This window comes from Pseudomonas sp. B8(2017) (assembly GCF_002113575.1).
GTDB classification, from domain to species: domain Bacteria; phylum Pseudomonadota; class Gammaproteobacteria; order Pseudomonadales; family Pseudomonadaceae; genus Aquipseudomonas; species Aquipseudomonas putida_Z.
This window is the reverse complement of sequence record NZ_NEIO01000001.1, coordinates 112,638-226,065: the sequence shown is the minus strand read 5'-3', so window position 1 is coordinate 226,065 and position 113,428 is coordinate 112,638. Positions and strand designations below refer to the sequence as shown.

98 protein-coding genes, 1 other RNA gene and 2 pseudogenes (1 of these 101 running past the window's edge) are annotated in these 113,428 nt (G+C 64.5%); 49 read left to right on the top strand and 52 right to left on the bottom strand.

Annotation, left to right across the window (positions count from 1 at the left end; genetic code table 11):
• Positions 1–97 precede the first annotated feature (97 nt).
• Both CAG22_RS01070 and CAG22_RS01065 read left to right on the top strand, forming a co-directional pair.
• Positions 98–1,783, top strand: coding sequence for a GspE/PulE family protein (locus CAG22_RS01070; RefSeq protein ID WP_085704058.1), 1,686 nt, complete (start codon positions 98–100; stop codon positions 1,781–1,783).
• 89 nt (positions 1,784–1,872) lie between these two features.
• The gene (locus CAG22_RS01065) at positions 1,873–2,187 is read left to right on the top strand and encodes a DUF2388 domain-containing protein (protein ID WP_003259356.1); all 315 of its coding nucleotides are present in this window, start codon (positions 1,873–1,875) and stop codon (positions 2,185–2,187) included.
• 128 nt (positions 2,188–2,315) lie between these two features.
• Here CAG22_RS01065 and gcvP read toward each other — a convergent pair whose 3' ends face one another.
• The 10 genes from gcvP to CAG22_RS01015 all read right to left on the bottom strand — a co-directional run bounded on the left by gcvP (position 2,316) and on the right by CAG22_RS01015 (position 14,819).
• Entirely contained in the window at positions 2,316–5,189 is a 2,874-nt protein-coding gene (gcvP, locus tag CAG22_RS01060) for an aminomethyl-transferring glycine dehydrogenase (protein WP_085704055.1), read from the bottom strand.
• 191 nt (positions 5,190–5,380) lie between these two features.
• The gene (gcvH, locus tag CAG22_RS01055; protein WP_046613622.1) at positions 5,381–5,764 is read right to left on the bottom strand and encodes a glycine cleavage system protein GcvH; all 384 of its coding nucleotides are present in this window, start codon (positions 5,762–5,764) and stop codon (positions 5,381–5,383) included.
• Between the two features lie 51 nt (positions 5,765–5,815).
• Complete coding sequence (gene gcvT, locus CAG22_RS01050; protein WP_085592394.1) at positions 5,816–6,898, bottom strand: glycine cleavage system aminomethyltransferase GcvT; 1,083 nt, start codon at positions 6,896–6,898, stop codon at positions 5,816–5,818.
• A 125-nt stretch (positions 6,899–7,023) separates the two neighbouring features.
• On the bottom strand, positions 7,024–8,646 hold the full coding sequence (locus CAG22_RS01045; protein WP_085704052.1) for an iron ABC transporter permease: 1,623 nt from the start codon (positions 8,644–8,646) through the stop codon (positions 7,024–7,026).
• Positions 8,647–8,789: 143 nt separating this feature from the next.
• Positions 8,790–9,791, bottom strand: coding sequence for an extracellular solute-binding protein (locus CAG22_RS01040; RefSeq protein ID WP_085615884.1), 1,002 nt, complete (start codon positions 9,789–9,791; stop codon positions 8,790–8,792).
• A 212-nt stretch (positions 9,792–10,003) separates the two neighbouring features.
• The gene (locus tag CAG22_RS01035; protein ID WP_170929252.1) at positions 10,004–11,221 is read right to left on the bottom strand and encodes a 2-octaprenyl-3-methyl-6-methoxy-1,4-benzoquinol hydroxylase; all 1,218 of its coding nucleotides are present in this window, start codon (positions 11,219–11,221) and stop codon (positions 10,004–10,006) included.
• 9 nt (positions 11,222–11,230) lie between these two features.
• A complete protein-coding gene (locus CAG22_RS01030) occupies positions 11,231–11,716 on the bottom strand; it encodes a DUF4442 domain-containing protein (protein WP_085615886.1) in 486 nt (161 codons plus the stop codon).
• Positions 11,713–12,912 carry a 2-octaprenyl-6-methoxyphenyl hydroxylase gene (ubiH, locus tag CAG22_RS01025; RefSeq protein WP_085704047.1) on the bottom strand — a complete coding sequence of 400 codons (1,200 nt, stop codon included), beginning with the start codon at positions 12,910–12,912 and terminating at the stop codon, positions 11,713–11,715. The genes CAG22_RS01030 and ubiH overlap by 4 nt, the downstream gene beginning before the upstream one ends.
• Positions 12,909–14,243 carry a Xaa-Pro aminopeptidase gene (pepP, locus tag CAG22_RS01020; RefSeq protein ID WP_085704043.1) on the bottom strand — a complete coding sequence of 445 codons (1,335 nt, stop codon included), beginning with the start codon at positions 14,241–14,243 and terminating at the stop codon, positions 12,909–12,911. The genes ubiH and pepP overlap by 4 nt, the downstream gene beginning before the upstream one ends.
• 21 nt (positions 14,244–14,264) lie before the next feature.
• Entirely contained in the window at positions 14,265–14,819 is a 555-nt protein-coding gene (locus CAG22_RS01015) for a YecA family protein (RefSeq protein ID WP_003259367.1), read from the bottom strand.
• A 181-nt stretch (positions 14,820–15,000) separates the two neighbouring features.
• Between CAG22_RS01015 and CAG22_RS01010 the strand changes: the two genes are divergently transcribed.
• The 4 genes from CAG22_RS01010 to CAG22_RS00995 all read left to right on the top strand — a co-directional run bounded on the left by CAG22_RS01010 (position 15,001) and on the right by CAG22_RS00995 (position 16,385).
• Positions 15,001–15,183, top strand: coding sequence for a TIGR02449 family protein (locus CAG22_RS01010; protein WP_029886233.1), 183 nt, complete (start codon positions 15,001–15,003; stop codon positions 15,181–15,183).
• Positions 15,180–15,500, top strand: a complete 321-nt coding sequence (locus tag CAG22_RS01005; RefSeq protein WP_003259368.1) for a cell division protein ZapA — start codon at positions 15,180–15,182, stop codon at positions 15,498–15,500. The genes CAG22_RS01010 and CAG22_RS01005 overlap by 4 nt, the downstream gene beginning before the upstream one ends.
• A gap of 17 nt (positions 15,501–15,517) precedes the next feature.
• Positions 15,518–15,697: non-coding RNA, 6S RNA (ssrS, locus tag CAG22_RS01000), on the top strand.
• 79 nt (positions 15,698–15,776) lie between these two features.
• Positions 15,777–16,385: a 5-formyltetrahydrofolate cyclo-ligase gene (locus CAG22_RS00995; RefSeq protein ID WP_003259369.1), complete on the top strand. Its 609-nt coding sequence runs from the start codon at positions 15,777–15,779 to the stop codon at positions 16,383–16,385.
• An 18-nt stretch (positions 16,386–16,403) separates the two neighbouring features.
• Here CAG22_RS00995 and CAG22_RS28435 read toward each other — a convergent pair whose 3' ends face one another.
• Positions 16,404–16,556: a hypothetical protein gene (locus tag CAG22_RS28435; RefSeq protein ID WP_013974724.1), complete on the bottom strand. Its 153-nt coding sequence runs from the start codon at positions 16,554–16,556 to the stop codon at positions 16,404–16,406.
• Positions 16,557–16,734: 178 nt separating this feature from the next.
• Here CAG22_RS28435 and CAG22_RS00990 point away from each other — a divergent pair, with 178 nt between their 5' ends.
• From CAG22_RS00990 to CAG22_RS00975, 4 genes are all read left to right on the top strand, one after another.
• A complete protein-coding gene (locus CAG22_RS00990) occupies positions 16,735–17,184 on the top strand; it encodes an EVE domain-containing protein (protein WP_025341054.1) in 450 nt (149 codons plus the stop codon).
• A 247-nt stretch (positions 17,185–17,431) separates the two neighbouring features.
• The gene (locus CAG22_RS00985; RefSeq protein ID WP_085704041.1) at positions 17,432–18,391 is read left to right on the top strand and encodes an HlyD family secretion protein; all 960 of its coding nucleotides are present in this window, start codon (positions 17,432–17,434) and stop codon (positions 18,389–18,391) included.
• Positions 18,388–21,108: a ribosome-associated ATPase/putative transporter RbbA gene (rbbA, locus tag CAG22_RS00980; RefSeq protein WP_085704038.1), complete on the top strand. Its 2,721-nt coding sequence runs from the start codon at positions 18,388–18,390 to the stop codon at positions 21,106–21,108. Before CAG22_RS00985 ends, rbbA begins: the two co-directional genes overlap by 4 nt.
• Before the next feature lies 1 nt (position 21,109).
• Complete coding sequence (locus tag CAG22_RS00975; protein ID WP_075046716.1) at positions 21,110–22,222, top strand: ABC transporter permease; 1,113 nt, start codon at positions 21,110–21,112, stop codon at positions 22,220–22,222.
• 284 nt (positions 22,223–22,506) lie between these two features.
• Here the strand turns inward: CAG22_RS00975 and CAG22_RS00970 are convergent, their stop codons facing one another.
• Complete coding sequence (locus tag CAG22_RS00970) at positions 22,507–22,911, bottom strand: flagellar basal body-associated protein FliL (protein WP_025341058.1); 405 nt, start codon at positions 22,909–22,911, stop codon at positions 22,507–22,509.
• Between the two features lie 169 nt (positions 22,912–23,080).
• Here CAG22_RS00970 and CAG22_RS00965 point away from each other — a divergent pair, with 169 nt between their 5' ends.
• The gene (locus CAG22_RS00965) at positions 23,081–24,058 is read left to right on the top strand and encodes an NADPH:quinone oxidoreductase family protein (RefSeq protein ID WP_085704035.1); all 978 of its coding nucleotides are present in this window, start codon (positions 23,081–23,083) and stop codon (positions 24,056–24,058) included.
• A 114-nt stretch (positions 24,059–24,172) separates the two neighbouring features.
• On the opposite strand, the gene CAG22_RS00955 is transcribed toward CAG22_RS00965, so the two are convergent.
• The 5 genes from CAG22_RS00955 to trxA all read right to left on the bottom strand — a co-directional run bounded on the left by CAG22_RS00955 (position 24,173) and on the right by trxA (position 29,668).
• Positions 24,173–24,823 (bottom strand): gamma-glutamylcyclotransferase, encoded by a 651-nt coding sequence (locus tag CAG22_RS00955; protein ID WP_025341060.1) that lies wholly within the window; start codon positions 24,821–24,823, stop codon positions 24,173–24,175.
• Between the two features lie 245 nt (positions 24,824–25,068).
• Positions 25,069–26,037: a CDP-6-deoxy-delta-3,4-glucoseen reductase gene (locus CAG22_RS00950; protein WP_025341061.1), complete on the bottom strand. Its 969-nt coding sequence runs from the start codon at positions 26,035–26,037 to the stop codon at positions 25,069–25,071.
• Complete coding sequence (gene ubiD, locus CAG22_RS00945) at positions 26,037–27,503, bottom strand: 4-hydroxy-3-polyprenylbenzoate decarboxylase (protein ID WP_025341062.1); 1,467 nt, start codon at positions 27,501–27,503, stop codon at positions 26,037–26,039. The genes CAG22_RS00950 and ubiD overlap by 1 nt, the downstream gene beginning before the upstream one ends.
• Positions 27,504–27,708: 205 nt before the next feature.
• Positions 27,709–28,968, bottom strand: a complete 1,260-nt coding sequence (gene rho / locus CAG22_RS00940) for a transcription termination factor Rho (protein WP_003253661.1) — start codon at positions 28,966–28,968, stop codon at positions 27,709–27,711.
• Between the two features lie 373 nt (positions 28,969–29,341).
• Positions 29,342–29,668, bottom strand: coding sequence for a thioredoxin TrxA (gene trxA / locus CAG22_RS00935; protein WP_012274768.1), 327 nt, complete (start codon positions 29,666–29,668; stop codon positions 29,342–29,344).
• Between the two features lie 256 nt (positions 29,669–29,924).
• Between trxA and ppx the strand changes: the two genes are divergently transcribed.
• Positions 29,925–31,427 carry an exopolyphosphatase gene (ppx, locus tag CAG22_RS00930; protein WP_085704399.1) on the top strand — a complete coding sequence of 501 codons (1,503 nt, stop codon included), beginning with the start codon at positions 29,925–29,927 and terminating at the stop codon, positions 31,425–31,427.
• Here ppx and ppk1 read toward each other — a convergent pair.
• Entirely contained in the window at positions 31,414–33,657 is a 2,244-nt protein-coding gene (ppk1, locus tag CAG22_RS00925) for a polyphosphate kinase 1 (protein ID WP_084785300.1), read from the bottom strand. The two genes, ppx and ppk1, sit on opposite strands and share 14 nt — an antisense overlap.
• Positions 33,658–33,870: 213 nt before the next feature.
• Here ppk1 and CAG22_RS00920 point away from each other — a divergent pair, with 213 nt between their 5' ends.
• Positions 33,871–34,515: a DedA family protein gene (locus CAG22_RS00920; RefSeq protein ID WP_085704029.1), complete on the top strand. Its 645-nt coding sequence runs from the start codon at positions 33,871–33,873 to the stop codon at positions 34,513–34,515.
• A 501-nt stretch (positions 34,516–35,016) separates the two neighbouring features.
• On the opposite strand, the pseudogene CAG22_RS28670 reads toward CAG22_RS00920, so the two are convergent.
• Positions 35,017–35,445, bottom strand: a pseudogene (locus CAG22_RS28670) (sterol desaturase family protein); the annotation flags it as partial.
• Between the two features lie 310 nt (positions 35,446–35,755).
• Between CAG22_RS28670 and elbB the strand changes: the two are divergent.
• Positions 35,756–36,415 carry an isoprenoid biosynthesis glyoxalase ElbB gene (gene elbB, locus CAG22_RS00910; RefSeq protein ID WP_025341066.1) on the top strand — a complete coding sequence of 220 codons (660 nt, stop codon included), beginning with the start codon at positions 35,756–35,758 and terminating at the stop codon, positions 36,413–36,415.
• Between the two features lie 179 nt (positions 36,416–36,594).
• On the opposite strand, the gene CAG22_RS00905 is transcribed toward elbB, so the two are convergent.
• Entirely contained in the window at positions 36,595–37,047 is a 453-nt protein-coding gene (locus tag CAG22_RS00905) for a YaiI/YqxD family protein (RefSeq protein ID WP_025341067.1), read from the bottom strand.
• Between the two features lie 172 nt (positions 37,048–37,219).
• Between CAG22_RS00905 and CAG22_RS00900 the strand changes: the two genes are divergently transcribed.
• Positions 37,220–40,075, top strand: coding sequence for a class I adenylate cyclase (locus tag CAG22_RS00900; protein ID WP_085704024.1), 2,856 nt, complete (start codon positions 37,220–37,222; stop codon positions 40,073–40,075).
• A gap of 140 nt (positions 40,076–40,215) precedes the next feature.
• On the opposite strand, the gene rnk is transcribed toward CAG22_RS00900, so the two are convergent.
• From rnk to cyaY, 3 genes are all read right to left on the bottom strand, one after another.
• Entirely contained in the window at positions 40,216–40,626 is a 411-nt protein-coding gene (gene rnk / locus CAG22_RS00895) for a nucleoside diphosphate kinase regulator (RefSeq protein ID WP_025341069.1), read from the bottom strand.
• A 146-nt stretch (positions 40,627–40,772) separates the two neighbouring features.
• Entirely contained in the window at positions 40,773–40,997 is a 225-nt protein-coding gene (locus CAG22_RS00890) for a DUF1289 domain-containing protein (RefSeq protein ID WP_013974742.1), read from the bottom strand.
• A gap of 1 nt (position 40,998) precedes the next feature.
• Positions 40,999–41,331: an iron donor protein CyaY gene (gene cyaY, locus CAG22_RS00885; RefSeq protein ID WP_004575827.1), complete on the bottom strand. Its 333-nt coding sequence runs from the start codon at positions 41,329–41,331 to the stop codon at positions 40,999–41,001.
• Between the two features lie 311 nt (positions 41,332–41,642).
• On the opposite strand from cyaY, the gene CAG22_RS00875 reads away from it, so the two are divergent.
• From CAG22_RS00875 to CAG22_RS00850, 6 genes are read left to right on the top strand one after another with little or no spacing between them, the layout of a single operon-like run.
• Positions 41,643–41,855 (top strand): lipoprotein, encoded by a 213-nt coding sequence (locus tag CAG22_RS00875; RefSeq protein WP_052970498.1) that lies wholly within the window; start codon positions 41,643–41,645, stop codon positions 41,853–41,855.
• A gap of 9 nt (positions 41,856–41,864) precedes the next feature.
• Positions 41,865–43,112: a diaminopimelate decarboxylase gene (gene lysA, locus CAG22_RS00870; RefSeq protein ID WP_013974743.1), complete on the top strand. Its 1,248-nt coding sequence runs from the start codon at positions 41,865–41,867 to the stop codon at positions 43,110–43,112.
• A gap of 4 nt (positions 43,113–43,116) precedes the next feature.
• Positions 43,117–43,947 (top strand): diaminopimelate epimerase, encoded by an 831-nt coding sequence (dapF, locus tag CAG22_RS00865; protein ID WP_075046727.1) that lies wholly within the window; start codon positions 43,117–43,119, stop codon positions 43,945–43,947.
• Between the two features lie 13 nt (positions 43,948–43,960).
• Entirely contained in the window at positions 43,961–44,671 is a 711-nt protein-coding gene (locus CAG22_RS00860; RefSeq protein ID WP_015272252.1) for a DUF484 family protein, read from the top strand.
• Positions 44,671–45,570, top strand: a complete 900-nt coding sequence (xerC, locus tag CAG22_RS00855; protein WP_013974746.1) for a tyrosine recombinase XerC — start codon at positions 44,671–44,673, stop codon at positions 45,568–45,570. Before CAG22_RS00860 ends, xerC begins: the two co-directional genes overlap by 1 nt.
• Complete coding sequence (locus CAG22_RS00850; RefSeq protein WP_013974747.1) at positions 45,567–46,262, top strand: HAD family hydrolase; 696 nt, start codon at positions 45,567–45,569, stop codon at positions 46,260–46,262. The genes xerC and CAG22_RS00850 overlap by 4 nt, the downstream gene beginning before the upstream one ends.
• A 180-nt stretch (positions 46,263–46,442) precedes the next feature.
• Here the strand turns inward: CAG22_RS00850 and sutA are convergent, their stop codons facing one another.
• The 3 genes from sutA to glnK form a co-directional block, all read right to left on the bottom strand.
• Positions 46,443–46,772 carry a transcriptional regulator SutA gene (sutA, locus tag CAG22_RS00845; RefSeq protein WP_013974748.1) on the bottom strand — a complete coding sequence of 110 codons (330 nt, stop codon included), beginning with the start codon at positions 46,770–46,772 and terminating at the stop codon, positions 46,443–46,445.
• Positions 46,773–47,201: 429 nt separating this feature from the next.
• Positions 47,202–48,533 (bottom strand): ammonium transporter, encoded by a 1,332-nt coding sequence (locus tag CAG22_RS00840; protein WP_025341075.1) that lies wholly within the window; start codon positions 48,531–48,533, stop codon positions 47,202–47,204.
• Between the two features lie 46 nt (positions 48,534–48,579).
• Positions 48,580–48,918: a P-II family nitrogen regulator gene (gene glnK / locus CAG22_RS00835; protein ID WP_002555808.1), complete on the bottom strand. Its 339-nt coding sequence runs from the start codon at positions 48,916–48,918 to the stop codon at positions 48,580–48,582.
• 519 nt (positions 48,919–49,437) lie between these two features.
• Here glnK and CAG22_RS00825 point away from each other — a divergent pair.
• The 3 genes from CAG22_RS00825 (at position 49,438) to CAG22_RS00815 (ending at position 51,712) form a co-directional block, all read left to right on the top strand.
• A complete protein-coding gene (locus tag CAG22_RS00825; RefSeq protein ID WP_015272255.1) occupies positions 49,438–49,704 on the top strand; it encodes an accessory factor UbiK family protein in 267 nt (88 codons plus the stop codon).
• A complete protein-coding gene (locus CAG22_RS00820; protein WP_085592360.1) occupies positions 49,705–50,058 on the top strand; it encodes a gamma-glutamylcyclotransferase family protein in 354 nt (117 codons plus the stop codon).
• Positions 50,059–50,221: 163 nt separating this feature from the next.
• Complete coding sequence (locus tag CAG22_RS00815) at positions 50,222–51,712, top strand: YifB family Mg chelatase-like AAA ATPase (protein WP_085592358.1); 1,491 nt, start codon at positions 50,222–50,224, stop codon at positions 51,710–51,712.
• 605 nt (positions 51,713–52,317) lie between these two features.
• Here CAG22_RS00815 and CAG22_RS00810 read toward each other — a convergent pair.
• Together CAG22_RS00810 and CAG22_RS00805 are read right to left on the bottom strand one after the other, a co-directional pair.
• Positions 52,318–52,686 (bottom strand): response regulator transcription factor, encoded by a 369-nt coding sequence (locus CAG22_RS00810; RefSeq protein ID WP_075046733.1) that lies wholly within the window; start codon positions 52,684–52,686, stop codon positions 52,318–52,320.
• On the bottom strand, positions 52,683–53,675 hold the full coding sequence (locus tag CAG22_RS00805; protein WP_085588758.1) for a response regulator: 993 nt from the start codon (positions 53,673–53,675) through the stop codon (positions 52,683–52,685). The genes CAG22_RS00810 and CAG22_RS00805 overlap by 4 nt, the downstream gene beginning before the upstream one ends.
• Positions 53,676–53,913: 238 nt before the next feature.
• Here CAG22_RS00805 and CAG22_RS00800 point away from each other — a divergent pair, with 238 nt between their 5' ends.
• A complete protein-coding gene (locus tag CAG22_RS00800) occupies positions 53,914–58,962 on the top strand; it encodes an ATP-binding sensor histidine kinase (protein WP_085704018.1) in 5,049 nt (1,682 codons plus the stop codon).
• 116 nt (positions 58,963–59,078) lie between these two features.
• Here the strand turns inward: CAG22_RS00800 and ycaC (CAG22_RS00795) are convergent, their stop codons facing one another.
• On the bottom strand, positions 59,079–59,705 hold the full coding sequence (ycaC, locus tag CAG22_RS00795; RefSeq protein WP_004375560.1) for an isochorismate family cysteine hydrolase YcaC: 627 nt from the start codon (positions 59,703–59,705) through the stop codon (positions 59,079–59,081).
• A 73-nt stretch (positions 59,706–59,778) separates the two neighbouring features.
• Positions 59,779–60,141: a helix-turn-helix domain-containing protein gene (locus tag CAG22_RS00790; RefSeq protein WP_084785302.1), complete on the bottom strand. Its 363-nt coding sequence runs from the start codon at positions 60,139–60,141 to the stop codon at positions 59,779–59,781.
• 180 nt (positions 60,142–60,321) lie between these two features.
• Between CAG22_RS00790 and CAG22_RS00785 the strand changes: the two genes are divergently transcribed.
• From CAG22_RS00785 to CAG22_RS28430, 4 genes are all read left to right on the top strand, one after another.
• A complete protein-coding gene (locus CAG22_RS00785; RefSeq protein ID WP_085588763.1) occupies positions 60,322–61,296 on the top strand; it encodes a GlxA family transcriptional regulator in 975 nt (324 codons plus the stop codon).
• 242 nt (positions 61,297–61,538) lie between these two features.
• On the top strand, positions 61,539–63,326 hold the full coding sequence (locus CAG22_RS00780; protein ID WP_025341083.1) for a monovalent cation:proton antiporter-2 (CPA2) family protein: 1,788 nt from the start codon (positions 61,539–61,541) through the stop codon (positions 63,324–63,326).
• A gap of 510 nt (positions 63,327–63,836) precedes the next feature.
• Positions 63,837–64,130: a hypothetical protein gene (locus CAG22_RS00770; RefSeq protein WP_085601142.1), complete on the top strand. Its 294-nt coding sequence runs from the start codon at positions 63,837–63,839 to the stop codon at positions 64,128–64,130.
• Between the two features lie 157 nt (positions 64,131–64,287).
• A complete protein-coding gene (locus tag CAG22_RS28430; protein WP_170929251.1) occupies positions 64,288–64,866 on the top strand; it encodes a PBECR2 nuclease fold domain-containing protein in 579 nt (192 codons plus the stop codon).
• Between the two features lie 196 nt (positions 64,867–65,062).
• On the opposite strand, the gene ycaC (CAG22_RS00760) is transcribed toward CAG22_RS28430, so the two are convergent.
• A complete protein-coding gene (gene ycaC / locus CAG22_RS00760; RefSeq protein ID WP_013974760.1) occupies positions 65,063–65,692 on the bottom strand; it encodes an isochorismate family cysteine hydrolase YcaC in 630 nt (209 codons plus the stop codon).
• A gap of 280 nt (positions 65,693–65,972) precedes the next feature.
• Between ycaC (CAG22_RS00760) and CAG22_RS00755 the strand changes: the two genes are divergently transcribed.
• From CAG22_RS00755 to CAG22_RS00740, 3 genes are all read left to right on the top strand, one after another.
• Positions 65,973–66,884, top strand: a complete 912-nt coding sequence (locus tag CAG22_RS00755; protein ID WP_075046740.1) for a LysR substrate-binding domain-containing protein — start codon at positions 65,973–65,975, stop codon at positions 66,882–66,884.
• A gap of 203 nt (positions 66,885–67,087) precedes the next feature.
• Positions 67,088–68,350 carry an OprD family porin gene (locus tag CAG22_RS00745; RefSeq protein WP_085704013.1) on the top strand — a complete coding sequence of 421 codons (1,263 nt, stop codon included), beginning with the start codon at positions 67,088–67,090 and terminating at the stop codon, positions 68,348–68,350.
• Between the two features lies 1 nt (position 68,351).
• The gene (locus CAG22_RS00740; RefSeq protein WP_085704010.1) at positions 68,352–69,950 is read left to right on the top strand and encodes an MFS transporter; all 1,599 of its coding nucleotides are present in this window, start codon (positions 68,352–68,354) and stop codon (positions 69,948–69,950) included.
• Between the two features lie 168 nt (positions 69,951–70,118).
• Here the strand turns inward: CAG22_RS00740 and CAG22_RS00735 are convergent, their stop codons facing one another.
• The 4 genes from CAG22_RS00735 to ycaC (CAG22_RS00715) form a co-directional block, all read right to left on the bottom strand.
• A complete protein-coding gene (locus tag CAG22_RS00735; RefSeq protein WP_038410295.1) occupies positions 70,119–71,960 on the bottom strand; it encodes an amidohydrolase in 1,842 nt (613 codons plus the stop codon).
• Positions 71,961–72,335: 375 nt separating this feature from the next.
• Positions 72,336–73,154, bottom strand: coding sequence for an alpha/beta fold hydrolase (locus CAG22_RS00725; protein WP_025341089.1), 819 nt, complete (start codon positions 73,152–73,154; stop codon positions 72,336–72,338).
• Between the two features lie 39 nt (positions 73,155–73,193).
• Entirely contained in the window at positions 73,194–73,760 is a 567-nt protein-coding gene (locus tag CAG22_RS00720; RefSeq protein WP_085704008.1) for an antibiotic biosynthesis monooxygenase, read from the bottom strand.
• 114 nt (positions 73,761–73,874) lie between these two features.
• Entirely contained in the window at positions 73,875–74,504 is a 630-nt protein-coding gene (gene ycaC / locus CAG22_RS00715) for an isochorismate family cysteine hydrolase YcaC (protein WP_085691498.1), read from the bottom strand.
• Positions 74,505–74,825: 321 nt separating this feature from the next.
• On the opposite strand from ycaC (CAG22_RS00715), the gene CAG22_RS00710 reads away from it, so the two are divergent.
• The gene (locus CAG22_RS00710; protein ID WP_085704005.1) at positions 74,826–76,253 is read left to right on the top strand and encodes a mechanosensitive ion channel family protein; all 1,428 of its coding nucleotides are present in this window, start codon (positions 74,826–74,828) and stop codon (positions 76,251–76,253) included.
• A gap of 93 nt (positions 76,254–76,346) precedes the next feature.
• Here CAG22_RS00710 and CAG22_RS00705 read toward each other — a convergent pair whose 3' ends face one another.
• Entirely contained in the window at positions 76,347–77,633 is a 1,287-nt protein-coding gene (locus tag CAG22_RS00705) for an FAD-binding oxidoreductase (protein WP_013974769.1), read from the bottom strand.
• 134 nt (positions 77,634–77,767) lie between these two features.
• Entirely contained in the window at positions 77,768–79,258 is a 1,491-nt protein-coding gene (locus tag CAG22_RS00700) for an aldehyde dehydrogenase family protein (protein ID WP_003253547.1), read from the bottom strand.
• 136 nt (positions 79,259–79,394) lie between these two features.
• Between CAG22_RS00700 and CAG22_RS00695 the strand changes: the two genes are divergently transcribed.
• On the top strand, positions 79,395–80,285 hold the full coding sequence (locus CAG22_RS00695; protein ID WP_085704002.1) for a LysR family transcriptional regulator: 891 nt from the start codon (positions 79,395–79,397) through the stop codon (positions 80,283–80,285).
• 221 nt (positions 80,286–80,506) lie between these two features.
• Positions 80,507–81,901 (top strand): VOC family protein, encoded by a 1,395-nt coding sequence (locus CAG22_RS00690; protein ID WP_085704000.1) that lies wholly within the window; start codon positions 80,507–80,509, stop codon positions 81,899–81,901.
• 113 nt (positions 81,902–82,014) lie between these two features.
• Here the strand turns inward: CAG22_RS00690 and CAG22_RS00685 are convergent, their stop codons facing one another.
• Positions 82,015–82,941: a LysR substrate-binding domain-containing protein gene (locus CAG22_RS00685; RefSeq protein WP_013974772.1), complete on the bottom strand. Its 927-nt coding sequence runs from the start codon at positions 82,939–82,941 to the stop codon at positions 82,015–82,017.
• 155 nt (positions 82,942–83,096) lie between these two features.
• On the opposite strand from CAG22_RS00685, the gene CAG22_RS00680 reads away from it, so the two are divergent.
• Positions 83,097–84,485, top strand: coding sequence for a NorM family multidrug efflux MATE transporter (locus tag CAG22_RS00680; protein ID WP_085691502.1), 1,389 nt, complete (start codon positions 83,097–83,099; stop codon positions 84,483–84,485).
• An 83-nt stretch (positions 84,486–84,568) separates the two neighbouring features.
• Here the strand turns inward: CAG22_RS00680 and CAG22_RS00675 are convergent, their stop codons facing one another.
• A complete protein-coding gene (locus CAG22_RS00675) occupies positions 84,569–86,236 on the bottom strand; it encodes a bifunctional diguanylate cyclase/phosphodiesterase (RefSeq protein ID WP_085691503.1) in 1,668 nt (555 codons plus the stop codon).
• Between the two features lie 254 nt (positions 86,237–86,490).
• Here CAG22_RS00675 and rep point away from each other — a divergent pair, with 254 nt between their 5' ends.
• On the top strand, positions 86,491–88,500 hold the full coding sequence (rep, locus tag CAG22_RS00670) for a DNA helicase Rep (RefSeq protein ID WP_025341098.1): 2,010 nt from the start codon (positions 86,491–86,493) through the stop codon (positions 88,498–88,500).
• A gap of 64 nt (positions 88,501–88,564) precedes the next feature.
• Positions 88,565–89,137 (top strand): xanthine phosphoribosyltransferase, encoded by a 573-nt coding sequence (locus tag CAG22_RS00665; RefSeq protein ID WP_003253535.1) that lies wholly within the window; start codon positions 88,565–88,567, stop codon positions 89,135–89,137.
• A gap of 123 nt (positions 89,138–89,260) precedes the next feature.
• Here the strand turns inward: CAG22_RS00665 and CAG22_RS00660 are convergent, their stop codons facing one another.
• The 5 genes from CAG22_RS00660 to dadA all read right to left on the bottom strand — a co-directional run bounded on the left by CAG22_RS00660 (position 89,261) and on the right by dadA (position 95,142).
• On the bottom strand, positions 89,261–91,123 hold the full coding sequence (locus CAG22_RS00660; RefSeq protein ID WP_085703997.1) for an acetyl-CoA hydrolase/transferase C-terminal domain-containing protein: 1,863 nt from the start codon (positions 91,121–91,123) through the stop codon (positions 89,261–89,263).
• Between the two features lie 275 nt (positions 91,124–91,398).
• Complete coding sequence (locus tag CAG22_RS00655) at positions 91,399–91,803, bottom strand: cytochrome c5 family protein (protein WP_038408395.1); 405 nt, start codon at positions 91,801–91,803, stop codon at positions 91,399–91,401.
• A gap of 154 nt (positions 91,804–91,957) precedes the next feature.
• The gene (locus tag CAG22_RS00650; protein ID WP_013974777.1) at positions 91,958–92,506 is read right to left on the bottom strand and encodes a cupin domain-containing protein; all 549 of its coding nucleotides are present in this window, start codon (positions 92,504–92,506) and stop codon (positions 91,958–91,960) included.
• 109 nt (positions 92,507–92,615) lie between these two features.
• Complete coding sequence (gene alr / locus CAG22_RS00645) at positions 92,616–93,689, bottom strand: alanine racemase (protein WP_085703994.1); 1,074 nt, start codon at positions 93,687–93,689, stop codon at positions 92,616–92,618.
• Between the two features lie 148 nt (positions 93,690–93,837).
• Entirely contained in the window at positions 93,838–95,142 is a 1,305-nt protein-coding gene (gene dadA, locus CAG22_RS00640; protein WP_013974779.1) for a D-amino acid dehydrogenase, read from the bottom strand.
• 156 nt (positions 95,143–95,298) lie between these two features.
• Here dadA and dadR point away from each other — a divergent pair, with 156 nt between their 5' ends.
• Complete coding sequence (gene dadR / locus CAG22_RS00635; RefSeq protein ID WP_003258963.1) at positions 95,299–95,787, top strand: transcriptional regulator DadR; 489 nt, start codon at positions 95,299–95,301, stop codon at positions 95,785–95,787.
• 2 nt (positions 95,788–95,789) lie between these two features.
• Here the strand turns inward: dadR and CAG22_RS00630 are convergent, their stop codons facing one another.
• On the bottom strand, positions 95,790–96,143 hold the full coding sequence (locus tag CAG22_RS00630; protein WP_013974780.1) for a YkgJ family cysteine cluster protein: 354 nt from the start codon (positions 96,141–96,143) through the stop codon (positions 95,790–95,792).
• A gap of 198 nt (positions 96,144–96,341) precedes the next feature.
• On the opposite strand from CAG22_RS00630, the gene CAG22_RS00625 reads away from it, so the two are divergent.
• Positions 96,342–97,634, top strand: coding sequence for an FAD-binding oxidoreductase (locus CAG22_RS00625; protein ID WP_085588791.1), 1,293 nt, complete (start codon positions 96,342–96,344; stop codon positions 97,632–97,634).
• Between the two features lie 144 nt (positions 97,635–97,778).
• On the opposite strand, the gene CAG22_RS00620 is transcribed toward CAG22_RS00625, so the two are convergent.
• Complete coding sequence (locus CAG22_RS00620; protein WP_085615949.1) at positions 97,779–98,009, bottom strand: DUF1127 domain-containing protein; 231 nt, start codon at positions 98,007–98,009, stop codon at positions 97,779–97,781.
• Positions 98,010–98,187: 178 nt separating this feature from the next.
• Between CAG22_RS00620 and CAG22_RS00615 the strand changes: the two genes are divergently transcribed.
• A complete protein-coding gene (locus CAG22_RS00615) occupies positions 98,188–99,618 on the top strand; it encodes a PLP-dependent aminotransferase family protein (protein ID WP_170929250.1) in 1,431 nt (476 codons plus the stop codon).
• Positions 99,619–99,678: 60 nt separating this feature from the next.
• On the top strand, positions 99,679–101,235 hold the full coding sequence (locus tag CAG22_RS00610; RefSeq protein WP_085703992.1) for a phospholipase D family protein: 1,557 nt from the start codon (positions 99,679–99,681) through the stop codon (positions 101,233–101,235).
• A gap of 119 nt (positions 101,236–101,354) precedes the next feature.
• Here CAG22_RS00610 and CAG22_RS00605 read toward each other — a convergent pair whose 3' ends face one another.
• Together CAG22_RS00605 and CAG22_RS00600 are read right to left on the bottom strand one after the other, a co-directional pair.
• Positions 101,355–102,494, bottom strand: a complete 1,140-nt coding sequence (locus CAG22_RS00605; protein ID WP_085588798.1) for an MFS transporter — start codon at positions 102,492–102,494, stop codon at positions 101,355–101,357.
• A 202-nt stretch (positions 102,495–102,696) separates the two neighbouring features.
• Positions 102,697–104,190 (bottom strand): aldehyde dehydrogenase, encoded by a 1,494-nt coding sequence (locus CAG22_RS00600; RefSeq protein ID WP_013974786.1) that lies wholly within the window; start codon positions 104,188–104,190, stop codon positions 102,697–102,699.
• 196 nt (positions 104,191–104,386) lie between these two features.
• On the opposite strand from CAG22_RS00600, the gene CAG22_RS00595 reads away from it, so the two are divergent.
• Entirely contained in the window at positions 104,387–104,746 is a 360-nt protein-coding gene (locus CAG22_RS00595) for a cupin domain-containing protein (RefSeq protein WP_003258971.1), read from the top strand.
• 169 nt (positions 104,747–104,915) lie between these two features.
• On the opposite strand, the gene rpmG is transcribed toward CAG22_RS00595, so the two are convergent.
• Both rpmG and rpmB read right to left on the bottom strand, forming a co-directional pair.
• Complete coding sequence (rpmG, locus tag CAG22_RS00590; protein ID WP_003253507.1) at positions 104,916–105,071, bottom strand: 50S ribosomal protein L33; 156 nt, start codon at positions 105,069–105,071, stop codon at positions 104,916–104,918.
• Positions 105,072–105,081: 10 nt separating this feature from the next.
• The gene (rpmB, locus tag CAG22_RS00585) at positions 105,082–105,318 is read right to left on the bottom strand and encodes a 50S ribosomal protein L28 (protein WP_003258972.1); all 237 of its coding nucleotides are present in this window, start codon (positions 105,316–105,318) and stop codon (positions 105,082–105,084) included.
• Between the two features lie 361 nt (positions 105,319–105,679).
• On the opposite strand from rpmB, the gene CAG22_RS00580 reads away from it, so the two are divergent.
• Entirely contained in the window at positions 105,680–107,287 is a 1,608-nt protein-coding gene (locus CAG22_RS00580) for an ABC transporter substrate-binding protein (RefSeq protein ID WP_085703989.1), read from the top strand.
• Between the two features lie 123 nt (positions 107,288–107,410).
• Here CAG22_RS00580 and radC read toward each other — a convergent pair whose 3' ends face one another.
• Positions 107,411–108,091 carry a DNA repair protein RadC gene (radC, locus tag CAG22_RS00570; RefSeq protein WP_025341108.1) on the bottom strand — a complete coding sequence of 227 codons (681 nt, stop codon included), beginning with the start codon at positions 108,089–108,091 and terminating at the stop codon, positions 107,411–107,413.
• A gap of 128 nt (positions 108,092–108,219) precedes the next feature.
• On the opposite strand from radC, the gene coaBC reads away from it, so the two are divergent.
• The 4 genes and pseudogenes from coaBC (at position 108,220) to argB (ending at position 112,340) form a co-directional block, all read left to right on the top strand.
• Positions 108,220–109,431, top strand: a complete 1,212-nt coding sequence (coaBC, locus tag CAG22_RS00565; RefSeq protein WP_003253409.1) for a bifunctional phosphopantothenoylcysteine decarboxylase/phosphopantothenate--cysteine ligase CoaBC — start codon at positions 108,220–108,222, stop codon at positions 109,429–109,431.
• A 5-nt stretch (positions 109,432–109,436) separates the two neighbouring features.
• On the top strand, positions 109,437–109,892 hold the full coding sequence (gene dut / locus CAG22_RS00560) for a dUTP diphosphatase (RefSeq protein ID WP_015272329.1): 456 nt from the start codon (positions 109,437–109,439) through the stop codon (positions 109,890–109,892).
• 144 nt (positions 109,893–110,036) lie between these two features.
• Positions 110,037–111,404 (top strand): annotated as a pseudogene (locus CAG22_RS00555) (phosphomannomutase/phosphoglucomutase); the annotation flags it as partial.
• Positions 111,405–111,434: 30 nt separating this feature from the next.
• Complete coding sequence (gene argB, locus CAG22_RS00550) at positions 111,435–112,340, top strand: acetylglutamate kinase (RefSeq protein WP_003258198.1); 906 nt, start codon at positions 111,435–111,437, stop codon at positions 112,338–112,340.
• Between the two features lie 180 nt (positions 112,341–112,520).
• On the opposite strand, the gene pyrE is transcribed toward argB, so the two are convergent.
• Positions 112,521–113,162, bottom strand: coding sequence for an orotate phosphoribosyltransferase (gene pyrE, locus CAG22_RS00545; RefSeq protein ID WP_003253405.1), 642 nt, complete (start codon positions 113,160–113,162; stop codon positions 112,521–112,523).
• Positions 113,163–113,242: 80 nt separating this feature from the next.
• Here pyrE and CAG22_RS00540 point away from each other — a divergent pair, with 80 nt between their 5' ends.
• Positions 113,243–113,428, top strand: partial view of an exodeoxyribonuclease III gene (locus tag CAG22_RS00540; RefSeq protein WP_003253401.1) — the 5' portion only. Its footprint extends 594 nt past the window's final position; 186 of the gene's 780 nt are visible here — the first part of the coding sequence; the start codon lies at positions 113,243–113,245; its stop codon lies beyond the right edge, outside the window.

The following is a 113,428-nucleotide window of genomic DNA, read 5'->3' as shown; positions in this document are numbered from 1 at the left end:
CAGGCACAGTAAATTCCCGAAACTTTTCACTTCCGTTAACCTTCCGCCGTCCGGCTAGCCTTGATCAGCACTCCCCTATCAGGCACGGACGCCCACCATGCACACCCCCGACAACCCGGCACTCGACCTCAAGCACCTGCTCCAGGCCCTGCTCGCCGACCAGCACCTGCACGCCAACGACACCCTGCAGGTACTCGAGCACGCCGCCACTCACCCCACCGCCCACCCGCTGGAACAGATCGCCGCCTGCGCCCTGGAAGACCGCCGACACCCTGGCCAGCCCCTGGACCTGGACCGCCTCTGCCAATGGCTGGCCAACAAGGTCGGCCAGCCCTACCTGCGCATCGACCCGCTGCAACTGGACCTGCCCCAGGTCACCGGCCTGATATCCCCGGCCTTCGCCCAGCGCCACGGCATTCTTATCGTCGCCGCCGACGCCTCCAGCGTCACCGTCGCCAGCGCCCAGCCCTACCAGGACGACTGGCTGGCCGACCTCACCCGCAGCCTGGGCCGGCCGATCCGGCGCGTGCTGGCCAGCCCGCAGCAGGTCCGCCAGGCAGGGCAGTCGTTCCACCGCCTGGCCCAATCGGTAAAGGGCGCGCAACACCAGCAGTCAGCCAGCCTGGGTGAACTCGAACAGCTGCTGGAGCTGGGCAAGCGCCAGGCCGAGGCCAGTGCGGACGACGCGCACATCGTGCATATCGTCGACTGGCTGCTGCAGTACGCCATCGAGCAACGCGCCAGCGATATCCACCTGGAACCACGCCGCGAGCAGGGCCAACTGCGCTACCGCATCGACGGCCTGCTGCACAACGTCTATGCCTTCCCCGCCGGGGTGACCCTGGCGCTGGTCAGCCGCCTGAAACACCTGGGGCGCATGGACGTCGCGGAAAAGCGCCGGCCGCAGGATGGCCGGCTGCAAAGCCGCCTGCCTGGCGGCGGCGAGGTGGAACTGCGGCTGTCGACATTGCCGACCCCGTTCGGCGAAAAACTGGTGCTGCGCCTGTTCGACCCGCAACAGCTGCAAGAAGGCTTCGACCGGCTGGGCCTGGATGGGCCACAACTGGACCAGTGGCAAGGCCTGCTGCGCCAGCGCCAGGGCATCATCCTGGTCACTGGCCCCACCGGGTCCGGCAAGACCAGCACGCTGTACGCCAGCCTCAAGCTGCTGGCCACGCCGCAGGTCAACCTGTGCACCATCGAAGACCCGATCGAGCGCCTGGAACCCACCTTCAACCAGTTGCAGGTGCAGCCCGCCCTGGACCTGGGTTTCGCCAACGGTGTGCGGGCCATGCTGCGCCAGGACCCGGACATCATCATGATCGGCGAAATCCGTGACCGCGAGACCGCCCTGGTGGCGGTGCAGGCAGCCCTGACCGGGCACCTGGTGCTGTCGACCCTGCATACCAACGACGCCTGTGGCGCGATCACCCGCCTGCAGGAACTGGGTGTGGCCGACTACCTGATCAAGGCGACGCTGGTGGGGGTCATGGCTCAGCGGCTGGTGCGCACACTGTGCGCGGATTGCCGGGGTGGTGCAGCGCTGCCCGAAGGCCAGCCATGCCGTACCTGTCGTGGCACGGGGTTCCATGGCCGCACAGGGTTGTTCGAGCTGCTGATACCCAGCGACAGCCTGCGCGCCCTGATAGGCCCGGGCAGCGATCTGGCCAGTTTGCGGCGCCAGGCCGTGGCCGATGGCTTGCTCGATCTGCGCCGCTGCGGCGAAGCCAAGGTAGCCTGCGGGCAGACCCGCCAAGAGGAAGTGCTACGGGCCTGTTCCTGAGCAAAAATCCTTTGTATTCAAGGAACTTGCACCCCTGTGGCAGGATCAAATCGCGCATCTTCAACCCTCACCCTTCGAGGTGTTTCAACATGCGTTTCAAAACCGCCATCGCTGCCGCTGCCTTGCTTTCGCTGCCTATCGGCTCGGCCATGGCCGATACCTTCTGGCGTAACGTGATGACTACCGGTGCTACCACGGCATCGAGCTACCTGACCTCCGGGGATCACAAGCTGGTGATGGCGGCGCAGGATGACGCCGGCAGCTTCGTGGCCAGCGAAGGCGCGATCCGCGGGCCGTTCCTTGAAGCGGCGATTCGCCAGGCCCGCGCGGAAAACCCGGGGATGCAGGCTTCCGACATGGAACTGGCCAATGCCATCCTGGCCAAGAATGCGGTAGCCGAGTAACCACGGCGGGGGCTTCGCCCCCGATCGCCGGCAAGCCAGCTCCCACAGGTACTGCACCATTCTCCAGGCCTGTGCAGTACCTGTGGGAGCCGGCTTGCCGGCGATGAAGCCAACACCCATCTTCACCCCTAACGATAAGCCTCCACCGGCACACAAGCACAGAACAGATTCCTGTCCCCATACACGTTGTCGACCCGGTTCACCGCTGGCCAGTACTTGTGCTGGCGCACATGAGCACTGGGCGCCACCGCCTGTTCCAGGCTGTAGGGCCTGTCCCACACCGCCAGCACATCGGCCAGGGTATGCGGCGCATGCTTGAGCGGGTTGTTCTCCGCCGGCCAGTTGCCCTCCTGCACTTCGCCAATTTCCGCCCGAATCGCCAGCATCGCCTCGACGAAGCGGTCCAGCTCGGCCTTCGACTCACTCTCGGTCGGCTCGACCATCAGCGTGCCCGGCACCGGGAACGACATGGTCGGCGCGTGGAAGCCATAATCCATCAGGCGCTTGGCCACGTCCTCTTCGCTGATGCCGGTCAGCGCCTTCAGCGGCCGCAGGTCGAGGATGCACTCATGCGCCACCCGCTGGTTGCGCCCGCGGTAGAGCACCGGGAAAGCCCCACCCAGCTGGCTGGCCAGGTAATTGGCCGAGAGGATCGCCACCTCGCTGGCATCGGCCAGCTGCAGCCCCATCATGGCTATGTACATCCAGCTGATCGGCAGGATGCTCGCACTGCCCCAGGGCGCGGCACTGACCGCGCTGTTGTTCGGGTCCAGGCCGGGTACCGGCACCACCGGGTGGCTGGCGACGAACGGCTTGAGGTGCGCGCGAATGCCGATCGGGCCCATGCCCGGCCCGCCACCACCGTGGGGAATGCAGAAGGTCTTGTGCAGGTTCATGTGTGAAACGTCGGCGCCGATATCCGCCGGCCGCGCCAGGCCCACCTGGGCATTGAGGTTGGCGCCATCCATGTATACCTGGCCACCGTGCTGGTGGACCACTTCGCAGATCTCGCGAATCCCCTCTTCATACACGCCGTGGGTCGACGGGTAAGTGATCATCAGGCACGACAACCGATCCCCGGCCGAGTGGGCCTTGGCCTTGAGGTCGGCCAGGTCGACGTTGCCATCGTCGTCGCAATCGACGATCACCACCTCCATGCCGGCCATTTGCGCCGACGCCGGGTTGGTGCCGTGGGCCGACGACGGAATCAGGCACAGCGTGCGTTGCGGCTGGTGGCGGCTGCGGTGGTAGCGGGTAATGGCCATCAGGCCGGCGTACTCGCCCTGGGCACCGGAGTTGGGCTGCATGCAGATGGCATCGAAGCCGGTAATGGCGCACAGCCAGCTTTCCAGTTCGTCGATCATCGCCTTGTAGCCGATGGCCTGGGACGCCGGGGCAAACGGATGCAGCTGGGCAAAGCCAGGCCAGGTGATGGGGATCATCTCGCTGGTGGCGTTGAGCTTCATGGTGCACGAACCCAGCGGGATCATCGACTGGTTCAGCGCCAGGTCCTTGTTCTCGAGCTGCTTGAGGTAGCGCAGCATCTCGGTTTCGCTGTGGTGCAGGTTGAACACCGGGTGGGCGAGGAACGGCGTGCGCCGCACCAGGCTGGCGGGGATGCCTTCGGGCAGGGCCAGCTGGTCGAGTGCGGCTATATCCAGGCCGTGGTCCACCCCCAGGAAGATGTCGAACAGGCGCAGCACCGTCTGCTCCGAGCAGGTCTCGTCCAGACTCACGCCCAGGTGCCCGCGGCCAAGGATGCGCAAGTTGATCTGCGCGGCCTCGGCGCTTTCGATGATGGCCACCTGGGCACCGCCGACGTCCAGGGTAAGGGTGTCGAAGAAGTGCTGATTGAGGCGTTTGATGCCCTTGGCCTCGAGGCCGGCGGCCAGAATGAAGGTCAGCCGGTGCACGCGCTGGGCAATGCGCTGCAGGCCTTCCGGGCCGTGGTACACCGCGTAGAAGCCGGCAATGTTGGCCAGCAGCACCTGGGCCGTGCAGATGTTGGAGTTGGCCTTCTCGCGGCGGATATGCTGCTCGCGGGTCTGCAGGGCCATGCGCAACGCGGTGTTGCCACGGGCATCGCGCGACACGCCGATGATGCGCCCCGGCATGGCTCGCTTGTAGTCATCGCGGCAGGCGAAATACGCCGCGTGGGGGCCGCCATAGCCCATCGGTACGCCAAAGCGCTGGGTCGAGCCCAGCACCACATCGGCACCCAGCTCCCCAGGCGGTGCCAGCACCACCAGGCTGAGCAGGTCGGCGGCTACGCAGGCCAGGGCATGCTGGCTGTGCAAATGGTCGATTTGCGGGCGCAGGTCGCGCACCTCGCCGTGGGTATCCGGGTACTGCAGCAAGGCCCCGAAAACCGCGTGTTTGCCAAGGTTATCCACAGAGTCGACGATCAGCTCGAAGCCGAAGCCCTCGGCACGGGTCTTGAGTACCGACAGGGTCTGCGGGTGACAGTGCTCGTCGGCGAAGAAGGCATTGCTCTTGTTGCGCGCCACCCGCTTGGCCAGGGCCATGGCCTCGGCGGCGGCGGTGGCTTCGTCGAGCAGCGAGGCGTTGGCCAGGGCCAGCCCGGTGAGGTCGATGACCATCTGCTGGAAGTTCAGCAACGCCTCCAGCCGGCCTTGGGCAATCTCGGGCTGATAAGGCGTGTAGGCGGTGTACCAGCCCGGGTTTTCCAGCACGTTGCGCAGGATGACCGTGGGGGTGATGGTGCCGTGGTAGCCCATGCCGATCAGGCTGGTCCAGACCTGGTTCTGCCCGGCGTAACCGGCGAGCTTGGCCAGGGCGGCCTGTTCGTCCAGTGCCGGCGGCAGATCGAGGGGGCGATTGAGGCGGATGTCTGGCGGTACGGTCTGCTCGATCAGCTCACTGCGGCTGGCGACACCCAGCGCGTTGAGCATGGCCTGCTGCTCCGTGGCATCCGGGCCCAGGTGGCGACGCAGGAATGGGTTGAGCTCTTGCAGTTGATGCAGGGATGGCGACTGGGACATGACGACGCTCTCTTCCTGGAACAGCTCTCATGGAGACTTACAAGTCTAGGAAGGGATTGCCGATTCTGCGGGGAAAGTTGTTTTGCCAGTACCGGCCCTATCGCCGGCAAGCCAGCTCCCACAGGTAACCACAGGCCCTGAGGCGCGCGCTATCTGTGGGAGCTGGCTTGCCGGCGATGAGGCCTGAAGCCTTATTCGCCGATAGCGGCTGCGTAACCAGCAGCATCCAGCAGCTTGTCCAGCTCGGCCGGGTTGCTTGGCTTCAGCTTGAAGATCCACGACTCGTAAGGTTCTTCGTTGAGCAGCTCAGGGCTGTCAGCCAGCTCTTCGTTGACCGCGATCACTTCGCCACCGACCGGGGCATAGATGTCCGAAGCGGCCTTGACCGACTCGACCACACCGGCCGCGTCGCCAGCGGCGAATACCTTGCCGACTTCAGCCAGCTCGACGAACACCACGTCACCCAGGGCTTGCTGGGCGTGGTCGCTGATACCCACGGTCACGGTGCCGTCGGCTTCCAGGCGAGCCCACTCGTGGCTTTCGGCAAAACGCAGGTCGGCGGGGATATTGCTCATGTCTTGAATTCCTCGATTGGCTCAGCGGTACGCCCGCCGGTTAAAAATTGTTCAGATCAGGATCTTGCCGTGGCGCACAAAGGTCGGTTTGACCACCCGCACCGGGTACCACTTGCCGCGGATTTCCACCTCGGCCCGGTCGCCGGTGGCCATGGGCACGCGTGCAAGGGCAATGGACTTGCTCAGCGTAGGCGAGAAACTACCACTGGTGATCTCCCCTTCGCCAATCCCGGCTACACGCACCACCTGGTGGGCACGCAGCACGCCGCGCTCTTCCAGCACCAGGCCTACCAGTTTTTCCTGCACGCCGTGCTCGATTTCCGCCAGCAGCCCGGCGCGGCCGATGAAGTCGCGCTCGGCCGGCTCCCAGGCGATGCTCCAGCCCAGGTTGGAGGTAAGCGGGGTGTGGGTTTCGTCGATGTCCTGGCCGTACAGGTTCATGCCGGCTTCCAGGCGCAGGGTATCGCGGGCACCAAGGCCGCTGGGGGCGATACCGGCACCGACCAGGTCGTTGAAGAAAGCCACGGCCTGCTCGCCCGGGAGGATGATCTCCAGGCCGTCTTCACCGGTATAACCGGTGCGGGCAATGAACCAGTCGCCTTCGGCAACGCCTTCGAACGGGCGCAACTCGCGGATCAGCGCGGCACGCGCGGAGCTGAGCAGGGCCGCAACCTTTTCTCGGGCATGCGGGCCCTGGATGGCAAGGATGGCAAGGTCTGGGCGGACCTCGAAGTCCACGGCAAAACCGTCACGCTGCAGCTGCAGCCAGTCGAGCACCTTGGCGCGGGTGGCGGCGTTGGTGACCAGGCGATAGCCATCTTCCGTGCGGTAGACGATCAGATCATCGATCACCCCGCCCTGTGCCTGCAGCAGCGGGCTGTAAAGCGCCTTGCCGGTGTCGTCGAGGCGGGCCACATCATTGGCCAGCAGACGCTGCAACCAGGCAGTGGCGTCGCTACCATCGACATCGATCACGGTCATGTGGGAAACATCGAACACCCCGCAATCGCTGCGCACCTGATGGTGCTCCTCGACCTGCGAGCCATAGTGCAGGGGCATGTCCCAGCCACCGAAATCGACCGTCTTGGCGCCAAGCGCCAGGTGCAGGTCATACAAAAGCGTGCGCTGTCCCATGGGTTTCTCCTTCCGGGCGTGGCGAAGCGGCGGCGGTCGATGACGTCGGGTCGTCAGCTCTTCTTGTGTAGGACCCGCCGCGCGAATGCCGCGCATTGTAGCCGCAAGGGCGCGGGCTGGCACCCTCAGTGACTGTGACCGGGTCGACGTGCCGAACGGCGGATCAGGCCGATGACCGGCAGCAGGCCCACCAGCACCAGGGTCAGTGCCGGCAACGATGCACGCGCCCACTCACCCTCGCTGGTCATCTCGAACACCCTTACCGCCAAGGTGTCCCAGCCGAACGGGCGCATCAGCAAGGTGGCCGGCATTTCCTTGAGCACGTCGACGAACACCAGCAGGGCGGCGCTGAGCGCGCCAGGCACCAGCAGCGGCAGATACACCTTGAAAAACAATCCCGCGCCACCGACGCCCAGGCTGCGGGATGCCTCGGGCAGTGACGGGCGGATCCGCTCCAGGCTGCTCTCCAGCGGCCCGTAGGCCACCGCGATGAAGCGCACCAGGTAGGCCAGCAGCAATGCGGCCAGGCTGCCCAGCAGCAGCGGCTTGCCGGCACCGCCCAGCCAGCTGGACAGCGGGATGACCAGGTGGTTGTCGAGGTAACTGAAGGCCAGCATGATCGACACCGCCAGCACCGAGCCGGGCAAGGCATAGCCCAGGTTGGCCAGGCCTACCCCGGCGCGGATACCGCCCGTCGGCGCCTGGCGCCGGGCAAAGGCCAGCAGCAACGCCACACACACCGTGACCAGCGCCGCCATGCCGCCCAGGTACAGGGTGTGCAGCACCAGGCCGACATAGCGCTCGTCCAGGTCATGCCGGCCGCGCTGCCAGAACCACGCCAGCAGTTGCAGCAGCGGGATGACGAAGGCGCAGGCGAACACCAGCAGGCACCAGCCACTGGCCAGCAACGCCTTGAACCCGCGCAGGTGATACAGCGCCTGCCCGCGCGGCCGCTCGTTGCCGCTGCGGCTGGCCCCCCTGGCACGGCGCTCGCCATACAGCACCAGCATCACCGCCAGCAGCAACAGGCTGGCCAGCTGGGCCGCGCTGGACAGGCTGAAGAAGCCGTACCAGGTCTTGTAGATGGCCGTGGTGAAGGTGTCGAAGTTGAACACCGCCACCGCGCCGAAGTCGGCCAGGGTTTCCATCAGGGCCAGGGCAATACCGGCGCCGATCGCGGGCCGTGCCGTGGGCAGGGCCACACGCCAGAACGCTTGCAGCGGGGACAACCCCAGCACCCGCGCCGCTTCCATCAGGCCCTTGCCCTGGGCCAGGAATGCGCTGCGCGCCAGCAGGTAGACATAGGGGTAGAACACCAGCACCAGGACGACGATCACCCCGCCGGTAGAGCGTACCCGCGGGAGGCGCATTGGCCCGAACACCTCGCGCAGGGCGCTCTGCACCGGGCCGGCGAAGTCCAGCAGGCCGACGAAGACGAACGCCAGCACATAGGCCGGGATGGCGAACGGTAGCATCAGCGCCCAGTCCAGCCAGCGCCGGCCAGGGAACTCGCAGAGGCTGGTCAGCCAGGCCAGGCTGACGCCGAGCACGGTGACGCCGATGCCCACACCCACCACCAGCGTCAGGGTATTGCCCAGCAGGCGAGTCATCTGGGTGTCGAGCAGGTGCGACCAGATCTGCAGGTCGATCGACTGCCAGGACAACAGCAGGACGCTCAGGGGCAGGAGCACCAGGACGGCGACCAGGGTGACCGGGAGGTACCAGCGGCGTTGGGGGGCGTGGGGCAAGTTGAATGTCTCTGTGGCTGGTTTGCGACCGCTATGCGGTCGTTCGCGGGCACGCCCGCTCCCACAGGGATCGAGTAGTCCTGTGGGAGCGGGCATGCCCGCGAAGAGGCCCTGAAAGGCCCCGGAAGGATAAAGCCTGGCGCTTAGTTCCAGCCAGCCCGATCCATCAAGCGAATCGCTTCAGCCTGGCGCTTGCCAGCGATTTCCACCGGAATGCTGTCAGCCTTGAAGCTGCCCCACGCTGCCACTTCTTCCGATGGCTTGACCTTCGGGTTGGCCGGGAACTCCTGGTTGATGTCGGCGAACAGCTTCTGCGCCTCTTCACCGGTCATCCATTCCACCAGCTTCTTCGCCGCTTCCGGGTGTGGCGCATGCTTGGTCAGGCCGATGCCCGACAGGTTCACGTGCACGCCACGGTCACCCTGGTTGGGCCAGAAGATCTTCACCGGCAGTTTCGGGTTCTGGTTGTGCAGGCGGCCGTAGTAATAGGTGTTGACCACGCCCACGTCGCACTGGCCGGCCTCGATGGCCTGGATCACTGCGTTGTCGTCGGAGAACACGTCGGTGGACAGGTTGTTGACCCAGCCTTTGACGATCTGCTCGGTCTTCGCCTCGCCGTGGGTTTCGATCAAGGTGGCGGTCAGCGACTGGTTGTACACCTTCTTCGCCGTGCGCAGGCACAGGCGGCCTTCCCACTGCTTGTCGGCCAGGGCTTCGTATGTGCTCAGCTCCTGCGGCTTGACCCGCTCGGTGGAGTAGATGATGGTGCGGGCGCGCAGGCTCAGGCCGGTCCAGTCGTGGGACGAGGCTCGGTACTGCGACGGGATGTTCTGGTCGATGATGTCGGACTTGATCGGCTGCAGGATGCCCATCTGCTCGGCCTGCCACAGGTTGCCGGCATCGACGGTCAGCAGCAGGTCGGCCACGCCGTTTTCGCCCTCGGCCTTGATGCGCTGCATCAGCGGGGCTTCCTTGTCGGTGATGAACTTGATCTTTACCCCGGTCTTGGCGGTATAGGCATCGAACACCGGCTTGATCAGCTCGTCGATGCGCGAGGAGTACACCACCACTTCGTCCGCTGCGTGGGCGGTGCCGCCAAACAGGGTCAGGGCCAGGGCGGCCAGTAGGGGCTTGCGTGGCAACATGGAAAGCACTCCTCGGATCGTATGAGAGGCGCAAATGGTAGTGAATCCCATTTTCCGACTCATCTACATAGGCGTTACCGGATGTTGCAGAGGGATAACAGTTGCAAGGTTCCTGTGGGAGCGGGCATGCCCGCGAACACCGGCAAAGCCGGTGCCATACACCGCGTTGCCTGTTTCGCGGGCATGCCCGCTCCCACAGGACTCCAGCAAGCTCAGGCCTTGGCCAGATCCGGCAGATCACCGCTCAAACCCAGCGCCTGTCGCACAAACATCGCCTTGGCCTCCGGCATCTGCTCCACCAGCTTCAACCCGCTGTTACGCAACCAGCGCAACGGCAACGGGTTGGCCTGGAACAACCGCTCGAACCCTTCCATCGCCGCCATCAGCGCCAGGTTGTGCGGCATGCGCCGCCGCTCGTAACGGCTCAGCACCTTCACATCCGCCAGCCGCTCGCCACGCTCGCAGGCGTTGACCAGCACTTCGGCCAGCACCGCAGCATCAAGGAAGCCCAGGTTGACGCCCTGCCCGGCCAGCGGGTGAATGGTGTGCGCGGCATCGCCGATCAATGCCAGGCCTTCGTCCACATAGCGCTTGGCGTGGCGCTGGCGCAGCGGCACGCACAGCCGCGGGTCGGCCTGCAGCACATCACCCAGGCGCCCCTCGAAAGCCCGCTCAAGGGCTTTCAGGAAGGCCGCTTCATCCAGCGCCATCAATTGCTCGGCATGCTCCGGGGTGGTCGACCACACGATCGAGCACCAGTCCTGTTGGCCATCGCGGGTCAGCGGCAGGAACGCCAGTGGCCCTTCATCGGTGAAGCGCTGCCAGGCCGTGGCCTGGTGCCCGGCGCTGCAACGCACGCTGGTGACGATGGCGTGGTGCAGGTAATCCCACTCGCGGGTTTCGCAGCCGGCCAGGCGCCGCACTGCCGAGTTGGCACCGTCGGCCGCGATCACCAGCGGCGCACGCAGCTGGCGGCCATCGGCGAGGGTCAGCAGCCACTCGTCGCCGGAGCGGCGCAGCTGTTCGAGCCGCGCATTGGGCAGCAGGCCGATGTCGCTGTCATGCAGGCGCTCCAGCAGGCCATCCTGCACCACCCGGTTCTCGACGATGTGGCCGAGCACCTGGGCATGCACGCTGGCAGCCGAGAAGTGAATCTGCCCGGTGCCGCTGCCATCCCACACATGCATGTCCGAGTATGGCGTGGCACGCCGCTTGGCAATGCCATCCCAGGCGCCAAGGCGCTCGAGGATGCGCTGGCTGGCTGCCGACAGCGCGCTTACACGCGGCTCGAACGGGGCATGGGCATCGAACGGCTTGACCGTCAGCGGGCCGCCGTCGAGCAAGAGGATTTGCAAGCCACTGTGGCGCAACGCCAGGGCCAGGGCGCTGCCGACCATACCGGCACCGACAATCAACAGATCTGCGCGCATTTCCATGCCTTACGCCAGCCTCGCTTGCGGCTTGAGCCGCACATATAGGGTTTTATCGACCCGCGCCACCAGCTCGCCGGCGCCGTCGCGGATATCGACCTGCAAACGCGGCAGGCATTTCTTGCCGGTGGCGGTCTGCTGGCGGATTTCGTCCAGCAGCGCGTCATCGACGTGGAGTTCGGCATACACCGGGCCTTTGCCCGGCGAAATGAAATCGATGCTGGCAGCCTTGTCCCAGACGATGTAGTCACGCCCCAGCTGCTCGATCAACAGCAGCATGTAGAACGGGTCGACCATCCCGTACAGGCTGCCGCCGCACTGGGTGCCGACGTAGTTGCGGTTCCAGCGGGTCAGCTTCATCGCCACCTTGACGCTGCGCAGGTCCGGGCTGATGTGCTGCACGCGGATGCCAGCCCCGAGGTGCGGCGGGAACAGGTTAAGCCGCCAACGCAACAGGCACGCCCGGCGCGCCAGCCTGCGCGCGTCGTCACTCATGCCTGACCTCGCGGATCGGGGCGGGTGCCCAGGCCCATGGCCTGGCGGGCGAACCAGCTTTTGGCCGGTGGCAGCAGGTCGAGCCCAAGCAGGCCAAGGTTGCGGCCTGCGGCCAGCAATGGCTGGCTGCTGCCGAACAGGCGGGTGACCTGGTCGGAAAAACCGATGGTCATGGCCTGGTCCAGGCGCTGGCGCTGGTGGTAGCCCTGCAACGTGGTCAGGTCACCAGGCTGCTGCGGCCCGGCCAGCAGCGCCTCGGCCAGCGCCTGCACGTCACGCAGCGACAGGTTGAAGCCCTGGCCGGCAATGGGGTGCAGGCTGTGCGCGGCGTTGCCCAGCACCACCAGATGCGGCCGCACCTGCTCCTGGGCCTCGATCAGCGACAGTGGGTAGAGGTGCCGCGCGCCGACCTGGCGCAAGGCGCCCAGGCGATAGCCGAACACGCCCTGCAGCTCGCGCAGGAAACTGCGCTCGTCGATGTCGGCCAGGCGTCGCGCGTCCATGCCCTGGCGGGTCCAGACCAGCGCGCAGCGGTTATCTGGCAACGGCAGCAGGGCCATGGGGCCTTCTTCGGTGAAACGCTCGAAGGCCTGGCCACCGTGGGCCTCGCCCGGGGTGATATTGGCGATCAACGCGCTCTGTTGGTAGGGCGTGTGGCGCACATGGATGCCCAGCTGTTCGCGCAGGCCGGAGCGGCCACCGTCGGCCAGTACCGCCAGGTCGCACTCCAGCTGGGTGTCGTCGTTCAGCAGCAGGCGGTAGCCACCTTCGATGGCCTGCATCGCGGTCACCTCCGCCGGGCAGCGCCAGCTCACCACCTCGCTGTCCAGCCCTTGCCACAGGCACTGGCCCAGCCAGGCGTTTTCCACCACGTAGCCAAGCGCCGGCACGCCCTCTTCCAGGGCATCCAGGCGAGTGGCGCCGAAGCGGCCGCGGTCAGATACGTGAATCTGCCGGATCGGCTCGGCGCGATGGCCGATGGCCTGCCACAGGCCCAGCTGCTGGTAGATCTGCTGGGTACCGAACGAAAGTGCTGACGAACGCGCGTCGTAGCTGGGCTGGAAGCTGTCACCGGGGGCGAACGGTTCGATCAGCAGGATCTTCCAGCCTCGCACCTTGGCCCCCGCCTGCAGGGCCAGGGCCAGGCTCGCGCCCACCAGGCCGCCACCGATGATCGCCAGGTTTACCCGATTCATGCCGCGTCCTTGCGGGCGGCCTGCATCAGCGCCTCGATCTCGGCGACCGTGCGCGGCACGCCCGAAGTCAGGATTTCACAGCCTTGCCTGGTCACTACCACGTCGTCCTCGATCCTTACACCAATGCCGCGCCATTTCTTGGCCACGGCCTGATTGTCGGCGCCTATGTAGATGCCCGGCTCGACGGTCAGCGCCATGCCGGGTTCAAGCACCCGCCACTCGCCGCCCACCTTGTACTCGCCCACATCGTGCACATCCATGCCCAGCCAATGCCCGGCGCGGTGCATGTAGAAGGCACGATAGGCCTCGCTGTCGATCAGCGCCTGCACCTCGCCCGTCAGCAGGCCCAGTTCCACCAGGCCCTCGGTGATGACCCGCACGGTCGCCTCATGGGCGTGGTTCCAGTGCTTGCCGGGAGCGATTTCGGCAAACGCCGCTGCCTGGGCCTTGAGCACCAGCTCGTAGATGGCCTTCTGCTCGGGCGAAAAGCGCCCGCTGACCGGGAAGGTACGGGTGATGTCGCTGGCGTAGCAGTCGATCTCGCAGCCGGCGTCGATCAGCACCAGGTCGCCATCCTTGAGCGGGGCGTCGTTCTGCTGATAGTGCAGGATGCAGCCATTGCGCCCGGCCGCGACGATCGAGCCGTAAGCCGGCATCTTCGCCCCGCCCTTGCGGAACTCGTAGTCCAGCTCGGCTTCCAGGCTGTATTCGTGCAACCCGGCCCGGCAGGCCTGCATGGCCCGCACGTGGGCCCGCGCCGAGATGTCTGCGGCAGCGCGCATCACCTTCACTTCCGCTGCCGATTTATACAGGCGCATGTCGTGCAGCAGATGATCCAGCGCAACGAACTCGTTCGGCGGCTGGGCGCCCAGGCGGGCCTTGGAGCGGATCACGTTGATCCAGTCCATCAGCCGGCGGTCGAACTCGGGGTTGCTGCCCATGGCGCTGTACACCCGCTCACGGCCTTCGATCAGGCCCGGCAGGATCTCGTCGATGTCGGTGATGGGGAAGGCATCGTCTGCGCCAAAATCGTGCACCGCACCTTCCTGACCGGCCCGCAGACCATCCCACAGCTCGCGCTCGGGGTTGCGTTCACGGCAGAACAGCACGTATTCGCCATGCTCGCGCCCCGGGATCAGCGCAATCACCGCTTCCGGCTCGGGGAAACCGCTGAGGTACTGGAAGTCGCTGTCCTGGCGGTAAACGTGCTCGACGTCGCGGTTTCGGATGGCAACCGCGGCGGCGGGCAGGATGGCGATGCTGTTGGGGACCATCTGCGCCATCAGCGCCTTGCGCCGACGGGCATACTCGGCCTTGGGAATGTGGCTCATGGGCAGACTACCCCCGGTTGATCAGTGCAGCGATGGCTTGGGTGCGGGGGCGGCCGGCTTGGCCAGCTCGGAGAACAGCAGCAACGGTGCCACGCGCAGGTATTCCATGACTTCCATGTAGTCGCTCTCGCCGTCCTCGGACTCCTCGAGGGCTTCCTGGACCTGGGAAATGGCCACCAGGTCCTGCAGCACTTCCTTGGCCTCGTCGGACAGGTCCTTGCCACCGGCATTCAGGCCGAAACCGGTGATGAAGCCTTGGCACCACTGGCCCAGCGCGGTGGCGCGGTCGCTCAGGGCGGCGTCGTCGGAAGGCAGCAGCAGGACGATGGCCATGTCGTCGCTGGTCAGCTCGCCCTTGACCATTTCCTGCAGGCCGACCAGGGCGTTGCGCACGGTGTCACCGGGCTCGGTTTCCAGCAGCTGGGCGGCATCGGCCAGCCAGCCGTCGGCGTCGAAGCCGGCACCGGCGCAGCTGCGGCCGATCAGCAGGCCGTGCAGTTCGGCCGGGGTGACAGGATGACCATTGCTGGACAGCAGCATGGCGAAGGCGATGTAGGGCGATTGGGTATTGGGCATGGGCAGCTAGGCGCCAGACGGCGCAATGACTAGAATGGAGACCTTGTATCCTAGCACCGGCAGGCGCGCCAAGACCATCGGCACTGGCCGTCGCCGCCCAGGGAGAGGCATCATCGCCAGGTGACTCAACGACGGAGCGAATCGAGTGCAACCCACGCAAGAGAACGACCTGCAGGCACTGATGAGCCGATTCGAGTTGCTGATCGAACGTGTCGAGCAACTAAAACGGCAAAATGCACTCCTAGTAGCTCAGGAAAAATCCTGGCGCGAAGAGCGCGCCCACCTCATCGAAAAGAACGAGATCGCCAAGCGCAAGGTCGAGTCGATGATTTTACGCCTCAAGGCTCTGGAGCAAGACTCATGAGTTCAAGCAATAGCGTCACCGTGCAGATCCTCGACAAGGAATATTCGATCATCTGCCCGCCGGAAGAGCGCAACAACCTGGTCAGCGCCGCGCGCTACCTGGACGGCAAGATGCGCGAGATCCGCAGCAGCGGCAAGGTGATCGGCGCCGACCGCATCGCGGTCATGGCAGCGTTGAACATCACCCACGAAATGCTGCACCGCCAAGAGGACCGCAACGATGCCCCGGCAGGCGGCACCACCCGCGAACAGGTGCGCGACCTGCTGGAACGGGTCGACCAGGCACTGTCCGACGACGCGGATACCAAAATCGGCTGAGATTGGTATACTGGCGCCACTCCCTGGGGGATGCGCCAGTCGGTTATGTCCCTGAGCCGATACGCACAACCACGGGGGTTGCACGCTGGGGCCGGTGTGCATGTCCGCCCGACGGAAAGCCTTAACGCCCCCTGCAATCTCCACCTTGAACTTTCGGGTTCAAGGGCTACACCGATAGCGGTCTTATCGGGGAGCCTGAATTCTCTTGCCCGCCCCTTCCGGCGGGCAATTCGTTTTGGCCGACCATGTCGGCCAGCACCTGGGATCGCCCGTGCCATGACCGACACCGCGCAGCTCACCCGCCCCCAGCTCCGTCGCCTGCTCCGCAATGCCCGCCGCGCCCTTACCCCTGCGCAGCAACGCCAGGCCGCCCTTGGCCTGTACCGCCAGCTGGCGCAGCACCCGCTGTTCCGACGCGCCCGGCACATTGCCCTGTACCTGCCCAACGACGGCGAAATCGACCCTTACCTGCTGCTGCGCGAAGCCCAGCGCCGCGGCAAGCGCACCTACCTGCCGGTGCTGCACGCCTGGCCGCGTACGCGCATGGTGTTCCAGCGCTTCGAGCAGGGCGAGAAGCTCAAGCCCAACCGCTTTCGCATTCCCGAGCCGGTCACCGAGCGCAAGCGCCAGCGCCCGATCTGGTCGCTGGACCTGATCCTGCTACCGTTGGTCGGTTTCGACGAAGTGGGCGGTCGCCTGGGAATGGGCGGTGGTTTCTATGATCGCAGCCTGGCCTACCAGGCGCGTCGCCAGACCTGGAAAAAGCCGTTGCTGTTGGGGCTGGCACATGAATGCCAGAAGGTCGAGCGGCTGGCTCAGGCCAGTTGGGATGTACCGCTGCAGGGGACGGTCTCGGACCGTGGCTGGTACCTGGCGCCGCGTTGAGCGGCGCCGGCGGGGGCATCAACGTTGCGGCTGGCTGGCGTCGACCGGCATCTGATAGGCGTTGTCCAGCTTGCGCTCCCAGATCCCTTGCGCATAACCGGTCGTGACCACACCCAGGCCGAAAATGAACACCAGGATCCACAGCAGATCCGGCTTGTTACGTTGATTCATCGAAGATTGCCCCCCAGGCAAACTGTTCAGGCTCGGCAATTTTCTGGGTATCGCCGGAGCATCGCGCTTTAAACGGGGCGCATTTTCCGACAACCTGCGTCTGCACGCAAACCTTGACGCCAACCGACTGTCGGTTTCATGCAACAGGTTATTTCAAACCTTTTCAGGAGCAGCACCCATGGCCTACTGGCTGATGAAATCCGAGCCCGACGAGCTCTCCATCGAAGCCCTCGGCCGCCTCGGCGAAGCGCGCTGGGACGGCGTGCGCAACTACCAGGCGCGCAATTTCCTGCGGGCCATGAGCGTTGGCGACGAGTTCTTCTTCTATCACTCCAGCTGCCCGCAGCCGGGCATCGCCGGCATTGCCAGGATCACCCGCGCTGCCTACCCCGACCCGACCGCGCTGGACCCGCAAAGCCATTACTACGATGCCAAGGCCACGGCCGACAAGAACCCGTGGAGCGCGGTGGATGTGGCCCATGTGCAAACCCTGCCACGGGTGCTGGAGCTGGGCTGGCTGAAACAGCAGGCAGGCCTGGCCGAACTGCCGCTGGTTCAGAAGGGCAGCCGCCTGTCGGTGATGCCGGTGACGCCAGAGCAATGGGCGGTGATTGTCGCTTTGCGTTGAAACTGCGGCTAAGGTCAGATCTTGCTGACCGGCGCGGTCCCCTGTAGGAGCGGCCTTGTGTCGCGATGGGGCGCACAGCGGCCCCGGGATATCAGCGTCACCCCATGAATTGCCGGGGCTGCTTTGCAGCCCTTTCGCGACACAAGGCCGCTCCTACAGGGACTGTGGGGGCCTTTGATTGATATCAACACATCGCCAATGGCCGCAGGCCATGATGCAGTGTGCATGACCGCAAGGATGCAGACCGATGAACCGATACGCCCCAAGGATCTTCGCCACCGCGCTGATCGCCCTACTCGCAACAGCCGGTGGGCTGGGGTACTGGAAGTCGCTCCACGACCAGTTGCCCGAAGGCCTGAGCATGGGCAACGGCCGCCTGGAAGCCACCGAAGTGCAGATCGCCAGCAAAATCCCCGGCCGCCTGGCCGAAGTGCTGGTCGACGAAGGTGACAAGGTAACTCGCGGCCAGCTGCTGGCGCGCATCGACACCCGTACCATGGAAGCCCAGCGCAGCCAGGCCGAAGCCGAAGTGCTGCGCGCTCGGGAAAACTACGCCGCCGCCCAGGCCAGCGTGCAGCTGCGCCAAAGCGAACTGCTGCTGGCCAGCCAGGAGCTCAAGCGCGTGCGCGAGATCTTCCAGCGCAAATACGCCAGCCAGCAGTTGCTCGACCAACAGCAGGCGCGCTTCGACACGGCCAACGCCGCCGTGGTCGCCGCCCGCGCCCAACTGGCGGCGATCAAGGCCGCCATCGGCGCCGCCGAGGCCCAGGTGGCGCAGCTCACCAGCGAGATCGACGACAGCAGCCTGCGCGCACCGATCGACGGCATCATCCAGCTGCGCCTGGCCGAGCCCGGTGAAGTGCTGGGTGCCGGCGGCCGCGTACTGATGCTGATCGACCCCAGCGACCAGTACATGAACCTCTACCTGCCCGCCTCCACCAGCGGCCGGCTGACCGTCGGCGACCAGGCGCGGATCGTGCTCGACGCCCTGCCCGAGCGGGCGCTGCCAGCGAAGGTGGCCTTTGTCGCGGCCAAGGCCCAGTTCACCCCCAAGCAGGTGGAAACCCGCGACGAGCGGCAGAAGCTGGTGTTCCGGGTCAAGTTGCGCCTGACCGACCCGGGCGCCGTACCGCAGGCCAAGCCGGGCATGCCAGGCGCCGGCTATGTACGCACGGCTGAGGTGGACTGGCCGGCCAACCTGCAATGAACGCCCCGGCACTGCTGGCCGAGGGTATCAGCCATCGCTACGGCGACCTGGTGGCCCTGCACCCCCTCGGGTTCAGCCTGCCGGCGGGCACCCGCTGCGCGCTGATCGGCCCTGACGGGGCTGGCAAATCGACCCTGCTGGGGCTGATCGCCGGCGTCAAGCGCCTGCAACAGGGCGAACTGCAGGTGCTGGGTGGCTCGATCCGCCAGCGGCGCCATCGCGCGGCGCTGTACCCGAAAGTGGCGTTCATGCCGCAGGGGCTGGGCAACAACCTGTATCCGGAGCTGTCGATCAGCGAGAACATCCGTTTTTTCGCCACCCTGTTCGGCCTCGGCCGCCGCGAATGCGAACAGCGCATGGCCAACCTGCTGCAGGCCACCGACCTGCAGCGCTTTGCCGAGCGCCCGGCGGGCAAGCTGTCGGGCGGCATGAAACAGAAGTTGGGCCTGTGCTGCGCGCTGATCCACGAGCCGGACCTGCTGATCCTCGACGAACCGACCACCGGCGTCGACCCACTGTCACGGCGGCGTTTCTGGGAGCTGGTCGAACAGGTGCGCGCGCAACGCCCGCAACTGACCCTGCTGGTGGCCACCGCCTACATGGAGGAGGCCGAACAGTTCGAGCATTGCCTGATGCTCGATGGCGGCCGCCTGCTGGCCGCCGGCCCCAGCCATGAGCTTGCCGCAGTCACCCCCAGCGGCAAGCTGGACGACGCCTTCACCCATTACCAAGGCGCGGGCAAGGCACAACACCCTCCGCTCATCATTCCACCGCGCCCAGCCACTGACACCTCGGTCGCCATCGAGGCCCACGACCTGACCCTGCGCTTTGGCGATTTCACGGCAGTGAACAAGGTCAGCTTCGCCATTGGCCGCGGGGAGATCTTCGGCTTCCTGGGCTCCAACGGCTGCGGCAAGACCACCACCATGAAAGTGCTCACCGGCCTGATGCCGGCCAGCGAAGGCAGCGCCAGCCTGCTCGGCCGCCCGGTGGATGCCAGCGACCTGGCCACGCGCAAGCGAGTCGGTTTCATGTCGCAGAGTTTTTCGCTGTATGGCGAGCTCAGCACCCGGCAGAACCTGACCCTGCATGCCCGCCTGTTCGACCTGCCCAAGGCCGAGAGCGCCCAGCGTATCGACGAACTGATCGAGCGCTTCGACCTGGGTGCCATCGCCGACCAGCCATCCGGCGCCCTGCCCCTCGGCCTGCGCCAGCGCCTGTCGCTGGCGGTGGCGGTGCTGCACCGCCCGGAAGTGCTGATCCTCGACGAACCCACCTCCGGCGTCGACCCGGCTGCCCGTGACGACTTCTGGCGCCTGCTGGTGGAGCTGTCACGCGAGCAGGGCGTGACCATTTTCCTTTCCACCCACTTCATGAACGAAGCCCAACGCTGCGACCGCATCTCGCTGATGCATGCAGGCCGGGTACTGGCCTGCGACACGCCGGGTGCCCTGCAACGCCAGTACCAGGGCAACACCCTGGAAGACGCGTTCGTACGCTGCCTGGAACAGGCCCAGGAACTGGCGCCGCAAGCCACCGACAACGCCGTGCTGGAACAGGCCGCCACGCCTGCGCCGGCGCTGCGCCAGGGTTTCAGCCTGCGTCGCCTGCTGGCGGTGGCCAGCCGTGAGGGCAAGGAGCTGCTGCGCGACAAGGTACGCCTGGCCTTCGCCCTGCTGGGGGCGGTGTTCATGATGGTGATCTTCGGCTATGGCATTTCGCTGGATGTGGAAAACCTCGCCTTCGCCGTACACGACCAGGACCAGAGCCCGCAAAGCCGGGCCTACCTCGAAGCCTTCCGTGGTTCACGCTATTTCGCCGAACAAGCGCCCATCCGCGATACCCGCGAAATGCACCAGCGCCTGCAGCGCTCGGAAATCAAACTGGCGCTGGAAATCCCCCCCGGCTTTGGCCGCGACCTGTACGCCGGGCGTCAACCGGTGGTGGCTGCCTGGCTCGATGGCGGCATGCCGTTCCGCGCGGAAACCAGCCGCAACTACGTGGAAGCCGTGCATCAGGCCAACCTCGAGCAACTGGCCAAGGCCAGCCCACAGCCGCAGCCACGCCAGGACCTGGTGCGCCTGGAAACCCGTTTTCGGTACAACCAGGATGTGGTCAGCGTGAACGCCATCGGCCCGGGGGTAATGGCGCTGATCCTGGCCTTCATCCCGGCCATGCTCACCGCGCTGGGTATCGTCCGCGAGAAAGAGCTCGGCTCCATCACCAACTTCTACGCCACACCCCTCACCCGCCTGGAGTTTCTGCTCGGCAAGCAGATGCCCTATCTTGCCGTGAGCCTGGTCAACCTGGCGTTGCTGGTGGCGATGAACCGCTGGCTGTTCGCCGTGCCGCTCAAGGGCAGCGTGCTGGCCCTGGCCTGTGGCGGCGTCGCCTACCTGCTGGCGACCACCAGCCTGGGCCTGCTGATCTCGGCCTTCACCCGCACCCAGATCGCCGCCATCCTGGGCACCATGATCATCACCAGCCTGCCGACCATCCAGTTCTCCGGGCTGATCGTGCCACGCTCGTCGCTGGACGGCGCGGCGGCGGTAATGGGCCAGCTGTTCCCGGCGGGCTACTTCCTCGACATCGCGGTCGGCACCTTCACCAAGGCGCTGGGCCTGCGCGAACTGTGGCCGCAGTGCCTGATCCTGCTCAGTTTCTTTGTCGTGTTCACTGGCCTGAGCCTGGCCATGCTGAAGAAGCAGGAGGCCTGAGATGTCGCGCCTGAACCACACCCTGCGCCTGGGCCTGAAAGAGCTGACCAGCCTGCGCCATGACAGCGTGCTGCTGTTGTTCCTGCTGTATGCCTTCAGCGTGGCCATCTACATGCCCGCAGCCGGCTCGGTGATCGGCGTGCACAACGCCAGCGTCGCGGTGGTGGACGAAGACCACAGCCTGCTGTCACGCAAGCTCGGCGAAGCCCTGCAACCACCCGAATTCCAGCCCGCCGTGCCGCTGGCCCCGGGGCGCCTGGACCAGGCCATGGACAGCGGCCAGTACACCTTCGTGATCAACGTACCGGTGAATTTCCAGAGCGACCTGCTGGCCGGGCGCTCGCCGGAACTGCAGATCAATGTCGACGCCACGGCCATGAGCCAGGCGTTCATGGGGGCCGGCTATATCGGCCGCATCTTCGAACGCGAGTTGCTCGACTACAGCCAGCGCAACAACACGCAGAGCCCGGTGCTAATCAACGCCAAGGCCCTGTTCAACCCCAACCTGGAGGGTGGCTGGTTCCTGGCGGTGATCCAGATCGTCAACAACATCACCATCCTGGCGATCATCCTCACCGGCACCGCGTTGCTGCGCGAGCGCGAGCACGGCACCCTCGACCACCTGCTGGTGCTGCCGCTGACCGCGCTGGAAATCATGTTGGCGAAAATCGCCAGCAACGCGCTGGTAGTGGTGATCTGCACCTGGATTTCGCTGGTGGTGGTGGTCAAGGGCGCGCTTGGCGTGCCGCTCTCCGGTTCGATGGGCCTGTTCCTGGCCGTGACCGCGCTGTACCTGTTCGCCAGTACCGCACTGGGCATCTTCCTCGCTACCCTGGCGCGCTCGACGCCACAATTCGGCCTGCTGGCAATCCCGGTGATCATCCCGATGCTGTTGCTGTCCGGCGGCAGCACACCGCTGGACAGCATGCCGCAGTGGCTGCAGTGGGTGATGCAGGGGTCGCCGTCGACGCACTTTGTCAGCCTTGGCGCCGCAATCCTGTTCCGTGATGCCGGCTGGACGGTGGTGTGGCCGGACATCCTGGCGCTGGCCGTGATCGGGCTGGTGTTCTTCGGCGTGGCGCTGGCGCGGTTTCGCCGAAGCCTGGCGTCCTGATCCAAATTGGGATCTAGCACAAAGACAAAGGGCGCCTTTCGGCGCCCTACTCACAGACAGGTCGGCTTGTCATCGCCATACACCTGCCCGGCTCTGTAATTGCTGGTTGAACCAGGATCCGCAGAGTCTTGCAAGCCCCTTACGGGAACAGGCTCATTTTAGCTTCGCCTTGGCTTCAGAAACCGAAAACTGGCGGGCTTACAGGAAAGACGGAAAGGTCCTACAACCGTGGTAAGCCTGACTTCAATCCAGCTCACCAGCAATCGACCTCACAGTGCTTCAGGTCACTGCACGATCAGGTTGTTGAACAGCAGGTCTTCGACGATCGGTTTGCCCTCTTCGGCTTCCATTACCTGCTGCACCTGTTTCAGCGCTTCCTGGCGAAGATGCTCCTTGGCCTCGACGTTGCTCATGCTGTCCACCGACTGTTGGGTGAACAGCGCCACCAGCTGGTTGCGGATCAGCGGCTCGTGGTGCTTCACCGCCTTGGCGGCTTCGTCGCCGGTCACGCGCAGGGCCACGTCGGCCTTGTACACGCGCAGCCGCGGGCTGCCGTCGAGGGCGTAGTTGCCGACAAAGGGCGGGCTCAGGCTGATGTAGGCGACTTTCGGCGCCCCTTCCTTGGCTTCCTCGGCCATGGCCGCAGCCGGCAGCAGCAGCGCCAGCACCATCAAGATCCACGCTTTCACGAATTTGCTCCTCAATACAGTTGGCGCCAGCTTACCCAGCATGCCGCTCAAACCCAAGCCCGGGCTTGTGCCGCCACTTATGCCTGCACATCAGGGCCGGCCATGCTCGTTGACCGGGCAGGCGCCCCTCCTACACTTATCGGCCACGACCCGCAAAGGAATAGCCCCGATGAAAGCTGTGTTGTGCAAAACCCTGGGCCCGGCGCGCGACCTGGTGCTGGAAGAGGTGGCCAGCCCGGTGCCGAAGAAAAACGAGATCCTGCTGGATGTGCAGGCCGCCGGGGTCAACTTCCCCGACACCCTGATCATCGAAGGCAAGTACCAGTTCCAGCCACCGCTGCCGTTCTCCCCCGGCGGCGAGGCAGCGGGCGTGGTGGCCGCCGTCGGGGAAAAGGCCGGCGCGTTCAAGGTCGGCGACCGGGTCATGGCGCTGACCGGCTGGGGTGCATTCGCCGAGCAGGTGGCGGTGCCGTTCTACAATGTGCTGCCGATCCCGCCGAGCATGGACTTCACCACCGCAGCGGCATTCGGCATGACCTACGGCACCTCCATCCACGCCCTGCGCCAGCGCGGCCAGGTGCAGGCGGGCGAGACCCTGCTGGTGCTGGGCGCGTCCGGCGGCGTCGGTCTGGCGGCGGTGGAGATCGGCAAGGCCATGGGCGCGCGGGTGATCGCCGCCGCCAGCAGTTCAGAAAAACTGGCCGTGGCCAAGGCAGCCGGCGCGGATGAACTGATCGACTACAGCCAGGCCAGCCTGCGTGACGAGATCAAGCGCCTGACCGGCGGCCAGGGCGTGGATGTGATCTACGACCCGGTGGGTGGCGAGTTGTTCGAGCAGGCAGTGCGCGGGCTGGCCTGGAATGGCCGGTTGCTGGTGGTGGGTTTTGCCAGCGGGACCATCCCGCAGCTGGCGGCCAACCTGGTGCTCCTCAAGGGTGCCGCGGTGCTCGGGGTATTCTGGGGGGCGTTTGCCCAGCGTCAGCCGGAGGACAATGCGGCCAACTTCCGGCAGCTGTTTGCATGGCATGCCGAAGGCAAGTTGAAGCCGCTGGTGTCGCAGACTTATCCACTGGCTGAGGCAGGGGCTGCCATTGAAAAGTTGGGGCAGCGTCAGGCTGTGGGTAAGTTGGTGGTGCTGGCCAGGTAAGACAGTTCCGGCCTTTTCGCGGGTGAACCCGCTCCCACAAGGACCGCACCGCCCTCAAGGAATGTGCAGTACCTGTGGGAGCGGGTTCACCCGCGAAGAGGCCGGCACAGGTGATCAAACCTCCCGCAGGTTATGGCAGCGCCTGAACCGCGCCTCCAGGTTGCGATCGGGCATCTGGTGGCTGCGCAGGGCATTCAAGGTCTGTTCGACATAATCACGCGTGGTGCCATAGCGCCCCTTGGCACTGGCCAGGATCTGGCTGAGCAGGGTGTCCGGCAGGTTCCCGGCATAGCACGGCAAATGCCGCTCCAGCACGAAGCCCAGGGCCTGCACCTTGCTGCCATCACCCAACCGGCAACTGAGCCAGTGCGGCCGGTACGCCGGGTACGGCATCTCGCGCTGCCACAGGGCCATCAGCGACTCATCCAGGCTGCTTTCATCCAGCCGGTAGGCAAAACCACTGCAGGAACCACCACGGTCCAGGCCGAACACCAGCCCGGGGGTTTCCGGGGTGCCGCGGTGTTCGTGCGACCACAGGTACAAGCCACGGTGGTAACCATGTACCCGCGCGCGCTGGCGTTCCACCGAGTTGCACTCCGGTCGCCAGATCAACGAACCATAGGCGAACAGCCACACCGGCCCACCCTGATGGCGAGACATGGTTGTCTTCATGGAATTGAACAACTGTTCGCGAGTATGTTGCTGACCGAAGTCGAGTGTCGGTGGATATGAAACTTCCCAGGACATACTTTCAAGTGCCGACATAAGCTGCCGCCATTATCCCTGTGAACTACGGATGTAGCGAGATTCGATTACGATGCGCCCCCAGCCTCTGTACCAAGGGCGCTTGCAGTAACCATAGGACAGAAATGCAGGAATACTCAAGCCCTCGCGCCAGAGTTTCATCCGCGCTCCCGACGACTGGAAAGTACTGTTTCGGAAACTGTGAAAGTTATTAGCCAAGGCGGTAACAATTACCGCCTTATACCCATACTTTCAAACTTCGGTTATTAGCCGCGTGGTGCGTAGGCAAATACATCGGCGCGCATGCGGTGCGCATCCATGCCGGCTTCGACCAGGGCGTCGAGAGTGGCATAGATCATGTTCGGCGAGCCGCTGGCATATACATGCACGCTGTTGAGGTCGGCGATGTCCTCGCAGACCGCCTCATGCAGCATGCCGCAACGGCCTTCCCAGCCGCACAGGTCGCTGACCACCTGATGCAGGAACAGGTTGGGCAGGCGCTGCCATTCATCCCAGTGCTCGATCTGGTAGAAGTCCTCGGGCCGGCGCACGCCCCAGTACAGGTGCACCGGGTGCTTGAAACCCTGAGCCCGGCAATGCTCGACCAGGCTGTGCATCTGGCCCATGCCGGTGCCAGCAGCAATCAGCACCAGCGGCCCGTCGGGCAACTCGGCCAGGTGGGTGTCGCCGAACGGCATTTCGATGCGCGCCAGGCCGTCGCGCTTGAGCTGCTCGATAAGTTGCACCGCACTGGGCTCGCGCGCCAGCACATGCAGCTCCAGCTCGCGCCCGGCATGGGGTGCGGAAGCCAGCGAAAACGCCGCCTGCTTGCCGCCTTCGCGCTCGATCATCAGGTACTGCCCCGCGTGGTAGCGCGGCGGCCTGCCAGCCGGCGCGCGCAATCGCACGCGCCAAACGTCGCCACCGACCTCGACGCACTCACTGACACTGCACGCCAGTTTGCGCACCGGCAACTCGCCCAGGGCGAGCACACCATCCCAGAGCAACACGCAGTCCTCCAGCGGTTCGGCAATGCAGGTGAACAGCTCGCCATGGTCGCGGACTTCACCGTCCTGGCGTACCCGGCCTTCGACCAACAACGCGGCGCAGACATGGCAATTGCCATTGCGGCAGCTGTTCGGGCAGTCATAGCCCAGCCGCCGCGCTCCATCCAGGATCCGTTCCCCGGGCTCGAGCGCCAGCACCGCCCCGGACGGCTGCAACGTTACCTGCATCAATCTATTCCCAACTGATCCCACAGCTCATCGATACGGCGGGTGACGGCTTCGTCCTTGACGATGACCCGTCCCCATTCGCGTGTAGTCTCGCCCGGCCACTTGTGCGTGGCGTCCAGGCCCATCTTCGACCCCAACCCGGATACCGGCGACGCGAAGTCCAGGTAGTCGATCGGGGTGTTGTCGATCATCACCGTATCACGCTTGGGGTCCATGCGTGTGGTGATGGCCCAGATCACATCGTTCCAGTCACGGGCATTGATATCGTCATCGGTGACAATAACGAACTTGGTGTACATGAACTGTCGCAGGAACGACCACACACCCAGCATCACGCGCTTGGCGTGGCCCGGGTACTGCTTCTTCATCGTCACCACCGCCATGCGGTACGAGCAGCCTTCCGGCGGCAGGTAGAAATCGACGATTTCCGGGAACTGCTTCTGCAGGATCGGCACGAACACTTCGTTCAGCGCCACGCCGAGGATCGCCGGCTCATCTGGCGGGCGGCCGGTGTAGGTGCTGTGGTAGATCGGTTTCTGCCGGTGGGTGATGCGCTCGACGGTGAATACCGGGAAGCTGTCCACTTCGTTGTAGTAGCCGGTGTGGTCGCCGTACGGGCCTTCCGGGGCCATTTCGCCCGGGTGGATCACGCCTTCCAGGATGATTTCGGCGGTGGCTGGTACCTGCAGGTTGCTGCCCCGGCACTTGACCAGTTCGGTGCGGTTGCCGCGCAGCAGGCCGGCGAAGGCGTACTCGGAGAGGGTGTCCGGCACCGGGGTCACGGCGCCGAGGATGGTGGCCGGGTCAGCGCCCAGGGCCACGGCGACCGGGAACGGCTGGCCAGGGTTCTTCTCGCACCATTCGCGGTAGTCCAGGGCCCCGCCACGGTGGCTGAGCCAGCGCATGATGACCTTGTTGCGGCCGATCACCTGCTGGCGGTAGATGCCCAGGTTCTGGCGGTCCTTGTTCGGGCCGCGGGTGACGGTGAGGCCCCAGGTGATCAGCGGCGCCACGTCGCCCGGCCAGCAGTGCTGTATCGGCAGAGCGCCGAGGTCGACATCGTCCCCCTCGACCACCACTTCCTGACACACCGCGTCCTTGACCACTTTCGGCGCCATCGACACGACTTTCTTGAAGATCGGCAGCTTGGACCAGGCATCCTTCAGGCCCTTCGGCGGCTCAGGCTCCTTGAGGAAGGCCAGCAGCTTGCCGATTTCCCGCAGTTCATCGACCGACTCGGCGCCCATGCCCATGGCAACGCGCTCCGGGGTGCCGAACAGGTTGCCCAGCACCGGGATGTCGAAGCCGGTGGGCTTTTCGAACAGCAATGCAGGGCCCTTGGCACGCAGGGTGCGGTCGCAGACCTCGGTCATTTCCAGGACGGGGGAGATCGGAACCTGGATGCGCTTGAGCTCGCCGCGCTGTTCCAGGCCACGGATGAAGTCGCGCAAGTCGCGATACTGCATGCAGGAGCCTCGTGTTGGCCGTATCGGTCGGGGGTGCAGAGTGTAGCGCCGTTCGGGCTTTGTTTGGGGGCAAAAATGCATTGGGGCCGCTTCGCGCCCCTTCGCGGGCACGCCCGCTCCCACAAGGATCACACTGAGCCTGTGGGAGCGGGCGTGCCCGCGAAGGGCCGCAAAGCGGCCCCAATTACTGCCTGGCCTGAAACGCTTACTTGCGCTTCATCGACAGGAAGAACTCGTCGTTGGTCTTGGTCTGCTTGAGCTTGTCGACCAGGAACTCGATGGCGGCGATTTCGTCCATCGGGTGCAGCAGCTTGCGCAGGATCCACATGCGCTGCAGTTCGTCGTCGGCGGTCAGCAGCTCTTCGCGGCGGGTACCGGAACGGTTGATGTTGATGGCCGGGAACACGCGCTTCTCGGCGATGCGGCGGTCCAGCGGCAGCTCCATGTTGCCGGTGCCCTTGAACTCTTCGTAGATCACTTCGTCCATCTTCGAGCCGGTTTCGACCAGCGCGGTGGCGATGATGGTCAGCGAACCGCCTTCCTCGATGTTACGCGCGGCACCGAAGAAGCGCTTTGGCTTCTCCAGGGCGTGGGCGTCGACACCACCGGTCAGTACCTTGCCGGAGCTCGGGATCACGGTGTTGTAGGCACGCGCCAGACGGGTGATGGAGTCCAGCAGGATGACCACATCCTTCTTGTGCTCGACCAGGCGTTTGGCCTTCTCGATCACCATTTCGGCAACCTGCACGTGGCGGGTTGGCGGCTCGTCGAAGGTGGAAGCAACCACTTCGCCGCGCACGGTGCGCTGCATTTCGGTCACTTCTTCCGGGCGCTCGTCGATCAGCAGGACGATCAGGTGGCACTCGGGGTTGTTGCGGGTGATGTTGGCCGCGATGTTCTGCAACATGATCGTCTTGCCCGCTTTCGGCGGAGCAACGATCAGGCCACGCTGGCCTTTGCCGATCGGGGCGCACAGGTCGATGACGCGGCCGGTCAGGTCTTCGGTGGAGCCGTTACCGGCTTCCATCTTCAGGCGCTTGTTCGGGAACAGCGGCGTCAGGTTTTCGAACAGGATCTTGTTCTTCGCGTTTTCCGGGCGGTCGAAGTTGATGGTGTCGACCTTCAGCAGGGCGAAGTAACGCTCCCCTTCCTTCGGCGGGCGGATCTTGCCGACGATGGTGTCACCGGTACGCAGGTTGAAGCGACGGATCTGGCTGGGCGAGACGTAGATATCGTCAGGGCCGGCCAGGTAGGACGCATCAGCCGAACGCAGGAAACCGAAACCATCCTGGAGAATCTCCAGCACGCCGTCACCCGAGATCTCTTCGCCGCTTTTCGCGTGCTTCTTCAGCAGGGCGAAAATCACGTCCTGTTTGCGCGAACGGGCCATGTTTTCGATGCCCATCTGTTCGGCCATTTCCAAAAGATCGGTAATCGGCTTTTGCTTGAGTTCAGTCAGGTTCATAAGGGGAGTGACGTAATCATGTAAGAAGGGAGAATTAAGCTTCTGGCTTAATGAGGCCGCGCCGCTAGATGGCGACAGGATCGCGTACTGATTCGAATTAGGGATGCTTCGGCGACGGCGTGTAGAGGGCACTGGAGAAGCAGTGCGAGGCCGAATGTAACACTTGCTTTTTTCGACGTCTAGTGGTTTTGCCCTGCCATTTTCTGCTGCAACACACCTGTCAGTAGGAGCAGCCTTGTGCTGCGAAGAGGCCATCAGCCGCAGCGACAACGTCAGCCTTACCGGCCCTTTCGCAGCACAAGGCTGCTCCTACATGGGCAAGACTGCCTTTGCAGAGGCAAAAAAAACCCCGCATCTGCGGGGCTTTTTCATATCACAGGTGGGCGTCGAGGAACGCGGCCAGCTGCGATTTGGACAGGGCGCCGACCTTGGTGGCTTCGACGTTGCCGTTCTTGAACAGCATCAGCGTCGGGATACCACGCACGCCGTGCTTGGCCGGGGTTTCCTGGTTCTCGTCGATGTTCAGCTTGGCGACGGTCAGTTTGCCCTCGTAGGTAGCAGCGATGTCGTCCAGAACCGGAGCGATCATCTTGCATGGGCCGCACCATTCAGCCCAGTAGTCGACCAGCACCGGGCCTTGAGCCTGCAGTACGTCGGCTTCGAAGCTGGCGTCGGTGACGTGTTTGATTTTGTCGCTCATGGAAATCTCCAAGGTCGTAAGCAATAAAAAACGTTGCCCATCATAGCCGCACCCGTCTCCTACAGGAAGCCGCGGACGATTGAGTGTAACTATAGTTGTGCAAGACGCCACGAATCGAAACTGTCATACAAACGTCATAGCATCGAATGGCACATTGCCTTGCATCAAGGCCAGCTCAACGGCTATGTACCACGCGTTGGCGACAGCCTGCTATCGTGGCACGATTGCCGGGTTAACGACCGAGAACAACCAGATCATGCCGCAAACCATCGCGAAGAACCTGTCCCTGATCGCCGCCATCGACCTTGGCTCCAACAGCTTTCACATGGTCGTGGCCAAGGCCCACCATACCGAAATCCGCATTCTCGAGCGGCTCGGCGAGAAGGTTCAGCTGGCCGCTGGCATCGACGAAGAACGCAAGCTCAGTGAAGAGGCAATGGAACGAGGCCTGGATTGCCTCAAGCGCTTTTCCCAACTGATCAACGGCATGCCGGCAGGCTCGGTGCGCATCGTGGGTACCAACGCCTTGCGCGAAGCGCGCAACCGCAACGAATTCATCCAGCGCGCCGAAGCCATCCTTGGCCACCCGGTCGAAGTGATCTCCGGCCGTGAAGAAGCGCGCCTGATCTACCTGGGTGTGTCGCACACCCTGGCCGATACACCCGGCAAGCGCCTGGTGGCCGATATCGGCGGCGGCAGTACCGAGTTCATCATCGGCCAGCGCTTCGAGCCGCTGCTGCGCGAAAGCCTGCAGATGGGCTGCGTCAGCTTCACCCAGCGCTACTTCCGCGACGGCAAGATCACCCCGGCCCGCTACGCGCAGGCCTACACCGCCGCGCGCCTCGAGCTGATGAGCATCGAGAATGCCCTGCACCGCCTGACCTGGGACGAGGCCATCGGCTCGTCCGGTACCATTCGTGCCATCGGCGCCGCCATCAAGTCAGGCGGCCTGGGCAATGGCGAGGTCAACGCCGAGGGGCTGGCCTGGGTCAAGCGCAAGCTGTTCAAGCTTGGCGAGGTCGACAAGATCGACTTCGAAGGCGTCAAGCCGGACCGCCGCACCATCTTCCCGGCGGGCCTGGCGATTCTCGAAGCGATCTTCGATGCCCTGGAACTGCAGCGCATGGACCACTGCGACGGCGCCCTGCGCGAAGGCGTGCTGTTCGACCTGCTGGGCCGCCACCACCACGAAGACGTGCGCGAACGCACCCTGAACTCGCTGATGGAACGCTACCACGTGGACCAGGGCCAGGCTGCGCGCGTCGAGCGCAAGGCATTGCACGCCTTCGACCAAGTGGCCGACGCGTGGGACCTCAAAGCCGGGAATTGGCGCGATCTGCTGGGCTGGGCGGCGAAAGTGCACGAAATCGGCCTGGATATCGCCCACTACCACTATCACAAGCACGGTGCCTACCTGATCGAACACTCCGACCTGTCGGGTTTCTCCCGCGAGGACCAGCAGATGATGGCCTTGCTGGTGCGCGGCCACCGCCGCAACATCCCCAAGGACAAGATCGCCGAGCTGGGTGAGGAAGGGGTCAAGCTGCTGCGCCTGTGCGTGCTGCTGCGCTTCGCCATCCTGTTCCACCACATCCGTGGCAACCAGCAGATGCCGAAGGTCGAGCTCAAGGCTGCCGACAGCAGCCTGGATGTGGCCTTCCCTGAGGGCTGGCTGGAACAGAACCAGCTGACCCAGGCCGACTTCGCCAACGAGGCGGAGTGGCTGGCCCGGGTCGGCTTCGTCCTCAGCGTACGTTGAGGACCGGGTTGCTCAGGCGCTCCAGCAGGGTCGCCTGGGCACTGCGCGGGTTCTGGTTGCCGGTTGGCGTGCTGCGCACGTAGCGCCCGTCCGGCTGCAGGGTCCAGGCGTGGGTGTTGTCGGTCAGGTAGCCTTCCAGCTCCTTCTTCACCCGCAGCAACAGCTTCTTGCCTTCCACCGGGAAGCAGGTCTCGACACGCTTGTCGAGGTTGCGCTCCATCCAGTCGGCACTGGACAGGTAGATCTGCTCTTCGCCGCCATTGAGGAAGTAGAACACCCGCGTGTGCTCGAGGAAGCGGCCGATGATCGAGCGCACCTGAATGTTGTGCGAAACCCCCGGAATGCCTGGGCGCAGGCAGCACATGCCACGCACCACCAGGTCGATCTTCACGCCCGACTGGCTGGCCTTGTACAGCGCCTTGATGACCTTGGCGTCGGTCAGCGAGTTGAACTTGGCGATGATATGCGCCGGCTTGCCTTCGAGGGCGAACTGGGTTTCCCGCGCGATCATGTCGAGCATGCCCTTCTTCAGGGTGAACGGCGCGTGCAGCAGTTTCTTCATGCGCAGGGTCTTGCCCATGCCGATCAGCTGGCTGAACAGCTTGCCGACGTCCTCGGTGAGGGCGTCGTCGGAGGTCAGCAGGCTGTAGTCGGTGTACAGGCGGGCGTTGCCGGCGTGGTAGTTACCGGTGCCCAGGTGCGCATAACGCACGATCTCGCCCTGCTCGCGGCGCAGGATCAGCATCATCTTGGCGTGGGTCTTGAAGCCGACCACGCCGTAGATCACCACCGCACCGGCCGCTTGCAGGCGGCTGGCCATCTGCAGGTTGGACTCTTCGTCGAAGCGTGCCCGCAACTCGATCACCGCAGTGACCTCCTTGCCGTTACGCGCCGCGTCCACCAGCGCGTCGACGATTTCCGAGTTGGCCCCGGAACGGTACAGGGTCTGGCGCACGGCAAGCACGTGCGGGTCCTTGGCGGCCTGGCGCAGCAGGTCGATCACCGGGGTGAAGGACTCGAACGGGTGCATCAGCAGGATGTCCTGCTTGCCGATCACGCTGAAGATGTTGTCGGCGTTCTGCAGCAGCTTGGGGATCGCCGGGGTGAACGGCGTGTACTGCAGCTCGGGGTGGCTGTCCAGACCGGTGATGCTGAACAGGCGGGTAAGGTTGACCGGGCCGTTGACCTGGTACAGCTCGCTTTCGCTGAGGCTGAACTGCTTGAGCAGGTAGTCCGACAGGTGTTTCGGGCAGGTGTCGGCCACCTCCAGGCGCACGGCGTCACCGTAGCGGCGCGAGAACAGCTCGCCGCGCAGGGCGCGGGCCAGGTCGTCGACCTCTTCGGAGTCCAGCGCCAGGTCGGCGTTACGGGTCAGGCGGAACTGATAGCAGCCCTTCACCTTCATGCCCTGGAACAGGTCGTCGGCGTGCGCATGAATCATCGACGACAGGAATACATAGTTGGCGCCCGGGCCACCCACCTCTTCCGGCACCCGGATGACCCGCGGCAGCAGACGCGGGGCCGGGATGATCGCCAGGCCCGAATCGCGGCCGAAGGCGTCGACACCCTCGAGCTCGACGATGAAGTTGAGGCTCTTGTTCACCAGCAGCGGGAACGGGTGGGTCGGGTCGAGGCCGATCGGGGTGATGATCGGGGCGATTTCGTCGCGGAAGTAGCGGCGCACCCAGGTCTTGAGCTTGGGTGTCCAGTAACGCCGGCGGATGAAGCGGATATGGTGCTTTTCCAGCTCTGGCAGCAGCACGTCGTTGAGGATCGCGTACTGGCGCTCCACTTCGCTGTGCACCAGGTCGCTGATGCGTGCCAGCGCCTGGTGCGGCTGCAGGCCGTCGGCACCGGCCTGCTCACGGGCGAAGTTGATCTGCTTCTTCAGGCCGGCGACGCGGATCTCGAAGAACTCGTCGAGGTTGCTGGAGAAGATCAACAGGAACTTGAGGCGTTCGAGCAGCGGGTAGCTCTCGTCCAGCGCCTGTTCCAGCACACGGATATTGAACTGCAGCTGCGAGAGTTCGCGATGAATGTACAGGCTGCTGTCGTCCAGGCCTGGGATGATGATTGCAGGGGCCGGCGCGGGGGCCGGAGCCGCAGTTTCTGCCACCGGTTCCGCGGCAGGCAGGGGCGCCGGCGGCAGGTCTGGCGGGGTCTGCACCATCTCTTCGGGGAGCTCCTGGGCATCCTTGATCGCGACAGGGGTTAGCACTTCATTATTCATCTGGCGTTCCTGAGGACGTTAACGCCCTATCATCTATTGAGCGGCAAGATAAGCGCCCATTATGACGCCTGTGTTACATGCCAGGGCAAGCCATGGCGCGTGGCTTCTGGCATTCTCCGAGCAGGAATTGTTCATGTCGAGACACATTTGGACACTTTCACGAACGCGCGCGAAGGGGTAGGCTTCGCGTTCATTTCGCCAGCACCTCAGAAAATGCTTCAACAATTCCTGCAGGATTTCGGCTACTTCGCCCTTTTTCTAGGCACCTTCTTCGAAGGCGAGACCATTCTGGTGCTTGCGGGATTCCTTGCGTTCCGCGGTTACATGGACATCAACCTGGTGTGCCTGGTGGCGTTTTTCGGCAGCTATGCCGGCGACCAGCTGTGGTACTTCATGGGCCGTCGCCACGGGCGCAGGATCCTGGCACGCAAACCGCGCTGGCAGGCGATGGGTGACCGGGCGCTGGACCACATCCGTCGCCATCCCGACATCTGGGTGCTGAGTTTCCGCTTCGTGTATGGCCTGCGCACGGTCATGCCGGTGGCCATTGGCCTGTCCGGCTACCCGCCACGCCGCTATCTGCTGCTGAATGGTCTTGGGGCGGCCATCTGGGCAGTGGCCCTGGGCGCGGCCGCGTATCACTTCGGCGCCATCCTCGAAGGCCTGCTGGGCAACGTGAAGCGCTACGAGCTATGGGTGCTCGGTGGCCTGTTGGCGCTGGGCGGCCTGCTGTGGCTGCGCCGGCGCTTCCGCACGTTGCGCGCGGAGCGCAAGGCGGCGGGCAAGGCCCAGGCCCCAGAGGCTGAGCAGGCTGTAAGCCACGAGCAGCAACCAGGCCAGCGGCACGACCACCGCTAGGCCCAGTGCGCCGGCCAGGTACAGCGCCGGCGCATTCGCAAGCAGCCGTACCAGCTCCAGGCGCACGGCCCATGGCCGGTTCTCCAGCAGCGCGCCAAGCACGAACAAGCCAAACGCCATCAGCGCCCAGCCGAGTACCAGGGCGGCGGTTGGCACGCGTTCGGCCACCTCCATCAGATAGCTGCCCAGCGCCACGTAACCCACGAATTGCGCCGCCACATAGGCCTGCTGCGGACGGCCCAAGGCAACCTCGAACTTGCGAAACAACGCCAGGTCCTGCTTGGCCTGCGGGTAGCGTGCGGCCACATCGGCCGGGCGCCAGCCGGTGGGCATGAACCAGATGCGCAGTTTGTCCCACAGGCTGCCGGCGCGACGGGCGTCGTGCCAGAGCTGGGCATAGAACTGCAGGTTGGCCCACAGCGGGTTCCAGCTGGCCAGCGGCGTGGTCACCCCGAACACCACCGGCTCGGCCGGGTCTTCCTCTTTGAAGGTGCCGAACAGACGATCCCAGAGAATGAACACGCCGCCGTAATTGCGATCCAAGTAAGCAGGATTTTGCGCATGGTGGACGCGATGGTTGGATGGCGTGATCAACACCCACTCAAGCCAGCCCAGCTTGGGAATGTGCCGGGTATGCACCCAGAACTGGTACAGCAGGTTGAGCGACGCCACCGTGATGAACACCAGCGGCGGCACACCGAGCAACGCCAGCGGCAGGTAGAACAGCCACGAGAAGATGAACCCGCTGCTGGTCTGGCGCAGCGCCGTGGTGAGGTTGTATTCCTCGCTCTGGTGATGCACCGAGTGCGCAGCCCACAGCACGTTGCGCTCGTGGCCAAGACGATGCAGCCAGTAGTAGCAGAAGTCGTACAGGACAAAGGCCAGCAGCCACACCCACCAGGCCTGCGGCGGCAGGCGCAGCAACGCCATGTGCTCGAACGCCAGGGTATAGGTCACCAGCCCCACCCCTTTGGTCAGCAACCCGGTACTGGTCGACAGCGCACCGGTGCTGAGGCTGTTGATCGAGTCGGCCAGGGTGAAGTTGCGCTGGCCGCGCACACGGTCGGCCAGCAGTTCGACGGCGATCAGCACGAAGAAGAACGGCACGGCCAGCAGGATCAGGTCCATGGGTACGACCTCAGGTGTTATCCGCCAAGATTAGGCCGCGCTTGCAGGAATCCCTATGGCTACATCTGCCAAACTAGAGGACATTTAGCGCCTCGACACTGGAGTAAAAAGCATGACAAAAAAAGTAGCGGTGATTCTTTCCGGCTGTGGCGTTTATGACGGCGCCGAAATCCACGAAAGCGTGATCACCCTGCTGCGCCTCGACCAGCGTGGTGCGCAGGTGCAGTGCTTCGCGCCGAACATTGCGCAGATGCATGTGATCAACCACCTGACCGGCGAGGAAATGCCCGAATCGCGCAATGTGCTGGTGGAGTCGGCGCGCATTGCCCGCGGCGAGGTCAAGGACATCCGCGAGGCCAAGGCCGAAGACTTCGATGCGCTGATCGTGCCGGGCGGTTTCGGGGCGGCGAAGAACCTGTCCAACTTTGCCGTGGAAGGCGCCAACTGCAGCGTCCACCCGGATGTACTGGCCCTGGCCGAAGCCTTTGCCGATGCCTGCAAGCCAGTTGGCCTGATCTGCATCTCGCCGGCGCTGGCGGCGAAGATCTACGGGCCAGGCGTGGTCTGCACCATCGGTACCGACGCCGGCACCGCGGCGGCCGTGACGAAGATGGGTGGCACCCATGAAGAGTGCGATGTGCACGATATTGTCGAGGACACCCAGCGCAAGCTGGTGACCACCCCGGCGTACATGGAGGCCAAGTCGATCAGTGAAGCGGCTGGCGGGATCTACAAGCTGGTGGACCGGGTGCTGGAGCTGACGCACGAATAACGGGTGCAAGATTCAGAATCTGACGCGGTCCCTGTGGGAGCGGCCTTGTGTCGCGAAAGGGCCGCAGCGCGGCCCCGGCAATTTATGCGGCGAAGCTGAAATCCTGGGGCCGCTTCGCGGCCCTTTCGCGACACAAGGCCGCTCCCACACGTCGTGTCCATCCCGCCAGCCGGGTCGCTTCAGGCTCTGGACAACCGGGCAATGATCCGGTCCAGCGCATTGGCAAACGCCTGCTTCTCGCGCTCGCCATAAGGCGCCTGCCCTCCCCCCACCTGGCCCTGCTCGCGCAGCTCGGTGAACAGGTTGCGCGCCGCCAGCCGATCACCCATGTTGCGCTCGTCGAACTCGCGCCCGCGCGGGTCCAGTGCCGCCACGCCCTTTTTCACCAGGCGGTCGGCCAACGGCACGTCACTGCAGATCACCAGCTCGCCAGGCACGGCGTGCTCCACCAGGTAATCATCGGCCGCGTCCATGCCGCTGGGCACCACGATCAGGCGCACGATCGCGAACGCCGGCTTGGCCACAGCCTGGCCCGCCACCATCACTACCTCGAACTTGCGCTTGAGGGCGAACTTGACGATCAGATCCTTGGCCGCCTTGGGGCAGGCGTCGGCATCGATCCACACACGCATCGGAAAACCTCGCAATCAGCTTGAGGCCCCCATCATGCCTCAAGCGCAATGAAAGCTGCAGCCGCCGCCCACGCGCGCTGGGAAAATGGCGCCAATATTTCAATTGCCGCTTATCCGACCCCGCCACTCAGGCTACACTCGCCACAGCTCCGCTGGCCTGCCCGAGTGCGCAATGAACCACCCCCACGAAATCCGCCCCGACCTGGACGAAGGCATCGACCGCAAGGTCCTGGCGACATTGCGTGCGCGCTTCCTGCGACTCAACCAGGGCCGGCTGCAGCGGGCCCTGGAGGGCCTGTCGACGCGCCAGCAACAGGTGCTGACGCTGCTGCCGCTGCTGTTTCATGTAAACCACCCGTTGCTGCCGGGCTATGTCTCCGGCAGCACCCCCGCCGGCGTATCGGGCTACGAGCCAAGCGCCGACCTGGTAGTCGAGGCCCAGCGCCTGGCCCGCTCGTTCACCTACAAGGCCCGCCATGGCAACCCGCCGCGGCCGATCCACGGACTGTTCCTGATGGGCAGCCTGGGCTCGCTGGCCCAGGCCGAGCACAGCGACATGGACATGTGGGTGTGCCATGCACCCGGTCTGGCCGACGAGCTGCTGGGCGAGTTGCGCCGCAAATGCCAACTGCTGGAGGCATGGGCGGAAAGCCTGGGTGCCGAGGCACACTTCTTCCTGATCGACACGCAAGGTTTCGCCCAGGGCCAACGCGAGGGCCAGCTCGGTTCCGACGATTGCGGCACCACCCAGCACTACCTCCTGCTGGACGAGTTCTACCGCACCACTATCTGGCTGGCCGGGCGCACACCACTGTGGTGGCTGGTGCCGGTCTACCAGGAACACGATTACCACGCCTATACCCAGACCCTGCTTTCCAAGCGTTTCATCCGCAGCCAGGACGCCCTCGACCTCGGCAACCTGGCGCACATTCCGCCCGGCGAGTTCGTCGGCGCCGGCTTGTGGCAACTGTTCAAAGGCATCGACTCGCCCTACAAGTCGCTGCTCAAGCTGCTGCTGACCGAGGCCTATGCCAGCGAACACCCCGCAGTACGCTGCCTGAGCCTGGACTACAAGCAGGCGGTGTTTGCCAACCAGCTCGACCTCGACGAGCTGGACCCGTACGTGATGGTGTACCGGCGCATCGAGCGCTACCTGCTGCAGCGTGGTGAACACGCGCGCCTGGAGTTGGTGCGGCGCAGCCTGTACCTGAAGGTGAACAAGAAGCTCAGCGACCCGGCCCGGGCCAATGGCTGGCAACGCCGGCTGTTGCAGCGCCTGACCGACGAGTGGGGCTGGGACGAGCGCCAGTTGGCCCTGCTGGACAGTCGCAACCAATGGAAAGTGCAGCAGGTTGCCGTCGAGCGCCGCGAGCTGGTGGCCGAACTGAACCACAGCTACCGCTTTCTCAGCCAGTTCGCCCGCACTCAGAACGCCAGCAGCCGCGCCGACCAGCGCGATCTCAATGTGCTGGGCCGGCGCCTTTACGCGGCCTTCGAGCGCCGCGCCGGCAAGGTCGAAGTGATCAACCCCGGTATCGCCCCGGACCTGGCCGAAGGCACCCTCACCCTGGTCCAGGCGCCTAACCGCAAAGAGCCCGGCAGCCACCACTGGGAGCTGTACACCGGCAACCTGAGCCCCCATGAGGTGGACCACTTCAGCCCGCTCAAGCGTTGCCGCGAACTACTCGAACTGCTGACCTGGGCCCATCGCAACGGGGTGATCGACAGCAGCACGCGTCTGGCGCTGCACCCGGGTGTCAGCGACCTCAGCGAATTCGAGCTGTTCAACCTGGTCGGCTGCCTGCAGCAGAGCATCCCCCTGCCCTTGCCGACCGTCAGCGAAGTACGCCTGCTGCAACCCAGCGTTGCCGACGAGGTGCTGCTGCTGGTCAACGTCGCCATCGACCCACTGCGCCACCACCGCGACCTGAACATCCTGATGACCACCGAGCGTACCGACTCGTTGAGCTATGCAGGCGTGCGCGAAAACCTGGTCCTGACCCTGGACCAGGTCACCCTCAACAGCTGGAACGAGGTACTGGTCCAGCGCTATGACGGCGAGCACGCGCTGGTGCGCTGCCTGCGCGACTTCCTCAACAGCCCCGTGCTGCGCGGCCACCGGCCGAGGGTGCGGGTGCGCTGCTTCTGCCACAGCCGCGCGCAGGCCATCGGCCAACGCGTGGAGGAAATCTTCGACACCGTGCAGCTGCTGCTGGACCAGGGCCTGAGCCACCGCTACCTGCTGCAGGTGGCCCAGCACACCCATGTGCTGGAGCTGCTGGCCGGGCATGTCGGCCTCACCACCCTGGCCGAGCACGAGGCACTGCTGGACCACCTGGGCGAAGAACGTAGCGCCTACAGCCCGCTGTACCTGGATGCCAACGCCCTGCAGGACCACGACCTGCACCTGGTGCTGGAGCAGGGCCGGCCGGCCTGCATCCAGGTGTTCTACCGCCTGCAGGGTGGCTGGGCCGAGCTGTACGTGCTGGATGAATACAATGCCCTGTGGCAGCAACGCCTGCCCCTGCACGACGAAGCCCACCTGCTGTTGCCTCTGCAGCGCTTTCTGCGCTCGGTGGTGATGCGCCGTGATGCCCGGCTGCCGCTGGACACCCAGCGCGCGGCCTCACTGGACATCCACTACGCGCAACTGTTGCCTTCCGGGCCAGGCAAGGCGCGCAGCATCGAGCCGCGCCAGGCCCCGTTCGAGGGTAGCGACCAGCCTTACTATGAGGTGCAGGCGATCATCCAGGCCGGGGTGGCGGGTGCGGCGCACGTGACGCTGTATTGCGACCAGCAGGAGTTTTCCGAACTGGAGCATGGTGAACAGCTGTATGCGGTAGCGGCCCGGCAGATCATCGGGCAGCGACGTGGCGCAGGGCAGTATCGCTGCTACATCACTGACCTGGATTTGTCCGAGTTGCTGGATGACCGGCTGGGGTCGACGCAGCTGTACCTGCGCTACAAGCGGGAGCTGGAGCAGGCTTTGAACGAGGGGTTGGAGCAGGTTTTGGCGCAAGAGGCTTGAATTGCCGGGGGCGCGTTGCACCCCTTTCGCGACACAAGGCCGCTCCTACATCGATCGTGCAAACCCAATTCATGGGGGCTACGCGGACATTGTAGGAGCGGCCTTGTGTCGCGATGGGCCGCAAAGCGGCCCCCTGGCCCTTACAGGTCAAAATCGCCCGCCGCTTCCGGCTGGTATTCCACTTCCAGCAGCTTCAGCTTGAGGGTCTTGCCCCCCGGCGCCGGCCAGTCGATCTGCGCGCCCACCGACAACCCCAGCAAGGCGCAACCGATCGGCGCCAGGATCGAGACCTTGCCTTCCGGCCCGGCATCCTTCGGGTACACCAGGGTCAGGTGGTAGTCCTTGCCGCTGGCTTCCTCACGGCAGTGCACGCGCGAGTTCATGGTCACCACGCCAGCCGGGACTTCCTCGTGACCGACCACCTGCTCGGCGCGGTCCAGCTCGTCCTGCAGGGCGAGCACACCCGGCGTACTCTCGTCGAGGCTGTCGATCAGACGCTCCAGACGTTGTACGTCCAATCGGGTGAGGATGAGGGAAGGCTTGGTGCTCATGATCCAGTCAGACTCCTTTGAACAGGCGGTTTTCATCGTGCAGATAAAGCAAAACCCCGCCCAAGGGCGGGGTTTGTGAAGGCTTTGGCGTCACCGACGCAGAACCCGACGTTACCACAGCCGGGTAAATACTCAAGCCCCTGCGATCAGTGTGCCTTAGCCTGGTCGCGCAGGGCCTGGGCCTCGCGGCAGATCTGCCGGCGCCGTTCGTCATCGGCCGAACGCCATTCGCGGATGTGCTCGACATGCCGGTGGCAACCCGTGCAGACCCGCTGTTCGTCCAGCCGGCAAACGCTGATGCAGGGCGACGGTACTGCGGGGCTGACGTTGCTGTAGAGCGGCTTGGGCGGCCGGGCCTGGGTGCTGCTCATGTCAGATCTCGTCGAAGTCCAGCTTCTCGCCGGCCCGCTCCCAGACGATGCGCTCGAGCATTTCGCCCAGCAGCTCCTCGCTCTTCTCGCACACCCACTTGCCGCTGTCTTCGTCGTAGTCGAAGTGGAAACCGCCGGAACGGTCGGCCAGCCACAGCTGGCGCAGCGGCTCCTGGCGGCTGAAGATCAGCTGGGCGCCGCCTTCGAACTTGACGGTGAGGACGCCAGCGGAGTTCTCCATGTCCAGGTCCAGGCCGCTCTCGTCGAACAGGTCTTCCAGGGCCTGTTGGGTCGCGTCGACCAGATCATGGAAACGCGCTTCACTCAAACTCATTGCAGGAACCTCGAAATTGGCTGCGTTACAGGCAAGCCCGGCAAGATACGGGCGCTTGCCGCCGAATGCAAAGGTTTAGCCGCTACCTTCACTGGCATAAACTCAAAGCCTGTGGGAGCGGGCATGCCCGCGAAGCAGACGCCGCGGTGTGTGGCACCGGCTTTGCCGGTGTTCGCGGGCAAGCCCGCTCCCACAGGGGCCCTTGCAGGCGGTAAGAATAGCCCGCCCGGCGGGCCGGCCCTTGCATAGGCAAGCCGTCGGTCGCTCGGTATACTCGGGCGCAATACTGCATATTTCTAAGGATTTCACCCATGAAGCGCCTGATTTCCTCCCTCGCGGCGCTGGTCGCTGTTGCCTGCCTCGTTTCGGCCTGCGGCCAGAAAGGCCCGCTGTATCTGCCAGAGGACGGCGATAACGGCAAAGCGCACAAGTCGCACCAGCACCAGCCAAAAGCCAAGCCGGCCCCGGTACAAGAGCAGCAGCCAGAGCCGGAGCTCGAGCCCGAGCAGTCGCCAGCGCAGTAAGGAAACCAGATGAACGCTTTCAACTACCGCGACGGCGAGCTGTTCGCGGAAGGCGTGGGCCTGTCGGCCATCGCCGAACGCTACGGCACCCCGACCTACGTGTATTCGCGCGCCCACATCGAGGCCCAGTACCGTAGCTACGCCGACGCCCTGCAAGGCACCGAGCACCTGGTGTGTTTCGCGGTCAAGGCCAACTCCAACCTCGGCGTGCTCAACGTGCTGGCGCGCCTGGGCGCAGGCTTCGACATCGTCTCCGGCGGTGAGCTGGAGCGCGTGCTGGCCGCTGGCGGCCGTGCCGACCGCGTGGTGTTCTCCGGTGTCGGCAAGACCCGCGACGACATGCGCCGCGCCCTGGAAGTCGGCGTGCACTGCTTCAACGTCGAATCCACCGACGAACTGGAGCGCCTGCAAGTGGTGGCCGCCGAGATGGGCAAGGTTGCCCCGGTCTCGCTGCGGGTCAACCCGGACGTCGACGCCGGTACCCACCCGTACATCTCCACCGGCCTGAAAGAGAACAAGTTCGGCATCGCCATCGCCGACGCCGAGGCCATCTACGTGCGGGCCGCGCAGTTGCCGAACCTGGAAGTGGTCGGCGTCGACTGCCACATCGGCTCGCAACTGACCACCGTCGAGCCTTTCCTCGATGCCCTCGACCGCCTGCTGGTGCTGGTCGACCGCCTGGCCGAGTGCGGCATCCACCTGCGCCACCTGGACCTGGGTGGCGGTGTCGGCGTGCGTTACCGCGATGAGGAGCCGCCGCTGGTGGCCGACTACATCAAGGCGATCCGCGAGCGCGTCGGCGACCGCGACCTGGCCCTGGTGTTCGAGCCGGGCCGCTACATCGTGGCCAACGCCGGCGTCCTGCTGACCCGCGTGGAATACCTCAAGCACACCGAGCACAAGGACTTCGCCATCATCGATGCGGCGATGAACGACCTGATCCGCCCGGCCCTGTACCAGGCCTGGATGGGTGTCAGCGCGGTCAAGCCACGCGCAGGCGAAGGCCGTGCCTACGACCTGGTCGGCCCGATCTGCGAGACTGGCGACTTCCTCGGCAAGGACCGCGTGCTGAACCTGGCCGAAGGTGACCTGCTGGCCGTACAGTCCGCGGGCGCCTATGGTTTTGTCATGAGCTCCAACTACAACACCCGTGGCCGTTGCGCTGAAATCCTGGTCGACGGCGACCAGGCCTTCGAAGTACGCCGCCGCGAGACCATCGCCGAATTGTACGCTGGCGAAAGCCTGCTGCCGGAGTAAGCCCATGCTGCTGCGTTTTACCAAGATGCATGGGCTGGGCAACGACTTCATGGTCCTCGACCTGGTCAGCCAGCACGCGCACATCCAGCCCAAGCACGCCAAGCAATGGGGTGACCGCCACACCGGCATCGGCTTCGACCAGTTGCTGATCGTCGAGGCGCCGAACAACCCGGAAGTGGACTTCCGCTACCGCATCTTTAATGCCGACGGCTCCGAGGTCGAGCAGTGCGGCAACGGTGCGCGCTGCTTCGCCCGCTTCGTGCTGGACAAGCGCCTGACCGCGAAAAAGCGCATCCGCGTGGAAACCAAGAGCGGCATCATCGAGCTGGACGTGCAGAACGACGGCCAGATCAGTGTCGACATGGGCCCACCGCGCTTCATCCCTGCCGAAATCCCCTTCGTCGCCGACGAGCAGGCGCTGAACTACCCACTGGAAGTCGACGGCCAGGTGCATTCGATTGCCGCCGTGTCCATGGGTAACCCGCATGCCGTGCTGCGTGTCGACGATGTGCGTACCGCCCCTGTGCACCAGCTGGGCCCGAAGATCGAAAACCACCCACGCTTCCCGCAGCGGGTGAATGCCGGCTTCCTCCAGGTCATCGACCGCCACCGCGCCAACCTGCGTGTGTGGGAACGTGGTGCGGGCGAAACCCAGGCCTGCGGCACCGGCGCCTGCGCCGCCGCCGTGGCGGCGATCAGCCAGGGCTGGATGGACTCCCCGGTATCCCTCGACCTGCCTGGTGGCCGCCTGCACATCGAATGGGCCGGCCCCGGCAAGCCCGTGCTGATGACCGGCCCGGCCGTACGCGTCTACGAAGGACAGGTTCGTCTCTAAGCGAGTAACCGCCATGACCGATCAGCCCCAGGTTGTACCCCAGCAGTCCGCCGAGCTCGATGCCGAAGCGGTGGTCGCGTACCTGCGCGCCCACCCCACCTTCTTCGCCGAGCACGACGAGCTGCTGATCGAACAGCGCATCCCGCACCAGCGTGGCGACAGCGTGTCGCTGGTAGAGCGCCAGCTCAAGCTGCTGCGCGACCGCAACATCGAGATGCGCCACCGCCTGTCGCAACTGATGGACGTGGCCCGCGACAACGATCGGCTGTTCGACAAGACCCGCCGGCTGATCCTCGACCTGCTCGACGCCGGCAGCCTGGAAGAAGTGGTGATGGCGGTCGAAGACAGCCTGCGCCAGGAATTCCAGGTGCCCTTCGTCAGCCTGATCCTGTTCGGCGAAAACGTCGCGCCGGTCGGGCGCTGGGTCAGCAACGCCGAAGCGCAGCAGGCCATCGGTGCCCTGCTGGGCGGCGGCAAGACGGTCAGCGGCAACCTGCGCGAACACGAGCTGGCCTTCCTGTTCGGTGAAGAACAGCGCCGGGAAGTGGGCTCCAGCGCCGTGGCTGCCCTGGAATACCAGGGCCTGCACGGGGTGCTGGCGATCGGCAGCCGCGACCCGCAACACTACAAGAGCAGCGTCGGCACCTTGTTCCTTGGCTACATTGCCGAGGTGCTTGGCCGCGTTGTGCCACGCGTTACCCAGACCCTGCGCCCGGTACGCTGATGGAACGCCAGCTGGAGGCTTATTGCGCACACCTGCGCAACGAGCGCCAGGTGTCCGAGCACACCCTGCTGGGCTACCGTCGCGACCTGGACAAGGTGGTCGCCTACTGCAAGGAGCACGGCATTGCCGATTGGCAGGCGCTGCAGATCCAGCAGCTGCGCCAGCTGATCGCCCGCCAGCACCACCACGGCCAGTCCTCGCGCAGCCTGGCCCGGCTACTGTCGGCGGTGCGTGGCCTGTACCGCTATCTCAACCGCGAAGGCCTGTGCCAGCACGACCCGGCCAGCGGCCTGAGCGCGCCCAAGGGCGAACGCCGGCTGCCCAAGGTGCTGGACACCGACCGCGCCCTGCAACTTCTCGATGGCGGTGTCGACGATGACTTCATCGCCCGTCGCGACCAGGCCATACTCGAACTGTTCTATTCGTCAGGCTTGCGCCTGTCCGAGCTGACCAACCTCGACCTCGATCACCTGGACCTCGCCGCCGGCCTGGTGCAGGTGCTGGGCAAGGGCGGCAAGGCTCGCGTGCTGCCGGTCGGCCGCAAGGCCCGCGAAGCCTTGCAGGCCTGGTACCGCCTGCGCGGCATCGGCAACCCGCGCGACCGCGCGGTGTTCATCACCCGCCAGGGCAACCGCATCAGCCCACGGGCCGTTCAGCAACGGGTGAAGGCAGCCGGTGAGCGCGAGCTGGGCCAGCACCTGCACCCACACATGCTTCGCCACTCCTTCGCCAGCCACGTGCTGGAATCGTCCCAGGACCTGCGCGCAGTGCAAGAGATGCTCGGCCATGCCGACATCGGCACCACGCAGATCTATACCCACCTGGACTTCCAGCACCTGGCCGCGGTGTACGACAGCGCCCACCCTCGGGCCAAACGCAGCAAAGGCACAGACTCATGAGCATCAAGCTGATCACCTTCGACCTCGACGACACCCTGTGGGATACCGCGCCGGTGATTGCCAGCGCGGAAGTCGTGCTGCGCGACTGGCTCGAAGCCAACGCCCCAATCCTTGGCGGCGTGCCGGTGGAGCACCTGTTCGCCATTCGCGAGCGCCTGGTGCAGGCCGAACCCGGTCTGAAGCACCGCATCAGCGCCCTGCGCCGACGGGTGCTGTTCCATGCCCTGGAAGAAGTCGGCTACAGCGAAAAGCATGCGCAGGAGCTGGCCAACGAAGGTTTCGAAGTATTCCTGCATGCCCGCCACCAGGTGGAGATCTTCCCGGAGGTGCAGCCCGTGCTGGAGATCCTGCGCCATCACTACACCTTGGGCGTGGTCACCAACGGCAATGCCGACGTGAGCCGGCTGGGGCTGGCGGACTATTTCCGCTTTGCCCTGTGTGCCGAGGACCTCGGCATCGGCAAGCCGGACCCGGCGCCGTTCCTCGAAGCCCTGCGCCGCGGCGACGTGGAGGCCAGCGCGGCGGTGCACATCGGTGACCACCCGGGCGATGACATCGCCGGCGCCCAGCGCGCCGGGCTGCGTGCGGTGTGGTTCAACCCGCAGGGCAAGGCGTGGGTAGGCGAACAGGCGCCGGACGCCGAGATCCAGCGCCTGTCGCAGTTGCCCGACATCCTCGCGCGCTGGCGCTGACAGGGGCCGCTTCGCGGCCCATTCGCGGGCACGCCCGCTCCCACAGGTTCACCTCCCCCTCAGCTTCTGCGCGATCCTTGTGGGAGCGGGCGTGCCCGCGAAGAGGCCGGCACAGGCAACCCATAACCCGCAGGCACAAAAAAGCCCGCAGCGACGGCGGGCTTTTTTTCGATCAGCCACTCAGATAGGGCGGCTGCCGTACTTGTTGTCCGGCTTCTTGGGCGGGTCGGCGACCACATTGGCCTCGACTTCCTGAACCTTGCCGCCGCGAGCGAGGAACTCTTCCATGGCCTTGGCCAGGGCGTCACGCTCCTTCTGCTTGGCTTCCATGCTCGGCATCTCGTCTACCGAGACCGCGGCCTTGGATTTGCCCTTGGCAGCGGGTGCCGGGCTGCTGTCGTCATCGCCAGCGTCTTCGGCGCCGTCATCAGCTGCCGCTTCGAGGCCTTCATCGCCCTCGTCTTCGTCGCCTACTTCGAGGTCATCATTTTCCAGATCGTCGTCGCTCATGTTCTACCTCATGACTTGCGAAAAGCAGGTTAGTTATAGACCAGTGCAGCCGTAGACCGGCAGCCACCAGTGAAAATTCAACTGGCCGTGGGTTAGGCCACTGCCCTAGGGTCGGCGCTCCTGATGGGAGGCGGCACCCAGCAGGCCCTGCTCCTGGCAGGACCTGACAAATCCTTTAGCCCCTGCTGGCCACACGCTATTGGCAAGCCTAGCAAAGGCTGGCGAAGCGTGTGGACTACTCGTCAAACACCCTTCGGCGCGCATTCTAGCGCGCCAGCAGAAAAAGCAAAGCACCATGAATGCTCTGCGTTTTGTAAGATTTCCGCCTACGTCGCGAACGTGTCGGATAAACCGTTTGCCGTGCGGGAAATGCTAAAAATCTGGCAAAAAAATGCCCGGCAAGCCGGGCAAGTTTTTACCGCGTCGCAGTTACAGGTTGTAGCCGCGCTCGTTGTGCTGAGCCAGGTCGAGGCCGACCGACTCTTCTTCTTCGCTGACCCGCAGGCCCATCACCACATCCAGCACCTTGAGGATCACGTAAGTGACGATGGCGGTGTAGACCACGGTGAAGATCACGCCCTTGGCCTGGATCCAGACCTGCATGCCGATGTCGGTGACGGCACCGAAGCCGCCCAGCGCCGGGGCTGCGAACACGCCGGTGAGGATGGCGCCGATGATACCGCCGATGCCGTGCACGCCGAAGGCATCCAGCGAGTCGTCATAGCCCAGCTTGCGCTTGAGGCTGGTGGCGCAGAAGTAGCAGACCACACCCGAGACCAGGCCGATCACCAGGGCGCCCATCGGGCCTACGGTACCGGCAGCCGGGGTGATGGCGACCAGGCCGGCGACCACACCCGAAGCGATGCCCAGGGCGCTTGGCTTACCGTGGCCGATCCACTCGGCGAACATCCAGCCCAGGGCCGCGGCGGCGGTGGCGATCTGGGTCACCAGCATGGCCATGCCGGCGGTGCCGTTGGCGGCAGCGGCAGAGCCTGCGTTGAAGCCGAACCAGCCGATCCACAGCATGGCCGCGCCCATCAGGGTGTAGCCCAGGTTGTGCGGGGCCATCGGGGTGGTCGGGTAGCCCTTGCGCTTGCCCAGCACCAGGCAGCAGACCAGGCCAGCGATACCGGCGTTGATGTGCACCACGGTGCCGCCGGCGAAGTCCAGCACGCCCCAGTCCCACATCAGTGCACCGTCACCGCTCCAGACCATGTGCGCGATCGGCGCGTAGACCAGGGTGAACCAGATGCCCATGAACACCAGCATCGCGGAGAACTTCATGCGCTCGGCGAAGGCACCGACGATCAGCGCCGGGGTGATGATGGCGAAGGTCATCTGGAAGGTGATGAATACCGCTTCAGGGAACAGCGCGGCAGCCGAGGTCAGGTTCGAGGGCGTGACGCCGCTGAGGAACGCCTTGGAGAAGCCGCCGACGAAGGAATTGAAATTGAGCACGCCCTTTTCCATACCGGTGGTATCGAAGGCCATGCTGTAGCCGTAGACGACCCAGAGAATGCTCATCAGGCCAGTGATTGCAAAGCACTGCATCATCACCGACAGCACGTTCTTGGATCGCACCATGCCGCCATAGAACAGGGCCAGGCCCGGAATGGTCATGAACAGCACCAGCGCCGTTGCGGTCAGCATCCAGGCGGTGTCGCCGGAGTTCAGCGCTGGGGCAGCTTCCTCTGCCAGGGCAAGCCCGGGCATTACGAGGGACAATAGGGCTCCTAGCCCTGCGATCTTACGCAGAGTCATGTTGTTTTCTCCTGGGGCGTTGGGTTTGGTGAGGCTTTGTTGCTGCTTAGATCGCGTCGGTATCGGTTTCGCCGGTACGGATACGGATCGCCTGCTCCAGATTCACCACGAAAATCTTGCCGTCACCGATCTTGCCGGTGTTGGCTGCCTTGGTGATGGCTTCGATTACCCGATCAAGGTCCTTGTCATCGATGGCGACATCGATCTTCACCTTGGGCAGAAAATCGACCACGTATTCAGCACCGCGATACAGCTCGGTATGGCCCTTCTGCCGACCGAAGCCTTTGACTTCGGTGACGGTGATGCCCTGCACGCCGATTTCCGACAGCGACTCGCGCACGTCGTCCAGCTTGAACGGCTTGATGATGGCTGTGACTAGCTTCATGAAACTCTCTCCCGATTTGGTGGACTTGCCCCAGGAAAACAAACCCGTCTCAAGTCTAAGCGCAGCGCTTGGCTTTGTAACGCGTCGTCGGCATCCGGCTCCGCGTGCGCACTGCCTGGTCACAAGGAACTGCATCAGTGCATGGCTCGCAGTGGTCTTTGCAGAAACCTTGCCAGTTCCGTCAAAGCACGGGAAAACAGTGAGTTATGTGAATCAGTCGGGATTGGCCAGTCGCCAGCATGCGTAACATGCACAATTTCGGTGCATCCCGACCTGGCGCGTTGCTCGAAAAATGTGCAACCGCGTGGCGAGGGCGAATGATTTTTGTGGGAGCGGCCTTGTGTCGCGAAAGGGCCGCACAGCGGCCCCGGCAATGCATGCTGCGCAACCGATATCCCGGGGCTGCTGCGCAGCCCTTTCGCGACACAAGGCCGCTCCCACAAGGACCAATGTGCAATCAAGGGCCAGGTTCGCCCGTGCTACACTGCCGGCCATTTCCCAGTATCAGTGGACAGCCCCATGCTCGCGCCCAAAGCCCTTCTCGATGCCCTGAGCGACCAGGCATCGCGCCTGTTCAGCAGCGATACCGCCCAGCCCCGCGCCGAACTGGAAAGCCAGTTCAAGGTGCTGATGCAAGGTGCCTTCAGCAAGCTGGACCTGGTCAGCCGCGAAGAATTCGACAGCCAGATGGTCGTACTGGCGCGCACCCGCGCACGCCTGGAGGCTTTGGAAAAACAAGTGGCCGAGCTGGAAGCCCGGCTGAACCCGACCCCACAGGATGAGTGAATGCAACCCTCCAGCGCATACCCGGTACTGTTGTTTTCCTACGGCACCTTGCAGGACAAGGCCGTGCAGCTCGCCAACTTCGGCCGCGAACTGAGCGGCCAAGCCGACTGTATGCTGGGCTACCGCCAGGACTGGGTCGAGATCACCGACCCGGCCGTGCTGGCAGCCAGCGGCAAGTCCCATCACCCTATCGTCGCTCCCAGCAGCCAGGCAGACGACAGCGTGGCCGGCATGGTCTTCCAGATCAGCGAAGAAGAGCTGGCAGCGGCGGATCGCTATGAAGTCGCAGACTACAAGCGCGTGGCCGTAACGCTCGCATCGGGCCTGACCGCCTGGGTTTATGTACGCGCCTGAGCCCTTCCGGCGCACAGCAGGCACGAACCCGACGGGGTGACAATGCAGGGGAACCCCCCTGCCTGAAAAACCAGGACGCACACTTCTTTCGCCGGCCCGGGCCGTGCTCGCTATTCTTGCAAAGCCGCAGGAAGCGGCCCTCTTCAGCGACAACGGAGCGTCCATGTCCCTAGCCCTCGTCCACAGCCGCGCCCAGGTGGGCGTGCAGGCACCGGCGGTCAGCGTCGAAACCCACCTGGCCAACGGCTTGCCCCATCTCACTCTGGTCGGTCTACCGGAAACCACGGTCAAAGAGAGCAAGGACCGGGTACGCAGCGCCATCGTCAACTCCGGGTTGAACTATCCGCAACGGCGCATCACCCAGAACCTCGCCCCCGCCGACCTGCCCAAGGATGGCGGGCGCTATGACCTGGCCATTGCCCTGGGCATCCTCGCCGCCGATGGCCAGGTACCAACGGCCACCCTTGCCGAGGTCGAATGCCTGGGCGAACTGGCGCTGTCTGGCAAGTTGCGCCCGGTGCAGGGCGTGCTGCCCGCGGCACTGGCGGCACGCGAAGCAGGCCGGGCGCTGGTGGTGCCGCGGGAGAATGCCGAGGAAGCCAGCCTGGCAGGCGGGCTGGTGGTGTATGCAGTGGGGCACCTGTTGGAACTGGTCGCCCACCTGAACGGCCAGGTGCCGTTGCCACCGTATGCCGCCAACGGCCTGATCCTGCAGCAACGTCCGTACCCGGACCTGAGCGAGGTGCAGGGCCAACTGGCGGCCAAGCGTGCGCTGCTGCTAGCGGCGGCCGGGGCGCACAACCTTTTGTTCACCGGGCCTCCCGGTACCGGCAAAACCTTGCTTGCCAGCCGCTTGCCGGGGCTGCTGCCACCACTGGACGAGCACGAAGCACTGGAAGTGGCGGCGATACAGTCGGTCAGCGGCCATACGCCACTGAGCAGCTGGCCGCAGCGGCCCTTCCGCCATCCGCACCACTCCGCCTCCGGCCCGGCACTGGTCGGCGGCAGCAGCCGGCCGCAACCGGGTGAAATCACCCTCGCCCACCATGGCGTGCTGTTTCTGGATGAACTCCCTGAATTCGAGCGTCGCGTGCTGGAAGTGTTGCGCGAACCGCTGGAGTCGGGCGAGATCGTGATTGCCCGGGCCCGCGACAAGGTGCGCTTCCCCGCACGTTTCCAGCTGGTGGCGGCAATGAACCCCTGCCCTTGCGGCTACCTGGGCGACCCCACTGGCCGCTGCCGCTGTAGCACCGAGCAGATCGCGCGGTATCGCAACAAGCTGTCCGGGCCATTGCTGGACCGTATCGACCTGCACCTGACCGTGGCCCGGGAGAGCACCACGCTGAACAACCAGCCCTGCGGCGAGACCAGTGCCGATGTGGCGGCCAAGGTAGCCGAGGCACGTGAACTGCAACAGCGGCGGCAAGGGTGTGCGAATGCATTTCTCGACCTTGAGGGGTTGCGCCGCCATTGTGGCTTGGCAGCGGCGGACCAGGCCTGGCTGGAGGGCGCCTGTGAACGGCTGACCCTGTCGTTGCGCGCGGCACACCGGTTGCTGAAGGTGGCGCGGACCCTGGCGGATCTGGAAGGTAGCCAGGCAATTGGCCGGGCGCATCTGGCCGAGGCCCTGCAGTACCGGCCGGGGAGCAGTTAGATTGCCGGGGCTGCCTTGCAGCCCATCGCCGGCAAGCCAGCTCCCACCCCGACCGCATCGGCCTCAAGCCATGCGCAGTCCCTGTAGGAGCCTGGCTTGCCAGCGATGAGGCCAGTACAGGCAGTGCAAGACTGTTTCTCCCACACCGAATACATCGGCCCAAAGCCTAGCGCAGTATCTGTGGGAGCCTGGCTTCCAGCGATGAGGCCAGTACAGGCAGTACCAGACAGTTTCTCCCACACCGAGTACATCGGCCCAAAGCCTAGTGCAGTACCTGTGGGAGCCTGGCTTGCCAGCGATGAGGCCAGTACAGGCAGTACCAGACAGTTTCTCCCACACCGAATACATCGGCCCAAAGCCTAGTGCAGTACCTGTGGGAGCCTGGCTTGCCAGCGATGAGGCCAGTACAGGCAGTACAAGACAGTTTCTCCCACACCGAATACATCGGCCCAAAGCCTAGTGCAGTACCTGTGGGAGCCTGGCTTGCCAGCGATGACGCCAGTACAGGCAGTGCAAGACAGTTGCTCCAACACCGAATAAAGCGGCCCAAAGCCTGTGCAGCCCCTGTGGGAGCGGGCAAGCCCGCGAAAGGGCCGACACAGGCATCACTGGCTGCCCAGCAAAGCATCTTCAACCACCTTCAGCAGCACCTCTTCAGAAAATGGCTTGCCCAGGCAGACCAGCGCCCCAAGCGCCATCGCCGCCCGCACCGCCCCTTCATCCCAATGCGCCGACATGCAGATCACCGGCAAACGCCACTCCAGCCGGGCCAGTTCGCGCTGCACCGCCAGCCCGCTCATTCCAGGCATCCTCAGGTCGAGCAGCACACACCCCGCTTGCCGCGCCAGTGCCGAGGCCAGGAACAGGTCCCCTGCAGCAAAAGACAAGGTCTCGAAACCTGCCGAACGCAGCAGGTTGGCCAGGCTTTTGCGTACCGACGCATCGTCGTCGACGATGCACACCGCTCTGCTCATGCGCCGCTCAGGCCCTCAGGCTGCGCCCCGATGACGTTGTGCATGGCCACCAGCTCCAGCAGCGAGCGGGACTGCATCTTGTTCATGATGTTCTTCTTGTGCACCTTGGTCGTCACCTCGCTGGTGCCGATCTGCTTGGCGATCTGCTTGTGCGACAGGCCGCCAACCACCAGCGAGAACACCTGGCGCTCGCGCTGGGTCAGGCGCTGGTACTTTTCCTCGACCTGCCGCGCATGGTGCCACCTGCGTCCTTCGGCCACGGCACGCGTGCGCACCGCCTGCAGCAGTGTCAGCAGCTGGTCTTCGTCGAACGGTTTGGTCAGGAACTCCACGGCCCCGGCACGCATGGCCTGGACAGTCATGGGGATGGTGCCGAAGCCGGTCATGAACACGATCGGCCAGGGCAGCGCCAGCCGGCGCAGCGCGTCTTGTACCTCCAGGCCACTGGTATCGGGCAGGTGCATGTCCAGCAACAGGCAGGCATAGGGGGTTTCCAGGCGGGCCTCGAACAACGCCTCGGCACTGGCGAACAAATGATGCGGAATGTCCTGCGAGCGCAGCAGGCGGCCCAACGCCGTACGCACCGACGGGTCGTCATCCACCACCAGCACCGGCACGTTCAAGTGCTCATCGAACAACTCGACAGTGTCGGCCACGGCGCATAGCGGCGATTTGCCCAACGCCTCGCCAGGCACCTCGAGGCTGACCTCGGCGGCCAGGCGATAGCCCCGGCGCGGCACGGTCTGGATCAGGCCACGGTCGCCAAAGGCCTTGCGCAGCAAGGACACCTGCACCTGCAGGTTGTTGTCCTCGACCACCGTGCCGGCCCACACCTGGCTGAACAGCTCGTCCTTGCCGACCACCCGGCCCTTGGCCTTGATCAGCGTCGCCAGCACCTCGAAGGCACGCCCGCCCAACAGGATCGGCTTGCCATCAACAAAGGCTTCGCGCCGCTCCAGCGACACCTGGGCATTACCTATTCGGATCATGGCTTCCTCGCGCGGGCATGGGCGTTTCCCAGCCCCGGGCAGCCTAGGCCAGCGTACGCCTTCAGACAATTATCCCGAGGGATAGGTTGGCCTGAGGACTATACAAAAGCCCGCCAGCCCCCAGGGGACGATAACGGACAACAGCGTGCCCGTTCCTGCCAAGCAGGCTGCAGGCCGCATCCGTGCTGGGCCCGCTGCGTATACTCGCGCGTCAGGATGTCGCTAGCAGGGGTGCCTTATGCTCGATGAACGCCTTGCCCACAGGCCCATCGATTACGACCAGTCCGTCGACGAGGGCTGGCTGAACCGGTGCGACATCAGCGCGTTGGGCCAGGAAGGTGAGCTCAGCTACTTCCGCCTGCGCGACCCTGCCACCCACCAGGCCTGGATCGCCGTGCGCGCCCCGCGCGAGGCCCCCGCCGCCTGCCAGCGCCTGGAACGTGACTACCGCCTGCAACTCGACCCGCAGTGGGCGGTGGTCCCCTCGGCGTTCGTGCGTTCGGCCGAAGGCCCGCTACTGGTGTACCCGGCCGGCCGCTCCATCGCCGACCTTATCGCAGAAGGCCCAGCAGCCCTGACGCCGTTTCTCGAGATTGCGGTAAACGCGGCCACTGCCTTGGCCCAGGCCCACGAACGCAATGTGCTGCACGGCGCGCTGCAGCCCGAACATGTGTGCCTGCACACCAACCAGCGAGTGCGGCTGGGCTGCTTTCGCGCCGACCCGGCGGAGCAGATCAGCGAACAGGGCACTGCGCTCGGCAACTGGGCATACCTGGCGCCGGAACAGGTCTGCCCGCACGGCAGCAGCAGCGACCGACGCACCGACATCTATGCCCTTGGCGCGATCCTCTACCAGCTACTGCTGGGCGAATTGCCGCTGGCCGGACGCGACACCCAGCACTGGCGCCAGCTGCATGCCGGCGTGCAGCCACGAGCGGCCTGCGAAGTGGACAGCAATGTGCCGCAACCGCTCAGCCGGATCCTGGCCAAGGCTTTGGCCAAAGAGCCGGACGCCCGCTACCAGAGTGCCCGCGCCCTGGCGGTGGACCTGGCCCATTGCCAGCGGCAGTGGGCCGCCAGCAAGTCCATGGAGGCCTTCGAACCAGGCTGTGCCGACCCGGTCACGCCCGACCGCGCACGCCTGTATGGCCGCTGCGCCGAGCAGAAGGCCATCGCCCTGCTGCTCAAGGCCCTGCGCCGTGACAGCAAGCCACAGGCCCTGTTCATCAATGGGGCTACCGGCATGGGCAAGTCGAGCCTGGTCGAGGCAGCACTCAAGGCCAACGCCCAGGGTTACTGGGCCACCGGCAAGTGCAACGGCGTTGCCCAGGCCGTGCCCTACGCGCCCTGGGTCGAAATTCTCGGCGCGCTGACCACCCAGTTGCTGGCCAAGAACAGCCAGGACCTCGACACCCTGCGCCGCGAGATCCTGCGCCGCATCAAAGGCCACGGCCGGCTGCTCGGCAAGCTGGCGCCAGACCTGCAGCTGGTCCTCGGCCCCTTGCCCGAGTTGCCGGCCAAGCCCACGCGCCTGGCGCTGCAGAAGGAGCTGCGGGCGATCGTAGAATTCCTGCAGGTGTTCAGCCGCCCCGGCCAACCGCTGGTGCTGTTCTTCGATGACTTGCAGTGGGTCGACGACGCCAGCCAGCAACTGCTGGCGCAACTGCTGGCTCACGCGCCCGGCAACCTGTTGCTGATCTTCGCCCGGCGCAATGATGCGCCAGCCAGCAGTACACCCCTTGCCCTGCCTGCAGCGGTGCGCAGCACCACGCTGAACCTGCGGCCCCTGGCGGTGGGCGCGGTGACCGAGCTGATCGGCGAGCGCTACCACGTCGGCCCCGAGGACGCATTGCAGGTGGCCGAGCTGGTGCACGACAAGACGGCGGGCAACCCGTTCTTCATCAATCAGATTCTCCGGGCCCTGGTCGAGGACCAGCTGTTCACCTTCGACACCCAGGCCATGCGCTGGTCATGGTGCCTGAAGGCCGTGGCCCGCCACCGCTATTCCGACAATGTCGCCGACCTGATGATCCACCGCCTGGCGCGCCTGCCAGAGCCGCAGCGCGACCTGCTGCGGGTGGCCAGCGCGGCGGGCAGCCGCTGCGATGAACGCCTGCTTCAGCAGGTGCTCTCTCAAGTGCCCGGCGAACCGTTGAAAGCCTTGATTGGCGCGGGTTTCCTGCAATCGGGCCAGAACGGCCTGGGCTTCGCCCATGAGCGGGTGATGGAAGCCGCGTACGCTCTCACGCCCGCGCGCGAGCGTGCCCAGCTGCATGCACATATCGCCCTGGCCATGCGCCAGGCCTGGCCGGGGCGCCTGCACGAGGCACTGTTCGAGCTTGCCAACCAGCTGCAACGCGCCAACCCATGCGGGTTTGCAGCAGATGACTGCGAAGCGTTCCTGCAGCTTTTACGCGAAGCCGCAGCACGCGCACGCGACGGCGGCGCTTTCGAACAGACAGCTGGCTACCTGCACACGGCCGAGCAGTTGCTGCACCACGGCGCAACGCTGGAAAGCCGCGCCACGCATGGCTTTGCCATCGCCTGCATGGCCACCGAGTGCGACATGCAACTGTCGCGAATGATCGCGGCCGAGGCCCGCATCACAGAATGCCGCCAGCGCGCTCGCTCGGCGTTGGACCAGGCGCGGGTGTGCCGCCTGCAGGCGCTGCTGTACACCTTGCGCGGCGACTATCAGGCGGCCATCGACAGCGCCATATCCGGCCTGGACTTGCTGGGTATAAGCCCGGTGCGGGGTGTCGACTGGCAACAGGTCGAGGCCAGTCATGCCCATGTACAGGCCTTGGTCGAACAGAAAGGCCGCCACTGCCTGGAGTCGCTGCAGCGCACCGATTCTGAGGAAGTGACGGTTGCCATCAGCCTGCTGGCCACCCTGTCGTCATCGTTTTTTGTAAAGGACGACATCTGCTTCCTGCACCTGGCCAAGCTCATGGAGCTGTCGCTGCTGCACGGCGTCGCCCCGGGCAGCACCTACGGCATGGCCTGGTATGGGGTGATGATTGCCGAACGCTTCGGCGCCTACCATGATGGCCATGCTTGCTGCCTGGCTGCGCTCAAGCTGATAGAACGGCACGGTTTCGACGCTGACTTGACCAGCGCGCTGCTGGCCCTGGACCAGGTCAGCGCCTGGACCTCGCCCATGGAGTTCGCCCGCCGTACCGCGCTGGATGCGGTCGACTCAGGGCGCGTGAGCGGTGACCTGGCGATGAGCTGCTATGCCTGCAACCACCTGGTTTCCGATTCGCTGTTCATGGGCCGCTACCTGCCGGACGTGGTGGAGGAACTGGCGCAAGGCCTGGCCACCGTGCGTCACTACGGTTACCGCGACATCGAGCAGATCCTGCAGGCCCAGCAAGCGTTCGTCGCCAAATTGAGCGGCACGCCCTGCCCGGCCTCGGCCGCAGCCTCGAAATCGCCCACCACGCGGTTCTTCCAGTACCTGATGGCCGGCATGTGCGACTTCTACCTGGGCAATATCCCGCAGGCCATGCGCAACCTGGCACTGGCCGGCGACAACACCTGGGCGGTACCGGCGCACATCAACCTGGCCGACTATCACCTGTTCCGCGGCCTGGCCCTGGGCAGCCCCGAGGCCATTGGCAGCCTTGCCGACAAGCTGCGCGAGCTACACGCCCTGCGCGAGCGCTTCCGCCGCTGGGCCGGCTTCAACCCGGCCACCTTCCGCAACAAGCTTTTGCTGATCGAAGGCGTGATCGCCAAGCTCGAAGGCGACGGCCTGGCCGCCATCCGCTGCTTCGACCAGGCACAGATCGCCGCCACCGCCGCCGGTTTCATCCACGAGCAGGCGCTGGCCCACGAACAGCTGGCCGAGGTATGCATCCCCAGCGGCCTGATCTCTGGCGCCAACCTGCACCTGCGCATCGCCCGCGACTGTTTCCATATCTGGGGCGCGACCGGCAAGGTGCACCAGTTGGAGGCTTTGCACCCGTTCCTGCGCACCCAGCCGATCCAGGAAAGCCACCGCGCCACCCACCAGGCCAAGCTCGACCTGGAAGCCGGCATCGAGGCAGCACGGGCGCTGTCCGAGGAAGTGCTGCTCGAGGGCCTGATCGAAACCCTGATGGGCCAGCTGACCCAGCATTCCGGCGCCGACCACGGTGCGCTGCTGATCGTCAGCGGTGCCGAATTCCAGATGGCGGCCCTCGCCTACATCGACGACGCCGGGCTGCACGTGAGCATGGACGACTGCCAGAAGTTCATGACCCAGGCGCCGCTGTCGATCATCAACGCCACCATGCGCACCAAGAAGCCCCTGGTGCTCAACGATGCCCAGAGCGACTGCCCCGAGGCCTTCCGCCAGCAGTTGCAGGCACGCAAGGCCCGTTCGGTGCTGTGCCTGCCGCTGGTGATCCAGGGCGTGCTTATCGGCCTGGTGTACCTGGAAAACCGCCTGGTACCGAACCTGTTCGGCAGCCAGCGCCTGGCCATGCTGGAAATCCTCGCCTCGCAGGCGGCAGTGTCGCTGCAAACCGCCAAGTTCTACACACGCCTGGCCGAAGACAACCAGACCCGCGCCCAGATGGAGGCCGAGTTGCGCCGCTCCCGCGCGGAGTTGGCGCGCACGGCGCACCTGCAGGTGATGAACGAGCTGTCCGCGTCCATCGCCCATGAGATCAGCCAGCCGCTGCTGGGCATCGCCTCCAACGCCGCTGCCAGCCTGCGCTGGCTGAAGCGCGCCAAGCCCGACCTGGAAGAGGCGATTGCCGGCCTGGAAGACATCCGCAACGACAGCGAACGGGCCGCCAACATCGTGCGTGCGCTGCGCTCGCTGGCAAAGCAGTCGCCGATGCAGTTCAAGGTAGTGAAGCTGGACGAACTGATCCGCGAAGTGGTGCGCCTGACCTCGGCCGATGCCGCCAAGGGCACGGTGGACGTGCAGATGCGCTTGCAGGCGGGGGTGAGCGTGATGGCCGACCCGGTGCAGTTGCAGCAGTTGGTGTTCAACCTGATTACCAATGGCCTGGAGGCACTGGCGGGGTATCGCAGCGATGGGGTGCTGCGGATTGCGTCGGCGGTGGTCGGGGATGGGGTGGAAATCTGCGTGGACGACAACGGGCCGGGGATTGCAGCGGATGAGCGCGAGCGAGTGTTCGATGCGTTTCATACCACCAAGATCGGCGGCATGGGGATGGGCTTGGCGATCTGCAACTCGGTGGTGCAGGCCCATGGTGGGCAGTTGCAGGCGCTGGTGTCAGAGTTGGGGGGGTGTCGGGTTCGCCTCACTCTGCCTGTGAATCATTCTTAGCCTGTTCCGGCCTCTTCGCGGGCACGCCCGCTCCCACAGGAACCGTGCAGCTCTCAAGCTGTGCGCTATCCCTGTGGGAGCGGGCGTGCCCGCGAAGGGGCCGGGACAGGTTTACATCAACGGGCGCTCAGGGCCGCATAGCTGTTCATCAGGTTGCGGTAGTTGGGAATGCGCTGCGACAGCAGGTTACCCAGCCCTTCGATGTCATTGCGCCAGTCGCGGTGCAGCTCACAGGCCACCGAGAACCAGTTCATCATCTGTGCGCCCGCCTGGGTCATGCGCACCCAGGCCGCCTGCTGCACGGTTTCGTTGAAGGTGCCCGAAGCATCGGTTACCACGAACACTTCAAAACCTTCCGCCAGCGCCGACAGGGTCGGGAACGCCACGCACACATCGGTCACCACGCCAGCGATGATCAGCTGCTTGCGGCCAGTGGCCTTGATCGCCTTGACGAAGTCTTCGTTGTCCCAGGCGTTGATCTGACCAGGGCGGGCAATGTACGGCGCATCCGGGAACATCTCTTTCAGCTCGGGCACCAGCGGGCCGTTCGGGCCTTGCTCGAAGCTGGTGGTGAGGATGGTCGGCAGGCCGAAGAACTTGGCCAGGTCGCCCAGGGCCAGCACGTTGTTCTTGAACTCGTTGGGCGAGAAGTCCTGCACCAGCGAAATCAGGCCGGTCTGGTGGTCGACCAGCAGCACCACGGCGTCGTCTTTGTTCAGGCGCTTGTAATCGGGTTGGCTCATCGGGGTGACTCCTTGGGTTGGGAAAACGAGCCGGCACTGTCCACAAGGGGCTATACCGGCGGATAGGTTCGGCTTAAGGATGGGCCTGCGCCTGGCGCCAGGCCTTGGGCGGCTGGCCGACCAGGCGGCTGAAGGCACGGGTGAAATGGGCCTGGTCGCAGAAGCCGCATTCCAGGCTCACGTGGGTGATCGGCGCCTCGGTGGCGAGCAGGCGCTTGGCCTTTTCCATGCGTGCCAGCAGGCGCCAGGCCTGGGGCGAGAGACCGGTGTTGACCTTGAATGCACGGGAGAAGTGGCTGCGGGTGAGGTTGCATACCCCGGCGATTTCGATGATCGACAACGGGCTGTGCAACATCAGTTCCTTGGCCCGGCGCAACCGTGCTGGCGTCAGGGCGCCGGGGGGTTGCAGCGGTGCTTGGGGCGTCCCGGGGTGCATGGCGACTCTCCTGTTCAATGCAGAAAGTCTCGCCCCCGGCACATGACAAAGTCCTGAGCCAAACCTGAATTGTTGTTAATTGCGCGCTGCTGGCCCTGGCGGTTTTACCGATACCTTAAGATGCGTTTCGTATTCAGCTTCAGGCCGCCAGTGGCGGCCGGCATTCAAGGCAAAAGAGCCATGCAGGAAAAACCCGCCCACCGCACCGTGGCCATGGTGCTGTTCAATGATGTGCTGTTGCTGGACGTGACCGGGCCCATGGACGCGTTTGCCATTGCCAACCGCTTCCTTCCTGCCGAGCGGAAGTACCGGCTGCTGACCCTGGCCGAAGGGCAGGCAGCGGTGCGCGGCTCCTGCGGGTTGAAAGTGGTAGCCGACCTGCGTCTGGAGGACTTGCCGGAAGCCGTCGACCTGTTGCTGGTGCCAGGCGGCCCGGGGGCCTATGACATCGCCCTGCCAGGCATCGAGCGCTGGCTGCCCCAGGCCGTGCGCCAGGCCAAACGCTTTGGTGCCATCTGCACCGGGGTATTCTTGCTGGGCCGGGCCGGGCTGCTGGGCGGCTATCGCTGCACCACCCACTGGAACTACGTGGAGCGCCTGGCACAAGCGTTCCCCGAGGCGAAGGTCGAGACCGAACAGATCTACGTGATCGACCGCTGCCTGATTACCTCGGGCGGGATCACCGCTGGCATCGACCTGGCACTGGCGGTGGTGGCCGAAGACCACGGCAAGGCGCTGGCCCTGGAAGTGGCCAAGGTGCTGCTGGTCGCCCGCCATCGCCAGGGCGGGCAGACACCCTACGGGCCACTGCTGGCGGCTGTACCGCGGGATGATTCGCCGATTGCCCGGGTGCAGGCGTATATCGTCGACCATATCGAGCAAGCCTTCACCGTGCAGAAGATGGCCGACCTGGTGGCCATGAGCGGGCGCAACTTCGCCCGCACCTTTCAGCGCGAGGTGGGCATCACGCCGCTGCAGTACTTGCAGAATGCACGCATCGACCGCGCGCGCAAGCTGCTGGAAGGCACCGACCTGCCGTTGAAGGTAGTGGCGGCGCAGTGCGGGTTTGGCAGTGACCGGCATTTGCGCAAGGTGTTCTGCGAGCGGATTGGCATGACGCCGGCGCAGTATCGGGCGCAGTTTGGTGGCAGTTGAGTATGCGGATTTCCTGTGCCGGCCTCTTCGCGGGTGAACCCGCTCCCACAGGTGTTGCGCAGGCTTGAAGACACCGCTGTACCTGTGGGAGCGGGTTCACCCGCGAAGAGGCCAGCACGACTGTCACCTGGTTCAGGACAATGTGTCTTCCTCACAGCAGATTGTCTGACTCCATCTCAACCCCCAGAATTGTCCGCCAAACTGATCTAACGCTGCCCCGGCAGCTCATGGAGTACGAGCCAATGCCACACGAAGGCAGCCTTCTGCAAACCGCGGTGATCTTCCTGCTCGCCGCTGTCCTCGCCGTCCCCCTGGCCAAGCGCCTGCACCTGGGGGCCGTGCTCGGTTACCTGCTCGCCGGCGTGATCATCGGCCCGCAGGCGCTGGGCCTGATCCGCGACACCGAAAGCGTGGCGCACATTTCCGAGCTGGGCGTGGTCCTGCTGCTGTTCATCATCGGCCTTGAGCTGTCGCCCAAGCGCCTGTGGCTGATGCGCAAGTCCGTATTCGGCGTCGGCACCGCCCAGGTGCTGCTGACCGGTGCGCTGATCGGCGCCATCGCCCTGTTCGGCTTCAGCCAGACGCTACCGGCGGCCATCGTGCTCGGTCTGGGCCTGGCGCTGTCGTCCACCGCCCTTGGCCTGCAGAGCCTGGCCGAAAGCAAGCAGCTCAACGCCCCGCACGGCCGCCTGGCGTTCGCCATCCTGCTGTTCCAGGACATCGCCGCGATCCCACTGATCGCATTGGTTCCGCTGCTGGCCGCCAGTGGCCCGGACACCAGCCACGGCGACAGCCTGGAGCATGGCCTGAAGGTGTTCGCCAGCATCGCCGTGGTCATCGTCGGTGGCCGCTACCTGCTGCGCCCGGTGTTCCGCACCGTGGCCCGCACCGGCCTGCCGGAAGTGTCCACCGCCACCGCGCTGCTGGTTGTGATCGGCACTGCCTGGCTGATGGAAGAAGCCGGCATTTCCATGGCCCTGGGTGCCTTCCTCGCCGGCCTGCTGCTGGCCGACTCGGAATACCGCCACGAGCTGGAATCGCAGATCGAACCGTTCAAGGGCCTGCTGCTGGGGCTGTTCTTCATCAGCGTCGGCATGGGCGCCAACCTGCGCCTGCTGTTGGAAATGCCTTTGGTGGTGCTGGGCCTGACCCTGCTGCTGGTGGCCGTGAAGCTGGTACTGCTGATCGGCGTCGGGCGCCTGGCCGGTGGCCTGAACAGCGCCAGCGCCCTGCGCCTGGGCATGGTGCTGGCTGCCGGTGGCGAATTTGCCTTCGTGGTGTTCAAGCTGGGCAAGGACCAAGGCTTGTTCGACACCCAGACCTACGACCTGCTGCTGATGACCATCACCCTGTCGATGGCCATTACCCCGCTGCTGATGATTGGCTGCGCCCACGCCCTCAAGCGCCCGCAACCGGCGCGTGAAGTGCCGGAGCATTACAAGCAGATCCAGGCTGACACGCCACGGGTGGTGATTGTCGGCATGGGCCGCATGGGCCAGATCGTCGCGCGCATCCTGCGGGCACAGAAGATTCCGTTCATTGCCCTGGAAACCTCGGTGGACACCATCGAAATGACCCGTATGTTCGAACAGGTACCCGTGTTCTACGGCGACCCGCTGCGCCCCGAGGTGCTGCATGCCGCCAAGGTGGGCGAGGCGGAATACTTCATCATCACCATCGACGACCCGGAAGCTGCCATTCACACGGCGGAACGGGTGAAACGCCTGTACCCGCACCTGAAAGTGCTGGCCCGCGCGCGTAACCGCCAGCATGTGCACAAGTTGGCGGATGTCGGCGCCGAGCCGATTCGCGAGACGTTCTACTCCAGCCTGGAGATGACCCGCCGGGCATTGGTGGGGTTGGGGTTGAGCGAGGCGCAGGCGGCGGACCGGATTGCGCGCTTTACCCAGCATGACGAAGAGGTGCTGGTGGCCCAGGGGCAGGTGCGTGATGACCGGGCCAAGGTGATGCAGACGGCCAAAGAGGCCCGGGCGGAGTTGGAGCGGTTGTTTGATTCGGATGCGGATTGAGGGTTGGCGCATCGATTCAGGAAGAGGGCTCAGGCCCTCTTTTGTATTTTTGGCGTGAGATTGTCTGGGTCCGCTGCGCGGCCCTTCGCGGGCACGCCCGCTCCCACAGGTACTGCACCGCATGCCAGGCTTGCGCTATTCCTGTGGGAGCGGGCGTGCCCGCGAAGGGCCGCGCAGCGGACCCAGTGCACAAAAATATCAGCAGCGTCCTACTTCGTTGCGAGCCCTTTCCTACTCAGCCATACCATCTGACGAATTATCCTATGCACCGTGTCGACGCCCGTCTGATTGTCCGGGGAAAGCCTGCTCTCTAGGCTTGCCGGGTCGCTGTCGGTTCAGCGATCGGGTGTGGAAACCCGTCTGGTCTGAGGTGCTGTCTTCAATGGCAGCTGTGCGCGGGAGGCCGTATGGCCTACCGGGTTGCCTCCGACCGGTTTTCCACCCCGCGTACAACTGCCACCCTTCGTGTGGAAACGGATGGTTGCAGGACAACCTTGTGAGGTCACTGCAATGAAAAAAATTGTCCCCAATCCACCTCTTCCCGACACCAAAGAGCGCGCTTTCAGCCGCTGCGATGCCGGCCATCCACCTTTGTTCACAGTAAACCCAGGCGTCTCTGCCCACGACGCCCTGGTTCATGTCGCCCAGTACCTGCGCGGTGCCTACGACTGTGGCTACAAAGCCCTGGAACACCTGGATGAAACCGGCAAGAGCCTGTTCTGGAGCAACCTGAATGCGCTCGAAATGGCAGAAGGGTTGGTTGAGGCATTGCTGGATGGGATTGAGTCGCAGCCTGTAAGTTGAAGTGCATTGCATTTGCACAGAGCAGGCTGCGGTAACCGGCCTGCTCCGCCTCAATATAGGAAACGCCCTACAAAACGGGTCAATCCCCGTCTGATTGTTCGAGGAAACCCTTCTCCCTAGGCTCACTTGGCCGCACTGATCGCAGCCAGGTATCGCATTGAGCCCCAACAACCCCACCGCGAAAGTCGCCGAGAAAAAAGGCCAGAACACTTGGCTGGACGAACAACTACCCGACCTCAGAACGCTCGCGCGTGAATGGCGTACACGGGCTATCGAAGAATTGGCTGCTGCCGATTCGCATGAAGCAGCAATCGAACTTGCTGCGCAGCATCTGGGTTTGAACAGTGAAGAAGCCAGCGTAGTAACCGTCATAACTCCAATGGGCGACATCCAGATTCAACGCAGTTGTATCCATCACATCGTCGAGAAGCGACAAGACGCCCGGGAACGCTATGTAAAAGTAGCTCTGGATACGCTGATCGGACCATTTGAGGTATGGCAGGTCGCCTACACCAATGACACCTACAGGCTGGCGTTCATTGGCGTGTACGAGACCAAGCGGCAGATACTGGTGGTCGTGACACTCGATAACGGCAAAATGCTGTGGAATTTCATGCAGTGCGATGCAAAGGCACTGAATAAGCATCGCCACGGCAAACTGCTCTACAAGCGGTACGCTTATCTGCCGAGCAAAGAAAAGGGCCACTGTCACCAGTGGCCCTGTGCTCGTGCTTGATATTCATATACACACCCTCAAGCCGGGGTGTGGAGGTCTCACCCGACGCTGATGATTCAGCCATCGACGGGGTTCCTACACCAGCTATTGCCGCTGAATGGCAGCTGGTTTCGCGCTCAGGTGAAACGCTAACAACACTCCTGGACCAAGTCAACGATGGCCCCCTTGCGGAAGCCATCCATCAGATTACTTGGTGTTACTTACCCGCAGTCAGCGCGTTGTAGCTGGTAATCAGGTTGCGATAATCCGGAATGTGGTTGGAGCACAGCGCCGCCAGCCCTTCGATGTCGTTGCGCCAGTCGCGGTGCAGCTCACAGGCCACGCCGAACCAGGTCATCATTTGCGCGCCGGCGCGGCTCATGCGGTCATGGGCAGCATCGCGGGTCATTTCGTTGAAGGTGCCAGAAGCATCGGTCACCACGAACACTTCGAACTCTTCTTCCAGGGCCGACAGCGCCGGGAACGCTACACAGACCTCAGTCACCACGCCAGCAATGATCAGCTGTTTCTTGCCAGTGGCCTTCACCGCCTTGACGAAGTCTTCATTGTCCCAGGCGTTGATCTGGCCTGGGCGGGCGATGTACGGGGCGTCCGGGAACAGGGCTTTCAGCTCTGGTACCAGCGGGCCGTTGGGGCCTTGCTCGAAGCTGGTGGTGAGGATGGTCGGCAGGTTGAAGAACTTGGCCAGGTCGGCCAGGGCCAGTACGTTGTTCTTGAACTTGTCCGGCTCGATGTCACGGACCAGGGACAGCAGGCCAGCCTGGTGGTCGACCAGCAGGACAGCGGCGTCGTCTTTGTTCAGGCGGTTGTAGGTGAATTTGCTCATGGTCCGTGCTCCTAAGGGTTATGAATTTTTCAGCATTCGGGGGTGTTTCGCGTTGATGGGCACAGATTAAAATCACCACCTTTGTGGCGGTAGATAGCAGAATTTGGCTTTAGCGTTCCGTTTTATGAACGATAGATTGGCGCTGGATTTACTGGCCTCTTCGCGGGCACGCCCGCTCCCACAGCTACTGCACTGGCTTTGAATCTTGTGCGATCCCTGTGGGAGCGGGCGTGCCCGCGAAGAGGCCAGTACAGGCAGCCAACAATCCGGAGACCGATCATTGGAAGACCTCAACTCCCTCTACTACTTCACCCAGGTAGTCGAGCACGGCGGCTTCGCCCCGGCTGGCCGGGCGCTGGACATGCCCAAGTCGAAGCTAAGCCGGCGCATCGCCGATCTCGAAGACCGCCTGGGCGTGCGTCTGCTGCACCGCACCAGCCGCCATTGTTCGCTCACCGAGATCGGCCAGGCCTACTACAACCGCTGCCTGGCCATGCGCGTGGAGGCCGAGGGCGCGGCGGAGATCATCGAGCGCAACCGCAGCGAACCGCGCGGCCTGGTGCGTATCAGTTGCCCGACCACCCTGCTCAATTCCTGGGTCGGGCCGATGCTGACCCGCTACATGCTCAAGTACCCGCAGGTGGAGCTGTTCATCGAGAGCACCAACCGCCGCGTCGACCTGCTGCACGAGGGTTTCGACATCGCCCTGCGGGTGCGCTTTCCACCGCTGGAGAACACCGACATGGTGATGAAGGTACTGAGCAACAGTACCCAGTGCCTGGTCGGCCAGCCGCAGTACCTGGAGCAGTTGCCCAAGGGCTTCGACCCGCAGCTGCTCGGCACGCTGCCGAGCCTGCATTGGGGCAGCGCCCAGCGTGAGTACCAGTGGGAGCTGTTCCAGGGCGAGGACAGCAGCCGCAGCATCGTCATCCCGCACACACCGCGCATGGTGACGGACGACCTGTTCGCCCTGCGCCATTTCGTGGTGGCCGGGGTGGGTATTGCGCACCTGCCGCGGGTGGCGGTGCGTGAAGACCTGGCGGCGGGGCGGCTGGTGGAGTTGTTGCCGGAATGGCACCCGCGTTGCGGTATCGTGCATGCGATCTTCCCGTCGCGGCGGGGGTTGCTGCCGTCGGTGCGGGCGCTGATCGATCATCTGGCCGAGGAGTTTGCGATCAGCGACATGGCTTGAGTTCTGGGTTGGCTGTACCGGCCTCTTCGCGGGCTCGCCCGCTCCCACAGGTATTGCACAGGGTTCAGAGCCTGCGGTGAACCTGTGGGAGCGGGCGAGCCCGCGAAGAGGCCGGCACAGGCAAGACCAGCCAGAGCACACACATACAAGACCCCTGGCCTATCCTTCATCCACATTCCCGGATCATCCCTCCCGGAGCCCTCATGATCCGCGCCACTCACGGACCAGGCCGCGCCCTGCTCGCCACCCTCGCCCTGTGCCCGGCGCTCAGCCAGGCCGAAGAGCCCGGCTGGTCGCTGCTCAGCCGCAACTACTTCCTGCACAGCGACTTCCGCTCGCCCTCCGGCAGTGGCCAGAACTACCGCCAGGAATGGGCTCAGGGCTTCATTGGCGAAATCCGTTCCAGCTTCACCGAGGGCGCACTCGGCGTCGGCATCGATGCCCATGGTTTTCTCGGCCTCAAGCTGGACGGCGGCCGCGGCCATGCCGGCACCGGCCTGATGCCGCGCGACAGCGATGGCCGCGCCGAGTCCGACTACTCCAGCGCCGGCGCCTCACTAAAGCTGCGCCTGGGCAACACCCAACTGCGCTACGGCGAAATGACCGTGGAAACCCCGGTATTCGACACCAGCGACAAACGCCTGCACCCGGAGTACGCCACCGGCTGGTTCCTGGACAACACCGATCTGCCCGACTGGCGCCTGCAGGCCGGGCACTTCACCGCCTTCAACAACCAGGACAACAGCTCCAGCCATGATGACTTCAGCGGCTACGGCGCTACCACCGACAACCGTGCCATCAGCCTGGCGGGCGCCGCGTTAGCACCCGACGGGCCATTCGGCGGCGCACTGTACGCAGGCCAGCTGGAGGACACCTGGCGCCAGGCCTACCTCAACCTGAACCTGGCCGAGGGCAACTGGCGCCTGGACGGCAACCTGTACAAGACCCGCGACACCGGCAATGCCAGTGCCGGGGCAATCGACACCCTCGCCTACAGCCTGCTGGCCAGGTACAGCTTTGGCGCCCAGGCGCTGAGCCTGGCCTACCAGAAGGTCGAGGGCGATACCCCGTTCGACTTCGTCGGCGGTGACTCCATCTACCTGGCCAACTCGATCAAGTACGCCGACTTCAACGGCCCCGGCGAGCGCTCGTGGCAACTGCGCTACGACCTCGACTTCGCCACCCTCGGCGCCCCCGGCCTGAGCCTGATGGGCCGCTACGTCAGCGGCCGTGGCATCGACGGCAGCCATGCCCCGGCAGGCGGCGCCTATGTGGGCCAGTACGGCGACGGCGGCAAGCACTGGGAGCGCGACATCGACCTGAAATACGTGGTGCAGTCGGGCGCCGCCAAGGACCTGAGCCTGTCGATTTCCCACGTCAGCCACCGCGCCAACCAGGCCCAGGCCGGCGATGACATCGACCGGATCTACCTGATCATCGAATACCCACTCAAAGGCAGCTTCTGACATGAGCACGACCCCTTCAGGCGCCTGGAGCCCGTTGCGCAACGCCACCTTCCGCATGCTGTGGATCGCCACCATCGCTTCCAACATCGGCACCTGGATGCATGAGGTGGGCGCCGGCTGGCTGATGACCACGCTGTCGGCCAGCCCGCTGCATGTGGCCCTGATCCAGGTAGCCGGCTCGCTACCGATGTTCTTCCTCGCCCTGCCGGCCGGCGCGGCGGCGGATATCGTCGACAAGCGCCGCTACCTGTTGCTGGTGCAACTGTGGATGTCTTCGGTGGCCGTGGTGCTGGCGGCCCTGACCCTGCTCGGGCTGATGAACGTCACCCTGCTGCTGGTGCTTACCCTGGCGTTGGGCATCGGCACGGCACTGATGATGCCGGCCTGGAGCGCGCTGACACCGGAACTGGTGGGCAAGGACGACCTGGCCAACGCGGTGGCACTTTCCAGTGTCGGTATCAATGTGTCGCGCGCCATCGGCCCGGCTTTGGCGGGCGTGGTGGTGAGCATGGTCGGCCCGTGGCTGACCTTCGCCCTGAATGCCATCTCGTTCGCCGGGGTGATCCTGGTGCTGTTCCTGTGGAAGCGCGAGGTGAAGGAGCCACTGCTGCCGGCCGAGCGCTTCGTCGGCGCCATGCGCACCGGGCTGCGTTTCGCGCGCAGTGCCAAGCCCTTGCAGGCGGTGATATTGCGCGCCTTGGCATTCTTTTTCTGCGCCAGCGCCGGCACCTCGCTGCTGCCGTTGATCGTGCGTGGCGAGATGCATGGCACCGCCGCCGATTTCGGCCTGCTGCTGGCGGCCATCGGCATCGGCGCGGTGGCCGGCGCCACCTTGCTGCCACGCCTGCGCGAACGCATCAGCCGCGACCGCCTGGTGCTGCTGGCCAGCCTGCTGTATGCCCTGTTCTTGCTGGCCCTGGCGCTGGTGCGCAACTTCTATGTGCTGCTGCCGGCAATGCTGCTTAGCGGCGCGGCGTGGATTGCCGTGCTGTCCAACCTGCAGGTGGCGGCGCAGACCTCGGTGCCGGCCTGGGTACGGGCGCGGGCGCTGTCGGTGTACATCCTGATCTTCTTTGGTGCCATGGCCGGTGGCGGGTTGCTGTGGGGCACGCTGGCCAGCCATGCAACCATCACCTTGAGCCTGCTGCTGGCCGCAGGAGGCCTGGCACTGGGCACGCTGCTGACTTGCAAGGTGACGCTGCCGGAAACCGCAGCCGAGGAGCTGACGCCGTCACTGCATTGGCCGGTGCCGCTGCTGAGCGACGCCATGGACAAGGAAAGCGGGCCGGTGATGGTCACCGTGGAATACCACATCGACCCGGCCAAGGCCGAGGCGTTCCAGCAGGCAGCGCGGGAGCTGGAGGCGATGCGCAAGCGCAATGGCGCGTTGTCGTGGGGGTTGATGCGCGACAGTGCGGACCCGGCGTTGTGGCTGGAGTTCTTCTTCGAGGAATCGTGGCTGGAGCATTTGCGGCATCACCACCGGGTAACCCGGGGTGAGCTGAAGATCGAGGCCAGGGTGCGGATGCTGCAGACCGATGGAGTGGAAGTGAAGATTCGGCATCTGTTGGCTGGAGCTGAGCACAAGGCTCACCATTGATGTTGGTTTTTCCGGCCTCTTCGCGGGCTCGCCCGCTCCCACAGGGATCGCACAGAGCCTGAGGGCTGTGATGTACCTGTGGGAGCGGGCGAGCCCGCGAAGAGGCCAGCACTGAAGGAACAAAAAAGGGGGGCCAATAACTGGCCCCCCTTTTCACATCAGCTCAGCTTAGAAAGCAAAGCACGAACAACCCAACGCCCCCCAGAAGCCCTGGAAGTCATTCACCGGCACATTCGAATGCCGTGCCTTCTCATGGCTGTGCGCATGCACCCCGCAAGGCCCGACACACTGGTGCGCCACCGCTGCCAGCGACGGCGTGCCCACGCGCCAGTGGCCGGGCACCTTGGTCACCGGCGACCACTCCGGCAGCACTGGCACCTGGGGCGGGCCAAGCTTGTCGAATTCCGCCGCGCCATACACCACCTTGCCGTCGACCACCGTCAGCACCGACTCGATGCCCTTGATCGCCTCTTCATCGACACTGAAGAAGTCCAGCGACAGCGCCGCCAGGTCGGCCAGCTGGCCCACCTTGATCTGGCCTTTCTTGCCCTGCTCGCTGGAGAACCAGGCGCTGCCCTGGGTGAACAGCTGCAGCGCGGTGTCACGGCTGAGGCCTTCCGGGTACAGTTCCATGCCACCGACGGTCTTGCCGCTGACCAGCCAGTACAGCGAAGTCCACGGGTTGTAGCTGGACACGCGGGTGGCGTCGGTACCGGCGCCCACCGGCACGCCCATGTCGAGCATGCGCTTGATCGGCGGGGTCTGCTCGGCGGCCTTGGCACCGTAGCGGTCGACGAAATACTCACCCTGGAAGGCCATGCGGTCCTGGATGGCGATACCGCCGCCCAGTGCACGCACACGCTCGATGTTCTGCGGGGTGATGGTTTCGGCGTGGTCGAAGAACCACGGCAGGCCATTGAACGGGATGTCCCGGTTGACCTTCTCGAACACGTCGAGCATGCGCGTGATCGATTCGTTGTAGGTGGCATGCAGGCGGAACGGCCAGCGCTGTTCGACCAAGTGGCGCACCACCGGCTCCAGCTCTTGTTCCATGGTTTGCGGCAGGTCCGGGCGCGGTTCGAGGAAGTCCTCGAAGTCGGCGGCGGAGAACACCAGCATCTCGCCGGCGCCATTGTGGCGCAGGAAGTCGGTACCGCTGTGCAGCTTCACGCTGGAGGTCCACTTGCGGAAGTCGTCCAGCTCTTCCTTGGGCTTCTGGGTGAACAGGTTGTAGGCAATGCGCACGGTCAGCTGGTTGTTGTCGGCCAGCTCCTGGATCACCTGATAGTCGTCCGGGTAGTTCTGGTAGCCACCACCGGCATCGATGGCGCTGGTCAGGCCCAGGCGGTTGAGCTCGCGCATGAACTGGCGGGTGGAGTTGACCTGGTATTCCAGCGGCAGCTTCGGCCCCTTGGCCAGGGTGGCGTAGAGGATCATCGCGTTGGGGCGGGCGATGAGCATGCCGGTCGGGTTGCCGAACTTGTCACGCTGGATCTCGCCGCCCGGCGGGTTGGGCGTATCCTTGGTGTAGCCGACGGCCTTGAGCGCGGCGCGGTTGAGCAATGCGCGGTCATACAGGTGCAGCAGAAATACCGGGGTGTCAGGCGCGGCCTGGTTGATTTCTTCCAGGGTGGGCATGCGTTTTTCGGCGAACTGGAACTCGTTCCAGCCGCCGACCACGCGCACCCACTGCGGGGTCGGCGTACGCGCGGCCTGGTCCTTGAGCATGCGCAGAGCATCGGCCACCGAAGGCACGCCTTCCCAGCGCAGCTCCAAGTTGTAGTTCAGGCCACCACGGATCAGGTGCAGGTGCGAGTCGTTCAGGCCAGGGATGACCGTGCGCTGCTTGAGGTCGATGATCTGTGTTGTGGCGCCCTTGTGGGCCATGGCTTCGGCGTCGTTGCCCACGGCGATGAAACGGCCATCCTTGATGGCGACGGCGGTCGCGGTGGGCTTTTCACGATCAACGGTATGCAGTTTGCCGTTGAACAGAATCAGATCGGCGGTCATGGAACCTCCTTGGGTGGATGCGTGAGCGGAACCGGCGGAACCGGTAAAAGGCAATGCGGACCAGAGCGCGCCGGCGGCACCGAGCACGGTACTGGTGGCGAGGAACTGGCGACGGGTCTTGTCGTTGCGGTCCTGGGACATGGGGTTCTCCGTCTGGTGCGGCAGCGGGCAGGCGCAACTGCGGAGCATGCCGGTTGGTGTAGGGGCAAGGCTTGGATGGATGTGCGGTGGGTGGTTGAAGGTTAGCCCTGTTCAGCATTTGTGCTGCCTGGGCTGGCCTCTTCGCGGGCACGCCCGCTCCCACAGGTACTGCACAGCATTTAAAACCTGTGATTTCCCTGTGGGAGCGGGCGTGCCCGCGAATGCCTCCCACAATTACTGCTGAAGGAACGCCAGCAGGTCCTCGTTCAGTTGCTGTGCATGAGTCACCGCAAACCCGTGCGGCGCCCCCGCGTACACCTTCAGCTCAGCCCCGCGAATCAGCTCCGCCGCCTGCTTGCCGGTGCTCTCGAACGGCACGATCTGGTCGTCGTCACCGTGGATCACCAGGGTCGGCACATCGATCTTGGCCATATCCGGACGGAAGTCGGTTTCGGAAAACGCCGTCACGCAATCCAAAGTGCCCTTGATCGATGCCATCAGCGCAATGTTCAAGGTCTGGGTCTGCACCCCCTGGGACACCTGCTGCCCATGGTTGATGCCATAGAACGGCGCGGCGAAATCGGCGATGAACTGCGCCCGGTCGGCACGCAGGCCGGCGCGGATACCCTCGAACACCGACAGGTCGACACCTTCAGGGTTGTCGTCACGCTTGCCGAACACCGGCGTCACCGCGCCCAGCAGCACCAGCCCGGCCACCCGCTCGCTGCCGTGGCGGGCGATGTAGCGGCTGACGTCGCCGCCACCCATCGAGAAGCCCACCAAGGTCACGTCGCGCAGGTCGAGGTGTTCGATCAGCTGGGCGATGTCATCGGCGAAGGTGTCGTAGTCGTAGCCATTCCATGGCTGGCTCGAACGGCCGAAACCACGGCGGTCGAAGGCGATGGCGCGGTAGCCGCGGCTGGCCAGGAATTCCATCTGCGAATCCCACATGTCGGCATCCAGTGGCCAGCCGTGGCTGAACAGCACAGGTTTGCCGCTGCCCCAGTCCTTGAAGTAGATCGAAGTGCCATCGCGGGTAACGAACGTGCTCATGTCGGTATCTCCTTGAAAATGTCGAGGTAAAGGCCTGGCTCAGCCACGCAGCCAGTTGGCGCAGCGGCGGGTTACCCAAGGCATGATGTAGAACACCACGGGCAGGATGACGAACAGGTTGACGATCAGGTTGCTGGTAATCGCGCCACCCAGCTGCGGGAAGCGTGCGAACAGCGGCGCCAGCAGTTGTGGAATGATCATGGTCATCGGGCAGATCACCAGGTAGGTCAGCAGCGCCTGCTTCCAGCGCGGCGGTTGCGCTGCGGTGGTGCTCGGCGGGGTGAACCAGAATTCCGGGTCGTCGTGCACCTGGGTGTGGTCACCGCCTTCGAGCAGCGGCAGTACTTCGCTGACCAGTGTCTGGCGCTCGGCCGAGTTGACCCAGGCTTGCAGCAGGCTGGCATCGGCGAAGCGCACCACGGTGGTGAAATGCAGCCCGCCGTCGTCAGGGCGGATGACGTTGACGTCCAGGTGCCCCGGCTGGCGGCGCGCAGTGCTGACCGTGCGCTTGAGCCATGCTTCGTAGGCCGCCAGCGAAGCGGCGCGAACCTTGTGCTGGATGACCAGGGTCACGACATTGCGGTTGTCTTGGGGTGCGGTGTTCATCGGCGTTCCTTGGGATGAGCTTGCCCGCATCCACTGTGCAACGGCGGACGGGCGCTGGATTGGACAGGTGTGCTGCCTTGGCGGGCACCGGCTGGCGGTGCCCGCGCATCTGGCTTACTTGTTGGCGTTGAAAGCGTTGTAGCTGGTGATCAGGTTGCGGTAGTCCGGGATGTGGTTGGAGCACAGCGCGGCCAGGCCTTCGATGTCGTTGCGCCAGTCGCGGTGCAGCTCACAGGCCACACCGAACCAGGTCATCAGTTGTGCGCCGGCCTGGCTCATGCGGTCGTGGGCGGCGTCGCGGGTCATGGCGTTGAAGGTGCCGGAGGCATCGGTGACCACGAACACTTCGAACTCTTCTTCCAGGGCCGACAGCGCCGGGAAGGCTACGCACACTTCGGTCACCACGCCGGCGATGATCAGCTGCTTCTTGCCGGTGGCCTTCACCGCCTTGACGAAGTCCTCGTTGTCCCAGGCGTTGATCTGGCCTGGGCGGGCGATGTAGGGGGCGTCCGGGAACAGGGCTTTCAGCTCTGGTACCAGCGGGCCGTTCGGGCCTTGTTCGAAGCTGGTGGTGAGGATGGTCGGCAGGTTGAAGAACTTGGCCAGGTCGGCCAGGGCCAATACGTTGTTCTTGAACGCGTCCGGCTCGATGTCGCGGACCAGGGACAGCAGGCCAGCCTGGTGGTCGACCAGCAGGACAGCGGCGTCGTCTTTGTTCAGGCGGTTGTATTTGAAGTTGGTCATGGTCGTTGCTCCTAAGGGTTTTGATCTTTTCAGTAAGTTGGGTGTTTCGCGTTGATGGGAGAAGATTAAAACCATGACCTTTCTGGCGGTAGATAGCGGTTTTTGGCTCTAGCGTTCTGTTTTATGAACGATTGATTGGTACTGGATTTGCCGACCTCTTCGCGGGCTTGCCCGCTCCCACAGGGATCGCGTATCCATCAACTCATGCACAACTTCTGTGGGAGCGGGCAAGCCCGCGAAGAGGCCGGCACAGGCTGTCATTGCCTGCCCGGCCAACCTGCTCTATTACTACCCACAGCCCTCCCCTCACCCGAGACCACCATGCTGGCGTTCATCCAGTCATACCCGTTGTTGCTCGGCACCGCCCTGATCCTGCTCGACCTCGTGCTCTGGCAACTGATCCCTCTCCAGCACCGGGCCTGGCGCATCGGCGCGCGGCTGGTGCTGTTCCTGCTGTTCAGCTCGGTGCTGGTGGCTGCCGGCATGAGCCCGCTGCAACCACCACCCTGGCCCGATGATGTCTCGCGCAACCTGATCGCCACGGTACTGGCGATCGGCTGGTGGCTGTTCGGCGCACGCACGGTGACGGTGGTGTTCGGCCTGTTGCTGGTGGCCCGCGGCAGCCATGGCGGGCGTTTGCTGCAGGATGTGCTGGGGGCGCTGATCTTCCTGGCTGCCGTGGTCGCTGCCGCAGGCTATGTGTTGCAGTTGCCGGTCAAGGGCCTGCTGGCCACATCGGGGGTAATGGCCATCGTCATCGGCCTGGCGCTGCAGAGCACACTGGCCGACGTGTTCAGTGGCATCATCCTGAACACCACGCGGCCGTATCAGATTGGCGACTCGATCTCCATCGACAGCACCGAAGGCAAGGTGCTGGAAATCGACTGGCGTGCCACCCGCCTTCTCACCAGCACCGGAAGCCTGGCGGTAATCCCCAACTCGGTGGCGGCCAAGGCCCGGCTGCTCAACCACAGCCGCCCTGCCGATGTGCACGGGGTGTCGATCAGCGTGGTGGTGCCGGCCAAGGTGCGGCCCAAGCGGGTGTTCGATGCGCTGGAAAAGGCCTTGCAAGGCGTCAGTGCCATTCTTGCAACACCAGGACCAAAGGTGACGGTGAAAGCCTCGACGCTGGAATCAGTGGAGTACGAAGCCAGTGGCTTCGTGGCCGACGCGGGCGCCAAGGGCGACGCGCGCAACCAGCTGTTCGACCTGGCCCACCGGCACCTGGAGGCCAACGGGGTGATGTGGAACACCGACCTGGCCATGCCACCACGCAGCCGCCAGCGCGAGGTGTTGGACGAGGTGCGGGTGTTCCGCTCGCTGAGCGCGGAAGAGCGCGATGCGTTGAGCCAGCGTATGACGGCGGTGGAATACCTGGCCGACCAGGTAATCCTGGGCGTGGGCGAGCATTCCGATCATTTGCTGGTGATTGGCAGCGGGGTGGTTTCGGCGTCGATCCGCGATGGCGACAAGCTTGTCGAGGCCGGGCGCATGGGGCCGGGCGAGGTGCTGGGGATCGAAGGAATCATCGACGAAGAGGACTCGCTGGCCGAGTTCCGCACGCTGACCGGTTGCGTGCTGTATCGGATCGACAAGGAACAGGTGAAGAGCTGCCTGGTGCAACGCGGCGATGTGCAGACGGCGTTGAGCAAGTTGCAACGGTTTCGGCGGCAGAGCCGGGAGTCGTTGTTGCTGCAGAAGCCGGTTTCGATCAAGAAGGGCGGCTTTCTCAGCTGGTTGCACAAGTAAGCCTGTGCCGGCCTCTTCGCGGGCGCGCCCGCTCCCACATGTCCACCACAGCACTCACTGTGGGAGCGGGCATGCCCGCGAAGAGGCCTGTATTTACAACACAACTCTCAAGCATTGCCCCGCGTGGTACAGCGAGAACCCGGACTCGTAGAACGCAGTCCGCAGCGAGGGCGCACTCACGCCCTTCATCGGCGAAAACGGAATCGGCAGGCTGCCCGCCTCCCCCTTCAGCAGGAACTCGGCAAACGCCCGGCCAATCACGGTCCCGGTAGTATTACCCCGCCCGTTGTACCCGGTCACCGCCACCAGCCCCGGCGCCGGTTCGAACAGGCGCATCAGGTGGTCCGGGGTGAAGTCGATGCAGCCGGTCCAGTGCATTTCCCACTCGACCTTGCCCAGCTCCGGGTAATAGTGGCTCTGGATGCGGTCGGCCCAGCTGCGCACGAACCAGGCCGGCTTGTTGTCGACCCGGCCCAGGCTGCCGAGCAGCAGGCGGCCCTGGTCGTCGCGACGGATGCTGCTGAGAACGGTGCGGGTGTCCCACGAGCCTTGGCCATGTGGCAGCACCTTGTCGGCTGCAGCGCCCTGCAACGGCTTGGATGCCACCTGGTAGTAGTAGCCACGGAAGAACTGCTTCTGCAGGTTGCTCCAGTCGCCTTCGGTGTAGGCGCCGGTGGAAATCACCACCTTGTCGGCGCGCACCGAACCACGTGCGGTCTTCACCCGCCAGGCATCGCCGTCACGCTCCAGGCCTTCGACCGAAGACTGCTGGAACAGCTTGCCACCCAGGCGTGCCACCGCTGCGGCCAGGCCCTGGGTGTAGCCCATGGGGTTGATGGTGCCGGCGCGGCGGTCGAGCAGCGCGGCGGAAATCTTGTCGGTGCCGCAGTATTCCTGGCATTGGGCGCCGGTCAGCAGCTCCACATCGGCACCACGGCGGCGCCATTGTTCGTGGCGGGCCTCGAGGTCGGCGATACCGGTGGCGTTGTGCGCCATGTGCAGCGTGCCTTTGTGCTGGGCCTGGCAGTCGATGCCAAGGCGTTCGATCATGGCGAACACTTCGGCCGGGGCTTCGCCGAGCACCTTGTTCAGGCGGCTGCCCTGCTGCAGGCCGAGGGTGGCCTCGACATCGTCGGGGCGGATCCAGGTGCCGGCGTTGACCAGGCCGACGTTGCGCCCGGAGCCACCGTGACCGATCTTCCAGGCCTCCAGCAGGATCACCGACTTGCCCTGTTCGAGCAGGTGAATGGCCGCCGACAGGCCGGTAATGCCGCCACCGATCACGCAGACATCGGCCTTGTGCTCACCGGCCAGGGCCTGGGCGGCGACGGTCGGTTTGCTGACGAATTCCCACAAGCATTCTTGACGCAGTTCGGACATGGCCCGGCTCCAGCAATTTGTTCTTGTTGGGGCTGCTTTGCAGCCCATCGCCGGCAAGCCAGCTCCCACAGATTACGATCACTGTGGGAGCTGGCTTGCCGGCGAAACGGGGGCAAAGCCCCCGCCTGCGGACATCAGTCGAACACGATACCCTGCGCCAACGGCAGTTCGCGCGAGTAGTTCACGGTGTTGGTCTGGCGACGCATGTAGCCTTTCCAGGCATCCGAACCGGACTCACGGCCACCGCCAGTCTCCTTCTCGCCACCGAACGCACCGCCGATCTCGGCGCCGCTGGTGCCGATGTTGACGTTGGCGATGCCGCAGTCGCTGCCCGAGGCGCTCTGGAAGCGTTCGGCCTCACGAATGTCGGTGGTGAAGATGCACGACGACAGGCCTTGTGGCACTTCGTTGTTCAGGCGCAGGGCCTCTTCGAAGTCGTCGTAGGCCAGCACGTACAGGATCGGGGCGAAGGTTTCGTGGCGCACCACGTCGCTCTGCGCCGGCATTTCGGCGATGGCAGGCGATACGTAGTAGGCGTTCGGGTACTGGTCGGCCAGCTGACGCTCGCCACCAAATACCTGGCCACCTTCGTCGCGTGCCTTGGCCAGCGCGCCCTGCATGGCGTCGAACGACTGCTTGTCGATCAGCGGGCCCACCAGGTTGTCCTTGCGTGGGTCACCGATGCGCACCTTGCCGTAGGCGGCTTTGACGCGGGCAACCACTTCGTCCTTGATCGAACGGTGCACGATCAGGCGGCGCAGGGTGGTGCAACGCTGGCCGGCAGTGCCCACTGCGGAGAACAGGATGCCACGCACGGCCAGGTCGAGGTCGGCGCTCGGGGCCAGGATCATGGCGTTGTTGCCGCCCAGTTCGAGGATGCTGCGGCCGAAGCGGGCAGCCACACGTGGGCCGACTTCGCGCCCCATGCGGGTGCTGCCGGTGGCGCTGACCAGCGGTACGCGCGGGTCGTCGACCATGGCTTCGCCGGCTTCACGACCGCCGATCACCAGTTGTGCCAGGCCAGCCGGGGCATCACCAAAGGCTTTCAGGGCTTTTTCGAACAGCGCCTGGCAGGCCAGGGCTGTCAGCGGGGTCTTCTCGGACGGTTTCCATACCACCGAGTTACCGGCGACCAGGGCCAGGGCGGTGTTCCAGGCCCAGACTGCGACCGGGAAGTTGAAGGCGCTGATCACGCCGACCACGCCCAGCGGGTGCCAGGTTTCACGCATGTGGTGGCCAGGGCGCTCGGAAGCGATGGTCAGGCCGTACAGCTGGCGCGACAGGCCAACGGCGAAGTCGCAGATGTCGATCATTTCCTGCACTTCGCCCAGGCCTTCCTGGGTGATCTTGCCGGCTTCGATCGAAACCAGCTCGCCGAGGTCGGCCTTGTGCTCACGCAGCACTTCGCCGAACAGGCGCACCAGCTCGCCGCGGCGCGGGGCCGGCACGCTGCGCCAGGCTTCGAAGGCGCTCTGGGCCTGATCGATGCGGGCGATGGTCTCGGCCTTGCCGAGCAGTTTCACCGAGGCGATCTGGCTGCCGTCGATCGGCGTGTGAACAGGGTAGTCGCCCTGGGTGTAAGCCTCGGCAGCAACGCCAAGGCGCTCGAGCAGTCCAGCAACCATTTGTGCATCTCCTACATCGGGTGATGGGGTGGAAAAATGATGTGGATCAGTATTAATCCGATCACACCGGTGCAACAAACGACCTTTATTCCGCATATCATTCCGTCAGGTAATGATTTGAGCCGCAGAGACCGCTATGTCCAAACGCCTGGTGCCCTCCATGACCGCCCTGCAGTGCTTCGAAGCTGCAGCCCGCCATTTGAGCTTTACCCGTGCCGCCGAAGAGCTGCACCTGACCCAGAGCGCGGTCAGCAAGCAGGTGGCGCAGCTTGAAGACATGCTGCGCCACCACCTGTTCCTGCGTATCCGCCGCCGCCTGCAACTGACGCCGGCGGGCAGCCTGTACCTGGCCGAGGTCAACAAGATCCTCACCCAGGTGGATATGTCCAGCCGCTACGTGCTCACCTACGGCGAGCAGACCGAGATATTGAAGGTAGCCACTCAGCCGAGTTTTGGCGTGCGCTGGTTGATCCCGCACCTCAAGGGCTTTGGCAAGCGCCACAGCAACATCCACCTGGACATCCGCAACGAGATGGAGCCATTCGCCCTGCTGCAGGGCTCGGCGGACGTGGTGTTCTTCTATGGCCAGGGCACCTGGCCAGGGGCCACCTGCGTGGAGCTGTTCGGTGAGGAGGTGGTGCCGGTGTGCGCGCCGGAGTTGCTGGCCGGGCGTGAACTGAACGATGCCGGGGAGCTGGCCGACATGGTGCTGCTGCAGAGCACCTCGCGGCCCGAGGCCTGGCACGAGTGGTTCCTGGAGTTGGGCTTGCAGAGCGTCAGCGCCTACCACGGGCCGCGCTTCGATACCTTCTACATGGCCTTGAGCGCGGCGCAGGCCGGGTGCGGGGTGGCGTTGGTGCCGCGCTACCTGGCGGCAAAGGAGCTGGCCGAGGGGAGTTTGGTGGTGCCGTGGAACCATGCGATGCGCAGTGCCGGGGCGCATTACCTGGCGTATGCCGAGCATGCGGCGGAGGTGCCCAAGGTAAGGGCGTTGGTGGAATGGATTCTTGAGCAGCTTCAGGCTTGAGAATGCCGGGGCCGCTTTGCGGCCCATCGCCGGCAAGCCAGCTCCCACAGGGAGCTCCACAATTGCTGAATCCTGTGTCCAACCTGTGGGAGCTGGCTTGCCGGCGATAGGGCCCTTGAGGTCGATCAAAAAAGGAATGACACACTCACTTTTTTTCGCTTGTGAGCAAAGTGCATTCCCAGCTTTCATGTAAGCGTCCGAACCCAACCAGGAAGCTAGCGATGCCCGCCCACGATTTCGTCAGCCCCGACAGCATCCGCGCGCAGTTCTCTGCCGCCATGTCGCTCATGTACAAACAGGAAGTGCCCCTGTACGGCACGCTGCTGGAGCTGGTGAGCGAAATCAACCAGCAGGTCATGGCCCAGCAACCCGAGGTTGCCGAGGCCCTGCGCTGGACCGGCGAAATCGAGCGCCTGGATCAGGAGCGCCACGGTGCCATCCGTGTCGGCACCGCCGCAGAGCTGGCTACCATCGCCCGACTGTTCGCGGTCATGGGCATGCAGCCGGTCGGCTACTACGACCTCAGTTCCGCCGGTGTGCCGGTGCATTCCACCGCCTTCCGCGCGGTGCACGAGCAGTCGCTGCACGTCAGCCCGTTCCGCGTGTTCACCTCGCTGCTGCGCCTGGAACTGATCGACAACCCGCAACTGCGCGAGCTGGCAGAGTGCATCCTGGCCAAGCGCCAGATCTTCACCGCCCGCGCCCTTGAGCTGATCGACCAATGCGAGCGCGATGGTGGCCTGAATGCCGCCGATGCCGAGGCGTTCGTGCAGGAAGCGCTGCATACCTTCCGCTGGCATCATGACGCCACCGTCACTGCCGAGCAGTACCAGCAGTTGCACGACCAGCACCGCCTGATCGCCGATGTGGTGGCCTTCAAGGGCCCGCACATCAACCATCTGACCCCGCGCACCCTGGACATCGATGCAATCCAGCTCGGCATGCCGGCCAAGGGCATCCCGCCAAAGGCCGTGGTCGAAGGCCCGCCCACCCGCCGCCACCCGATCCTGCTGCGCCAGACCAGCTTCAAGGCCCTGCAGGAAAAGGTCGCGTTCAGCGACCAGCAGGGCAGCGAAGGCAGCCACACCGCGCGCTTTGGCGAAATCGAGCAACGCGGCGCGGCGCTGACACCGAAAGGTCGCCAGCTGTACGACAAGCTGCTCGATGCCACCCGCGCCGCCCTGGGTGGCGCCCCGGCCGAGGCCAATGCCGAACGCTACATGGCGTTGCTGAAGGACACCTTTGCCGAATTCCCGGATGACCTGGCACAGATGCGTGAACAAGGGCTGGCCTACTTCCGCTACTTCGCCACCGAGAAAGGCCTGGCTGCGCGCGACCAGGACGGCCGCCCGACCACACTGGCAGGGCTGATCGAGGCTGGCCATGTGCACTTCGAGGCGCTGGTGTACGAGGACTTCCTGCCGGTGAGCGCGGCGGGGATCTTCCAGTCCAACCTGGGTGACGATGCGCAGGCCGAGTACGGCAGCAACGCCAACCGCGACGCGTTCGAAGCGGCGCTGGGGCTGCAGGTGCAGGATGAGCTGGCGCTGTATGCGCAGAGCGAGCGTCGGTCGCTGCAGGCGTGTGCACAGGCGTTGAACCTGGGCTCGATGTAAGGCATTGCGGCCTCTTCGCGGGCTCGCCCGCTCCCACAGGTACAGTGCCGGTTTCAAGGCATGCGATAACCCTGTGGGAGCGGGCAAGCCCGCGAAGAGGCCGGTACAGGCGATCAAAGGGCCGGCAGGATCTGCACATCCGGCAAATCCATCGCCGCCACCTCCTCTTCCAGAAACGCGCTCAAACGCCGCAACCGCTCGCCCCCTGGCCGAGTGCGCGGCCACACCAGGTAATAATCCATCCCGCTGGGCACGGCCGTCGGCCAAGGCAGGCTCAAGCGCCCCTGCGCGACATCCTCGGCCACCATCAGCAAATCGCCCATGGAAATGCCATAGCCACGCGCCGCGGCAATCATGCCCAGCTCCAGGGTGTCGAACACCTGCCCGCCCTTGAGCGAAACCTTGTCACTCAGCCCCATGCGCTCCAACCATTCCCGCCAGTCGCGCTTGTCCACCGTGGGGTGCAGCAGCTCGATGCAGGCCAGCCGACGCTCGTCCCAGGGTTCTTCGTCGAGCAGGTCTGGCGCACCCACGGGGATCAGCAGCTCCGGGAACAACCTGCGCACTTCCCATTCCGGCGGGAACACTCCGTCACTGAGCAACACCGCGCAATCGAACGGCTCCTGGTTGAAGTCCACATGGTCGACATCCATCCAGGCGCTGGTCAGCTGCACTTCGTTGCCAGGCTGCAAGTGGCGAAAGCGGCTAAGGCGCGCCAGCAGCCAGCGCATGGTCAGGGTCGAGGGGGCCTTCATGCGCAGGATGTCATCCTCACCACGCAAGGTATCGCAAGCCCGTTCCAGCGCGGCAAAGCCTTCACGCACACCGGGCAGCAACACCCGCGCTGCTTCGGTCAGTTGCAGGCTGCGGCCGCTGCGCACGAACAGGCGGCAGGCAAAATGCTCCTCCAGCGTGCGGATATGCCGGCTGACCGCGCTCTGGGTAATCGACAGCTCTTCGCCGGCACGGGTGAAGGAGCTTAGCCGCGCGGCGGCTTCGAATGCGCGCAGGGCATACAGCGGGGGGAGCTGACGGGACATGAGGCACCTGCCATACGGGGCTGTGAAATGAATCACCGGGAAGCATATATACATGAGTCAGACTCATGCCAATGATCGCTTTTATCCTTTTGTGCAAAGTTGACCGAAGCCTCAGAATCGCCCTTCGTTGATCACCCCAGGAAAAGGACTGCCCCATGCATGTCGCGCCCACCACAGAACTCAAGGCTTTGCTGCGCCTGGCCGGGCCGCTGATCGCCTCGCAGTTGGCGCACATGCTGATGGTGCTGACCGATACCCTGATGATGGCCCGCATCAGCCCGCAAGCCCTGGCTGGCGGCGGCCTGGGCGCGGCGAGCTACTCGTTCGTGTCGATCTTCTGCCTTGGCGTGATCGCTGCGGTCGGCACCCTGGTGGCCATTCGCAAGGGCGCCAACGACATCGAGGGCGCCACCCGCCTGGCGCAAGGTGGCCTGTGGCTGGCCTGGGGCCTGGCGCTGTTCGCTGCGCTGGTGCTGTGGAACCTTGAGCCGGTACTGCTGCTGTTCGGGCAAAAGCCCGAGAACGTTGCCTCGGCCGCCGAATTCCTCACCCTGCTGCCCCTGGCCCTGCCCGGCTACCTGACCTTCATGGCCTTGCGCGGCTTCACCAGCGCGCTGGGCCGCTCGACCCCGGTGATGGTCATCAGCCTGGTCGGCACGGTGCTCAACTACCTGTTCAACGTGGCGCTGATCGAAGGCATGTTCGGCCTGCCCAAGCTGGGCCTGATGGGCATCGGCCTGGTCACCGCGGTGGTGTCGATGGGCATGGCCATTGCCTTGGCGCTGTATATCCGCTGGCACCCGGCCTATACCGCCTACCCACTGCGCAAGGGCCTGTCGCGCCCTTCGCTGCCGGCCCTGCGCGAGCTGTGGCGGCTGGGCCTGCCGATTGGCGGCACCTACATGGTGGAAGTCGGCCTGTTCGCCTTTGCCGCGCTGTGCATGGGCGTGCTGGGCAGTACCGAGCTGGCGGCGCACCAGATCGCCCTGCAGATCGTCTCCACGGCGTTCATGGTGCCGACCGGGTTGTCGTATGCGGTGACCATGCGCGTGGGGCTGTACTACGGCGCCGGCAACCTGCTGGCGGCGCGCAGTGCCGGGCGGGTGGGCATCGGCTTCGGGGCGATGATCATGTTTGCCTTCGCCGCGCTGTTCTGGCTGCTGCCCGATGCGCTGGTGGGGCTGTTCATCGACCGTGACGACCCGGCATTTGCGGCGATCTTCCAGCTGGCGGTGCAGTTGCTGATGGTGGCTGCGTGGTTCGAGCTGTTCGATGGCATGCAGACGATCGCGATGGGCTCGATCCGTGGGCTGAAGGATGCCAAGACCACCTTCCTGATCGGCCTGGTGTGCTACTGGCTGGTGGGGGCGCCGAGCGCCTGGCTGTTCACCTTTACCCTGGGTGGTGGCGCGGTCGGGGTGTGGTGGGGGCTGGCGTTGGGGCTGGCGTGTGCGGCGGTGGCACTGACCTTTGGCTTTGAGTGGCGCATGAAGCGGCTTTTGGGTAAGGCAGGGGGTAGTCGAGAGGCTACCGCCTCGGCCTGACTCAAGGGCCTATTCGCGGGCACGCCCGCTCCCACAGGTACAGACACGGACACTGTGGGAGCGGGCGTGCCCGCGAAAGGGCCCTAACGGGCAGCCTTCAACTGGCAGCCGGTCGCCTGCAGCAAGAACTCCATCAACTCCCCCACCGGCAGCGGCTTGCTGACCAGGAAGCCTTGAACCTGGTCACAGCCAAACCCGCGCAGCAACGCCATCTGCTCTTCGCTCTCCACCCCTTCGGCCACCACCTCCAGGTTGAGGTTGTGCGCCAGGTTGATCATGGCGTGCACCAGCTTGCGGTTCTCCTCGCGCATTTCCATTTCCGCGACAAAGCTGCGGTCCACCTTGAGCAAGGTGATCGGCAGGCTGTTGAGGTGCACGAACGAAGAGAACCCGGTACCGAAATCATCGAGCGAAAAGCGCACGCCCAGACGCCCCAGGGCGTCCATGGTCTGGCGCACCAGTTCGTTGCGGCGCATCACCGCCGTTTCGGTCAGTTCGAACTCCAGCCAGCGGGCATCCACGCCATGTTCGAGAATCAGGCGGCTCAAGGTCGCCAGCAACTGGCTGTCCTGGAACTGGCGGAAGCTCAGGTTGACCGCCATGTGCAGCGGCTCCAGGCCGCGCTCGCACAGCGCCTGCATGTCACGCAGGGCACGGGAAATCACCCAGTAGCCCAGCGGCACGATCAGGCCGCTCTGCTCGGCCAGCGGCACGAACTCGCTGGGCGGCAACAGGCCGCGCTCGGCATGCCGCCAGCGCACCAGCGCCTCGAGGCCGACGATGCGCCCGTCGGCCAGGTTCAACCGCGGCTGGTAATGCAGCTCCAGTTCGTCCCGGCGCAGGGCGCGGCGCAGTTCGCTTTCCAGGTCGGCAAGGCTACGGGCGTTGCGGTTGATGCGTTCGTTGAACACATGGAAAGTGCAACCCTGGCTGCCCTTGGCCTGGCGCATGGCGATGTGCGCGTGCCACATCAGCGGGTCGGCACCACCCTGGGCGCGGGCATGGGCCAGGCCCAGGCTGCAGCCCAGCAGCAGGCTTTCGCCGTCGATCCAGTAGGGTTCGGCCAACGCCTCGACAATCCGCTCGGCAATCGATTCGGCACGATTGGGGTCGCGTCGGGTGTCGATCAGCAAGGCGAACTCGTCGCTGCCCAGGCGCGCCAGCTGGTCACCCGCCTCCAGTTGCTGTTTCAGGCGCGCCACCACCTGCAGGATCAGGCGGTCGCCACTCTGGTGGCCGAGGGCGTCGTTGACGTGGCGGAAGTTGTCCAGGTCCAGGTGGCCGAGGGCAAGGCCACGGCCGTCGTTCTCGGCCAGGCGCGCGGTCAGCAAGGCCTGGAAGCCCTGGCGGTTGGCGATGCCGGTCAGCGGGTCCTGCTCGGCCAGGCGCTGCAGGGTGGCCACCAGCACGCCGCGCTCGCGCACATGGCGCAGCGAGCGGCGCAATGTGTCGGCATTGAGCTGGTCGCGCACCAGCCAGTCGCTGACAGCGGTGGGCGCTACCTGGGGCTCGTGGTCGAGCAGCAGGATGGTCGGCAACTCGCAGCGCCCGGGCGCGGGCTGCAGGGCCGGGGTTGCCAGCACGACAGCCTGGCGGTCCTGGTTGAACAGGCTGTCGACCGACTCCCAGTTCGGCGCCGTCAGCAGCACGGCGCTGCCACCCAGTGCAGGCGTGCACTCGCGTAGCAGCGCACCCCATTCCGGCTCATCGGCCAACAGCAGCAAACGCAATGGTTCGACAGGCGTGGACAAGCGGGCTCCTTAGGGCTTCACGGTGCAACGGAAACTGCCAGGTATGCTACTGCATTAATGAAAATGATTTTCAATTTAATACATGTTTTTACGGGTGTAGCATCCCGACGTATTTTGTCGTGCATCCTGCGCGAAACTGCGCCAGCCGGCAAATCCCGTTTACATATTTGACTCAGACGTCAGACGGTCGCGCCACAAACGCCCCATGCCTGTTAGAATGCGCGGCTATTTTCTGGCGACCCCCGGTTTCTAGCATGTCCCGACTCAATCCCCGGCAGCAGGAAGCCCGTGACTATGTCGGCGGCCCTCTTTTGGTGCTCGCCGGTGCAGGCTCGGGCAAGACCAGCGTGATCACGCGCAAGATTGCCCACCTCATCCAGAACTGCGGCATCCGTGCCCAGTACATCGTGGCGATGACCTTCACCAACAAGGCCGCGCGCGAGATGAAGGAGCGGGTCGGCACCCTGCTGCGCCCGGGGGAAGGCCGTGGCCTGACGGTGTGCACGTTCCACAACCTGGGCTTGAACATCATCCGCAGGGAGCACGAGCGCCTGGGCTACAAGCCGGGTTTCTCGATCTTCGACGAGTCCGACATCAAGGCGTTGCTGTCGGACATCATGCAGAAGGAATACTCCGGCGACGACGGCATCGACGAGATCAAGAACATGATCGGTGCCTGGAAGAACGACCTGATCCTGCCCGCCGAAGCCCTGGAGAAGGCGCGCAACCCGCGCGAGCAGACCGCAGCAATCGTCTACACCCACTACCAGCGCACGCTCAAGGCGTTCAACGCGGTGGACTTCGACGACCTGATCCTGCTGCCGGTCAAGCTGTTCCAGGAACACCCCGATGTGCTGGAGCGCTGGCAGAACCGCGTGCGTTACCTGCTGGTGGACGAATACCAGGACACCAACGCCAGCCAGTACCTGCTGGTGAAGATGCTGATCGGCATGCGCAACCAGTTCACCGTGGTAGGCGACGACGACCAGTCGATCTACGCCTGGCGTGGCGCCCGGCCAGAAAACCTGATGCTGCTCAAGGAGGACTACCCCTCCCTGAAAGTGGTGATGCTGGAGCAGAACTACCGCTCCACCAGCCGCATCCTGCGCTGCGCCAACGTGCTGATCGCCAACAACCCGCACGCGTTCGAGAAGCAGCTGTGGAGCGAGATGGGCGTGGGCGACGAGATACGCGTCATCCGCTGCAAGAACGAGGAAGCCGAGGCCGAACGCGTGGCCATGGAAATCCTCACCCTGCACCTGCGCACCAACCGCCCGTACAGCGACTTTGCCATCCTCTACCGCGGTAACTACCAGGCCAAGCTGATCGAACTGAAGCTGCAGCACCACCAGGTGCCGTATCGCCTGTCGGGCGGCAACAGCTTCTTCGGCCGCCAGGAGGTCAAGGACCTTATGGCCTACCTTCGCCTGCTGGTGAACCCGGACGATGACAACGCCTACCTGCGGGTGATCAACGTACCGCGCCGCGAAATCGGCTCCACCACCCTGGAAAAGCTCGGCAACTACGCCACCGAGCGCGGTATTTCGATGTACGCCGCCAGCGAGGAGCTTGGCCTGGGCGAGCATCTGGACGCCCGCTATACCGAGCGCTTGCAGCGCTTCAAGCATTGGCTGGACGGGGTGCGCCACAAGGTTGCCCTGGAAGACCCGATTGCCGCGCTGCACGAGATGATCCGCGATATCGACTACGAGAACTGGATCCGCCAGCAGACCGCCAGCGACAAGGCTGCCGAGTTCCGCATCAGCAACGTCTGGTTCCTGGTCGAAGCGCTGAAGAACACCCTCGAGAAGGACGAAGAGGGTGACATGACCATCGAGGACGCCATCGGCAAGCTGGTGCTGCGCGACATGCTCGAGCGCCAGCAGGAAGAGGAAGAGAACGCCGAAGGTGTGCAGATGATGACCCTGCATGCCTCCAAGGGCCTGGAATTCCCCTACGTGTTCATCATGGGCATGGAAGAGGAAATCCTCCCGCACCGCTCCAGCATCGAGGCCGACACCATCGAAGAGGAACGCCGCCTGGCCTACGTGGGCATCACCCGCGCGCGCCAGACCCTGGCCTTCACCTTCGCCGCCAAGCGCAAGCAGTACGGTGAAATCATCGACTGCACGCCCAGCCGGTTCCTCGACGAACTGCCACCGGACGACCTGGCCTGGGAAGGCCTGGACGATGCGCCGGTCGAGGTAAAGGCCGCACGGGGCAACAATGCCCTGGCCGATATCCGGGCAATGCTCAAACGCTGATCAACCATTACTCTTTAACTTTGCCGCTATTTGCGGCCACCTTTGCTACATCGAGGAAAACAAAGTGGAAGCACTGCATCAGAAGATTCGCGAAGAAGGCATCGTGCTTTCCGACCAGGTTCTCAAAGTCGACGCGTTTCTCAACCACCAGATCGATCCGGCGCTGATGCAGCTGATCGGTGACGAGTTCGCCCGCCTGTTCGCCGACGCGGGCGTGACCAAGATCGTCACCATCGAAGCCTCGGGCATTGCCCCGGCGGTGATGACTGGCCTGAAGCTGGGCGTGCCGGTGATCTTCGCCCGCAAGCACCAGTCGCTGACCCTGACCGAGAACCTGCTGACCGCCTCGGTGTATTCCTTCACCAAGCAGACCGAAAACACCGTGGCCATCTCGCCGCGTCACCTCAACAGCAGCGACCGCGTGCTGGTGATCGACGACTTCCTGGCCAACGGCAAGGCGTCGCAGGCACTGATCTCGATCATCAAGCAGGCCGGCGCCACCGTGGCCGGCCTGGGTATCGTGATCGAAAAGTCGTTCCAGGGCGGCCGTGCCGAGCTGGACAGCCAGGGCTATCGCGTCGAGTCGCTGGCCCGGGTGAAGTCGCTGGAAGGTGGTGTGGTCAGCTTCATCGAGTAAGCCTGTAGCGGCCCTATCGCCGGCAAGCCAGCTCTCCCACAGGGAGCTCACAGGACCCAAGCCTTGCGCAGTACCTGTGGGAGCTGGCTTGCCGGCGATGGGCTGCAAAGCAGCCCCGGCAATTCATCCGGTTGCCGCCAACCCCGCCAGCAACAACCGCTGGTAAAGCTCTTCCTTCAGCCCCTGCGGCTGATCCAGTTGCATCCGCGCAAGATGCCTCGCATACCCCTCTGGCCCCGGCGCATCCAGCGCTGCCTTGCCCAGCTCCAGCACCTCGCTCAGCTTGAACTTGCTCTTCAACCAGTTCAGTGCCCGCAGCAAATCCCGCTCTTCAGCCGTAAAGTCCGTGCCCAGCGGATACTCCGGGAACAACCGCGAGTGCCGCGCCCTGATCGCCTCCAGGCGCTGCGGCGTGTTGTCGGCAAAGCGCGCCTCCAGTTGAAAGTCTTTGGCCAGCTTGCCGGCATCCTTTGCCTGCTCGATCAGCCCCTGCTGGAACCGTGAATCACATACCGCCAGCAACCGCGCGATCACCTCGCTGTCGGTCTGCCCACGCAGGTCGGCGATGCCGTACTCGGTCACCACGATATCGCGCAGGTGCCGGGGGATGGTGCAATGGCCATAGTTCCAGAACAGGTTCGAGGTTACCTCCCCGCCCGCCTCACGCCAGCTGCGCAGCAGCAGGATCGAACGCCCGCCCTCCAGCGCATGGCCCTGGGCGACGAAGTTGTACTGCCCGCCCACGCCACTGAGTACCCGGCCATCCTCCAGCTGGTCGGCCACCCCGGCGCCGAGCAGGGTCATGCCGAACACGGTGTTGATGAAGCGCGCATCACGGCGTTGGCGGCGCTTGAGTTCCTCCTGCCCGTACAGCTCGTTGATGAAGCTGATACGCGTCATGGCAAACCGTGCGCGCTGTTCCAGCGGCATGTCGCGCAAGCGCTGGTAGAACGCCTGGGGGCCGAGGAAGAAACCGCCATGCAGCACTGCCGCCCCCTGCTCGTCCGCCGGGCGCCGCAACAGGCCCGCTTCGGCCAGCGCCAGCAAGCCGTTGACGAACATCTCGCTGCAGCCGTACAGGCCTTGGGCGAAGGTATCCAGGCCCCCTTCCCGTTCGATCAGCGCTTGCCACGAGCCAGCACCCAGCGCGTCGAGCACGGCACGATAACCGGCGTTGTCACCCTGGCGCGCCAGCAATGCGGCAGCTACCGCATCGCCCATGGCACCAATGCCGATCTGTAGCGTGCCGCCGTCGCGAACCAGGCTGCTGGCGTGCAGGCCGATGCAGTGGTCCTGGGTGTTGACCGGCATGTTCGGCGTGGAGAACAGGCGGCGTTGCTCGGCTGTATCGATCAGCAGGTCGAACGTATCGATGGGTAGCTCGGCGTCACCCGGCATGTAAGGCAGTTCGGCATGCACCTGGCCGAGCATGAGGATGGTCTCGCCGGCGGCGCGGCGCTTGGCGATCATCGGCAGCAGGTCGAGGGTGATGTCGGGGTTGCAGGCCAGGCTCAGGTGCACCGGCCTCTCGGGGGTGGCGGCCACCAGTTGCGCGATCAGGTTCAGGCCCTTGGCGTTGATGTCGCGTGCGGCGTGGCTGTAGTTGCTGCTGATGTAGCTCTGCTGGGCCGACGCGCTGTGCAGCAGGCTGCCGGGTTGCATGAAGAATTGTTCCACCTGGATGTTCGGCGGCAGGCTGTCGTTGCGAAGGTCGGCGAGGTAGGTAAGGTCTTCATAGTCGGCGAAGACGCGCTCGACGAAGGGCTCGAGAAAGCGCCGCTGCAGGCCATCGCCCAGTGGCGGGCGGCCGAGGGACAGGGCGGTGTAGATAGTAAGGCGCCGTTCGGGCAGCTCGCGGATGCGGGCGTAAAGCGCATTGACGAAGGCGTTGGGCTTGCCCAGGCCCAGCGGCAGGCCCATGTGGATGTGGGCTGGCAGGCGCGACAGGACTTGCTCGACGGCCTGGTCGATGGAGCAGAGGTGCATCGGGGCCTCCTGAGACATCCATGGGTTCAGGGGTTGGACAGGGGCTTTGGTGGGTTGGTTGCCTGTGCCGGCCCTTTCGCGGCTAAAGCCGCTCCCACAGAGACCTCACCGCCCTTGAGTCCTGTGCTGTACCTGCGAGTTCCCACAGGGTCCCCACAGCCCTTGAAGCCTGCACTGAACCTGTGGGAGCGGCTTTAGCCGCGAAAGGGCCGGCACAGGCACCACAAAAACAAAGCCCGCCATCAATGGCGGGCCTCATGCAATTCAGCTGTTTCTCACAGCCCGGACATCTTCTTGATCGCCCCTTTCAGGTCGTCATCCGAGCAGTCCGCGCAGGTGCCTTTCGGTGGCATGGCGTTGATGCCGGTAATGGCCTTGGCCAGGATGCCGTCCAGGCCGCCCTGGTGGTCGGCGCGTTCCTTCCACGCCGCGGTATCGCCAATCTTCGGTGCGCCGAGCAGGCCGGAGCCATGGCAGGCATTGCAGTGCTTGGCGATGATCTCGTCCGGCGTCTTGGCACCACCGCCACCTGCGGCGGCGGCCACTTCCATGCCTTTGCACTCTTGGCCCTGGACGCACACCTGGCCAACCGGCTCCAGGCGCTTGGCGATGTCATCATTGGTCGCAGCGGTTGCGCTCATTGCCCAGAGGGCGAATACGGCTGCTGGTACGGCCAGCATCTTCTTGATTTGGTTCACGCGAACACCCTCATGGTGGCTAATCACGCTCGCGGCCACGGATCGGCGAGCGTTGAAAAGTATAGCGGGAACCCAGAGGCCGTGAAACGACCCCACACAGGAAAGGGGTATTGCCGAATCAATGCACTGCGCTGGATCAAAAGTTTGAAGGCGTCGCCGCACTGATCAGCCGCGCCGGCCGGTCGAACGGGTTGCGAAAGCGGTGCGGACGGGTGCTTTCGAAGTAGTAGCTGTCGCCCTCTTCAAGGATGAAGATCTCGTTGCCGACCACCAGCTCCAGGCGGCCTTCGAGCAGGATGCCGGTTTCTTCGCCGTCATGGGTAAGCATTTCGGCCCCCGTATCGGCACCCGGTGGATACACCTCGGTGAGAAAGGCGATGGCACGGTTGGGGTGCGACTTGCCGACCAGCTTCATGGTCACCGCCCCGTCGGAGATATCGATCAGCTCATGGGCCTTGTAGACGATCTGCGTGGGGCTTTCAGGTTCCAGTTCGACCGAGAAGAACTCGACCATGGACATGGGAATGCCGCTCAGCACCTTGCGCAGCGAGCTGATCGACGGGCTCACGCTGTTCTTCTCGATCATCGAGATGGTGCTGTTGGTCACGCCGGCACGCTTGGCGAGTTCACGCTGGGACAGGCCCTTGAGCTTGCGGATGGCTTGCAGTCGTTCGCCGACGTCCAAAGCTGGAGCCTCCTGAAACGGTGGAAAGGGGGGTGGATGTGAACGATATCATGGCAATGCCGTTCAGTATTTACAACACACCGCCCTTCAACCTGTCCGCTTCAGCGTGTCATTCGCCGACGTAGTCCCGAGGTACCCGCTTCAGGTTGCAGAAAATCTGGTACGGAATGGTACCCGCGTGCGCAGCCACTTCACTGGCCAGCACATGCTTGCCCCAAAGTTCGACGGGGCTGCCGACGGTGGCTTCCGGCACGTCGGTCAGGTCGATGCTGAGCATGTCCATCGACACCCGGCCGATCAGTTGGGTGCGCTTGCCGGCGACCAGCACCGGGGTACCGTTGGGCGCCTGGCGCGGGTAGCCATCGGCATAGCCCATGGCAACCACACCAACGCGGGTTGGCCGTGGGCTGACGAACTTGGCGCCATAGCCCACCGGCTCGCCGGCAGGCAGTTCGCGCACGCTGATCACCCGCGATTGCAGGGTCATCACCGGTTGCAGGCGCTCGGCCTCGACCTGGGCCACTTCGAACGGTGTGGCACCGTACAGCATCAGGCCCGGGCGCACCCAGTCGCTGGGGGCCTGCGGCCAGCCCAGCACACCGGGGGAGTTGCGCAGGCTGCACTCGGCGGCCAGGCCCTGGCGGGCGGCCTCGAACACGGCGATCTGCTGGGCGGTAGCGTCGGCATCCAGTTCGTCGGCGCGAGCGAAGTGGCTCATCAGCACGATGCGTGCGACCTTGCCGCTGGCCAGCAGGCGCTGGTAGGCCTCGTGGTAGTCCTTGGGGTGCAGGCCGACGCGGTGCATGCCGCTGTCGAGCTTGAGCCAGACGGTGAGCGGCTTGTGCAGCTGGGTCTTTTCGATCGCTTCCAGTTGCCACAGCGAGTGCACCACGCACCACAGGTCGTGTTCGGCGATCAGGGCCAGTTCGCTGGCTTCGAAGAAGCCTTCCAGCAGCAGCACCGGGCCCTTGATACCGGCGGCGCGCAGCTCCAGTGCTTCTTCGATGCAGGCCACGGCAAAGCCGTCGGCTTCGGCCTCCAGGGCCAGGGCACAGCGCACGGCGCCGTGGCCGTAGGCGTCGGCCTTGATCACGGCGAGGGCTTTGGCACCGGTCAGTTCACGGGCCAGACGGTAGTTGTGGCGCAGGGCCTGGAGGTCGATCAGGGCGCGGGCGGGACGCATGGCGGCTGCCTTATGGTGGTTCACAGGTTGAAAACGGTGTTGGGTTCTTCGCGGGCTCGCCCGCTCCCACAGGTACTGCACAGTTTTCAATATCTGTGGTGTTCCTGTGGGAGCGGGCGAGCCCGCGAAGAGGCCGGTACAGGCGAACTTACTGCTGGTGAGCCGGCGCAGTCTGCCCGTGCTTGGCCACTTCCGGGCTGTTGCCATAACGGGAAATGTCCAGGCCTTCGGCACTGATCTGCGGCTTCTTGCGCGCAATCAGGTCGGCCAGCAGGCGACCGGAGCCGCACGCCATGGTCCAGCCCAAGGTGCCGTGACCGGTGTTCAGGAACAGGTTGCGGAACGCCGTGGCGCCGACGATCGGCGTGCCGTCCGGGGTCGCCGGGCGCAGGCCGGTCCAGAAGCTGGCCTGGCTCAGATCACCGCCGCGAGGATAAAGGTCGTTGACGATCATCTCCAGCGTTTCGCGCCGACGCGGGTTCAGCGACAGGTCAAAACCGGCAATTTCAGCCATGCCGCCGACGCGGATACGGTTGTCGAAACGGGTAATGGCGACCTTGTAGGTCTCGTCGAGAATGGTCGAGGTCGGGGCCATGTCGGCGTTGGTGATCGGCACGGTCAGCGAGTAGCCCTTCAGCGGGTACACCGGGGCCTTGATACCCAGCGGCTTGAGCATCTGCGGCGAGTAGCTGCCCAGCGCCAGCACGTAACGGTCGGCGGTTTCCAGCTTGCCGTCGATCCACACGCCATTGATGCGGTCACCCGCGAAGTCCAGGCGCTGGATGTCCTGGCCGAAGCGGAACTCCACGCCCAGCTTCACGGCCATTTCGGCAAGCTTGGTGGTGAACAGCTGGCAGTCGCCAGTCTGGTCGTTTGGCAGGCGCAGGGCGCCGGCCAGGATGTCCTTGACGCCAGCCAGGGCCGGCTCGACGCGGGCAATGCCGTCGCGATCGAGCAGCTCGTAAGGCACGCCGGACTGCTCCAGCACGGCAATGTCCTTGGCCGCGGCATCCACCTGGGCCTGGGTACGGAACAGCTGGGTGGTGCCCAGGCTGCGGTTTTCGTAGGCGATACCGGTTTCGGCGCGCAGCTCGTCGAGGCAGTCACGGCTGTACTCGGACAGGCGCACCATGCGCTCCTTGTTCACCGCGTAACGGCTGGCGGTGCAGTTGCGCAGCATCTGTGCCATCCACAGGTACTGGTCGACGTCGCCGGTGAGCTTGATGGCCAGGGGCGCGTGGCGCTCCAGCAGCCATTTGATGGCCTTCAGCGGCACGCCTGGGGCGGCCCAGGGCGAGGCATAGCCGGGCGAGATCTGGCCTGCGTTGGCAAAGCTGGTTTCCATGGCCACCGCCGGCTGGCGATCGACCACCGTTACTTCGAAACCTTGCCGGGCCAGATAGTAGGCACTGGCGGTTCCGATCACACCGCTACCAAGTACCAGAACTCGCATCGTTTTATCCCTCGCACGCGGCGCGCCGCAGACTTTTATTGAAATGGCATGAATGCGCGCAGTATAGGAATTTGAAGGCAGTGCAATTCACTATATAAAAGCCTATTATTGGCGAGAATTCTCGGCAAAATCGCCTTTCACGGAGGGGCATCCCCTATGAGAACCCAGCACCAGAGCAAGCGTGAACTGGACAAGATCGACCGTAACATCCTGCGTATCCTGCAGAATGACGGGCGTATTTCCTTCACCGAACTGGGCGAGAAAGTTGGGCTTTCCACCACCCCTTGCACCGAGCGGGTCCGCCGCCTGGAGCGCGAGGGCATCATCATGGGCTACAACGCCCGCCTGAACCCGCAGCACCTCAAGGGCAGCCTGCTGGTGTTCGTGGAAATCAGCCTGGACTACAAGTCGGGCGACACCTTCGAGGAGTTCCGCCGCGCGGTGCTGAAACTGCCCCACGTACTGGAATGCCACCTGGTTTCAGGCGACTTCGACTACCTGGTGAAGGCGCGTATTTCCGAGATGGCCTCGTACCGCAAGCTGCTCGGCGACATCCTGTTGAAGCTGCCGCACGTGCGCGAATCGAAGAGCTACATCGTGATGGAAGAGGTGAAGGAGAGCCTTTGCCTGCCGATCCCGGACTGAAGTCAGACCAGCACCTGGCGGGTGGTGGCAATGAACTGATGGACCAACTGCTCGGCAGCGGGCTCGATCATCTGTTCAGGGCCACGACCGCGCGGGCAGGCCAGGCGCGGGGTGGTGCCGAACAGGCGGCAGATCATCGGGCGCTCTTCATACACCGTGCAGCCGTTGGGGCCCAGGTGCACACAGTCCAGGCGCTCCAGGGCGGCGTCCTGCTCGGCCTGGGACTTGCGCGGCAGGCGGGCCATTTCTTCCGCCGAAGTGGTGACCGGGCCGCAGCAGTCGTGGCAGCCGGGCTCGCACTCGAAGGAAGGGATGAGTTCGCGCAGGAAGTGGATCTTGTGGCGGTTGCAGGACATGGCAAGGTACAAGTTTGAGAGCTGAGGTTGGATTATAGGGCCAATCGCCGGCAAGCCGGCTCCCACAGGTACCCCGCCGGTCTCAAGTGCCACGCGGACCCTGTGGGAGCTAGCTTGCCGGCGATGAGGCCGGTTGCCCCTCCCCAAAGCCCCGGCTTATCCTCCTCCCCTCAGCCCACCAGCCTCAGGACCTGCCCAATGATCCACAGCGCGCAGCACGCCGCCTCCTATTACGCCGCCAGCAGCGCGCCACACCCCGACCACTCCTTCCTGCAAGGCGAGCACAGCGCCGACGTGTGCATCGTCGGCGGCGGCTACTCGGGCCTGAACACCGCCATCGAACTGGCCGAACGCGGCTTCTCGGTCATCCTGCTGGAAGCGCGCAAGCTCGGTTGGGGCGCCAGCGGGCGCAATGGTGGGCAGCTGATCCGTGGCGTCGGCCACGGCCTGGAACAATTCCTCCCGGTCATCGGCGAGGAAGGCGTGCGCAGCCTGAAACTGATGGGCCTGGAAGCCGTGCAGATCGTCCGCGAGCGGGTCGAAAGGCATGCCATCGCCTGCGACCTGACCTGGGGTTACTGCGACCTGGCCAACAAACCCGCCGAACTGCTGGGCTTTGCGGAGGATGCTGAAGAACTGCGCAGCCTCGGCTACGCACATGAACTGCGCCTGGTCGGCAAGGACGATATCCACAGCGTGGTCGGCGCCGACTGCTATGTCGGCGGGCTGGTCGACATGGGCTCCGGGCACCTGCACCCGCTCAACCTGGCACTGGGTGAGGCTGCCGTGGCCAGCCGCCTGGGCGTGAAGCTGTTCGAGCAGTCCGAGGTCACACGCATCGACTACGGCCCGGAAGTACAGGTACACACCGCCCAGGGCCGGGTGCGCGCCAAGACTCTGGTGCTGTGCTGCAACGCCTACCACAACGACCTCAACCGCGAACTGGGCGGCAAGGTGCTGCCAGCCGGCAGCTACATCATCGCCACCGAGCCGCTGGGCGAGGAACGTGCCCGTTCGCTGCTGCCGCAGAACATGGCGGTGTGTGACCAGCGGGTGGCACTGGACTATTACCGCCTGTCCGCCGACCAGCGCCTGTTGTTCGGCGGTGCCTGCCACTATTCAGGCCGCGACCCGAAGGACATCGCCGCCTACATGCGGCCAAAGATGCTCAAGGTTTTCCCGCAACTGGCCGACGTGCGCATCGACTACCAGTGGGGCGGCATGATCGGCATCGGCGCCAACCGCCTGCCACAGGTTGGCCGCCTGGCCAGCCAGCCGAACGTGTATTACGCCCAGGCCTACTCCGGCCATGGGCTCAACGCCACCCACCTGGCTGCGCGCCTGCTCGGCGAAGCCATCAGCGGCCAGGAAAGCGGGCGGTTCGACCTGTTTGCCAAGGTGCCGCACATCACCTTCCCCGGCGGCCAGCACCTGCGCTCGCCGCTGCTGGCGTTGGGGATGCTGTGGCATCGCCTGAAAGAGCTGATCTGAAAGCTGCGCACTGCCCCTTGTGGGAGCGGCCTTGCGTCGCGAAAGGGCTGCGAAGCAGCCCCGGCAATTCATGCAGTGATGCAAATATCCTGGGGCCGCTGTGCGGCCCTTTCGCGACACAAGGCCGCTCCCACAACGATCGCATCAGTCTTTCCAGAAGGGCTTACGCCCCTCGGTCCGGGCCTGCTCCCAGCTCAGCCCGACATCGCGCAACTCGTCATCGGTCAACTGCAGCAGCGCCCTGCGGGTGTGCCAGCGATGCAGCATCAGCCCCCAACGCCCCAACCCTTCCGGCGCGTTGAACACCTTGGCTTGCTGCCCGGCTTCCAGTTCCTTGGCCAACAGTTGCAAGCGCACATCGCTCATGCCACCCATCACCGCATCCTCTCGTTCAGTTGATACCGTGGAGAAAGCATGCGCGTCGACAGCACCGGCAATACAGATCCAATACAGCCTTATTATTCCCATACAGAATTGGCCGCAGGCCGACTGAATGCTGTATTTTCAGCGCAACTGTACCGGTCGCCACGCTATTGCAGCGAAGGAGTATGCCGTGACCCTTTACCTGAACCTCGCCGAGCTGCTCGGTGCGCGCATTGAACAGGGCCTCTACCGCCCCGGCCAGCGCCTGCCGTCAGTGCGCGCCCTGAGTGTGGAGCACGGGGTCAGCTTGAGCACCGTGCAGCAGGCCTACCGCATGCTGGAAGACAGCGGCATGGTTTCGCCCCGGCCCAAGTCCGGCTACTTCGTCAACGACCACCGCCACCTGCCAGCCCTGCCCGCCGTCAGCCGCCCGGCCCAGCGCCCGGTAGACATCTCGCAATGGGAGCAGGTGCTGGAACTGGTGCGCAGCACCCCACGCCAAGGCGTGATCCAGCTCGGCCGCGGCATGCCCGACATCGACAGCCCCACCCTCAAGCCACTGCTGCGCAGCCTCGCCCAGCTGAGCCGGCGGCAGGACATGCCCGGCCTGTACTACGACAACATCCACGGCAACCTGGCCCTGCGCGAACAGGTGGCCCGGCTGACGCTCGACTCCGGCTGCCGCCTGGGCCCGGGCGACCTGGTGATAACCACCGGCTGCCATGAGGCGCTGTCATGCAGCATTCGCGCAGTGTGCGAGCCGGGCGATATCGTCGCGGTCGACTCCCCCAGCTTCCACGGCGCCATGCAAACCCTCAAGGGCCTGGGCATGAAAGCCCTGGAAATCCCCACCGACCCGGTCACCGGTATCAGCCTGGAGGCGCTGGAGCTGGCCTTGGAGCAGTGGCCGATCAAGCTCATCCAGATCACCCCCAGCTGCAACAACCCGCTCGGCTACATCATGCCCGAGGCCCGCAAGAAGGCCCTGCTGAGCCTGGCCCAGCGCTACGACGTGGCGATCCTCGAAGATGATGTATACGGCGACCTGGCCTACACCTACCCGCGCCCACGCACCCTCAAGTCGTTTGACGACGACGGCCGCGTGCTGCTTTGCAGTTCGTTCTCCAAGACCCTCGCCCCCGGCCTGCGGATAGGCTGGGTGGCACCCGGTCGTTACCTGGAGCGGGTGCTGCACATGAAGTACATCAGCACCGGCAGCACGGCCAGCCAGCCGCAGTTGGCCATTGCCGACTTCATCGCCGGCGGGCACTACCAACCCCACGTGCGGCGCATGCGCAGCCAGTACCAGCGTGGCCGCGACCTGATGAGCGACTGGGTAACCCGCTACTTCCCGGCGGGCACCCGGGTCAGCCGGCCGCAAGGTGGCTTCATGTTGTGGGTGGAATTACCCGAACATTTCGATACGCTGCGCCTGAACCGGGCTTTACTGGAGCAGGACGTACAGGTTGCCGTGGGCAGCATCTTCTCGGCCTCGGGCAAGTTCCGCCACTGCCTGCGCATGAACTTCGCCGCGCGGCCGACGCCGCAGATCGAAGCCGCCGTGCGCAAGGTTGGTGAAACCGCCCTTCGTCTACTGGATGAAGAAAGCGCCGGCGCGTAACTTTGCGCCGCCCGCCACGGTCCAACCTATCAAGCCTTTGCTGCACAGGACGATCCACCCTTGAGACTCCAGCGAGCCCTGCCTCTGCTGTTGGTGCTACTGCTCGGCCTTGCCGGCTGCGCCAGCGTCGGCACGCCCCGCGAAACCAGCCAGGCGCTACCTGCCAACGACTCGGCCTTCGGCCGCTCGGTACTGCGCCAGGCCGCCCCCTACGGCGGCCGCTCGGGCTTTCGCCTGCTGCCCAACAGCAACGAGGCGTTCCGCGCCCGTGCCGAACTGATCCGCAACGCCCAGGCGAGCATCGACCTGCAGTACTACATCGTCCACGATGGCCTCAGCACCCGCGCCCTGGTGCATGAACTGCTTCGCGCCGCCGACCGTGGCGTGCGCGTGCGCATCCTGCTCGACGACACCACCAGCGACGGCCTGGACGTCATCATGGGTACCCTCGATGCCCATCCGAACATCCAGATCCGCGTGTTCAACCCGCTGCACCTGGGCCGCAGCACCGGCGCGACACGCGCGGTGGGCCGCCTGTTCAACCTGTCGCGCCAGCACCGGCGCATGCACAACAAGCTGTTCCTGGTGGACAACAGCATGGCCATCGTCGGCGGGCGCAACCTGGGCGATGAATATTTCGATGCCGAACCCAACCTCAACTTCACCGACATCGACTTGCTGGGCGTCGGCCCGGTGGCCGAACAGCTCGGCCATAGTTTCGACCAGTACTGGAACAGCGCCCTGAGCCGGCCGATTACCGACTTTCTCTGGCGCGACCCGGATGCCAGCGACCTGCGCGCCAGCCGCCACCGCCTGGAAATTTCACTCGCCGAAGCCAGGACCCAGCGCAAAGCCCTGTATGACCGCTTGATGGCCTACCAGTCGCAGCCGCGCCTGGATGTATGGCGCAACGAGCTTATCTGGGCCCACGCCCAGGCGCTGTGGGATGCGCCGAGCAAGGTGCTGGCCGATGACGAACCGGACCCGCAATTGCTGCTGACCCAGCAACTGGCCCCTGACTTGAGCAAGGTGCAACACGAGCTGATCCTGGTATCGGCGTACTTCGTACCCGGCGAGTCCGGCCTGCTGTACCTGACCCACAGCGCCGACGCGGGCATATCGGTCAAGCTGCTGACCAACTCGCTGGAGGCTACCGACGTGCCGGCAGTGCATGGCGGCTATGCACCATACCGGCGGGCACTGCTGGAGCATGGCGTACAACTGTATGAGCTGCGCCGCCAACCCGGTGACCCCAGCGCCCGGCACAGCTTGAGCTTCCATGGCAGTTCGGACTCGAGCCTGCACAGCAAGGCGATCGTGTTCGACCGGCGCAAGACCTTCATCGGCTCGTTCAACTTCGACCCGCGTTCGGTGTTGTGGAATACCGAGGTCGGGGTGCTGGTGGACAGCCCGGAGCTGGCCGAGTACACCCGCGCACTGGCGGTACAGGGCATGGCCCCGGCCTTGAGCTATCAGCCGACGCTGGTGGGTAACCAGATGGTGTGGGTGACCGAGGAAAATGGCAGGCGGCGCATGCTCACATCCGAACCGGGCGGGATGTGGCGGCGGTTCAATGCCTGGATCAGCAAGGCGGTAGGCTTGGAGAAGATGCTGTAGCTGATGGCCTCATCGCCGGCAAGCCAGCTCCCACAGGGACTGCACAGCATTCAAGGCCTATGGAGAACCTGTGGGAGCTGGCTTGCCGGCGATGGGGCGCAAAGCGGCCCAAAAAACCATCAGGCAGAGGCAGGCTCGAAGGCCCCGCGCCGCCGGGTCAACACCACCAACCCCGCGGCCCCCGCCGCCATCAGCAACGGCAACGCATGCCCGCTGATCCACTGGCTGCCTGCCCCGGCCAGCAGCGGCCCGAGCAGGCAGCCAATACCCCACAGCTGCGCCACATGGGCGTTGGCCCGCACCAGCGCATCATCCCGGTAGCGCTCACCAATCAGCACCAGCGACAAGGTGAACAAGCCCCCCGCACTGGCCCCGAACAGCACCCACAGCGGCCAGATCGCCGGTGTATGCAGCAGCAACGGAATCGCCAGGCTGGATACTAGCAGGGTCACCGCACAGCCGGTGAACAGGGCGCGCCGCGACATATGGTCGGCCAGCGCACCGATGGGCAGTTGCAGCACCGCATCGCCCACCACCACGGTACTGACCATGAACAGGGCGATTTCAGTGGTAAAGCCTTGCTGCAGGCAATACACCGGCAGCAAGGTAAGGATCATCGCCTCGAACGAGGCAAATAGGGCAATGGCCCAGGCGATCACCGGCAAGCGCCGGCAGAAGGCGAACAGGTCGCCGAAGGTGACGCTGCAGGCCTCTGTGCTGGGTGCCCCGCCACGGCCCAGGAGAATCAGCGGCGCCACCAGCAGCAGGCCGGTAGCGGCCCAGAAGCCGAAGTCGTCATCCGAGCCGAGAAAGCCCAGCACCAGCGGCCCGGCCAGCTGGCTGAGCGCATAGCTGCTGCCATACAGCGCCACCAAGCGGCCGCGCCATTGCTCGATCACCAGTTGGTTGATCCAGCTTTCGCCGAGGATGAACACCACGGTCAGTGACATACCGATCAGCAGCCGCAACAGCAGCCACAGCGGGTAGCTGGGCAGCAGTGCGACCAGGCCGATCGACAGCGCCCCGCCCCACAGGCACAGGCGCATGGCCGAGGGCACGCCGACCCAGCCGGCCAGGCGGCTGGCCAGGCTGGCACCTACCAGCACGCCCAGCGCCGGCATTGCAGCCATCACGCCGATGGCGAAGCTGCCGTAGCCCCAGGCCTCCAGGCGCAGGGATACCAGCGGCATGCTCACGCCGAGTGCCAGCCCGACGCTTAGCACCGATGCCAGTACGGCGAAGTAGGTACCCCAACGCATTGCAGCCTCCCAGGCAGAACTCTTGAACAGCAAAAACGACGAAGCCGGGGCAGCGTGAGCCGCCCCGGCTATTTTTGGGGCTGCTGTGCAGCCCATCGCCGGCAAGCCCAGCTCCCACAGGTACAGCGCTGGCCTCAAGGGCTGCGAATAACTTGTGGGAGCTGGCTTGCCGGCGATTGGGCCGCAAAGCGGCCCCTTACGATTACAACTTGATCCAGGTCGCCTTCAGCTCGGTGTACTTCTCCAGCGCATGCAGCGACTTGTCACGGCCGTTGCCCGACTGCTTGAAGCCACCGAACGGCGCGGTCATGTCGCCGCCGTCGTACTGGTTGACCCAGACGCTGCCAGCACGCACGGCACGGGCGGTCTTGTGGGCCTTGGAGATGTCCGAGGTCCAGATGCCAGCGGCCAGGCCATACGGCGTGTCGTTGGCAATGGCGACGGCTTCTTCGGCGGTATCGAAAGCGATCACCGACAGCACCGGGCCGAAGATTTCTTCCTGGGCGATCTTCATGGCGTTGGTCACGCCGTCGAAGATGGTCGGCTCGACATAAGTGCCACCGGTTTCTTCCAGGGTGCGCTTGCCGCCGGCCAGCAGCTTGGCGCCGTCCTTGTGGCCAGCCTCGATGTACGACAGCACGGTGTTCATCTGCTGGGTGTCGACCAGGGCACCGACAGTGGTCTGTGGGTCCAGCGGGTTGCCTGGCTTCCAGCCTTTCAGGGCCTCGACCACCATCGGCAGGAACTTGTCCTTGATCGAACGCTCGACCAGCAGGCGCGAGCCGGCGGTGCACACTTCGCCCTGGTTGAAGGCGATGGCGCTGGCGGCAGCTTCGGCGGCAGCTTGCAGGTCCGGAGCGTCAGCGAAGACAATGTTCGGGCTCTTGCCGCCGGCTTCCAGCCAGATGCGCTTCATGTTCGATTCGCCCGCGTAAACCATCAGCTGCTTGGCGATCTTGGTCGAACCGGTGAATACCAGGGTGTCGACGTCCATGTGCAGGGCCAGGGCCTTGCCCACGGTGTGGCCGTAGCCTGGCAGCACGTTCAGCACGCCAGCCGGGATACCGGCTTCGATGGCCAGCTGGGCGATGCGAATGGCCGTCAGCGGCGATTTTTCGGACGGCTTGAGCACTACCGAGTTACCGGTGGCCAGGGCCGGGCCGAGCTTCCAGCAGGCCATCAGCAGCGGGAAGTTCCACGGTACGATGGCACCGACCACACCCACCGCTTCGCGGGTGACCAGGCCGAGCTGGTCATGCGGGGTCGGGGCGACTTCGTCGTAGACCTTGTCGATGGCTTCGGCAGTCCAGTGAATGGCATTGGCCGCGCCAGGTACGTCGATGCTGGAGGAGTCGCCGATCGGCTTGCCCATGTCCAGGGTTTCCAGCAGCGCCAGCTCTTCGACGTTCTTGCGCAGCAGGTCGGCGAAGCGGATCAGCTTGGCCTTGCGCTTGGCCGGGGCCAACTGCGACCACACGCCGGAGTTGAAGGTGGCACGGGCGTTTTCCACAGCGCGGTTGGCATCGGCCAGGTCGCAGCTGGCAACCTTGGCCAGGAAGCGTCCGTCGACCGGGCTCAGGCACTCGAAGGTTTCACCGGATGCGGCATCGGTGTATTCGCCGTTGATGAAGGCACGGCCTTCGATCTTCAGTTGCTGGGCACGTTGTTCCCAGTCCGCACGAGTCAGGGTGGTCATACGAAACTCCTCCTCTTGTATAGGTGCAACGCCGCACTGAGGACTCACAGGCGTTGTCAGAATTCTGCCCAAGCGTCGAGGGCATTTTAGCTACCGACACCCTAAACCAGCCCGTGTAAACTATCAATATATTTGACACGAATGGCTCAAAAGCCTACTCATGTGCATTTTATTAAACAACAACAGGAGCCGAACCATGAGCATCGACAGCATCATCGACTTCGCGCAGGTCATTACCGAGGCCGAACGCTACCGCCCGGCGGCGGAAAAAATCCTCAAGGGCGAGCCCGACCAGGCTGTCTACAACCATTATTCCAGCCCCTGCGGGCAGTTTGCCGCGGGCGTGTGGGAAGGCGAGGTGGGGCAGTGGACGGTGAACTACACCGAGCATGAGTACTGCGAGATCGTCCAGGGCGTTTCGGTGCTGCGTGACCAGGATGGCGGAGCCAAGACCCTGCGTGCCGGTGATCGGTTTGTCATCCCGGCCGGATTCAAGGGCACCTGGGAGGTGCTGGAGCCTTGCCGCAAGATCTATGTGATGTTCGAGCAGAAATGATTTGAGGCTGTGCCGGCCTCTTCGCGGGTGAACCCGCTCCCACAAGGATTTCACCGCCCTAAAGGCTTGTGATGTACCTGTGGGAGCGGGTTTACCCGCGAAGAGGCCAGCACAGGCATAAAAAAACCCGCCTCCTTTCGGATGCGGGTTTTTTCAGGTCGCCGATCAATTACTTGATCTTGGCTTCCTTGTACACCACGTGCTTGCGAACAACCGGATCGTATTTCTTGATCTCGATTTTGTCCGGAGTGGTGCGCTTGTTCTTGTCGGTGGTGTAGAAGTGGCCAGTGCCAGCACTCGAAACCAGACGGATCAATTCACGCATGACGTTCTCCTTAGAACTTTTCGCCGCGAGCGCGCAGCTCGGCCAGCACTACGTCGATACCACGCTTGTCAATAACGCGCATGCCTTTGGCAGATACGCGCAGACGCACGAAACGCTTCTCGGATTCAACCCAGAAACGGTGGTGCTGCAGGTTCGGCAGGAAACGACGACGGGTTTTGTTGTTTGCGTGGGAAATGTTGTTCCCGGTTACTGGACCCTTACCAGTAACTTGACAGACTCTCGACATGACTCAGCCCTCTAAAACCACATGCCCAACCCGGCATGGGTTGGCCGCTTAATCTCTCAGTCTTTGGCGCCTAGGCGCCGTGATTCTGGAGGTCTTATCGACCGGATCCGCTTATGCGACAGGCCGAGCCCCTAGAAAAGAGCGCTGCTTTATACCAGAAAGACTTGGCCGCAACAACATTAGATGCACATTGTCACGAGCCGGAACGCGCCGGGCCAGCATAGCGGCAGGCCCCGCCAGCCGTCGACCGCCCGTCGCCAATTTTGTAAAAAAGGGTGTGGTCATTTTCCGACGGGCACACTAGGGTAGGCCTTTTCCAGACTGCACTGGCAGATGGGCCACTGACAGCCAAGGAGCCACTATGCGTGCTGCCGCCCTTTCCTTATTGTTCAACTCCTTGTTCGCCGCCGGCGCCCTGTTCGCCGCCGGCGTTGCCCAGGCCGCCCCGCTGAGCGTCTGCAGCGAGGCCAGCCCCGAAGGCTTCGACGTGGTGCAGTACAACTCGCTGACCACCACCAACGCCACGGCCGATGTGCTGATGAACCGCCTGGTGGAGTTCGACGCGGCGCAAGGCAAGGTGGTGCCGAGCCTGGCGACCAGTTGGACGGTATCGGCCGACGGCCTGATCTACGACTTCACCTTGCGCGATGACGTGAAATTCCACACCACCGCCTACTTCAAGCCAAGCCGCGCACTGAACGCCGACGATGTGCTGTTCAGCTTCCAGCGCATGCTCTACCCCGCCCATGCCTGGCACAAGACTGCGCCAGGCGGCTACCCGCATGCCCAGTCGCTGCAACTGGGCAGCCTGATCAAGGCAATCGAGGCGCCGGCACCGAACACCGTGCGCTTCACCCTCAGCCACCCGGACGCCACCTTCCTGGCCACCCTGAGCATGGGCTTCGCCTCGATCTACTCCGCCGAGTACGCCGACAAACTGCTCAAGGCCGGCACGCCGGAGAAGCTCAACAGTCAGCCGGTCGGCACCGGGCCGTTCATCTTCCAGCGCTTCCAGAAGGACGCCGTGGTGCGCTATCGCGCCAACCCCGACTACTTCGCCGGCAAGCCGGCGGTCGACCCGCTGATCTTCGCCATCACCACCGATGCCAACGTGCGCCTGCAGAAGCTCAAGCGCGGCGAGTGCCAGGTCGCGTTGTCGCCCAAGCCGCTGGACATCGCCGAAGCCGGCAAGGACGGCAACCTCAAGGTGGCCACCACCCCGGCGTTCATGACCGCCTTCGTCGCCATCAACAGCCAGCACCCACCGCTGGACAAGCCGGAAGTGCGCCAGGCCATCAACCTGGCCTTCGACAAGCAGGCCTACCTCAAGGCCGTGTTCGAAGACTCCGCGGTGGCCGCCAACGGCCCCTACCCGCCCAACACCTGGAGCTACGCCAAGGACCTGCCCGGCTACCCGCTGGCCCTTAAGAAAGCCAAGGCCCTGCTGACCAAGGCCGGCCTGGCCGAGGGCTTCAGCACCACGATCTGGACACGCCCGTCGGGCAGCCTGCTCAACCCCAACCCCAGCCTCGGTGCGCAGATGCTGCAGGCCGACCTGGCCAAGATTGGCATCAAGGCCGAGATCCGCGTGATCGAGTGGGGCGAGCTGATCCGCCGCGCCAAGGCGGGCGAGCATGACCTGCTGTTCATGGGTTGGGCGGGTGACAACGGCGACCCGGACAACTTCCTCAGCCCGCAGTTTTCCTGCGCGGCGGTGCAGTCGGGGACCAACTTCGCACGCTTCTGCGACAGCCGCCTGGACCAGCTGATCAGCGCCGGACGCACTACCAACGACCAGAGCGTGCGCAGCCGGCTTTACCAGCAGGCACAGACGCTGATCCAGCAGCAGGCGCTGTGGGTGCCGCTGGCGCACCCGACAGCGGCGACCTTGCTGCGCCAAGGGGTCGAGGGGTACCAGGTGAGCCCGTTCGGGCGGTTGGATTTCAGCAAGGTGTCTGTGAACAAGTAAGCCTGCACCGGCCTCTTCGCGGGCTTGCCCGCTCCCACAGGGACAGCACAACACTCAAGGTTGGCGCGATACCTGTGGGAGCGGGCGAGCCCGCGAAGAGGCCGGGACAGGCAGCACAAATGCCTAAGCCACAATCCACCCATGCTCGACCATCGACAGCGGCTCCCCGTCACCGATGATGATGTGATCCAGCACCCGCACATCGATCAACGCCAGCCCCCGCTTCAGCGACAGGGTCAAGTGCACATCGTCCTGGCTGGGCTCACTGTTGCCCGAGGGGTGGTTGTGGCACAGGATCAAGGCCGCTGCGTTATGCAGCAATGCCCGCCGCACCACTTCCCGCGGGTAGACGCTGGCCCGATCTATCGTGCCTCGGAAGAGGATCTCAAACGCCAACGGCCTGTGCTTGGTATCGAGAAAGAGGCATCCGAACACCTCGCTGACTTCATGTCGCAGCATCGCTTTCAAATAGCGCCTCACCGTTGCCGGGCTGTCCATCGCGGATTCACGCTCAATCGAAGTTGCAAGGTGCCTGCGCCCGATCTCCAGCAGCGCCTGCAGCTGGCTGAACCTCACCGGGCCCAACCCAAGCTCGCCGACGAAAGCCTCACGGTCGGCCTCCAGCAACTGGCGCAAACCCCCGAACTTCACGAGCAGACCTCGCGCCAGCTCCACGACATTGCGCCCACGCACACCTGAGCCGAGAAATACAGCCAGCAATTCCGCGTCCGTCAGACTTCCAGCCCCGCGCTGCAGCAACTTCTCCCTCGGCCGCTCTTCAGCCGGCCACTCCCTGATATTCATCCCGTCCCTCTGCCCTTGCTGCGGCCCATTTCGGCCCTGTGTTAATCTATTTCGCCTCGTACATGCGACGTTCTGCCGCAGGCATTTTCAAACGTCGCCGCCCGCTCTCACTGGAAAAAGGCAAGCCTATGCAGCGGCTGTATCGCAAGCGCATCGTTCTCGGCGTGGGTGGCGGCATTGCCGCCTACAAAAGCGCCGAACTGATTCGCCGACTCCTGGAGCACGGCGCGCAGGTGCGCGTCGTCATGACCCGTGGTGGTGCAGAGTTCATCACCCCGCTGACCCTGCAGGCGCTGTCGGGCCACCCGGTGCACATGGACCTGCTCGACCCTGCCGCCGAAGCGGCCATGGGCCACATCGAACTGGCCAAGTGGGCCGACCTGGTGCTGATCGCCCCGGCCACCGCCGACCTCATGGCGCGCATGGCCCAAGGCATGGCCGACGACCTGCTGACCACCCTGGTGCTGGCTACCGATGCCACCGTCGCCGTGGCCCCGGCCATGAACCAGGCCATGTGGCGCGACCCGGCCACCCAGGCCAACCTCGAACTGCTCAAGAGCCGTGGCATCCAGGTGTTCGGCCCGGCGTCCGGTAGCCAGGCCTGTGGCGATGTCGGCCTGGGCCGCATGCTCGAAGCCACCGACCTGGCCTGGTGTGCCGCGGAAAGCTTCAAGCGCCAGGCACTGACCGGCAAGCACGTGCTGATCACCGCCGGCCCGACCCAGGAAAACATCGACCCGGTGCGCTACATCACCAATCATAGCTCCGGCAAGATGGGCTTCGCCCTGGCTGAAGCGGCCGCCGAAGCCGGGGCTCGGGTGACCCTCGTCACCGGGCCGGTGCACCTGCCGACCCCCGACCGGGTCAGCCGTATCGACGTGGTCAGCGCGCGGGACATGCTCGCGGCCTGTGAAGCGGCCATGCCGTGCGACCTGTTCATCGCCTCTGCGGCGGTTGCGGACTACCGCCCGGAAGTCGTTGCCACGCAAAAATTGAAGAAAGATCCTACGACCGGCGACGGCATGCTGCTGCAGATGGTGCGCAATCCCGATATCCTTGCCACCATCGCTGGCCGCGCCGACCGCCCGTTCAGCGTCGGTTTCGCCGCCGAGACCGAACACTTGCTCGATTACGCCACGCGCAAGCTCAAGGACAAGAACCTCGACCTGATCGTCGCCAATGATGTGGCCAACCCCAGCATCGGCTTCAACAGCGAGGAAAACGCCTTGACCGTGATCGACCGCCAGCAGCACCAGACCCTCTTCGCGCAGACCAGCAAGGGCAAGATTGCCCGGCAACTGGTCGCCTTCATCGCCGAACGGCTCAATCAGGTTCAATAAGTTACATGCACGCTCTTCAAGCCAAGATCCTCGACCCACGCCTGGGCACCGAATTCCCCCTGCCGCAGTACGCCACCCCCGGCTCCGCCGGCCTGGACCTGCGCGCCCTGCTCAAGGAAGACACCGTCCTCGAGCCAGGCCAGACCCTGCTGATCCCCACCGGCCTGTCGATCTACATCGGCGACCCGGGCCTGGCGGCGGTGATCCTGCCGCGCTCGGGCCTGGGCCACAAGCACGGCATCGTGCTGGGCAACCTGGTCGGGCTGATCGACTCGGACTACCAGGGCGAGTTGATGGTGTCGTGCTGGAACCGCGGCAACACCCCGTTCACCATCGCCGTTGGCGAGCGCATTGCCCAGCTGGTGCTGGTACCGGTGGTACAGGCCCATTTCGACATCGTCGAAGCGTTCGATGAAAGCCAGCGCGGTGCTGGCGGCTTCGGCCATTCCGGCAGCCACTGAGCCGAGAAATGACCGTTCAGGCCAAGGATGGCGAACTCTCTGGCGAAACCACCGTCCAAGCGTTCAGTTTGCGCCTGCCCAGAAAGCCTTTGACTAATGGAGCTTCCAGAGATGAACGACATGGCCCACCTGGTACCCGCCGCACTGCCAGACAGCATTTTCCGCGCGTATGACATTCGCGGCGTGGTCGGCAAAACCCTTCACGCCGAAACCGCCTACTGGATCGGCCGCGCCATCGGCGCGCAGAGCCTGGCCCAGGGCGAACCGAAGGTTTCGGTCGGCCGCGATGGCCGCCTGTCCGGCCCGATGCTGGTCGAACAGCTGATCAAGGGCCTGGTCGATGCCGGCTGCCAGGTCAGCGACGTCGGCCTGGTGCCCACCCCGGCGCTGTACTACGCAGCCAACGTGCTGGCCGGCAAGTCCGGTGTGATGCTGACCGGCAGCCACAACCCGTCGGACTACAACGGCTTCAAGATCGTCATCGCCGGCGATACCCTGGCCAACGAACAGATCCAGGCCCTGCTGACGCGCCTGAAAACCAACGACCTGACCCGCGCCGAAGGCCGCGTGGAAAAGGTCGAGATCCTTGACCGCTACTTCCAGCAGATCGTCGAAGACGTGAAGCTGGCCAGGAAGCTCAAGGTGGTAGTGGACTGCGGCAACGGTGCCGCCGGCGTGGTCGCGCCGCAACTGATCGAAGCCCTTGGCTGCGAAGTGATCCCGCTGTTCTGCGAGGTCGACGGCAACTTCCCCAACCACCACCCGGACCCGGGCAAGCCGGAAAACCTCGAAGACCTGATCGCCAAGGTCAAGGAAACCGGCGCCGACATCGGCCTGGCCTTCGACGGTGACGGCGACCGCGTCGGCGTGGTGACCAACACCGGCAGCATCGTCTACCCAGACCGCCTGCTGATGCTGTTTGCCCAGGACGTGCTATCGCGCAACCCGGGCGCCGAGATCATCTTCGACGTCAAATGCACCCGTCGCCTTACCCCGCTGATCGAGCAGCACGGCGGCCGCGCTCTGATGTGGAAGACCGGTCACTCGCTGATCAAGAAGAAGATGAAGCAGACCGGCTCGCTGCTGGCCGGCGAGATGAGCGGTCACATCTTCATCAAGGAACGCTGGTACGGTTTCGACGACGGCATCTACAGCGCTGCACGCCTGCTGGAGATCCTCAGCAAGGCCGGGCAGAGCGCCGAAAACCTGTTCGCCGCGTTCCCGAACGATATTTCCACGCCGGAAATCAATATTGATGTGACCGACGAGGGTAAATTCAGCATCATTGATGCACTGCAACGCGACGCCGACTGGGGCGAAGCCAACCTGACCACCATCGACGGTGTGCGGGTGGATTACGCCCACGGCTGGGGCCTGGTTCGCGCCTCCAACACCACCCCGGTGCTGGTGCTGCGCTTCGAGGCCGACAGCGACGCCGAATTGCAACGTATCAAGGATGTTTTCCGTACTCAGTTGCTGCGGGTTGAGCCTGAGCTGCAACTGCCGTTCTGACCGACTATCTGTTCCTTACAGGAGCCCTGCATGACCCTCGATCGCGATGCCGCTTCCCATGTAGCCGAGGTTTTGTCCGAAGCACTGCCTTACATCCGCCGCTTTGTCGGCAAGACCCTGGTGATCAAGTACGGCGGCAACGCGATGGAGAGCGAGGAGCTCAAGACCGGCTTCGCCCGTGACATCGTGCTGATGAAGGCTGTGGGCATCAACCCGGTGGTGGTCCACGGTGGTGGCCCGCAGATCGGCGACCTGCTCAAGCGCCTGTCGATCGAAAGCCACTTCATCGACGGCATGCGCGTCACCGACTCGGCGACCATGGACGTGGTGGAGATGGTGCTGGGTGGCCAGGTCAACAAGGATATCGTCAACCTGATCAACCGCCACGGCGGCAGCGCCATCGGCCTGACCGGCAAGGACGCGGAGCTGATCCGCGCCCGCAAGCTGACCGTCAGCCGCCAGACGCCCGAGATGACCACCCCGGAAATCATCGACATCGGCCACGTGGGCGAAGTGGTAAGCGTGAACACCGACCTGCTGAACATGCTGGTGAAGGGCGACTTCATCCCGGTGATCGCGCCGATCGGCGTGGGTGCCAACGGTGAGTCGTACAACATCAACGCCGACCTGGTGGCAGGCAAGGTAGCCGAAGCGCTGAAGGCCGAGAAGCTGATGCTGCTGACCAACATCGCCGGCCTGATGGACAAGCAGGGCGAGGTACTGACCGGCCTGACCACCGAGCAGGTCAACGAGCTGATCGCCGACGGCACCATCTACGGCGGCATGCTGCCGAAGATCAAGTGCGCGCTGGATGCGGTGCAGGGCGGCGTCAACAGCTCGCACATCATCGATGGCCGCGTGCCGAATGCGGTGCTGCTGGAGATCTTCACCGACAGCGGCGTGGGTACCCTGATCACCAACCGCAAGCAGCGCTGATTGGTTGGTTAGCCTGCACTGGCCCTATCGCCGGCAAGCCAGCTCCCACAGAGATCCCACAAGATTCGAAACCTGTGGGGTATTTGTGGGAGCTGGCTTGCCGGCGATGAGGCCGGTGCAGACAGAAACAAAAAAGGCGACCTTCACAAGAAGGTCGCCTTTTTCATTCCCAGGCCCGGATCAGATCCCGTACTGCGCCCGGTAAGCCTCGACAGCCGGCAGATGCTGCTTCAGCTGTGGGTCATCGGCCAGGAACTCCAGCACCTGGGTCAGCGAAACGATGCTGACCACAGGGATACCGAAGTCACGCTCCACTTCCTGGATCGCCGACAGCTCGCCATTGCCGCGCTCTTCGCGGTTCAGCGCGATCAGCACGCCAGCGGCCTTGGCCTGCTGGGCATTGATGATCTGCATGACCTCACGAATGGCGGTACCGGCGGTGATCACATCGTCGATGATCAGCACGTCACCGGCCAGCGGTGCACCGACCAGGCTGCCACCTTCACCGTGGTCCTTGGCTTCCTTGCGGTTGAAGCACCATGGCACGTCGAGCTGATGCTGATCGGCAAGGGCCACGGCGGTAGTCGCTGCCAGCGGGATACCTTTGTAGGCCGGGCCGAACAGCACATCGAACGGGATCTTGCTGTCGACGATGGCTGCGGCATAGCAACGGCCCAGTTCGGCCAGGGCGGAACCGGTGTTGAACAGGCCGGCATTGAAGAAATACGGGCTGGTACGCCCCGATTTCAGGGTGAATTCACCGAAACGCAGTACCCCGCGATCGATGGCAAAACGGATGAAGTCGCGCTGATACGGCTGCATGGATAGTCCCGGACACCACGGATTTAGCTAAATGGGTTGAGCTCGGGTATCATACACGCACGAGATTTTTGGGGCCATTTATGCGGATCATCAGTGTGAACGTAAATGGCATTCAGGCTGCGGCCGAGCGTGGTTTGCTCAGCTGGCTGCAAGCCCAGAATGCCGACGTCATCTGCCTTCAGGATACCCGCGCCTCGGCCTTTGAACTCGATGACCCAGCTTTCCAGCTCGATGGCTATTTCCTTTATGCCTGCGACGCGGAGGTG

Bases quoted from the DNA above. Each gene is read 5' to 3' on its own strand.
- CAG22_RS01010 (WP_029886233.1), top strand. From the start codon at position 15,001: ATGAGCCGATTCGAGTTGCTGATCGAACGTGTCGAGCAACTAAAACGG.
- CAG22_RS28435 (WP_013974724.1), bottom strand. From the start codon at position 16,556: ATGAATCAACGTAACAAGCCGGATCTGCTGTGGATCCTGGTGTTCATT.
- CAG22_RS01065 (WP_003259356.1), top strand. From the start codon at position 1,873: ATGCGTTTCAAAACCGCCATCGCTGCCGCTGCCTTGCTTTCGCTGCCT.
- argB (WP_003258198.1), top strand. From the start codon at position 111,435: ATGACCCTCGATCGCGATGCCGCTTCCCATGTAGCCGAGGTTTTGTCC.
- CAG22_RS00720 (WP_085704008.1), bottom strand. From the start codon at position 73,760: ATGAACACCGCACCCCAAGACAACCGCAATGTCGTGACCCTGGTCATC.
- CAG22_RS00790 (WP_084785302.1), bottom strand. From the start codon at position 60,141: ATGCACCCCGGGACGCCCCAAGCACCGCTGCAACCCCCCGGCGCCCTG.
- CAG22_RS01040 (WP_085615884.1), bottom strand. From the start codon at position 9,791: ATGTTGCCACGCAAGCCCCTACTGGCCGCCCTGGCCCTGACCCTGTTT.
- CAG22_RS00990 (WP_025341054.1), top strand. From the start codon at position 16,735: ATGGCCTACTGGCTGATGAAATCCGAGCCCGACGAGCTCTCCATCGAA.
- CAG22_RS00700 (WP_003253547.1), bottom strand. From the start codon at position 79,258: ATGGTTGCTGGACTGCTCGAGCGCCTTGGCGTTGCTGCCGAGGCTTAC.
- CAG22_RS00955 (WP_025341060.1), bottom strand. From the start codon at position 24,823: ATGTCGGCACTTGAAAGTATGTCCTGGGAAGTTTCATATCCACCGACA.
- CAG22_RS01005 (WP_003259368.1), top strand. From the start codon at position 15,180: ATGAGTTCAAGCAATAGCGTCACCGTGCAGATCCTCGACAAGGAATAT.
- pepP (WP_085704043.1), bottom strand. From the start codon at position 14,243: ATGAGCCACATTCCCAAGGCCGAGTATGCCCGTCGGCGCAAGGCGCTG.
- lysA (WP_013974743.1), top strand. From the start codon at position 41,865: ATGAACGCTTTCAACTACCGCGACGGCGAGCTGTTCGCGGAAGGCGTG.
- CAG22_RS00890 (WP_013974742.1), bottom strand. From the start codon at position 40,997: ATGAGCAGCACCCAGGCCCGGCCGCCCAAGCCGCTCTACAGCAACGTC.
- CAG22_RS00985 (WP_085704041.1), top strand. From the start codon at position 17,432: ATGAACCGATACGCCCCAAGGATCTTCGCCACCGCGCTGATCGCCCTA.
- gcvH (WP_046613622.1), bottom strand. From the start codon at position 5,764: ATGAGCAATATCCCCGCCGACCTGCGTTTTGCCGAAAGCCACGAGTGG.
- ycaC (WP_013974760.1), bottom strand. From the start codon at position 65,692: ATGAGCAAATTCACCTACAACCGCCTGAACAAAGACGACGCCGCTGTC.
- dadR (WP_003258963.1), top strand. From the start codon at position 95,299: ATGAGAACCCAGCACCAGAGCAAGCGTGAACTGGACAAGATCGACCGT.
- CAG22_RS00920 (WP_085704029.1), top strand. From the start codon at position 33,871: ATGCTTCAACAATTCCTGCAGGATTTCGGCTACTTCGCCCTTTTTCTA.
- CAG22_RS00850 (WP_013974747.1), top strand. From the start codon at position 45,567: ATGAGCATCAAGCTGATCACCTTCGACCTCGACGACACCCTGTGGGAT.
- CAG22_RS00690 (WP_085704000.1), top strand. From the start codon at position 80,507: ATGCCCGCCCACGATTTCGTCAGCCCCGACAGCATCCGCGCGCAGTTC.
- CAG22_RS00770 (WP_085601142.1), top strand. From the start codon at position 63,837: ATGAAAAAAATTGTCCCCAATCCACCTCTTCCCGACACCAAAGAGCGC.
- CAG22_RS00735 (WP_038410295.1), bottom strand. From the start codon at position 71,960: ATGACCGCCGATCTGATTCTGTTCAACGGCAAACTGCATACCGTTGAT.
- rnk (WP_025341069.1), bottom strand. From the start codon at position 40,626: ATGAGCACCAAGCCTTCCCTCATCCTCACCCGATTGGACGTACAACGT.
- CAG22_RS00705 (WP_013974769.1), bottom strand. From the start codon at position 77,633: ATGTCCGAACTGCGTCAAGAATGCTTGTGGGAATTCGTCAGCAAACCG.
- ppx (WP_085704399.1), top strand. From the start codon at position 29,925: ATGCCGCAAACCATCGCGAAGAACCTGTCCCTGATCGCCGCCATCGAC.
- ubiD (WP_025341062.1), bottom strand. From the start codon at position 27,503: ATGCAGTATCGCGACTTGCGCGACTTCATCCGTGGCCTGGAACAGCGC.
- alr (WP_085703994.1), bottom strand. From the start codon at position 93,689: ATGCGTCCCGCCCGCGCCCTGATCGACCTCCAGGCCCTGCGCCACAAC.
- ubiH (WP_085704047.1), bottom strand. From the start codon at position 12,912: ATGAATCGGGTAAACCTGGCGATCATCGGTGGCGGCCTGGTGGGCGCG.
- rho (WP_003253661.1), bottom strand. From the start codon at position 28,968: ATGAACCTGACTGAACTCAAGCAAAAGCCGATTACCGATCTTTTGGAA.
- CAG22_RS00725 (WP_025341089.1), bottom strand. From the start codon at position 73,154: ATGAGCACGTTCGTTACCCGCGATGGCACTTCGATCTACTTCAAGGAC.
- CAG22_RS00900 (WP_085704024.1), top strand. From the start codon at position 37,220: ATGAACCACCCCCACGAAATCCGCCCCGACCTGGACGAAGGCATCGAC.
- CAG22_RS00660 (WP_085703997.1), bottom strand. From the start codon at position 91,123: ATGCACCTCTGCTCCATCGACCAGGCCGTCGAGCAAGTCCTGTCGCGC.
- CAG22_RS00860 (WP_015272252.1), top strand. From the start codon at position 43,961: ATGACCGATCAGCCCCAGGTTGTACCCCAGCAGTCCGCCGAGCTCGAT.
- CAG22_RS00605 (WP_085588798.1), bottom strand. From the start codon at position 102,494: ATGCGTTGGGGTACCTACTTCGCCGTACTGGCATCGGTGCTAAGCGTC.
- CAG22_RS00840 (WP_025341075.1), bottom strand. From the start codon at position 48,533: ATGACTCTGCGTAAGATCGCAGGGCTAGGAGCCCTATTGTCCCTCGTA.
- CAG22_RS00740 (WP_085704010.1), top strand. From the start codon at position 68,352: ATGAGCACGACCCCTTCAGGCGCCTGGAGCCCGTTGCGCAACGCCACC.
- CAG22_RS01035 (WP_170929252.1), bottom strand. From the start codon at position 11,221: ATGCGCGCAGATCTGTTGATTGTCGGTGCCGGTATGGTCGGCAGCGCC.
- CAG22_RS00580 (WP_085703989.1), top strand. From the start codon at position 105,680: ATGCGTGCTGCCGCCCTTTCCTTATTGTTCAACTCCTTGTTCGCCGCC.
- glnK (WP_002555808.1), bottom strand. From the start codon at position 48,918: ATGAAGCTAGTCACAGCCATCATCAAGCCGTTCAAGCTGGACGACGTG.
- CAG22_RS00905 (WP_025341067.1), bottom strand. From the start codon at position 37,047: ATGCGTGTGTGGATCGATGCCGACGCCTGCCCCAAGGCGGCCAAGGAT.
- CAG22_RS00620 (WP_085615949.1), bottom strand. From the start codon at position 98,009: ATGGGTGGCATGAGCGATGTGCGCTTGCAACTGTTGGCCAAGGAACTG.
- CAG22_RS00815 (WP_085592358.1), top strand. From the start codon at position 50,222: ATGTCCCTAGCCCTCGTCCACAGCCGCGCCCAGGTGGGCGTGCAGGCA.
- rpmB (WP_003258972.1), bottom strand. From the start codon at position 105,318: ATGTCGAGAGTCTGTCAAGTTACTGGTAAGGGTCCAGTAACCGGGAAC.
- CAG22_RS00600 (WP_013974786.1), bottom strand. From the start codon at position 104,190: ATGACCACCCTGACTCGTGCGGACTGGGAACAACGTGCCCAGCAACTG.
- xerC (WP_013974746.1), top strand. From the start codon at position 44,671: ATGGAACGCCAGCTGGAGGCTTATTGCGCACACCTGCGCAACGAGCGC.
- CAG22_RS00785 (WP_085588763.1), top strand. From the start codon at position 60,322: ATGCAGGAAAAACCCGCCCACCGCACCGTGGCCATGGTGCTGTTCAAT.
- gcvT (WP_085592394.1), bottom strand. From the start codon at position 6,898: ATGGGACAGCGCACGCTTTTGTATGACCTGCACCTGGCGCTTGGCGCC.
- rbbA (WP_085704038.1), top strand. From the start codon at position 18,388: ATGAACGCCCCGGCACTGCTGGCCGAGGGTATCAGCCATCGCTACGGC.
- CAG22_RS00950 (WP_025341061.1), bottom strand. From the start codon at position 26,037: ATGCAGGTAACGTTGCAGCCGTCCGGGGCGGTGCTGGCGCTCGAGCCC.
- trxA (WP_012274768.1), bottom strand. From the start codon at position 29,668: ATGAGCGACAAAATCAAACACGTCACCGACGCCAGCTTCGAAGCCGAC.
- CAG22_RS00825 (WP_015272255.1), top strand. From the start codon at position 49,438: ATGCTCGCGCCCAAAGCCCTTCTCGATGCCCTGAGCGACCAGGCATCG.
- rep (WP_025341098.1), top strand. From the start codon at position 86,491: ATGTCCCGACTCAATCCCCGGCAGCAGGAAGCCCGTGACTATGTCGGC.
- rpmG (WP_003253507.1), bottom strand. From the start codon at position 105,071: ATGCGTGAATTGATCCGTCTGGTTTCGAGTGCTGGCACTGGCCACTTC.
- ppk1 (WP_084785300.1), bottom strand. From the start codon at position 33,657: ATGAATAATGAAGTGCTAACCCCTGTCGCGATCAAGGATGCCCAGGAG.
- dut (WP_015272329.1), top strand. From the start codon at position 109,437: ATGCACGCTCTTCAAGCCAAGATCCTCGACCCACGCCTGGGCACCGAA.
- CAG22_RS00680 (WP_085691502.1), top strand. From the start codon at position 83,097: ATGCATGTCGCGCCCACCACAGAACTCAAGGCTTTGCTGCGCCTGGCC.
- CAG22_RS00965 (WP_085704035.1), top strand. From the start codon at position 23,081: ATGAAAGCTGTGTTGTGCAAAACCCTGGGCCCGGCGCGCGACCTGGTG.
- CAG22_RS00805 (WP_085588758.1), bottom strand. From the start codon at position 53,675: ATGATCCGAATAGGTAATGCCCAGGTGTCGCTGGAGCGGCGCGAAGCC.
- CAG22_RS00710 (WP_085704005.1), top strand. From the start codon at position 74,826: ATGCTGGCGTTCATCCAGTCATACCCGTTGTTGCTCGGCACCGCCCTG.
- ycaC (WP_085691498.1), bottom strand. From the start codon at position 74,504: ATGACCAACTTCAAATACAACCGCCTGAACAAAGACGACGCCGCTGTC.
- CAG22_RS00780 (WP_025341083.1), top strand. From the start codon at position 61,539: ATGCCACACGAAGGCAGCCTTCTGCAAACCGCGGTGATCTTCCTGCTC.
- CAG22_RS00995 (WP_003259369.1), top strand. From the start codon at position 15,777: ATGACCGACACCGCGCAGCTCACCCGCCCCCAGCTCCGTCGCCTGCTC.
- CAG22_RS00625 (WP_085588791.1), top strand. From the start codon at position 96,342: ATGATCCACAGCGCGCAGCACGCCGCCTCCTATTACGCCGCCAGCAGC.
- CAG22_RS00810 (WP_075046733.1), bottom strand. From the start codon at position 52,686: ATGAGCAGAGCGGTGTGCATCGTCGACGACGATGCGTCGGTACGCAAA.
- pyrE (WP_003253405.1), bottom strand. From the start codon at position 113,162: ATGCAGCCGTATCAGCGCGACTTCATCCGTTTTGCCATCGATCGCGGG.
- CAG22_RS00630 (WP_013974780.1), bottom strand. From the start codon at position 96,143: ATGTCCTGCAACCGCCACAAGATCCACTTCCTGCGCGAACTCATCCCT.
- CAG22_RS01015 (WP_003259367.1), bottom strand. From the start codon at position 14,819: ATGCCCAATACCCAATCGCCCTACATCGCCTTCGCCATGCTGCTGTCC.
- CAG22_RS00820 (WP_085592360.1), top strand. From the start codon at position 49,705: ATGCAACCCTCCAGCGCATACCCGGTACTGTTGTTTTCCTACGGCACC.
- CAG22_RS01070 (WP_085704058.1), top strand. From the start codon at position 98: ATGCACACCCCCGACAACCCGGCACTCGACCTCAAGCACCTGCTCCAG.
- cyaY (WP_004575827.1), bottom strand. From the start codon at position 41,331: ATGAGTTTGAGTGAAGCGCGTTTCCATGATCTGGTCGACGCGACCCAA.
- CAG22_RS00975 (WP_075046716.1), top strand. From the start codon at position 21,110: ATGTCGCGCCTGAACCACACCCTGCGCCTGGGCCTGAAAGAGCTGACC.
- CAG22_RS00800 (WP_085704018.1), top strand. From the start codon at position 53,914: ATGCTCGATGAACGCCTTGCCCACAGGCCCATCGATTACGACCAGTCC.
- gcvP (WP_085704055.1), bottom strand. From the start codon at position 5,189: ATGTCCCAGTCGCCATCCCTGCATCAACTGCAAGAGCTCAACCCATTC.
- elbB (WP_025341066.1), top strand. From the start codon at position 35,756: ATGACAAAAAAAGTAGCGGTGATTCTTTCCGGCTGTGGCGTTTATGAC.
- ycaC (WP_004375560.1), bottom strand. From the start codon at position 59,705: ATGAGCCAACCCGATTACAAGCGCCTGAACAAAGACGACGCCGTGGTG.
- CAG22_RS00745 (WP_085704013.1), top strand. From the start codon at position 67,088: ATGATCCGCGCCACTCACGGACCAGGCCGCGCCCTGCTCGCCACCCTC.
- CAG22_RS00695 (WP_085704002.1), top strand. From the start codon at position 79,395: ATGTCCAAACGCCTGGTGCCCTCCATGACCGCCCTGCAGTGCTTCGAA.
- CAG22_RS00685 (WP_013974772.1), bottom strand. From the start codon at position 82,941: ATGTCCCGTCAGCTCCCCCCGCTGTATGCCCTGCGCGCATTCGAAGCC.
- CAG22_RS00595 (WP_003258971.1), top strand. From the start codon at position 104,387: ATGAGCATCGACAGCATCATCGACTTCGCGCAGGTCATTACCGAGGCC.
- CAG22_RS00655 (WP_038408395.1), bottom strand. From the start codon at position 91,803: ATGCTGGCCGTACCAGCAGCCGTATTCGCCCTCTGGGCAATGAGCGCA.
- CAG22_RS00875 (WP_052970498.1), top strand. From the start codon at position 41,643: ATGAAGCGCCTGATTTCCTCCCTCGCGGCGCTGGTCGCTGTTGCCTGC.
- coaBC (WP_003253409.1), top strand. From the start codon at position 108,220: ATGCAGCGGCTGTATCGCAAGCGCATCGTTCTCGGCGTGGGTGGCGGC.
- dadA (WP_013974779.1), bottom strand. From the start codon at position 95,142: ATGCGAGTTCTGGTACTTGGTAGCGGTGTGATCGGAACCGCCAGTGCC.
- sutA (WP_013974748.1), bottom strand. From the start codon at position 46,772: ATGAGCGACGACGATCTGGAAAATGATGACCTCGAAGTAGGCGACGAA.
- radC (WP_025341108.1), bottom strand. From the start codon at position 108,091: ATGAATATCAGGGAGTGGCCGGCTGAAGAGCGGCCGAGGGAGAAGTTG.
- dapF (WP_075046727.1), top strand. From the start codon at position 43,117: ATGCTGCTGCGTTTTACCAAGATGCATGGGCTGGGCAACGACTTCATG.
- CAG22_RS01030 (WP_085615886.1), bottom strand. From the start codon at position 11,716: ATGAGTGACGACGCGCGCAGGCTGGCGCGCCGGGCGTGCCTGTTGCGT.